General features: G+C 43.0%; 100 protein-coding genes and 1 pseudogene (2 of these 101 only partly in view). 94 read left to right on the forward strand and 7 right to left on the reverse strand.

Annotated elements, in window-relative coordinates:
* The 3 genes from ACFFGV_RS16455 to ACFFGV_RS16465 form a co-directional block, all read left to right on the forward strand.
* Positions 1–1,117, forward strand: the 3' portion of a protein-coding gene (locus ACFFGV_RS16455; protein ID WP_377350136.1) for an HD domain-containing protein. Its footprint begins 179 nt before the window's first position; 1,117 of the gene's 1,296 nt are visible here — the last part of the coding sequence; its start codon lies beyond the left edge, outside the window; the stop codon is at positions 1,115–1,117.
* A 13-nt stretch (positions 1,118–1,130) separates the two neighbouring features.
* A complete protein-coding gene (locus ACFFGV_RS16460; protein WP_377350138.1) occupies positions 1,131–1,637 on the forward strand; it encodes a YwgA family protein in 507 nt (168 codons plus the stop codon).
* A 150-nt stretch (positions 1,638–1,787) separates the two neighbouring features.
* Entirely contained in the window at positions 1,788–2,309 is a 522-nt protein-coding gene (locus tag ACFFGV_RS16465; protein WP_377350140.1) for a YwhD family protein, read from the forward strand.
* 349 nt (positions 2,310–2,658) lie between these two features.
* Here ACFFGV_RS16465 and ACFFGV_RS16470 read toward each other — a convergent pair whose 3' ends face one another.
* Entirely contained in the window at positions 2,659–4,728 is a 2,070-nt protein-coding gene (locus tag ACFFGV_RS16470; protein WP_377350142.1) for a transglycosylase domain-containing protein, read from the reverse strand.
* Positions 4,729–4,966: 238 nt separating this feature from the next.
* Here ACFFGV_RS16470 and speE point away from each other — a divergent pair, with 238 nt between their 5' ends.
* From speE to ACFFGV_RS16505, 7 genes are all read left to right on the forward strand, one after another.
* Positions 4,967–5,794 (forward strand): polyamine aminopropyltransferase, encoded by an 828-nt coding sequence (speE, locus tag ACFFGV_RS16475; protein WP_377350145.1) that lies wholly within the window; start codon positions 4,967–4,969, stop codon positions 5,792–5,794.
* Between the two features lie 11 nt (positions 5,795–5,805).
* Positions 5,806–6,678, forward strand: coding sequence for an agmatinase (gene speB / locus ACFFGV_RS16480; protein WP_377350147.1), 873 nt, complete (start codon positions 5,806–5,808; stop codon positions 6,676–6,678).
* Between the two features lie 244 nt (positions 6,679–6,922).
* The gene (locus tag ACFFGV_RS16485) at positions 6,923–7,963 is read left to right on the forward strand and encodes an AimR family lysis-lysogeny pheromone receptor (RefSeq protein WP_377350150.1); all 1,041 of its coding nucleotides are present in this window, start codon (positions 6,923–6,925) and stop codon (positions 7,961–7,963) included.
* 22 nt (positions 7,964–7,985) lie between these two features.
* Complete coding sequence (locus tag ACFFGV_RS16490; protein WP_377350152.1) at positions 7,986–9,029, forward strand: AimR family lysis-lysogeny pheromone receptor; 1,044 nt, start codon at positions 7,986–7,988, stop codon at positions 9,027–9,029.
* Between the two features lie 338 nt (positions 9,030–9,367).
* Positions 9,368–9,811, forward strand: a complete 444-nt coding sequence (locus ACFFGV_RS16495) for a YwiB family protein (protein WP_377350155.1) — start codon at positions 9,368–9,370, stop codon at positions 9,809–9,811.
* On the forward strand, positions 9,808–11,478 hold the full coding sequence (gene argS, locus ACFFGV_RS16500; protein ID WP_377350157.1) for an arginine--tRNA ligase: 1,671 nt from the start codon (positions 9,808–9,810) through the stop codon (positions 11,476–11,478). Before ACFFGV_RS16495 ends, argS begins: the two co-directional genes overlap by 4 nt.
* Positions 11,479–11,901: 423 nt before the next feature.
* Positions 11,902–12,081, forward strand: coding sequence for a XapX domain-containing protein (locus ACFFGV_RS16505; RefSeq protein WP_377350159.1), 180 nt, complete (start codon positions 11,902–11,904; stop codon positions 12,079–12,081).
* On the opposite strand, the gene uvsE is transcribed toward ACFFGV_RS16505, so the two are convergent.
* Both uvsE and cls read right to left on the reverse strand, forming a co-directional pair.
* A complete protein-coding gene (gene uvsE / locus ACFFGV_RS16510; RefSeq protein ID WP_377350161.1) occupies positions 12,082–13,035 on the reverse strand; it encodes a UV DNA damage repair endonuclease UvsE in 954 nt (317 codons plus the stop codon).
* Between the two features lie 126 nt (positions 13,036–13,161).
* Positions 13,162–14,352 carry a cardiolipin synthase gene (cls, locus tag ACFFGV_RS16515; RefSeq protein ID WP_377350163.1) on the reverse strand — a complete coding sequence of 397 codons (1,191 nt, stop codon included), beginning with the start codon at positions 14,350–14,352 and terminating at the stop codon, positions 13,162–13,164.
* Positions 14,353–14,606: 254 nt separating this feature from the next.
* On the opposite strand from cls, the gene ACFFGV_RS16520 reads away from it, so the two are divergent.
* The 9 genes from ACFFGV_RS16520 (at position 14,607) to pyrG (ending at position 27,879) form a co-directional block, all read left to right on the forward strand.
* The gene (locus ACFFGV_RS16520; protein ID WP_377350166.1) at positions 14,607–16,745 is read left to right on the forward strand and encodes a (Fe-S)-binding protein; all 2,139 of its coding nucleotides are present in this window, start codon (positions 14,607–14,609) and stop codon (positions 16,743–16,745) included.
* A 178-nt stretch (positions 16,746–16,923) separates the two neighbouring features.
* Positions 16,924–18,111, forward strand: a complete 1,188-nt coding sequence (gene mmgA / locus ACFFGV_RS16525; RefSeq protein WP_377350169.1) for an acetyl-CoA C-acetyltransferase — start codon at positions 16,924–16,926, stop codon at positions 18,109–18,111.
* 21 nt (positions 18,112–18,132) lie between these two features.
* A complete protein-coding gene (locus tag ACFFGV_RS16530) occupies positions 18,133–18,987 on the forward strand; it encodes a 3-hydroxybutyryl-CoA dehydrogenase (RefSeq protein ID WP_377350172.1) in 855 nt (284 codons plus the stop codon).
* A 17-nt stretch (positions 18,988–19,004) separates the two neighbouring features.
* On the forward strand, positions 19,005–20,150 hold the full coding sequence (locus ACFFGV_RS16535) for an acyl-CoA dehydrogenase (protein ID WP_377350175.1): 1,146 nt from the start codon (positions 19,005–19,007) through the stop codon (positions 20,148–20,150).
* A 22-nt stretch (positions 20,151–20,172) separates the two neighbouring features.
* Positions 20,173–21,315, forward strand: a complete 1,143-nt coding sequence (locus ACFFGV_RS16540) for an acyl-CoA dehydrogenase (RefSeq protein ID WP_377350178.1) — start codon at positions 20,173–20,175, stop codon at positions 21,313–21,315.
* 56 nt (positions 21,316–21,371) lie between these two features.
* Positions 21,372–21,989 (forward strand): TetR/AcrR family transcriptional regulator, encoded by a 618-nt coding sequence (locus ACFFGV_RS16545; protein ID WP_377350181.1) that lies wholly within the window; start codon positions 21,372–21,374, stop codon positions 21,987–21,989.
* 18 nt (positions 21,990–22,007) lie between these two features.
* Positions 22,008–25,250 (forward strand): fused isobutyryl-CoA mutase/GTPase IcmF, encoded by a 3,243-nt coding sequence (gene icmF, locus ACFFGV_RS16550; protein ID WP_377350184.1) that lies wholly within the window; start codon positions 22,008–22,010, stop codon positions 25,248–25,250.
* Positions 25,251–25,450: 200 nt separating this feature from the next.
* Positions 25,451–26,026 (forward strand): DNA-directed RNA polymerase subunit delta, encoded by a 576-nt coding sequence (gene rpoE / locus ACFFGV_RS16555; protein WP_377350187.1) that lies wholly within the window; start codon positions 25,451–25,453, stop codon positions 26,024–26,026.
* A gap of 245 nt (positions 26,027–26,271) precedes the next feature.
* Positions 26,272–27,879, forward strand: coding sequence for a CTP synthase (pyrG, locus tag ACFFGV_RS16560; protein ID WP_377350190.1), 1,608 nt, complete (start codon positions 26,272–26,274; stop codon positions 27,877–27,879).
* A 534-nt stretch (positions 27,880–28,413) separates the two neighbouring features.
* On the opposite strand, the gene ACFFGV_RS16565 is transcribed toward pyrG, so the two are convergent.
* Positions 28,414–28,920, reverse strand: coding sequence for a DUF2529 family protein (locus ACFFGV_RS16565; RefSeq protein WP_377351092.1), 507 nt, complete (start codon positions 28,918–28,920; stop codon positions 28,414–28,416).
* Between the two features lie 171 nt (positions 28,921–29,091).
* On the opposite strand from ACFFGV_RS16565, the gene ACFFGV_RS16570 reads away from it, so the two are divergent.
* From ACFFGV_RS16570 to ACFFGV_RS16630, 13 genes are all read left to right on the forward strand, one after another.
* Positions 29,092–29,445 carry a response regulator gene (locus tag ACFFGV_RS16570; RefSeq protein ID WP_377350193.1) on the forward strand — a complete coding sequence of 118 codons (354 nt, stop codon included), beginning with the start codon at positions 29,092–29,094 and terminating at the stop codon, positions 29,443–29,445.
* Positions 29,446–29,703: 258 nt separating this feature from the next.
* Entirely contained in the window at positions 29,704–30,567 is an 864-nt protein-coding gene (gene fba, locus ACFFGV_RS16575; protein ID WP_377350196.1) for a class II fructose-1,6-bisphosphate aldolase, read from the forward strand.
* Positions 30,568–30,710: 143 nt separating this feature from the next.
* Positions 30,711–31,352: a fructose-6-phosphate aldolase gene (fsa, locus tag ACFFGV_RS16580; protein WP_377350198.1), complete on the forward strand. Its 642-nt coding sequence runs from the start codon at positions 30,711–30,713 to the stop codon at positions 31,350–31,352.
* Positions 31,353–31,425: 73 nt separating this feature from the next.
* Positions 31,426–32,712 carry a UDP-N-acetylglucosamine 1-carboxyvinyltransferase gene (murA, locus tag ACFFGV_RS16585; protein WP_377350200.1) on the forward strand — a complete coding sequence of 429 codons (1,287 nt, stop codon included), beginning with the start codon at positions 31,426–31,428 and terminating at the stop codon, positions 32,710–32,712.
* Between the two features lie 441 nt (positions 32,713–33,153).
* Positions 33,154–34,122, forward strand: a complete 969-nt coding sequence (gene glpX / locus ACFFGV_RS16590; RefSeq protein ID WP_377350203.1) for a class II fructose-bisphosphatase — start codon at positions 33,154–33,156, stop codon at positions 34,120–34,122.
* Positions 34,123–34,556: 434 nt separating this feature from the next.
* Positions 34,557–35,849: a transcription termination factor Rho gene (gene rho, locus ACFFGV_RS16595; protein ID WP_377350206.1), complete on the forward strand. Its 1,293-nt coding sequence runs from the start codon at positions 34,557–34,559 to the stop codon at positions 35,847–35,849.
* A gap of 155 nt (positions 35,850–36,004) precedes the next feature.
* On the forward strand, positions 36,005–36,250 hold the full coding sequence (locus tag ACFFGV_RS16600; protein ID WP_377350209.1) for a type B 50S ribosomal protein L31: 246 nt from the start codon (positions 36,005–36,007) through the stop codon (positions 36,248–36,250).
* A gap of 227 nt (positions 36,251–36,477) precedes the next feature.
* The gene (locus ACFFGV_RS16605; protein ID WP_377350212.1) at positions 36,478–37,092 is read left to right on the forward strand and encodes a thymidine kinase; all 615 of its coding nucleotides are present in this window, start codon (positions 36,478–36,480) and stop codon (positions 37,090–37,092) included.
* Between the two features lie 302 nt (positions 37,093–37,394).
* A complete protein-coding gene (locus ACFFGV_RS16610) occupies positions 37,395–37,820 on the forward strand; it encodes a hypothetical protein (protein WP_377350215.1) in 426 nt (141 codons plus the stop codon).
* 127 nt (positions 37,821–37,947) lie between these two features.
* Positions 37,948–39,018 carry a peptide chain release factor 1 gene (gene prfA, locus ACFFGV_RS16615; protein WP_377350218.1) on the forward strand — a complete coding sequence of 357 codons (1,071 nt, stop codon included), beginning with the start codon at positions 37,948–37,950 and terminating at the stop codon, positions 39,016–39,018.
* Position 39,019: 1 nt separating this feature from the next.
* Entirely contained in the window at positions 39,020–39,892 is an 873-nt protein-coding gene (gene prmC, locus ACFFGV_RS16620) for a peptide chain release factor N(5)-glutamine methyltransferase (RefSeq protein WP_377350220.1), read from the forward strand.
* Between the two features lie 118 nt (positions 39,893–40,010).
* Entirely contained in the window at positions 40,011–40,673 is a 663-nt protein-coding gene (gene spoIIR / locus ACFFGV_RS16625) for a stage II sporulation protein R (RefSeq protein ID WP_377350223.1), read from the forward strand.
* Between the two features lie 80 nt (positions 40,674–40,753).
* A complete protein-coding gene (locus ACFFGV_RS16630) occupies positions 40,754–41,179 on the forward strand; it encodes a hypothetical protein (protein ID WP_377350226.1) in 426 nt (141 codons plus the stop codon).
* 139 nt (positions 41,180–41,318) lie between these two features.
* Here the strand turns inward: ACFFGV_RS16630 and ACFFGV_RS16635 are convergent, their stop codons facing one another.
* Positions 41,319–41,735: an organic hydroperoxide resistance protein gene (locus ACFFGV_RS16635; RefSeq protein WP_377350228.1), complete on the reverse strand. Its 417-nt coding sequence runs from the start codon at positions 41,733–41,735 to the stop codon at positions 41,319–41,321.
* A gap of 172 nt (positions 41,736–41,907) precedes the next feature.
* Here ACFFGV_RS16635 and ACFFGV_RS16640 point away from each other — a divergent pair, with 172 nt between their 5' ends.
* From ACFFGV_RS16640 to murA (ACFFGV_RS16810), 35 genes and pseudogenes are all read left to right on the forward strand, one after another.
* Entirely contained in the window at positions 41,908–42,945 is a 1,038-nt protein-coding gene (locus ACFFGV_RS16640; RefSeq protein ID WP_377350231.1) for an L-threonylcarbamoyladenylate synthase, read from the forward strand.
* A 64-nt stretch (positions 42,946–43,009) separates the two neighbouring features.
* A complete protein-coding gene (locus tag ACFFGV_RS16645; RefSeq protein WP_377350234.1) occupies positions 43,010–43,567 on the forward strand; it encodes a manganese efflux pump MntP in 558 nt (185 codons plus the stop codon).
* 136 nt (positions 43,568–43,703) lie between these two features.
* The gene (locus tag ACFFGV_RS16650) at positions 43,704–44,480 is read left to right on the forward strand and encodes a sulfite exporter TauE/SafE family protein (protein ID WP_377350237.1); all 777 of its coding nucleotides are present in this window, start codon (positions 43,704–43,706) and stop codon (positions 44,478–44,480) included.
* A 127-nt stretch (positions 44,481–44,607) separates the two neighbouring features.
* On the forward strand, positions 44,608–45,222 hold the full coding sequence (locus tag ACFFGV_RS16655; RefSeq protein WP_377350240.1) for a low molecular weight protein arginine phosphatase: 615 nt from the start codon (positions 44,608–44,610) through the stop codon (positions 45,220–45,222).
* Positions 45,223–45,266: 44 nt separating this feature from the next.
* Positions 45,267–46,562 carry a methyl-accepting chemotaxis protein gene (locus tag ACFFGV_RS16660; protein ID WP_377350242.1) on the forward strand — a complete coding sequence of 432 codons (1,296 nt, stop codon included), beginning with the start codon at positions 45,267–45,269 and terminating at the stop codon, positions 46,560–46,562.
* Positions 46,563–46,582: 20 nt separating this feature from the next.
* Positions 46,583–47,020: a ribose 5-phosphate isomerase B gene (gene rpiB, locus ACFFGV_RS16665; RefSeq protein ID WP_377351094.1), complete on the forward strand. Its 438-nt coding sequence runs from the start codon at positions 46,583–46,585 to the stop codon at positions 47,018–47,020.
* 112 nt (positions 47,021–47,132) lie between these two features.
* A complete protein-coding gene (locus ACFFGV_RS16670; RefSeq protein WP_377351097.1) occupies positions 47,133–47,702 on the forward strand; it encodes a TIGR01440 family protein in 570 nt (189 codons plus the stop codon).
* 36 nt (positions 47,703–47,738) lie between these two features.
* Positions 47,739–48,980: a serine hydroxymethyltransferase gene (gene glyA / locus ACFFGV_RS16675; protein WP_377350244.1), complete on the forward strand. Its 1,242-nt coding sequence runs from the start codon at positions 47,739–47,741 to the stop codon at positions 48,978–48,980.
* Between the two features lie 507 nt (positions 48,981–49,487).
* Positions 49,488–50,783, forward strand: coding sequence for a methyl-accepting chemotaxis protein (locus ACFFGV_RS16680; RefSeq protein ID WP_377350247.1), 1,296 nt, complete (start codon positions 49,488–49,490; stop codon positions 50,781–50,783).
* A 155-nt stretch (positions 50,784–50,938) separates the two neighbouring features.
* A complete protein-coding gene (gene upp, locus ACFFGV_RS16685; RefSeq protein ID WP_377350249.1) occupies positions 50,939–51,568 on the forward strand; it encodes a uracil phosphoribosyltransferase in 630 nt (209 codons plus the stop codon).
* A gap of 402 nt (positions 51,569–51,970) precedes the next feature.
* Positions 51,971–54,157 carry a S8 family serine peptidase gene (locus ACFFGV_RS16690; RefSeq protein WP_377350252.1) on the forward strand — a complete coding sequence of 729 codons (2,187 nt, stop codon included), beginning with the start codon at positions 51,971–51,973 and terminating at the stop codon, positions 54,155–54,157.
* Between the two features lie 364 nt (positions 54,158–54,521).
* Positions 54,522–54,740, forward strand: a complete 219-nt coding sequence (locus ACFFGV_RS16695; RefSeq protein ID WP_377350254.1) for an AtpZ/AtpI family protein — start codon at positions 54,522–54,524, stop codon at positions 54,738–54,740.
* 1 nt (position 54,741) lies between these two features.
* Positions 54,742–55,143: an ATP synthase subunit I gene (locus ACFFGV_RS16700; RefSeq protein ID WP_377350256.1), complete on the forward strand. Its 402-nt coding sequence runs from the start codon at positions 54,742–54,744 to the stop codon at positions 55,141–55,143.
* Position 55,144: 1 nt separating this feature from the next.
* Entirely contained in the window at positions 55,145–55,867 is a 723-nt protein-coding gene (gene atpB, locus ACFFGV_RS16705) for a F0F1 ATP synthase subunit A (RefSeq protein WP_377350258.1), read from the forward strand.
* Positions 55,868–55,920: 53 nt separating this feature from the next.
* Positions 55,921–56,133, forward strand: coding sequence for a F0F1 ATP synthase subunit C (gene atpE / locus ACFFGV_RS16710; RefSeq protein WP_377350260.1), 213 nt, complete (start codon positions 55,921–55,923; stop codon positions 56,131–56,133).
* A 178-nt stretch (positions 56,134–56,311) separates the two neighbouring features.
* Entirely contained in the window at positions 56,312–56,839 is a 528-nt protein-coding gene (gene atpF, locus ACFFGV_RS16715) for a F0F1 ATP synthase subunit B (RefSeq protein WP_377350263.1), read from the forward strand.
* A complete protein-coding gene (locus ACFFGV_RS16720) occupies positions 56,836–57,381 on the forward strand; it encodes a F0F1 ATP synthase subunit delta (RefSeq protein WP_377350265.1) in 546 nt (181 codons plus the stop codon). The genes atpF and ACFFGV_RS16720 overlap by 4 nt, the downstream gene beginning before the upstream one ends.
* A gap of 18 nt (positions 57,382–57,399) precedes the next feature.
* Positions 57,400–58,908 (forward strand): F0F1 ATP synthase subunit alpha, encoded by a 1,509-nt coding sequence (atpA, locus tag ACFFGV_RS16725; RefSeq protein ID WP_377350268.1) that lies wholly within the window; start codon positions 57,400–57,402, stop codon positions 58,906–58,908.
* Positions 58,909–58,946: 38 nt separating this feature from the next.
* On the forward strand, positions 58,947–59,813 hold the full coding sequence (locus ACFFGV_RS16730) for a F0F1 ATP synthase subunit gamma (RefSeq protein WP_377350270.1): 867 nt from the start codon (positions 58,947–58,949) through the stop codon (positions 59,811–59,813).
* Positions 59,814–59,854: 41 nt separating this feature from the next.
* Complete coding sequence (gene atpD / locus ACFFGV_RS16735) at positions 59,855–61,270, forward strand: F0F1 ATP synthase subunit beta (RefSeq protein ID WP_377350273.1); 1,416 nt, start codon at positions 59,855–59,857, stop codon at positions 61,268–61,270.
* Positions 61,271–61,329: 59 nt separating this feature from the next.
* Positions 61,330–61,731 (forward strand): F0F1 ATP synthase subunit epsilon, encoded by a 402-nt coding sequence (locus ACFFGV_RS16740; RefSeq protein WP_377350275.1) that lies wholly within the window; start codon positions 61,330–61,332, stop codon positions 61,729–61,731.
* Positions 61,732–62,154: 423 nt separating this feature from the next.
* Complete coding sequence (locus ACFFGV_RS16745; protein ID WP_377351101.1) at positions 62,155–62,478, forward strand: NADH-quinone oxidoreductase subunit A; 324 nt, start codon at positions 62,155–62,157, stop codon at positions 62,476–62,478.
* Positions 62,463–62,990: a NuoB/complex I 20 kDa subunit family protein gene (locus ACFFGV_RS16750; RefSeq protein ID WP_377350277.1), complete on the forward strand. Its 528-nt coding sequence runs from the start codon at positions 62,463–62,465 to the stop codon at positions 62,988–62,990. Before ACFFGV_RS16745 ends, ACFFGV_RS16750 begins: the two co-directional genes overlap by 16 nt.
* Before the next feature lie 10 nt (positions 62,991–63,000).
* Positions 63,001–63,597 (forward strand): annotated as a pseudogene (locus ACFFGV_RS16755) (NADH-quinone oxidoreductase subunit C); the annotation flags it as partial.
* A gap of 2 nt (positions 63,598–63,599) precedes the next feature.
* Positions 63,600–64,700, forward strand: coding sequence for an NADH-quinone oxidoreductase subunit D (locus tag ACFFGV_RS16760; protein ID WP_377350279.1), 1,101 nt, complete (start codon positions 63,600–63,602; stop codon positions 64,698–64,700).
* A gap of 56 nt (positions 64,701–64,756) precedes the next feature.
* A complete protein-coding gene (gene nuoH / locus ACFFGV_RS16765) occupies positions 64,757–65,710 on the forward strand; it encodes an NADH-quinone oxidoreductase subunit NuoH (protein WP_377351104.1) in 954 nt (317 codons plus the stop codon).
* A 48-nt stretch (positions 65,711–65,758) separates the two neighbouring features.
* A complete protein-coding gene (nuoI, locus tag ACFFGV_RS16770) occupies positions 65,759–66,178 on the forward strand; it encodes an NADH-quinone oxidoreductase subunit NuoI (protein WP_377350282.1) in 420 nt (139 codons plus the stop codon).
* Positions 66,175–66,678 carry an NADH-quinone oxidoreductase subunit J gene (locus ACFFGV_RS16775; protein ID WP_377350284.1) on the forward strand — a complete coding sequence of 168 codons (504 nt, stop codon included), beginning with the start codon at positions 66,175–66,177 and terminating at the stop codon, positions 66,676–66,678. The genes nuoI and ACFFGV_RS16775 overlap by 4 nt, the downstream gene beginning before the upstream one ends.
* Positions 66,675–66,980 (forward strand): NADH-quinone oxidoreductase subunit NuoK, encoded by a 306-nt coding sequence (gene nuoK, locus ACFFGV_RS16780; protein ID WP_377350287.1) that lies wholly within the window; start codon positions 66,675–66,677, stop codon positions 66,978–66,980. The genes ACFFGV_RS16775 and nuoK overlap by 4 nt, the downstream gene beginning before the upstream one ends.
* A 37-nt stretch (positions 66,981–67,017) precedes the next feature.
* Positions 67,018–68,889 (forward strand): NADH-quinone oxidoreductase subunit L, encoded by a 1,872-nt coding sequence (gene nuoL, locus ACFFGV_RS16785; protein ID WP_377350290.1) that lies wholly within the window; start codon positions 67,018–67,020, stop codon positions 68,887–68,889.
* Positions 68,890–70,347, forward strand: coding sequence for a complex I subunit 4 family protein (locus ACFFGV_RS16790; protein ID WP_377350292.1), 1,458 nt, complete (start codon positions 68,890–68,892; stop codon positions 70,345–70,347).
* A gap of 4 nt (positions 70,348–70,351) precedes the next feature.
* Positions 70,352–71,860 (forward strand): NADH-quinone oxidoreductase subunit N, encoded by a 1,509-nt coding sequence (locus ACFFGV_RS16795; RefSeq protein ID WP_377350294.1) that lies wholly within the window; start codon positions 70,352–70,354, stop codon positions 71,858–71,860.
* Between the two features lie 278 nt (positions 71,861–72,138).
* Entirely contained in the window at positions 72,139–72,369 is a 231-nt protein-coding gene (locus tag ACFFGV_RS16800; protein ID WP_377351106.1) for a DUF1146 family protein, read from the forward strand.
* Between the two features lie 142 nt (positions 72,370–72,511).
* The gene (locus tag ACFFGV_RS16805) at positions 72,512–73,231 is read left to right on the forward strand and encodes a YwmB family TATA-box binding protein (protein WP_377350296.1); all 720 of its coding nucleotides are present in this window, start codon (positions 72,512–72,514) and stop codon (positions 73,229–73,231) included.
* Between the two features lie 32 nt (positions 73,232–73,263).
* Positions 73,264–74,589: a UDP-N-acetylglucosamine 1-carboxyvinyltransferase gene (gene murA / locus ACFFGV_RS16810; protein WP_377350299.1), complete on the forward strand. Its 1,326-nt coding sequence runs from the start codon at positions 73,264–73,266 to the stop codon at positions 74,587–74,589.
* Here murA (ACFFGV_RS16810) and ACFFGV_RS16815 read toward each other — a convergent pair.
* A complete protein-coding gene (locus ACFFGV_RS16815; RefSeq protein ID WP_377350302.1) occupies positions 74,584–74,718 on the reverse strand; it encodes a hypothetical protein in 135 nt (44 codons plus the stop codon). The two genes, murA (ACFFGV_RS16810) and ACFFGV_RS16815, sit on opposite strands and share 6 nt — an antisense overlap.
* A 197-nt stretch (positions 74,719–74,915) precedes the next feature.
* On the opposite strand from ACFFGV_RS16815, the gene spoIID reads away from it, so the two are divergent.
* The 23 genes from spoIID (at position 74,916) to galU (ending at position 107,329) form a co-directional block, all read left to right on the forward strand.
* Positions 74,916–75,929 (forward strand): stage II sporulation protein D, encoded by a 1,014-nt coding sequence (gene spoIID, locus ACFFGV_RS16820; RefSeq protein ID WP_377350304.1) that lies wholly within the window; start codon positions 74,916–74,918, stop codon positions 75,927–75,929.
* A gap of 110 nt (positions 75,930–76,039) precedes the next feature.
* Positions 76,040–76,975: a stage II sporulation protein SpoIIQ gene (gene spoIIQ, locus ACFFGV_RS16825; protein WP_377350307.1), complete on the forward strand. Its 936-nt coding sequence runs from the start codon at positions 76,040–76,042 to the stop codon at positions 76,973–76,975.
* Between the two features lie 215 nt (positions 76,976–77,190).
* Positions 77,191–78,201, forward strand: a complete 1,011-nt coding sequence (locus ACFFGV_RS16830; RefSeq protein WP_377350309.1) for an AimR family lysis-lysogeny pheromone receptor — start codon at positions 77,191–77,193, stop codon at positions 78,199–78,201.
* Between the two features lie 188 nt (positions 78,202–78,389).
* On the forward strand, positions 78,390–78,647 hold the full coding sequence (locus ACFFGV_RS16835) for a hypothetical protein (protein ID WP_377350311.1): 258 nt from the start codon (positions 78,390–78,392) through the stop codon (positions 78,645–78,647).
* Between the two features lie 232 nt (positions 78,648–78,879).
* Positions 78,880–79,161: a sporulation transcriptional regulator SpoIIID gene (gene spoIIID, locus ACFFGV_RS16840; RefSeq protein WP_377350314.1), complete on the forward strand. Its 282-nt coding sequence runs from the start codon at positions 78,880–78,882 to the stop codon at positions 79,159–79,161.
* Positions 79,162–79,313: 152 nt separating this feature from the next.
* Entirely contained in the window at positions 79,314–80,315 is a 1,002-nt protein-coding gene (locus tag ACFFGV_RS16845) for a rod shape-determining protein (protein ID WP_377350316.1), read from the forward strand.
* Positions 80,316–80,342: 27 nt separating this feature from the next.
* On the forward strand, positions 80,343–81,173 hold the full coding sequence (locus ACFFGV_RS16850; RefSeq protein WP_377350318.1) for a flagellar hook-basal body protein: 831 nt from the start codon (positions 80,343–80,345) through the stop codon (positions 81,171–81,173).
* Between the two features lie 44 nt (positions 81,174–81,217).
* Positions 81,218–82,036, forward strand: a complete 819-nt coding sequence (locus ACFFGV_RS16855) for a flagellar hook-basal body protein (protein WP_377350321.1) — start codon at positions 81,218–81,220, stop codon at positions 82,034–82,036.
* A gap of 38 nt (positions 82,037–82,074) precedes the next feature.
* A complete protein-coding gene (locus ACFFGV_RS16860; RefSeq protein WP_377350323.1) occupies positions 82,075–82,401 on the forward strand; it encodes a DNA-directed RNA polymerase subunit beta in 327 nt (108 codons plus the stop codon).
* 13 nt (positions 82,402–82,414) lie between these two features.
* Positions 82,415–82,849, forward strand: coding sequence for a 3-hydroxyacyl-ACP dehydratase FabZ (fabZ, locus tag ACFFGV_RS16865; protein WP_377350326.1), 435 nt, complete (start codon positions 82,415–82,417; stop codon positions 82,847–82,849).
* A gap of 126 nt (positions 82,850–82,975) precedes the next feature.
* Entirely contained in the window at positions 82,976–83,260 is a 285-nt protein-coding gene (locus ACFFGV_RS16870; protein WP_377350329.1) for a hypothetical protein, read from the forward strand.
* A gap of 212 nt (positions 83,261–83,472) precedes the next feature.
* Positions 83,473–84,036, forward strand: coding sequence for a competence protein ComK (locus ACFFGV_RS16875; RefSeq protein WP_377350332.1), 564 nt, complete (start codon positions 83,473–83,475; stop codon positions 84,034–84,036).
* 231 nt (positions 84,037–84,267) lie between these two features.
* On the forward strand, positions 84,268–85,140 hold the full coding sequence (locus tag ACFFGV_RS16880) for a TetR/AcrR family transcriptional regulator (protein WP_377350334.1): 873 nt from the start codon (positions 84,268–84,270) through the stop codon (positions 85,138–85,140).
* Between the two features lie 34 nt (positions 85,141–85,174).
* Positions 85,175–86,533: an efflux RND transporter periplasmic adaptor subunit gene (locus tag ACFFGV_RS16885; RefSeq protein ID WP_377350336.1), complete on the forward strand. Its 1,359-nt coding sequence runs from the start codon at positions 85,175–85,177 to the stop codon at positions 86,531–86,533.
* Positions 86,534–89,626 carry an efflux RND transporter permease subunit gene (locus tag ACFFGV_RS16890; RefSeq protein WP_377350339.1) on the forward strand — a complete coding sequence of 1,031 codons (3,093 nt, stop codon included), beginning with the start codon at positions 86,534–86,536 and terminating at the stop codon, positions 89,624–89,626.
* A 422-nt stretch (positions 89,627–90,048) separates the two neighbouring features.
* The gene (locus ACFFGV_RS16895; RefSeq protein ID WP_377350342.1) at positions 90,049–90,672 is read left to right on the forward strand and encodes a hypothetical protein; all 624 of its coding nucleotides are present in this window, start codon (positions 90,049–90,051) and stop codon (positions 90,670–90,672) included.
* 96 nt (positions 90,673–90,768) lie between these two features.
* Positions 90,769–92,496 carry a phospho-sugar mutase gene (locus tag ACFFGV_RS16900; protein ID WP_377350345.1) on the forward strand — a complete coding sequence of 576 codons (1,728 nt, stop codon included), beginning with the start codon at positions 90,769–90,771 and terminating at the stop codon, positions 92,494–92,496.
* A 316-nt stretch (positions 92,497–92,812) separates the two neighbouring features.
* The gene (locus ACFFGV_RS16905) at positions 92,813–95,269 is read left to right on the forward strand and encodes a cell wall-binding repeat-containing protein (protein ID WP_377350347.1); all 2,457 of its coding nucleotides are present in this window, start codon (positions 92,813–92,815) and stop codon (positions 95,267–95,269) included.
* Positions 95,270–95,671: 402 nt separating this feature from the next.
* Positions 95,672–96,784 (forward strand): acyltransferase family protein, encoded by a 1,113-nt coding sequence (locus tag ACFFGV_RS16910; protein WP_377350349.1) that lies wholly within the window; start codon positions 95,672–95,674, stop codon positions 96,782–96,784.
* A gap of 172 nt (positions 96,785–96,956) precedes the next feature.
* Positions 96,957–99,083: a S8 family serine peptidase gene (locus tag ACFFGV_RS16915; protein WP_377350352.1), complete on the forward strand. Its 2,127-nt coding sequence runs from the start codon at positions 96,957–96,959 to the stop codon at positions 99,081–99,083.
* Between the two features lie 393 nt (positions 99,084–99,476).
* Complete coding sequence (locus ACFFGV_RS16920) at positions 99,477–103,619, forward strand: cell wall-binding repeat-containing protein (RefSeq protein WP_377350355.1); 4,143 nt, start codon at positions 99,477–99,479, stop codon at positions 103,617–103,619.
* 152 nt (positions 103,620–103,771) lie between these two features.
* The gene (locus ACFFGV_RS16925) at positions 103,772–106,291 is read left to right on the forward strand and encodes a S8 family serine peptidase (protein ID WP_377350358.1); all 2,520 of its coding nucleotides are present in this window, start codon (positions 103,772–103,774) and stop codon (positions 106,289–106,291) included.
* Positions 106,292–106,444: 153 nt separating this feature from the next.
* The gene (gene galU, locus ACFFGV_RS16930; protein WP_377350361.1) at positions 106,445–107,329 is read left to right on the forward strand and encodes a UTP--glucose-1-phosphate uridylyltransferase GalU; all 885 of its coding nucleotides are present in this window, start codon (positions 106,445–106,447) and stop codon (positions 107,327–107,329) included.
* Positions 107,330–107,597: 268 nt separating this feature from the next.
* Here the strand turns inward: galU and ACFFGV_RS16935 are convergent, their stop codons facing one another.
* Positions 107,598–108,743 (reverse strand): acyltransferase, encoded by a 1,146-nt coding sequence (locus ACFFGV_RS16935; RefSeq protein WP_377350363.1) that lies wholly within the window; start codon positions 108,741–108,743, stop codon positions 107,598–107,600.
* Positions 108,744–108,988: 245 nt separating this feature from the next.
* Here ACFFGV_RS16935 and ACFFGV_RS16940 point away from each other — a divergent pair, with 245 nt between their 5' ends.
* The 4 genes from ACFFGV_RS16940 to ACFFGV_RS16955 form a co-directional block, all read left to right on the forward strand.
* Entirely contained in the window at positions 108,989–111,454 is a 2,466-nt protein-coding gene (locus ACFFGV_RS16940) for a cell wall-binding repeat-containing protein (protein ID WP_377350365.1), read from the forward strand.
* A 224-nt stretch (positions 111,455–111,678) separates the two neighbouring features.
* Positions 111,679–112,503, forward strand: a complete 825-nt coding sequence (locus tag ACFFGV_RS16945) for a sulfotransferase family protein (RefSeq protein ID WP_377350368.1) — start codon at positions 111,679–111,681, stop codon at positions 112,501–112,503.
* Positions 112,504–112,616: 113 nt separating this feature from the next.
* A complete protein-coding gene (locus tag ACFFGV_RS16950) occupies positions 112,617–114,404 on the forward strand; it encodes a DUF6020 family protein (protein WP_377350370.1) in 1,788 nt (595 codons plus the stop codon).
* Positions 114,401–115,343, forward strand: the 5' portion of a protein-coding gene (locus ACFFGV_RS16955; RefSeq protein ID WP_377350372.1) for a DPM/DPG synthase family glycosyltransferase. Its footprint extends 29 nt past the window's final position; the window shows 943 of its 972 coding nt (coding positions 1–943); its start codon is at positions 114,401–114,403; its stop codon lies beyond the right edge, outside the window. Before ACFFGV_RS16950 ends, ACFFGV_RS16955 begins: the two co-directional genes overlap by 4 nt.

Here is a 115,343-nt window from a genome sequence, read left to right on the forward strand (position 1 = left end):
CAGATTCAATCATTCCTTAGGTGTGTATGAAATCGTTAGACGGATTATTGATAACTTCCAGAACCGGCCTCACTGGAACAGCGACGAACGACTACTATGTCTTGCTGCCGCACTGTTACATGATTTAGGGCATGGTCCTTTCTCCCACTCCTTTGAGAAGGTGTTTAAACTCGACCATGAGGATTATACCAGGGCTATTATTCTCGGTGACACGAAAGTGAATGAAATTCTTAGACATGTAGAAGCGGATTTTCCCCAACGAGTAGCCGACGTCATCAATAAAACGTACGAAAATAAGTTAGTCGTCAGCCTTATTTCCAGTCAAATAGATGCAGACAGAATGGATTACCTGCAACGAGATGCTTATTTTACCGGGGTAAGCTACGGTCACTTCGATATGGAGCGTATTCTTCGTGTGATGCGTCCTATGGAAGATCAGGTAGTGGTGAAGGAAAGCGGAATGCACGCCGTAGAGGACTACATCATGAGTCGATATCAAATGTATTGGCAAGTGTACTTCCACCCCGTAACGAGAAGTGCTGAAGTCATCCTTACGAAGATACTACATAGGGCCAAAGAGCTTTATGAAACAGGGTATGACTTTTTCCTTGCCCCTTACCATTTTGAAGCCTTTTTCAAAGGAGAAGTAGACCTTGACGCCTATTTGAAGCTCGATGAAGCAGTCACGCTGTACTATTTTCAAATATGGAAAGAGGAAGAAGATGCTATCTTAAGTGACCTTTGCACTCGTTTCATTGATCGTCATTTATTTAAATACGTTGAATTTAATCCAAACTTACAAATGAGTGAATGGATGGAATTGCATAAGCTTTTCCAAAAGGCAGGCATCAATCCAGACTATTATCTGGTCGTAGATTCCTCGTCTGACCTCCCGTATGATTTTTATCGTCCAGGAGAGGATGGAGAGCGTCTGCCCATACATTTATTGCAGCCAAATAATGAACTGCAAGAACTCTCTAGAAAATCAGAGATCGTCGAAGCTATTTCCGGCAAGAAACGGACAGATCACAAACTATATTTTCCTAAGGATTTAATAGAGGGCTTGTCCAACAGAAGTAAAACGAAGAAGCGGATTTTGGAAATATTGTACGGATAGGAGAGGAACCGTTTTGTTGAATGATCATGCTAAACTGGTGAAGTTTTTTTCGCAGTGTAATGAAGTTATCGGACGAAAGCGCTTGCAGAAAATGATATATATTTTAAAGAAAGCTGGATTTCCTTTTGAAGAACGGTATCAGTTTCATTTCTATGGCCCTTATTCAGAAGAGCTTACACTAAGAGTCGAGGAACTATGTAACCTTGGGTTTATCGAGGAAAAGTGGGAGAAGAAAAGTAACTATTATCAATACCGTTATACGTTAACCGATGGGGGCGAGGAATTCTTAACCCACTATCAGGATATGAAATTCCCAGTAATGACACGATTCATTGACCAAATGAATGGGCAAAGCTCCCGTTTTTTAGAGCTGGTTTCGACGATGCTCTATTTCGATGAGCTGACTCGAGATGAGATAGAAGAGAAAGTACAAGCCGTGAAAAGTAAACAAAATTACACCGCAGAAGAACTACAAGAAGCATGGACCTTTATTGACGGACTTAATCAACACGACGCATGATACGAAGCACTCCTACTGGCTAAGGAGTGCTTTTTTCGTAATACATAAGGAGAAGAAAAGGTGATAACCCAACTCCAAACGTGATAGGACAAGCAGGATTGTGTTAAAATAGGAAAAACAACTCGGGATAGGAAAAGGAGGAGCATTCTGATGGCTGAGAATGAATCCAATCAACCTAAAAAGAAAAATCAATTTACTATACTAAAGGATGATTCCACTGATGGACACGGGGGCTATGGCGCAGGCACAATCAGTCTCGAAAACATCTCCCCAGTATTCGTCTGCCCATCTGAGGGAACAGCAGAAGTGGACATGGGAGCGATGCACGCAAGAAGTCAGGTCGAGCGCAGAGTCAAATTTAAGGCCGATAAAAGCATCGTGCCGAACCCTACTCTATATTGGCTCGTATGGGTAACCGTAGACCGAAAAGATGATGGTCCGTTTTACGCCGGTGTAGCTGGCTGCGAAATGCTTGTCGATAAAGAAAATCGCCGGGGCTATAAATCCATGCCAGAGCACGTGAACAACATGGATAAGTCCATGAAAGGAAAAGTCATCGTCGAGCAAATGGACGACGAATCCAAGCGCCTGCTACGAGAATTCCTGCAAAATCATAGCGAAGAAATGTGGAATAACTCCTCTGATGAATTAAAAGAGGCATTGAACGTCTAACGTAGCAAAGCTACCCATTTCGGGTAGCTTTTTTGGATTGGAGGGCGGATGCGTTGTTGTTATACCGCTGTGCGCGAGCTGCTGGATCCGCCATGCTAGAGCTCAAATCGATTAAGTCTGAACAATATGCCGTCATGTCCCAATCAGCCAGGCAAATACGCACTTTCCTCTTAAAGGCAAGAGAAAGTTCATTTTTTTGACATAATTGTGACTGAATTTTGAATAAACTATGAAATTCTTGAGGTTTTTGCTGGAAATTTGTAAAATATGAAGCACATGGGATATTCACATGTTTACTAGGACACAGAAAAAGGTCGGTACCCACACAGTTCCGACCTTTTTCTAATGGTTAAAACATTATATCCAACCAGTTTCGGTTTTTGCTTTTATTACGTTGCTTGTCGATACTCTCTAAATCTTGCTTATTGCCATGGTCGTCGATTGGGAGGTGGAGCTCACAGTATGTTGTAGGCTCTGACCCTTCCTCAAAATAAGCCAGGCGCTGGTGGGCGCAATACGGTGTGGCTAGTTGGCCGCTGTCTGGATCGATGTAGACACCTGTTACCCCATCTGGTGGCGAAAAGGCGTGAAAGGTGCTTTCAGCGTGAGCCTCCTCCATAAATTCTGCCCATATATCTTTAGCAAATTGATGCTCCTTCACTTTTTCTATCGCTTTATTTTCGTCATATCCTGTCCAAATCCCCGTGACAATATCGGTGCTATAGCCGATCATCCAGCTATCTGTTTTGGTTGTTCCAGATTTACCGGCAAATGGGCGTGTTAGCTCATCAGCAATAGAGGCGCCAGTAACCTGCATGTAGTCATTGAGGGAGCTGTCGAACATCCCTGTCATTAGGTTAGCCATTACGAAAGCATGCTGCTCATCTAATATTTGCTCCTCGGTAGGCTTGTGCTCATAGATGGTTTTGCCTCGCCGGTCTGTAATTTTCTCGATTACATGGGGCTCTATTTTTTTACCTCCATTGGCGAATAAACTGTATGCTCCTACCATTTCCTCCACGGAAACGGATGCTGTGCCTAGGGCCAGTGATGGAACAGCTGGGAGCTTACTCGTAATCCCCATTTTATTAGCCGTTTCTACTAACACATCTTCGCCAAGAAACACATTCGTCTTTACTGCGTACACGTTATCGGATAATGCAATAGCTTGCGCTAATGTAATGGGCTCATATGCGTAATAGCCATTATAATTACTAGGCTCATACACAGTTCCGTCCTCAAGCTCAAAGTAGGTTGGCTTACTCATGAGTGTCGTTGCCGGAGTGTAACCGCTTTCTAATGCAGCATAGTACAAAAAGGGCTTAAAGGTTGAGCCCGGCATTCGTTTAGCCTGCACTGCGCGGTTATACGAGCTCTTCTGATAATCTCTCCCGCCAACTACAGCTAGCACTTCGCCGGTTTGTGGGTCCATGCTTAATGCACCAACTTGCATATCACTCGTACTTGGCATGTTCACTTGGACATTTTTCTCCAGAGCCTTCTGCATTTCCTGATCAAGGCTTGTGTGGATATGATAGCCACTCGTTTTTACACTATCGGCATCTATATCTAATAGGCGGCTTGCTTCTTGTACGACCATGTCTTGAAAATAGGGGGCAAATCGTTCCTCCACCTTTTCCACCTGGCGAACGAGGTTAATGCTTTCTGATACAGCAGATTGAAGCTCCTGCTCCGTAATAGCATCCTGTTTATACATGGTTTTTAATATCAATTCCTGACGTTCCTTGGCGTTCTCGAAGTTTGTGTAAGGTGAGTAATAGGAGGGTCCTTTTGGAATAGCAGCGAGTAACGCGCCTTCTCCTAAAGTGAGCTCGGCGGCATTTTTATCAAAGTAATATTTGCTGGCGGCTTCAATTCCATAGGCTCCATGCCCGTAATAAATAGTATTTAAATAGCCTGCTAGTATTTCATCCTTGTTATAGAACATTTCCAGGCGGAGCGCATATAGCGCTTCCTTTATTTTTCTCGTCCATGTTTTTTCGTGAGAGAGATATAGGTTCCTCGCATACTGCTGTGTAATGGTGCTGGCTCCTTGTGACTTCGAGAGCTGTTTTATATCATGAATCGCTGCAGCCATAATTCGCTTCGGGTCAAATCCAAAGTGCTGATAGAAGCGTCGGTCCTCTGTTAGCAGGGTAGCTTGAATAAAAGCTTCATTCATTTCATCTAGTTGAATCCAGTAGCGATTTTCCCCACCGTGTTCTACTCCGACCACCTGATCCTCTCTGTCATATACTAGGGTGTTCTGCTCATTTTGCAGAGGAGGAGCACCGGCGATAAAACAATAGAGTAAAAGGATGAAGACGCTGCATACGACCAACGCTATCATAATGACTGTGCTAAAGCCCGTCCATTTTAATATAGGTCTATACCGTAATGAAGTAAGAAACTGATTCACGTGGTGCCACCTCCCCGATACGATTCTAGTCTTTTGTTCTAGTATGGCTCGAATCTCTGCTTTTTATAACCATGGCCTGCTAAGTTTATAAAAGAGGGAGGCTAACCTCTTCAAAAAGGCTTGATTTTTTTCTGGAATTCTCTATAATTTGATTGTTTGAAAGAATGACGAGAGTGTTAAGATAAAACTAATGCAATCGATTTACATATGAGCTAAATTCAGGAAGGGGTAGGAATAGATGGAACTTTGGTACACAGAAAAACAGACAGATGCATTTGGTATTACAGCAAAGGTGAAGCAGACTCACCATACAGAGCAAACAGAGTATCAGCGGCTTGACATGCTGGAAACAGAAGAATGGGGGAACATGCTGACGCTGGATGGAATGGTTATGACGACGGAGAGAGATGAATTTGTTTACCATGAAATGGTGGCGCATGTTCCGCTTTTTACTCATCCTAATCCAACAAAGGTTCTAGTAGTTGGCGGTGGAGACGGCGGAGTTATTCGCGAGGTCTTGAAGCACCCAAGCGTAGAGACAGCCACGCTTGTAGAGATAGATGGAAAGGTAATAGAATTCTCAAAGCAATACCTTCCTTCCATTGCAGGAGATTTAGAGGATGAGCGTGTGACGGTTGAGGTTGGAGATGGATTTATGCATATTGCGGAAAGTGAAGCTGTCTATGACGTTATTATGGTAGATTCCACAGAGCCGGTAGGACCAGCAGTGAATCTATTTACGAAAGGGTTCTACGCTGGTATATCCAATGCTTTGAAGGAGGACGGCATTTTTGTTGCTCAGACGGATAACCCATGGTTTAAGGCTGATTTAATTCAGCAAGTGTTTCATGATGTGAAAGAAATATTCCCTATTACCCGTTTATACACAGCAAACATCCCAACCTATCCTAGTGGATTGTGGACATTTACGATTGGCAGTAAGCGTCATGATCCTCTTGAGGTAAGCGACCAGCGTTTTCATGAGATAGATACGAAATACTATACGAAAGAGCTCCATAAAGCCTCTTTTGTATTACCAAAGTTTGTTAGAGATTTAACTGAATAAGGGGGAAGAGGATGCGCTTTGATGAAGCCTATTCTGGCAAAGTATTTATCATGAGTCGTGAGGACGCACAGGAAAGTCAGGTCATTCTATATGGAATGCCAATGGACTGGACGGTCAGCTTTAGACCAGGTTCACGGTTTGGTCCTAATCGGATACGAGAAGCCTCGCTTGGGCTCGAGGAATATAGCCCATATTTAGATAAGCATTTGGAAGAGGTTACGTATTTTGATGCTGGAGATATTCCACTTCCTTTTGGAAATCCTGCACGCAGTATTGATATGATTGAAGAGTATGTGGGGCAAGTATTAGAAAAAGGAAAATTCCCATTAGGAATGGGAGGAGAGCATCTTGTAACATGGCCGATAATGAAAGCCATTCATCGTCATTATAATGATGTAGCCTTCCTCCATATCGACGCTCACGCTGATTTGCGGGAGGAATACGAAGGGGAGCCTTTGTCTCATTCCACTCCCGTACGAAAAATCTGTGATTTAATTGGGCCAGAAAATGTGTATTCCTTCGGTATTCGTTCCGGGATGCGCGAGGAATTTCAGTACGCCGATACAAGCGGGATGCATATGTTTAAATATGAGGTTCTGGAACCATTAAGGAAGGTGTTGCCTGAACTCGCTGGACGTAATGTGTATATTACTATCGATATTGATGTACTCGACCCTGCCTATGCTCCAGGAACAGGGACAGCGGAAGCAGGAGGCATAAGCTCGAAGGAATTGCTTGCTGCTATTCATGCCATAGCTCACTCTGATCTACATGTCATTGGAGCGGACCTAGTGGAAGTGGCCCCTGCCTATGATCCCACAGAGCAAACCCAGATTGCCGCAAGTAAATTCATCCGAGAAATACTTCTTGGGTGGGTAGATTAAATACCATGGGAGAGCCCTTGTGAATTGGTCAGGATTACCAGCCATTTCAGAAGGGTTTTTTAAGTAAAATAGAACTTAAGAACTGATTCTATGGAACCACTAAAGAAAATAGTAATAACGAAACTTGTGGAAATGTATGAATTATGTCATATTTTTAGTATTCGTTTTTTTCTGTTTATTTCTGTCAATCGACGAACTGGTAGAAGAGTTGAGGAAGATACAAGAAAAGGGTGATCAAGCACTCATGAGTAAAGAACTGAATACAGTCTTGAAGCCTTTACTGCAATCTGGAGAAGAACCTTCCCTATTTACGTTATACCAAGCTCTTCAAATAGAGTATGAAATGGGAAGAGTACTTTCTCTCGTTAAGGAATACTGTTTGCAAACGGTATCAGAGCATAATAAGATTGTAGGAATGGAATTTCTGTATATGAACGATTTTCTGAAGGAATTAGAACAAGCTATTGAGGATAATCTTCAATCACAGCAGTCGTCAAATCAAAATTGGGCAAAAGTATATGACCTTATTCTAAAAAGAAGGCGACAGCAAATCGACCCTTTCGAAATCTTAAAAAGGCTTCGTAAAATAAAGACAGAGGATAATGCGTTGCTCACTATGATCTCGTTCATGAAGATTTACGTCCATTTAGATTTAACCCAATATAATGAAGTCGGGAACTATATAGATGATATTACAGAAGGGATGGAGGCTTTCGAAGACCCCCTCTTCAAGAAGTATTATCAGGAGCGGCTGGATGATTTCTGGATGTTCTATTATTTGTTTCGAAATGAATTAATTCTATGTCGAAAGCATGGGTTTCGTTTGTTGAATCAATCAAAAAACCCCTATAAACTAAGTACGACTCATATCGTTATTGGACATTCCTACGCAAGGGAAAACTATGAGCAATCTATTTATCATTTTTATAGAGCTAAAGACTTGGCGGTTACGTTTAATCAACAAATGGCTAAGCAAATTATAAACCAAAACATTCCTTTTGTTAGTGCGTTAAATGGAATCTATGAAGGAATCACTACAGATGACGAGGCAGAGCAGGCTCATCTGGCTATTGCAGCAGGCAGAGCGGATGAAGCAATTAAAACGTTAGAAGGATTCACCAACAGAACCCCTTTTCAGGAATATTATTTAGGGAAAGCCAAACAAAGTGAATTTCACTTAAAGCTAGCGTATAGACAGTTTAAGCAATCAGGAAATTTCTTTATTGCGAAACTGCCGTTGTTAGAGCTGGAGCGTTTGAAGGAGAAGGGAGCAGCAAGTTTTTAAGCAAGGGGTTGAAGAAAGAAGCATGAAGTCACGTGATACCAATGAACACCGTTTCTTTTGGGACGAAGATACGACCTGTCAGTCACTCTTTAGGATAGAAACAGAGCTATTGGAACATCACCCAAACTACGTGGTAAGAGAGAAAATGAAGGATTACCTGTTAGCCTCTTCCATACATTGTGAGATGCGATATGGGCTGGAGTATTTATATTTAAACGGCTACTTTCACGAGCTATCCGAGCTTATTGAGAAAAACCGAACTGTTTCAAGCGAGCTAAACGAGCAATGGGCTGACGTGTATGATCTATTATTGTTTCGATATAGAACAGCACCAGATCCCCATTACTTTTTAAAGCAAGTAGATAGGATTGAACCTCTAGAAGAGGATATGGCTCAATTAAAAACGATGATGGTCATATACGGAAATGCAACATTGAGAAGGTATCACTACTTAGGGTTATATGTAGAGCAGCTTCGTACGTATATCCAACGGATGAATAATCCATTTTTGAAACGGTTATTTCAGTTTCGATTAGACGAAATCTTGTTCAATTATCATTGGAAGCGAAACGAAGTAATCCTAGCACGTAAGCATGCCTATAAGCTCATATACCATTCCCAAAATACTTACAAGATGGCTATCTTTCACAATGTATTAGCCTATACATATATATTTGAAAGCTATGATCAAGCCATGCATCATGCTCACCAGGCACTGGCCAATGCGGAATATGCTATGTTTGATAATATTCACAAGATAGTCACGCACAATACTATTCCATTTATAGCGAGCGTGTTTGAGAAACCAAATGGCATCACAACAGAGGATGAAGGAGAACAAATCCATCTGATGATAGCCAGAGGTGAGACAGTAGAAGCTAGTAGAAGACTTAGAGAAATGTCCTCCTTAAGTCCATTTAAGCAATACTATTTAGGCAAAGCAGAGCAGAACGCAGATATGCTGCTGACCTCCTATCAACGGTTGATACAGGAGCAGAGTGATTACTTCTTTGCCAGACTTCCTCTTTTAGAGCTCGAGAAAATAAGGTCTGCACAGGTAAATTGACTGTTAAGATACAAAGAGGATGCGCATAGCATCCTTCCAGTCTGTCGAAAAAGTATGGAAGGCGGTTCTGTTACAAATATAGTGATCCGCGGGGCGGAAAATAGCTCGCTTTCCGCGGCAGACGCCGAGCTTGCTCGCTACACATAGAAGAACCGACGGGACTTTCTCGACACCGTGAGAGGATGCGCATAGCATCCTTCTTTTTTTGTTTAAGACAGGTAAAACCATCATTTACATACGAGCTATTCCGTCGCATCTATTGTGTTTTTGTCTTGGAATTTTTATAATGGTAAAGTTAAGAACATGTACGTGTATAAATAAAAGAGGTGACACTCACTTTGTCTGAAGAAAGAATTCCCATTCAAGTTAAGCTCATAACAGAAATACGAGATAAAGATAACAAGCAGGAAATTGTAGTGGAGGAGCCAGGCGATTATATCCAAAAAGGAGACGCCTATGTACTCCGGTTTACAGAGCATCATGAGCAAGAGCAATCGATTGATAATCTGGTCACTATCCGACCAGGTAAAGTCATCGTTCGCCGTACCGGGCCGGTTCGTATGCATCAGGTCTTTGAGGACAAAAAGATGACAGAAAATATCTATCATCATCCGTATGGTACATTTCATATGCAAACCACAACCCGTTCTATCGATCACAAGGAAGCAGACGATCATCTCAACGGGAGTTTAACGATACAATATGACTTGGAAATGAACGGCCAAGAAAAGCAGCGACACCAATTATCATTACAATACAAAGAGGAGGAAAGCCGCGTATGAACATAGTGGAACAAACGGAGCAAAAGTTAAAGGATGAAATTATACAGGCAGTCATAAAGGCAGAGTTAGCAACAGAAAGTGAACTTCCCCCAGTAATTTTGGAGCAGCCCAAGGATAAGAATCATGGCGACTATGCCACTAACATGGCGATGCAATTAGCAAAGGTAGCTCGTAAAGCACCTCGTCAAATTGCAGAGGACATTGTAGCCCATTTTGATACGTCCAAAGCTTCTATTGAAAAGATGGAAATAGCGGGGCCTGGGTTTATTAATTTCTTCATGAACAATCAATACCTAGGTGCTCTTGTTCCAACCATCTTAAAAGCGGGAGAGCAGTATGGCACAAGTCTTTATGGCAATGGACATAAGGTGCAGGTAGAGTTTGTTTCAGCTAACCCTACTGGTGATTTACACCTCGGTCATGCCCGTGGCGCTTCTGTTGGAGATGCTATGTGTAACATTATGGAGAAAGCGGGCTATAACGTAAGTCGTGAGTATTATATTAATGATGCTGGTAATCAAATAAATAATCTTGCCTACTCTGTAGAGGCTCGTTATATGCAAGCATTGGGGGAAGACTTCCCGATGCCAGAGGATGGTTATCATGGGAAAGATTTGATTGAAATTGGACAAACCCTTGCTGAAGAACACGGGGACGAATGGAAGCACAAAAATCGTGACGAACGTCTTGCCTTCTTCCGAGAATATGGTTTGACCTATGAATTGAAAAAAATCGAAAACGACTTGGCAGAATACCGCGTACCATTTAATTCCTGGTTCTCTGAAACGTCTCTCTATCAAGAAGAGAAAGTTCAGCTGGCAGTAGATACCTTAAAGGAAAAAGGCTATGTATATGAAGAGGATGGAGCAACCTGGTTCCGTACAACAGATTTTGGGGATGACAAGGACCGTGTTCTTATTAAAAACGATGGCTCCTACACCTATCTGACACCAGATATTGCGTACCATCAAAACAAACTAGAACGTGGCTTTGAAACATTGATTAACATATGGGGAGCTGACCACCATGGATACATTCCTCGGATGAAGGCTGCAATTCAAGCGCTAGGATATGATGAAAAAACGCTAGAGACCGAGATTATTCAAATGGTTAACCTGTTCCAGGACGGCGAAAAGGTGAAAATGAGTAAGCGTACCGGTAAGGCTGTGACGCTTAAAGAATTGATGGAGGAAGTAGGCGTAGATGCAATGCGTTACTTCTTTGTAATGCGCTCCAGTGATTCTCACCTTGATTTCGATATGGATCTTGCAAAATCTGAATCCAATGACAATCCAGTCTTCTATGTACAATATGCACATGCACGTATTTGCAGCATGCTGCGTCAAGCAAAGGAAAAAGGATTTGAATTCACAGAAGATATAGACCATAGTCTGCTGAATTCTGAAAAAGAAGAACAGCTATTAAAGCGTCTCGGCGATTTCCCACAAATTGTTGCCGATGCTGCCGAAAAACGCACGCCACACCGTGTAACCCAATACGTATTCGACCTGGCTTCTGACCTGCATAGCTTTTATAATGCAGAGAAGGTGCTGGATGATAGCCAGGTAGAGCGAACACAAGCACGTATGGCGCTTATGGAAGCAACACGCCAAACAATCGAAAACGCTCTAAAACTAATTGGAGTATCCGCTCCAGAAAGAATGTAATAGCAACATGCGCTAGTCGTCATATAGCTTGCAGAGGAACCCTGTTCTCTGCAAGCTTTTTTTCTTCGACCCAACAGTCTTTTCACTCCTTTACGCTAGAAAAAGAGCAGCTCACCAGCATTTATGGGCGAATTTTAAAATATATGAGCGAATTTGCGAAAATATGGGCGCTTTTTCATATTTATGTGCGGATTTTATAATATATGGGCGAATTTCGAAAAATATGAGCGCTTACCAATATTTATAAGCGCCCCATGAAAAAGCTCCCACTCCTTCCAGCGGAAAGGATATGGAAGCACTACACTCTGAGTCACCTCGTGTTTCTGAAATAGTCCTCTTTTCATCTCTCAGTATAGGACGAAGCATTTAGCGGGAAAATAGGATCGTCCTGTTGAATATATGTAAGGTAGAGGAGGGTGTTTCGTGAAAACAGTTATTATCTCATTATTAACAGGCTTTATAGTTGGTTTTGTGTTTGCCTTGTTGAAGCTGCCGATTCCTGCACCTCCAGCATTAGCGGGAGTGATGGGGATTGTAGGTATTTATGCTGGATTTAAAGTGTATGAGTGGGTATCTCCCATGTTGTCGACACTATTTAAATAACTAAAATTCAATTTCCCCACCAGATATTCGCTTTACACCGCGGATAGAGGCTAATTCCTCTACGAGCTGTAGGAGAGCTATGTCTTTATCCTTTGCCTCAATCATCACATCTAGCGTATCGGTTACCTGTTTACAAGCCTTTAAAAAAGGGAGGGCAAACTGTGCATCCACACGCCTTGCATGACTTCTATACTCTTTTTCATTTTTAGGAGAAGAGACATGGACCTTGGGAGGATACCCTGTAGGATGCCATGTTTTGAACATACGCTCCAGCATGTGCTCGTAGTCTGCTTCACTCGGATTTGCTTGTTCATGATGATAATCAAACATTAAGGGGATATGTGCTTTTTCGGCAGCTTCCAGTGTTTCTTCCCCCGTGTATGTTTTATCATCATTTTCAATCGTCATTCTTGAGCGTACGTGTTCTGGTATTTCGGTAATCTGGTTATGGAATCGTTGCACCGCTTTATTTTTGTCCCCATAAGCACCACCGATGTGTATGTTGATAAAGCCTTCTTGCTCTAACCCCATCGCTTCTAGCATTCGGTAATGGTATTCCATATCTCGTACGGCATTTTGTGTTACCTGTGGTCTATCGCTTGTAAATACGGTGAACTGGTTAGGGTGAAAGCTGATTCGCAGGCCACCTGCCTTCACGATCTCCCCAATTTCCTTCCACTGCTCCTTGAAGGGTGTAACAAAGTCCCATAATACTTCTGGATGGGTAGCTAAAGGTACAAGGGAGGAGGAAAAACGGTAAAGTGGAATCTCAGCAGCACGATTAAACCAGAGAGCTCGTTTTGTATTATACAGGTTAGTCCGAGTAACCTGATGTAATTTCTCCCATCTTTCTTCCTCTGACAACTGACCAAATCGCTTAAACGTTAAAGTCCTGGCTGGTACAGCCTCATAAAGCGATAGAGTATGGGAAACATATCCAAAGCGGATCCTCACAATAAACATCTCCTCTTTGCTGAAAATCTATGGTTTCTTCTTACCTTCTAAGCTCTTTCTAAGACCAATGATGAATGGTTGAATTTAACCCACAAAAGGAGTATTTTTCTTAACGGACCTTGAGCTTTATAAAAATGGGCGTAGAAGGTAGGCGATTCCGATGCGGATCTTAGTTCCAAAATTCAAAAGCTGTCGGTAGTGTGCGTTGAATTTCTGGCTATCTTGCATGTCTCGTAAAAATGCCAGTCGTAAATCAACTACAAACCGATTATTATAAATAAGCGTATTCACTTCCTTATTTAAAAACAGACTTCTCCGGTCAAAATTTGCAGTTCCTATATCGCACAACTTTTCATCAATAATGAGCACCTTTGCATGATAGAAGCCTAAATCAAACATATACACCTCACCTCCGGCACTCGTCAGTCTGGATAAGTAGGGGAGACCAGCCTCCTTAACGAACGGATGGTCTGATTTCATCGGCACAATCACTTTTATGTCAACACCACGCTGCCTAGCTCTCAGCAGTGATTGAAATAACCGCTCGCTCGGAATGAAATAAGGAGTACCAATGAAAATCTCTTTCCTTGCTTCTTCTATCATAGAAATAAACACATCTTCCAGCTGACCTCCATCGGTTGCTACTATCTCAATGTCCTTGTTTCCACTTTTATTAGGAACTAATATATCGCCATTTTCTTCTCCTGTCGAAAGGAACCAATCATCAAGAAAGGTTTCCTGCAGGTCTTGAACAATATTCCCTTCAAGGCGTAAATGGTAGTCCCGCCAATTGCCGAGCCTTGTGTCCCTTCCAAGGTATTCTTTCCCTACATTAAACCCGCCAACATAGCCAACCTCTCCGTCAATAACTGCTATTTTTCGATGGTTTCTCCTTTGCAGATTATAGAACAGGTATGGAAACCCTGGCTTCGCCATATAAGCGAATTGTATCCCTGAAGCTTCAAGCTCCTTCCTTATCTTCGATCCCACTTGATGACTGCCAACGCGATCGAGCTGGAGGCGAATGGATACGCCTTCTTTTGCTTTATCTTTTAAAAGGGATAGAAACTCATTACTTATTTCATCCCTTTTTACGATGAAAAACATAATGTCAATCCGTTTCTTAGCCGCTCTTAGGTCTTGGAAGAAGGCGGTGAAAAATGGATCTCCGATAGTGTATAGAGTATAATCGCCTGATTTCTTTGAGAACTCCAACCAACGCAGATTCCGCTTGTGCTCCTTTTTTCCAAGGCTGTAGTCTAAGGAAAGAAGCAGCGGGATGAGGACGATAATAATAATAATAGCTATTGTTAACATAGGAGGCTCCTTCCTCAGGACAGTTGTTCCTTAAAAGCTTGTGTAAGGCTTAGGTTCGACACAAATCTGTTCAACATCCTTACTAGCCTTCCCTGAAATATACAAAATTCAACATAAAAATAAGCAATAACATGTTGACTGAATGTTCATTCAGTTTTATTATAAAGATATAGATGTCAGAAAATTTTTGTTGTTGCCACGATTGCAACAAAAGCAGTGCATCATGGAATGAGAGAAATGGAGGGGGAAGAGGTATGAACCTGCTATGGTTGAATTGGTTGTTGTTTGTAGCCATAACGATTTACGGCTTCTATTTATTCGTTAGTGTAGTTCGTACTCGAATCGCTTATATTCAGCTAGGGAAGAAGATAGACTTCGACCTGCAGCTGAAAGAGCGTGTGAATGACCTAATCACATATGTATTTGGTCAGAAAAAGCTATTAAAGGACAAAAAATCAGGTGCCATTCACGTCATGATGTTTTACGGATTCATATTGGTCCAATTCGGTGCTATTGATTTTATTGTAAAAGGATTATCTCCAGGGTCCCATTTACCATTAGGCCCATTATATCCTGGGTTCGTATTCTTTCAGGAAATTGTAACATTAACTATTATTGTCGCTGTTATATGGGCATTTTATCGCCGGTATGTAGAGAAGCTAGTCCGATTAAAAAGAGGATTGAAAGCAGGTCTTGTACTTATCTTCATTGGAACGCTGATGGTATCCGTTCTGCTTGGTAACGGGATGGAATTAATCTGGCATGGGGAAGTAGGAACTTGGACAGAGCCGGTCGCTTCTGTAATCGCTTTCTTATTTAGCTGGATGGGCAGTACAGCCGCAGCTGTTATCTTTTTTGTAAGTTGGTGGATACACCTTCTTATCCTGCTAACCTTCTTAGTGTATGTGCCTCAGTCCAAGCATGCTCACTTAATTGCCGGTCCTGTAAACGTTTTCATGAATCAGGACAAGCGGACTGGAAAGCTCGAAAAGATCGATTTTGATCTGGAGGGAGAAGACGAGGAAGAAGTCTACTTTGGCGCAGGGAAGATTGAGGATTTTACGTACTTACAAATGATTGACTTGTATGCTTGTGTCGAATGCGGTCGTTGTACGAATGCTTGTCCTGCTACTGGAACAGGGAAGATGCTATCTCCGATGGATCTTATTATCCGCCTGCGGGACCATTTAACAGAAAAAGGAGCGGCCGTAACGGGGAAATCGCCTTGGGTGCCAACAGGCGCGTTTGCCAATACACAAGGTAATCAGCTGGCCCAAATGGCAAGAGCTGCACAAGGAAGTTCTCAGCAAGAGACAGCAGCAAGCCTTGAAAATGTGGAGAGCACGACCCTTATTGGGGATGTAATAACAGAGGAAGAGATATGGGCTTGTACAACGTGCCGTAACTGTGAGGATCAATGTCCAGTTATGAATGAGCACGTGGATAAAATTATTGATTTACGTCGTTACCTTGTCTTAACAGAAGGAAAGATGGATCAGGAAGCACAACGCGCTATGATGAACATTGAGCGTCAGGGTAATCCATGGGGGCTTTCCAAGAAGGAAAGAGAGAATTGGAAGGATGCAGAAGAAAGTGCTCATATTCCAACGGTTAAAGAGATGGAGAAAAATGGAGAAGAATTCGAGTACTTATTCTGGGTAAGCTCAATGGGCTCCTATGATAATCGCAGCCAGAAAATTGCCATGTCCTTCGCTAAGCTTATGAATAAAGCAGGAGTTACATTTGCGATTCTTGGTAATAAAGAGCGGAATTCAGGCGATACAGCCAGACGTCTAGGAAATGAATTTCTATTCCAGGAGCTTGCAGAGAAGAACATTAAGGACTTCGAGAAGCATGGTGTGAAGAAAATCGTAACGATCGATCCGCACGCATACAATGTCTTTAAAAGAGAGTATCCGGATTTCGGATTTGAAGCAGAGGTGTACCACCATACAGAATTGTTGGCAGAGCTCGTCAAAGAGGGACGCTTGCAGCCGAAATACGATGTGGACGAAACGATTACCTATCATGACTCTTGTTATTTAGGTAGATACAATGAAGTTTATGAACCACCTCGTGATATTTTAAAAATGATCCCAGGCGTCAACGTAGTAGAAATGGATCGAAATCGTAAAAATGGCATGTGCTGTGGAGCAGGCGGCGGCATGATGTGGATGGAAGAGAAGTCTGGAAACCGTGTTAATGAAGCTCGAACAGAGCAGGCGTTAGATGTCTCTCCATCTATGATATCCAGTGGATGTCCATATTGCCTGACCATGCTTAGTGACGGAACGAAAGCAAAAGAAGTAGAGGATAGCGTCAGTACGAATGATATTGCTGAAATTCTAGCAAGGTCGATTTTTGGAGATGAAAAAGAGGAAATCTCAGCGTAATTGTAGAAATGAGTGTACATAGTGATTGTACACTCTTCTATTCTTTTTCAAAGTTCGGTACGTTTCGAGTAAATAGTCAGGGAGCACCATCTTGGAATAGTATTGAGCGAGCGTTCAATCAAGGCGTGTACATGTAATATATTGAAAGCGTTACCAATAATTAAAGGAGGATTTTATCATGCCTAAAACAGTTATCGTATCAGGAGCAAGGACACCGTTTGGAAAGCTTGGAGGGAGTATTAGTAGTTTGACCGCATCCGAACTTGGAGGAACGGCAATTAAAGCCGCTTTGGAGCGTGTGAACTTCCATCCAGAGCTTGTTAATGAAGTGATTATGGGGAGTGTATTACAAGGCGGTCAGGGACAGATTCCATCCAGGCAAGCAGCTCGCCATGCGGGTTTGCCGTGGGAAGTGAAGACTGAGACCATAAATAAAGTATGTGCATCGGGTATGAGAAGCGTTACCCTTGCCGATCAGCTTATTCGTGTTGGCGATGAGCAGGTCATTGTAGCAGGCGGCATGGAGAGCATGAGCAACGCTCCTTACTTTATGCCAAAGGCTCGCTGGGGCTTTCGTATGGGAGACCAGATGGTAAAGGATTTAATGGTACATGACGGACTAACGTGTACCTTTAACGGAGTGCATATGGGCAACTATGGGAATGAAACAGCAGATGAGTATGAATTAAGCAGAGAAGAACAGGATAAATGGGCTTATCGCAGCCACCAGTTAGCATCTAAGGCCATTGAGAATGGGGTGATGGCAGAGGAAATTACTCCGGTCGAGGTCCCGCAGCGGAAAGGAGACCCGATCAAGGTGGATACAGATGAAGCTCCTCGTAAGGACACATCTGTTGAAGCATTAAGCAAGCTGAAGCCAGTATTCGGCTCTAATGGCACAATTACTGCTGGGAATGCACCTGGAGTAAACGATGGAGCAGGAGCAATGCTGCTTATGTCTGACGAATATGCACAAGAAAACGGATATGAGCCTATGGCGACCATTCTCGCTCACGAAGAAGTAGCAGTAGAAGCAAAGGATTTTCCAAAAACTCCGGGACTTGTAATTAATGCACTTCTAGACAAGACAGGTAAAAGCTTAGAGGATATTGACTTGTTCGAAGTAAATGAAGCGTTCGCAGCTGTTTCCCTTGCCAGTGGGAAAATAGCTGGTCTTGATACAGATAATGTGAATGTGAACGGGGGAGCGGTAGCGCTTGGACACCCTATTGGCGCGAGTGGAGCTAGAATTATGCTGACGCTCATGTATGAGTTGAAACGTCGCGGTGGAGGTATTGGCATTGCCGCAATATGCAGTGGAGGCGGTCAAGGTGATGCCGTCATGATAGAGGTTCCAAAACAATAGATAGCAAAGGGGAGAAGGAAAGTGGCTATACAAACAGTCATGGTTATTGGGGCTGGCCAAATGGGAGCAGGTATTGCTCAAGTTTGTGCCCAGGCTGGCTTTCAGGTAAAGCTGAATGATCTTCAAGAGGAAGCGTTAGCAAAAGGGAAGGCTGGGATAGAGAAGAGACTCACTCGAGCAGTGGAAAAGGGACGCATAGGGGAGGAAGAACGTACGAAGGTGTTAAGTAATCTAGCGGTCTCTACCACCTTAGCAGATGCACATGATTGTGATCTCGTTATTGAAGCAATTGTAGAGAATATGGATGTGAAGAAGAAAGTATTTACAGAGCTGGATACTCATGCTCCTAAGCATGCGATACTCGCTTCCAATACTAGTTCTCTACCGATTACTGATATTGCAAGTGTAACGAATCGCGCAGACCAGGTAATCGGCATGCATTTTATGAATCCTGTGCCAGTTATGAAGCTAGTCGAAATTATTCGTGGGCTCCAAACAAGTGACGAGACATACGAAGCTATCCAGGATATGACAAAGCAGCTCGATAAAACGCCAGTTGAGGTGCGGGATTTTCCTGGATTTGTTTCTAACCGAGTGTTAATGCCGATGATTAATGAGGCTATCTACACGGTGTATGAAGGAGTAGCAGAACCAGAAGCGGTAGATGAAGTCATGAAGCTTGGCATGAACCACCCCATGGGGCCGTTAACACTAGCAGATTTTATAGGCCTAGATACCTGTCTATATATTATGGAGGTTCTCCATGAAGGATTTGGAGATAGCAAGTATCGTCCTTGTCCATTATTGCGTCAATACGTGCAAGCAGGCTGGCTCGGTAAAAAATCAGGTCGAGGTTTCTACCAATACGAGAGTTAACAACGGGAGGTCGTAGCATGAACCTACAATTTACAGAAGAGCAAGAAATGATGCGCAAAATGGTGCGCGACTTTGCCCAGAATGAAGTAGCACCTGTTGTAGAGAAGATGGACCGGGAGGATTACTTTCCTCGAGATCTTGTTACGAAGATGGGGGAGCTTGGTCTGATGGGTATCCCGATTCCCGAGTCATATGGTGGATCGGGGATGGATTTTACATCTTACATTATTGCCATTCATGAGCTGTCTAAAGTAAGCGCTTCCTTAGGGGTGATATTATCTGTTCATACGTCTGTAGGAACGAACCCCATCCTTTATTTTGGAACAGAGGAGCAGAAGCAATACTATTTACCAAAGCTTGCAAGTGGAGAGTATGTGGGAGCCTTTGCACTAACAGAGCCCAATGCCGGCTCTGATGCTGGCTCATTAAAAACAAAAGCCGAAAAGCGTGGGGATAGCTATATTTTGAATGGTTCCAAGGTCTATATTACGAATGGGGAAGTAGCAGATACATTCATTGTGTTTGCCAGAACGGACCGTGACGCAGGAAACAAAGGGCTTTCCGCATTTATCGTTGAGCAAGGGACACCAGGCTTAGAAATCGGCAAAAAGGAAAATAAAATGGGGATGAACGGTTCAGGTACGGTGGCATTGAGCTTTGATGCATGTGAAGTACCTGCCTCCAATTTGCTCGGTGCTGAAGGAGAAGGCTTTAAAATAGCAATGGCCAACCTCAATATTGGCAGGATTGGTATTGCTGCTCAATCACTTGGGATTGCCGAAGCAGCACTAGAGCACGCTGTTGATTATGCAAAAGGGCGCGAGCAATTTGGAAAGTCGATTGCTCAATATCAAGGCATCTCCTTTAAGCTTGCAGACATGGCAACAGCAGTTGAAGGTTCAAAACTATTAACCTACCACGCAGCGAATCTACGAGAAAATAATAAAGAATGCGGTAAGGAATCCTCAATGGCCAAGAAATTCGCATCTGAAACTGCTATGAAGGCTGCAACAGAAGCCATTCAAGTATTTGGAGGCTATGGATATACAGAGGATTATCCAGTAGAACGTTTTTTCCGAGATGCCAAAGTATGTGAAATCTATGAAGGTACAAACGAAATCCAAAGAATAGTAATTGGAAAACAATTATTTGGTGAACGATAGGAACGAAAAGGGGGAGAAATAAATGGATTTTCAATTAAGCGAAGAGCAAGAAATGCTGCGTAAAATGGTGCGTGATTTTGCAGAGAATGAAGTAGAGCCAACTGCTGCAGAGCGAGACGAGGAAGAACGATTCGATCGGGAGATTTTTGATAAGATGGCGGAATTAGGGCTGACAGGGATTCCTTGGCCAGAGGAATACGGAGGGATTGGCTCAGATTTTGTCAGTTATGTTATAGCGGTTGAAGAGCTTTCCCGAGTATGTGCCTCCACAGGAGTAACGCTGTCAGCACACATATCACTGGCTAGCTGGCCTTTGTATAAATATGGGAATGAAGAACAGAAGAAAACCTTCCTGCATCAGCTGGCACAAGGCGAGAAGCTTGGGGCATATGCCTTATCAGAGCCTGGGGCTGGATCTGATGTAGCTTCCATGCGTACGATGGCCAAAAAGGACGGAGACCATTACGTGTTAAATGGCAGTAAGGTATGGATTACCAATGGCGGTGTGGCAGATATTTACATCGTGTTTGCTAAAACAGACGCTGATGCCAAGCATAAAGGAATTAGTGCCTTCATCGTTGAGAAAGGCACACCAGGATTCACTTTTGGTAAGAAGGAGAAAAAATTAGGGATTCGTTCTTCTCCTACAACAGAGCTCATTTTTGAGGATTGTCGTATCCCGGCAGACCAGATGCTTGGAGGGGAAGGAGATGGCTTCAGGATTGCCATGTCTACACTGGATGGTGGAAGAAATGGTATTGCTGCCCAGGCGGTTGGCATAGCTCAAGGTGCACTTGATGCTGCAGTGAATTATGCGAAGGAGCGAGAACAATTTGGGAAGCCAATTGCCCAATACCAAGGCATTTCCTTCAAATTGGCTGATATGGCAACAGATGTGGAAGCCTCTCGCCTTTTAACCTATCAGGCTGCCTGGCTGGAATCAGAAGGTAAACCATATGGAAAGGCATCTGCCATGGCTAAGCTGTATGCTGGCGATTCCTCCATGCGTATTACCACAGAAGCCGTTCAAGTCTTCGGGGGGTATGGTTACACAAAGGATTATCCAGTAGAAAGATATATGCGTGATGCCAAGATAACACAAATCTATGAAGGTACAAATGAGATTCAACGTCTGGTCATTGGAAGAATGCTCACAAAGGAATAGCACATAGGTAAGCGATTACATTTGGTGGGGTGCGAGAGGGGGTTAACGTTCCGATTATGAAAAAGGTACCTTCTTCGATTAAAGACGAGAAGTTAATCAAGATGCGCAGAGATCAAATGATCAAAGGCGCCGTTGCCTTATTTAAAGAAAAGGGATTTCATAAAACGACAACACGTGAAATTGCTAAAGCTTCCGGGTTTAGCATTGGCACACTCTATGAATATATTCGCACTAAAGAAGATGTTCTATTCCTCGTTTGTGACTATATCTATGAACGAGTAAAGGAGAGAATGGAACAAATTATCGACCGGGAACGAAATGGTAATCATAGCTTACAGGGTGCTATTACAGCATATTTTATATTAATGGATGACATGCAGGATGAAGTAGTCGTCATGTATCAGGAGGTAAAGTCCTTATCGAGGGATGCGCTAGATTATGTTCTGCAAAAAGAGCGAGACATGCTAAAGCTTCTAGAGCAGGTTATCCAACATAGCTGTGCTGGTGCTTTATCAGCACAGGATATTACATTAGTTGCCAATAATATATTCGTACAGGGGCAAATGTGGGGCTTCCGCAGATGGATGCTGCAGAAGGATTTTTCATTAGAAGCCTATACCGAAAGGCAGATGCACTTCTTATTTCAAGGGTTACCAATACCGGAGAAAGCGTAAAGAAAAGGAGGAATCTTTATGGAACAACCAGAGTTATATAAACCAAAGCATGCTGTTCGATTTGTGACCGCATCTAGTTTGTTCGATGGGCACGATGCCTCCATTAATATTATGAGACGAATCTTACAATCTAGCGGTGCCGAGGTGATTCACCTAGGGCATAATCGTTCTGTTGAAGAGGTCGTTCATGCAGCTATACAGGAGGATGCCCAGGGGATAGCTATTTCCTCATATCAAGGTGGTCACGTAGAATATTTTAAATACATGATTGATCTATTAAAAGAGCTCAATGCTAGTCATATTCGTGTATATGGAGGTGGCGGCGGAGTCATCATTCCTAGAGAAATTAAGGAATTGCATGAGTATGGAGTTGCTAGAATTTTCTCACCAGAGGATGGGCGAGATCTCGGCTTACAAGGGATGATCAATCGGATGATGGAGGAGTGTGATTTCCTCCCCCCTTTAGATGTGGAAGAAGACCTAAAGAAGGTTACGGAAGGAAACAGCCAATCGATTGCAAGATTTATATCCGCTATCGAGAACACGATTGGCTCTACAGAGGAGCCTGCTGCCGCCCTGGAGAAGGTTTTGGATCAGACGAAGACACACGCTCCGGTGCTTGGTATTACAGGAACAGGTGGAGCAGGGAAGAGCTCTTTGACCGACGAACTCATCCGTCGCTATTTGAATGAAATTCCAGACAAAAAGATTGCCGTTCTCTCTGTAGACCCTACGAAGAAGAAAACAGGTGGGGCGTTGCTTGGGGATCGCATTCGTATGAATGCTATATTTTCAGACCGCGTCTATATGCGCTCACTTGCCACAAGGGATTCTAGAAGTGAGCTCTCGAAGGCTATTAGAGAGGCAATTGACGTAGTAAAGGCTGCCGGTTTCGACTTTATCATCGTGGAAACGAGCGGGATTGGTCAAGGAGATGCAGCCATAACCGAAATCACTGATTTGGCTATGTACGTCATGACGGCAGAATTCGGTGCGCCATCTCAGCTGGAAAAAATCGATATGATCGATTTTGCCGATTTTATTGTTATCAACAAATTCGAACAAAAAGGGTCAGCAGATGCATTACGACAAGTTCGAAAGCAATACGAACGAAGTCATATGCTGTTCCATGCCGATCAATCCTCCTTTCCTATATATGGAACCATTGCCAGTCAGTTTAACGACCCTGGTACAAATACCTTGTTTGCAGCTCTAATTGATAAGGTGAACGAGCAGTTTGGGTGGGAGGAGACGACACCATTTGAACGGGTAACAGATGTAGAAAAACAAAATCTAATTATTCCGCCAGAGCGTCAGCAATATTTGCGGGATATAGTCCAGACAGTACATCAGTATCATGAACAAGCGGAAGTGCAAAGTAATATAGCGCGTAAATGGGCTAGCATAATGGAAACGTCTGAGCTTATGGAAGACCCCGCTACACAGGAAGCGCTTTCTTCTCTGGCTAAGCAATATGAGCAGCAATTAGCGCCAAAGCATAAGGAAATGCTTGAAAACTGGGATAAGGTTAAGGAGCAATACAGTCAGGATACGATGACCTTTTCCGTGCGGAATAAAGATATAACGATGGATATTGCTACAGAAAGCCTATCCGGTTTAAAGATACCTAAAGTAGTACTCCCTCACTACAGAGATCCAGGTGACAGGTTGTTATGGCTATTGAAGGAAAATGTTCCTGGTGCTTTTCCCTTTACAGCTGGTGTATTTCCGTTTAAACGGAAAGGGGAAGACCCTACCCGTCAGTTTGCTGGGGAGGGAACGCCAGAAAGAACGAACCGCCGTTTTCACTATTTAAGTGAAGGAGAGCCGGCGAAACGATTAAGTACTGCCTTTGATTCCGTTACACTGTACGGGGAGGACCCAGATGAACGCCCAGATATATATGGGAAGGTGGGGGAAAGCGGTGTTTCTATATGTACATTAGAGGATATGAAGAAGCTGTACGCTGGCTTTGATTTATGTAACCCTACCACATCTGTTTCCATGACAATTAATGGCCCAGCACCTATCATTTTGGCTATGTTCTTTAATACAGCTATAGATCAGCAAGTAGAGCGCTTTAAGGAAGAACAAGAAAGAGAGCCTACAGCTGAAGAATATGCCCGTATTAAAACGGAAACCATTTCTGTTGTCCGTGGTACCGTGCAAGCTGATATTCTAAAAGAGGACCAGGGGCAGAATACATGTATCTTCTCTACCGAATTTGCCCTAAGGATGATGGGAGATATTCAACAATACTTTATCGATCATCAAGTGAAAAACTATTACTCTGTTTCTATTTCCGGCTATCATATTGCCGAAGCGGGAGCAAATCCGATAACGCAGCTAGCGTTAACACTCGCCAATGGATTTACTTATGTAGAATATTATTTAAGCCGCGGGATGGACATTGATAAGTTTGCACCAAACCTATCCTTCTTCTTCTCAAACGGATTAGATCCAGAGTACACAGTCATTGGGCGAGTAGCACGCCGTATTTGGGCAATTACGATGCGTGATAAATATGGTGCCAATGAGCGTAGTCAAAAGCTGAAATACCATGTACAGACTTCCGGCAGATCCTTGCATGCACAAGAAATTGACTTTAATGATATAAGGACGACGCTGCAGGCATTGCTGGCTGTACAGGACAATTGTAATTCCTTACACACGAATTCCTATGATGAAGCTATTACCACCCCAACGGAAGAGTCCGTTCGCAGAGCAATGGCTATTCAGCTTATTATTAATAAAGAATTTGGGTTAACGAAGAATGAAAACTCCCTACAAGGATCATTTATCGTTGAGGAATTGACACAGCTTGTAGAAGAAGCGGTGCTCCAGGAGTTTGAACGCTTAAACGACCGTGGCGGTGTGCTCGGAGCGATGGAACGACAGTACCAACGAGGCAAAATTCAAGAGGAATCCTTGTATTATGAAGGGCAAAAGCATAGTGGTGAGCTCCCAATTGTCGGGGTGAATACATTCATTAATCCGAATCCAACTTCGGAGGATGAGATTAACTCCATGGAGCTGGCGCGTGCATCTCAAGAAGAGAAAATGCATCAAATCAACACACTGCGCTCCTTCCAACAACAGCATGCCAAGGAGACGGATAAAGCACTCCAGCAGCTGCAGCACGTGGCAGAAACAGGTGGAAATGTATTTGAGGAGTTAATGGAAACCGTTAAAGTCGCTAGTCTAGGCCAAATAACCAATGCGCTTTATCAAGTAGGCGGTCAGTATCGACGAAATATGTAACGTTTTTTGCAGAAGCAGGGGAAATGCCGAAAAAAGCATTTCCCCTTTCGTTATCCTATAAATGGTTTTTTCTGTTTTTGGCTGGCATAAACATATTGGAATTGTTTATAATGGATGGTAAGCTTGATTCGGAACGATAAAGAATTTATACTTACATGTTATGTGATGATAAATTTTAAGAAACAAAGGGAGTGCTGGACGTGAGCATTAAGAGTTATAGCCGTGAGGAAATTGCGGAAACATCTATGATTGAAATTGCGAATGAGATTTTGTCAGAAGAAAGACAAACTATGCATTTCAACGAGCTGTTTGATAAGATTGCAGAACTGAAAGGTTTTACAGAAGAGCAAAAGAAGGCTAATGTTGCTCAGCTGTACACGTATATGAATACAGACGGTCGCTTCATGACAGTTGGCTCTAACATGTGGGGACTGAAACGTTGGTACCCTGTAGAGCAGCAAGTGGAAGAGGTGCAAGCACCCGTGAAGAAGAAGAAAGCAGCTGCGAAGAAGCCGAAAGCAAAAGCAAAACCTGTGGAAGAAGATTTGGATACCGAGGTTGAAGAGGATATCGAAGACGATTTAGATCTGGACGATGAAGAGCTAGACCTAGATGATGATGGCGAAGAGAACAGCGGCCTTGATGAAGACTTCGATATTAATGAAGAAACCGAGGATGGCTACACAGAAGGCGATGATGATAACAACGTCTTCAGCGAAGATGATGATAGCGAGGAAGAAGACGATAGCTATTACGATAGTGAAGAGGAAGAATAATTATCGTCTTGACTTTGTAGGATGATATCAGTATTATTTTATTTGGGCTCTTAAATTTGATTCGTTAAATAGCGCTCCCGTAATGCAATTGCGGGAGCGCTTTTCTATTTTTATACATTTTTTCTTAGACCTGTCCTCCTAAATGAACAAGGGAATGGACAGGCTCTTTTCATAAAACACGTGGTTAACGTGAACGATAATGAAACACAAGTCTCCTGAGAATAAGGAATGGAAGAGGGGTAACAATGACAAAGTATATTTTCGTAACGGGCGGTGTGGTTTCTTCCCTTGGTAAAGGAATTACAGCTGCTTCCTTAGGTCGTTTATTAAAAAATCGTGGGCTTACGGTAACAATTCAGAAATTCGATCCCTATATTAATGTGGATCCAGGGACCATGAGTCCTTATCAGCACGGTGAAGTATTTGTCACAGAGGATGGTGCTGAAACAGACTTAGACCTTGGTCACTATGAACGTTTTATTGATATTAACCTTAGTCAGTATAGCAACGTGACAACAGGTAAAATATATTCCACAGTTATTAAGAAGGAACGTCGCGGCGATTATCTCGGTGGAACCGTACAGGTTATTCCGCACATTACTAATGAAATTAAAGACCGCGTTTTCCGAGCTGGAAAAGAAACGAATGCAGACGTGGTTATTACGGAAATTGGTGGTACAGTCGGGGATATTGAATCTTTACCGTTCCTAGAAGCCATCCGTCAAATCAAAAGTGATATCGGCAAAGACAATGTGATGTACATTCATTGTACACTTGTCCCTTACATTAAGGCTGCGGGAGAAATGAAAACAAAACCGACCCAGCACTCTGTGAAAGAGCTGCGCTCATTAGGAATTCAGCCGGATGTGATTGTGCTTCGTACTGAAATGCCAATCAGTCAGGAAATGAAGGAAAAAATCGGTCTTTTCTGTGATATTAATGAACGCGCTGTAATTGAAGCTGGTGATGCAGAAACACTTTATGATGTCCCATTAACGCTCCAGCAACAGAATCTTGATCAAATTACGTGTGACCACTTTGGTCTCGATTGCCAAGAAGCAGAGATGACCGAATGGAACGATCTTGTCACGCGTGTGAAGAACTTGAACAAGACGACTACGATTGGTTTAGTCGGAAAATACGTTGAGCTTCCAGATGCATACATTTCCGTTGTGGAGGCGTTAAAGCACGCAGGCTATTCCTTTGATAGCGACATTAAAGTGAAGTGGGTCAATTCTGAGGAAATTACTGCAGAAAATGTAGAAGAAAAGCTATCTGATGTGGATGGCATCCTTGTTCCAGGAGGATTTGGGGACCGTGGCATCGAAGGAAAAATTGAAGCAATCCGCTATGCAAGAGAAGGGAAGGTACCGTTCTTCGGTATTTGTCTCGGTATGCAGCTAGCTTCAGTAGAATTTGCACGGAACGTTCTAGGCCACAAAGGAGCACACTCTGCTGAGATTGACCCATTAACAGAATTCCCAATAATTGACCTTCTACCAGAGCAAAAAGATGTAGAAGATATGGGCGGTACACTTCGTCTAGGGGTATATCCTGCGAAGCTTATCGATGGTACCAAAACGAAAGAAGCGTATGGGGAAGAAGTAATCTATGAACGCCACCGTCATCGTTATGAATTCAATAACCAATATCGTGAGGACATGACCAACGCAGGCATGATATTCTCCGGTACTAGTCCAGACGGGCGTCTAGTAGAAATTGTCGAGCTAGAGGACCACCCTTGGTTCGTAGCATGTCAATTCCACCCTGAATTTAAATCAAGACCAACCAACCCACAAAGCCTATTCCACGACTTTGTAGGAGCAAGCATACAGCATAAGGAAACGAAATAAATTAAAGTATGCAAAAAAAGAGGCTGGGACATAAGTGTTTTAGCCTACAAAAAATCCGAACTATAATTTGAAAACTCTCTTGAGAATTCGAATTAGTTCGGATTTATTTTTTCTAAATGCCATTATTATAATGATAATTCGGCTTTAGAACAGGCGATTATAGTTTTGTCCCAGACTCTTTCAGGCTGTCGAAAAAGTATGGAGAACGGATCCTGTTACAAATACTGTGATTAAGCGGAAAATAGCCCCCTAATTCGATTCATGCAAATATAGACCGCTTTCTTTCCTCGTGGCAGCAGAAGAGGTTCAACTCATCATTCGAAAGGTGTTGGCGAAACGGGGCAACTCCTATGGGACAGAAGTACAGATGAGACCCCACAACGACCGAGGGGAGTGAGGAGGCTCAGCGGACACCCATGGAAAGCGAGTCGTTTCGCCTGCACCGCCTCGCTACACATAGAAGAACTGACGGGACTTGCTCGACACTCTGAAAAGGCCAAATCATCTAGTGATTTGGCCCTTTTCTATAGGAATTTATTCATATTCGCTTATAATTTCCTTCGTCGTGACAAATAAAGCATAATAGATATAAAGCATCCCCATTAATGTTGGAAATCCAACTCGTTCCATATCTAACGGCAGCATAGGACCTGTAACTTTCGTATCAATATGAAAATCGGCAGTATCTTTTAGTGGGTTTTCTTCCTTCGTTGCAGCAGAAATCTGTATAACCTCCACGCCTTGTTCCTGCACATGTCTCGTAAAGGCTAAAGCCTCTTCATCATTGGCAAACCGAGAAAAAACAACGACACGATCTAAATGGTGAAGTGTTACATCCTCAGAATACACAGACGTATCTGGTAGGGATTCAGGCCCAGATTTTATTTCATGGTGAATGGCTTCCATTTCACCGAATCCCTTTATGTACACACGCCCATCTCCTACAATGGATTGAGCAAGTGCGCGGGCAGCATCCTCAATATGTTCCTCTTCCGTTCGTTGTATGGATTGGAAAGTTCCCGTCAGCTGAGTGGTTAACATTTTTAACACGATTAGTACCCCTTTTATATGTTTTGGTAATGTAAGTAGCATAGCATAGATTAAAATATTTGACGAAGTGGCAGAAAAGGGAGGAAAAAAGGTGGAAAAAATCGAATGAGGTAAATGGGATTAATTTTATAGGATAACATAGTTTATGATTGGAGGTAAAATATGGGAAAATCTGTGTTGATAGTGGATGACCAGCCTGGTATCCGTATGCTATTAGAAGAAGTGATAAAGAATGAAGGATTTCATGTGCTTCAAGCAACTACAGGACAAGAAGCGATAGATATGGTTAAACACAACCTGCCTGATGTCATGTTTGTTGACTTAAAATTGCCAATTAAGGACGGCTATACTGTCATAAGAGAGCTAGAAGAGGAAGGGCACTTCATTCCGACTATTCTCATGTCCGGTTTAGCTGAAGAAGAAATCGGTAAACAGAACTTTTCCTCCGTTGAAACAATGATCTCCAAACCGTTTAATATTCAAGATATACGGGAGCTAGTCATTCAGTATTTATAAGTAGTTATTATATACAATAGGACCCTATTACATAGGGTCCTATTCTGCCTTATATATGACAAATTAATGAAATTGGGGTAAATTCCAGTATGAAAACGCTATTATCAAATCGTGATGTTGCACCTGTGACATGGACTTGGTATGCTATAAATGTTGACAAGAAATAGCTACATAACGGAATGATGCCAACAACAAGTACACATGCTATAAGTTGACATATTCTGTATGTGTGAAAGACCATAAAGGAGGATCTAGTCCATGCCACTAGTATCAATGAAAGAAATGTTGGAAACGGCTAAGGAACAACGCTACGGCGTCGGCCAATTCAACCTAAACAATTTAGAATACGCTCAAGCTATCCTTCAAGCAGCTGAAGAAGAGCAATCTCCTGTAATCCTTGGAGTTTCTGAGGGAGCAGGCCGTTACATGGGTGGTTTTAACGTAGTAGTAGATATGGTTAAAGCCCTTATGAAATCATACGGTACTACAGTACCAGTAGCGATTCACTTAGACCACGGTTCTAGTTTCGAGAAGTGTGCAGAAGCTATACACGCTGGCTTCACTTCCGTTATGATCGACGCTTCTCACGATCCACTAGAAGAAAACATTGCCCTAACTCGTAAAGTAGTTGAGCTAGCTCACATTCACGGTGTTTCTGTTGAAGCAGAACTTGGCCGTGTTGGTGGACAAGAAGACGATATAATCGTTGACGATGCAGAAGCTGCATACGCGATTCCTTCTGAGTGTAAGCAACTTGTAGATGAAACAAATGTTGACGTGTTCGCACCAGCTCTTGGTTCTGTTCACGGTCACTATAAAGGGGAACCAAACCTAGGCTTCGACCGTATGGAAGAAATTATGGGTCTTGTAGACAAGCCGCTTGTTCTTCATGGTGGTACTGGTATCCCAACAGAAGATGTCAAGAAAGCAATCCGCTTCGGAACTGCTAAAATCAACGTAAACACTGAAAACCAAGTAGCTCAGGTTAAAGCTGTCAAAGAAACGCTAGCTGAGAAACCAGATCTTTACGACCCTCGTAAATATCTAGGACCTGGCCGTGACGCAATTAAAGCAACTGTTATCGGCAAAATGCGCGAATTTGGTTCTTCAAACAAAGCATAAGTAACTATTTCATTTCACTGTAGGGAAGTTGGCTTCTTGAGGTTGAAAAGAAAAGAAAACGTGACTTTTCATCTATTACGATGAAAAGTCATGTTTTTCTGATAAATGAAAACGCAAACATACTTGGGGAGGTACTTATTAATATGAAATTTTTTGTAGATACAGCGAATATTGAAGATATCCGTGAAGCGAATGCTCTAGGTTTGTTGGCGGGAGTTACCACTAATCCCTCTTTAGTAGCAAAAGAAAATGTATCCTTTCATGACCGTTTAAGAGAAATTACCAGTGAGGTAGAAGGCTCTGTCAGTGCTGAGGTTATCTCGGAAGACGCAGAAGGCATGGTGAAAGAAGGAAAGGATTTAGCAGCTATTGCACCAAACATTACGGTAAAAGTGCCAATGACGCTGGAAGGATTAAAAGCTGTTAAGCAATTCTCTGACTTAAACATTAAAACAAATGTTACACTGATTTTCTCAGCCAATCAGGCTTTGTTAGCAGCTAGGGCGGGCGCCTCTTACGTATCTCCATTCTTAGGTCGTCTGGATGATATCGGTCAGGATGGTATGAGCCTCATTTCGCAAATCTCAGAAATCTTTGACCGTCATGCGATTGATACAGAAATTATTGCAGCCTCCATTAGGCATCCTATTCATGTTACAGATGCAGCTATCCATGGCGCCCATATTGCAACATTACCTCCTAAGGTGTTAAAACAGCTAGTACAGCACCCATTAACTGACGCTGGAATTGAAAAATTCCTTTCCGATTGGAAAAAACAAAATTAAGAATGAAAATGGAAATTTTGTGCAAAATAAGCGTACAAGTTTAAGGGTTGCCTAGATTAGAAGGGAGTCCAAGATGGAAAAACTGCTTATTGAAGGAGGTCACTCTTTAAGCGGGAAGATTCGAGTGAGTGGCGCAAAAAACAGTGCTGTGGCACTGTTGCCAGCCGCGATATTAGCCGAATCACCTGTCACGATTGAAGGGTTACCGAATATATCTGACGTTGGTACACTTAGTGGATTGTTGGAAGAAATAGGTGGCGTCGTTCATAAACAAGGACAAGACGTTCACATTGATCCTACGCACATGATTTCCATGCCGCTTCCGAATGGTAAAGTAAAGAAGCTGCGTGCTTCTTACTATTTCATGGGAGCAATGCTCGGAAGATTTAAGAAAGCTGTCATAGGCCTGCCTGGGGGATGCTACCTAGGTCCACGTCCTATTGACCAGCATATTAAAGGATTCGAAGCACTTGGTGCTGAAGTAACAAACGAACAAGGCGCTATATATTTACGTGCTGATGAACTGCGTGGAGCTCGAATTTATTTAGACGTCGTTAGTGTAGGGGCAACTATCAACATAATGCTTGCCGCAGTGAAAGCAAAAGGAAAGACCGTTATCGAAAATGCTGCCAAAGAACCTGAAATCATAGACGTTGCCACCCTGTTAACAAGTATGGGAGCAAAGATTAAAGGGGCTGGGACGGACGTAATTCGTATTGAAGGAGTCGATTCCTTAAACGGCTGCCAACATACAATTATTCCAGACCGCATAGAAGCAGGCACTTATACCATTATGGCAGCAGCCAAAGGGGAAGAGGTGCTAATCGATAACGTTATACCACAACACCTGGAATCGCTCATAGCTAAGCTTCGCGAAATGGGGGTACAAGTGGAAACCGCAGACGATCAATTATTGGTCCGAAGGTCTAATCCCTTAACAAGTGTAGATATCAAAACACTCGTTCACCCTGGATTTCCAACAGATTTACAACAGCCATTCACATCATTATTAACACAAGCACACGGAACCGGCGTTGTAACAGATACGATTTACCAGGCAAGGTTTAAGCACATCGACGAATTACGTCGCATGAATGCAGATATCAAGGTAGAAGGAAGCTCCGCCATTGTAAATGGACCGATTCGGTTAGAAGGCGCCAAAGTAAAAGCAAGCGACCTCAGAGCAGGAGCAGCATTAGTCGCAGCAGGATTACTAGCAGAAGGAATAACCGAAATAACAGGACTCGAGCACGTCGACCGAGGCTACGAAAACCTAGTCGAAAAACTCCAATCCCTAGGCGCCAACATCTGGCGAGAACAAATGACCCAATCCGAAATAGAACAATTCCAGAATTCTTAATAAAAAAGCGCAGGCGACCGTTTAGCAACGTACAGACTGGAAGGCTCCGCATGAGATAAAGGAAACACAACGAACGCAGTGAGTTGATGTTGACTTATCGCAAGAAGGAGACAGAAGTCTGCTAGTTGCTGGTCGCAGCAGCTGGATTAATAAAAAAGCGCAGGCGACCGTTTAGCAACGTACAGACTGGAAGGCTCCGCATGAGATAAAGGAAACACAACGAACACAGTGAGTTGATGTTGACTTATCGGAGACAGAAGTCTGCTAGTTGCTGGTCGCAGCAGCTTAATTGAAAAAAGCAAACACATAAATAGAGAAAAAAAGATAAAGCAAGGCTATAAAGGAAATAGACAGCTTTCAAGTACATGGAGATGAGGGAGAAACCACTTAAGGATTCACTCATATGCGTATGGGTGAAGGACTATGAGGAGGAACATAACCATGGAAAGAAGTTTGTCAATGGAATTAGTTCGCGTTACGGAAGCAGCTGCCCTATCATCCGCTCGTTGGATGGGAAGAGGAAAGAAAGAGGAAGCAGATGATGCTGCTACTAGTGCGATGAGAGATGTATTTGATACTATCCCTATGAAGGGAACGGTTGTCATAGGTGAAGGAGAAATGGACGAAGCTCCAATGCTGTATATTGGAGAAAAGCTTGGCAATGGGTACGGACCACGAGTGGACGTTGCAGTAGATCCGCTGGAGGGTACGAATATCGTAGCGCAAGGGACCTGGAACGCATTGTCTGTTCTGGCGGTTGCAGACCATAGCAAGCTGTTGCATGCTCCTGATATGTATATGGATAAGATTGCTGTCGGTCCAGATTGTGTCGGTGTGGTAGATATAAATGCATCTGTTACAGACAATTTGAAGGCTGTCGCAAAGGCGAAAAACAAAGATGTCGAAGATGTAGTGGCCATTATCCTGAACCGGGATCGTCATAAGGCTATAATTAATGAAATTCGTGAAGCTGGTGCTCGCATCAAGCTTATTTCAGACGGGGATGTGGCTGCCGCCATTAATACAGCTTTCGACCATACAGGTGTTGATATTTTATTCGGTAGTGGCGGAGCTCCTGAGGGAGTGCTAGCCGCAGCAGCTCTAAAGTGCCTCGGCGGGGAAATTCAAGGAAAACTACTGCCGGAGGATGAGGAACAGCTAGCTCGCTGTACAAAAATGGGGATTGACGATATTCACAGGGTCCTTCATTTAGAAGACATGTGTGGAGGCGATGACGCCATTTTTGCAGCTACCGGTGTTACAGATGGAGAGCTATTAAAAGGTGTGCAATTCAAAGGGATGAAGGCGACAACGCAAACTCTAGTTATGCGTGCAAAATCAGGAACCGTTCGTTTCATAGACGGTAACCATTCCTTGAAGAAGAAGCCTAACCTTGTCATAAAGCCGTAATGGAAAAATGAAAGGAGGGCTGTCCCCTCAAAGGGGCAGTCCTCCTTTTATGGTGGTTTTTATTTACTTACCATCGTCTCTTTAGCACCTCCATACTAGGCTATTAGACCAGCTTTCAAATTTATAGTTGTATAAATGTTAGGAATAAGGTTAAAATAAAAGATGTTTAACAAGTTCGTGGTTCAGGAATTTTACAGGTACCGCCCCGTTTAAAACTTCTATTCTAGCTTCTGGACGTCCTTCATCTATCTTAATACCCAATCATAGAGAAGCTATTTTACCTGATTATTTTTCATAGATTATGCTAGCAACCAAGTTCATATAAAGCTCTGTTACTGATAGGGATATTGGTGTGTATTGGGGTTTCCAATATGCCAGAAGTAGAACGTGACAGCGCCTGAAATAAAATAATTTGATGTAGGTGTGGTGATATTATGGCTGATTCATTAACCATTTCTCAGCTAGAAACGAAAAACTTAAAGGAATTATACTCCCTTGCCAAGGAATATAAAGTGTCCTATTATGCAAAGCTTACCAAGCGAGAATTAATATTTGCTATTTTGAAAGCCCAGGCAGAAAAAGACGGATTTTTATTCATGGACGGAATTCTTGAAATTATTCCATCAGAAGGCTTCGGCTTCCTGCGCCCAATTAATTATTCCCCAAGCGCGGAGGATATTTATATTTCCGCTTCCCAAATTAGACGCTTTGATTTGCGAAACGGAGATAAGGTTTCTGGGAAGGTAAGACCACCGAAAGAAAACGAACGTTATTACGGCTTGCTGCACGTAGATGCGGTGAACGGAGAGGATCCGGAAATTGCTAAGGAACGTGTCCACTTCCCAGCATTAACGCCATTGTATCCAGACAACATGATGCGGTTGGAAACGCAAAGCAAGAATCTCTCTACGCGTATTATTGACCTGATGACACCAGTTGGCTTCGGTCAGCGTGGTCTTTTGGTGGCGCCACCGAAGGCTGGTAAGACCATGTTGTTAAAGCAAATCGCAAACAGCATCTCTGAAAACCACCCGGAATCTAAACTAATCATCCTATTAGTGGACGAGCGCCCGGAAGAGGTTACCGATATTGAACGTTCTGTAGAGAAGGGCGTAGATGTGGTTAGTTCAACGTTTGATGAAGTGCCAGAAAACCACATCAAAGTTTCTGAATTAGTGCTAGAGCGCGCGATGCGCCTAGTTGAACATAAAAAAGATGTAATTATATTAATGGATAGTATCACTCGTTTAGCGCGTGCATATAACCTAGTTATTCCACCAAGCGGTCGTACGTTATCCGGTGGTATTGACCCGGCAGCCTTCCACAGACCGAAGCGTTTCTTTGGGGCTGCGCGTAACATTGAAGAGGGTGGGAGCTTGACGATCCTAGCAACTGCTCTCGTTGATACCGGATCTCGTATGGACGATGTAATTTACGAGGAATTTAAAGGGACAGGAAACATGGAGCTTCATCTTGATCGCAGCCTGGCAGAACGCAGAATCTTCCCAGCTATTGATATTATGCGCTCCAGTACCCGTAAAGAAGAATTGCTTCTTCCGAAATCCCACCTTGATAAAATTTGGGCGATTCGAAAAACATTCGGCGACCAGCATGACTTCATCGACCGCTTCCTGCGCCGCCTGAAGTCTTCGAAAAACAACGATGAATTTTTCCAGCTGATGGATGAAGATATGAAGGGGAAAAGCCCGTCATCTCGCCGTTCATAGGGAACAGTTGGAATAGAACAATATCTTGCAATTGTAGTAGAGGACTGTTATAATCTCTCTATGTGAGTTTCGATAATGACTAGAACGTAGTCTGTTAACGGCTCTTATAATAACTCTGTTTTCAAGGAATTCAGGGCAAAAAGGAGTGGAAAGACATGAAGGAACAAATTCATCCAACTTATCAGAAAGTAGTATTTCTAGACACTAGTTCTGACTTCAAATTCTTAACTGGTTCTACACTAACTTCTGATGAGACAATTGAATGGGAAGATGGTAATTCTTACCCGCTAATCCGTGTTGAGATTAGTTCAGCTTCTCATCCGTTCTACACTGGTAAACAAAAAGCAGACAAAGCTGGCGGCCGTGTGGATCGTTTCAAGAAAAAATACAATCTTGGATAATTCTTTGCCAAAAGAACATCCAATCTGCTCTAGAGTTAAAAAAACAGGCAAATTATCATCTTTGCCTGTTTTTTTATTCGTCTAAAATAAATAATTACACGCTTTCCCCATTTTGTCATGGAAGTAGTTATCAGTAATTCCGACCTGATTAGGAAAGCATATAGATATAGAAACACCCACGCTGTTAGCATCTTTATTGGACCGAGGTAGAAGGGGGAGACCAGCCAGTGCATGTGATGAAACAAAATGGATGGATTGAGGTAATTTGCGGAAGTATGTTCTCTGGGAAATCAGAGGAACTCATTCGACGAGTACGCCGAGCTACATACGGTCACTTATCCGTTCGTGTTTTTAAGCCGGCTATTGATAATCGTTATGCTGAGGAATCAGTAGTATCTCACAATGGGACTTCGATTTTAGCAAGACCGATAAACCAATCAGAAAATATCCTGGATTATATAGATGAACACATCGACATCGTTGGCATCGATGAAGTTCAGTTTTTTGACGAGCAAATAGTAGAAGTAGCCCAAACGTTAGCTGAACGTGGCCATCGAGTTATCGTAGCGGGCTTAGATTTAGATTTCCGTGGCGAACCATTCGGTGTTGTACCTACATTTCTAGCGATTGCTGAATCTGTTACCAAGCTAAGTGCGATTTGCCCTGTTTGCGGATCACCAGCTAGTCGTACACAGCGTCTCATTGATGGGAAACCAGCATCGTATGATGACCCAATCATTAAAGTGGGAGCGTCTGAATCCTATGAGCCACGCTGTCGTCATCACCATGAAGTACCCAATAAACCCAGGCAATTGACAAAATCAGCCTTATCCACCAAATAGTCTTGCACCCTCTCCGGGCTGCAGGGCTTTTTTATTGGATCCAAATCATGCCCCTATAGCATTAGCTTCAAGGCTCATATACATCCATAATATAGGGTGGCGGACGATATGGGTCCTATACGTTTTCCAGACCATACCTTGCTCTCCTATAAGTAACGGCCCCATTTATCTCGACTTCAAGTTCTCCACATAAGGCGCTATACAGAACCATCTCATTTATGAACAGTGCCGAAAAAATATTGATACAAATAGCATAGATGGGAAAGCTAATGGCACAAGAATGGTAAAGGAGGTTTCCCACTTTGCATAAACGAACGATTATGGCAGGCTTCATCCTTGTAGGAATGCTTGGGGCTTGTGCTCAGAATCCTCAAGGGACACAGGAGGTCCAGGACGTCCAGTATTTGAACCGTCAAAACGCGGATACGATGGAAGGGCACTTCATGAAGAGAGGGCATCAGCAGCAGTCCGATAATCCTAAGCAAATGAACCAGGTTGGTGAATCCTGGGGAATGAAGCTCGACAAGGAAAAAGTTCATGAGGCAATGGAGCCTATTGAAGAATTGCAAGTCCGAAGAGTAACATTTACAGGACATAGAGCCTATGTAGTAGTACGCCCTGTTAACGGAACAACGTCTCAGGACGAGAAGATAGTGCTTGTAAATCAAGCGCAGCAGGCAGTTGAAAACGCACTGCCTCGTTACGAGGTCAAGGTCCATATGAAGTAAACGGTGCTAGGATTCCTCTTTAGAAATATACTTTCTTATAAGGGGCATCTGGCGCCGTTTCCTTTTGACTAGAGGTGTAAGGTGTACTATAATTATACTGTTATGGACGAAAAAGAGGTGGTTGTAAGTGTTAGAAAAGCTTCAAACCTTAGAAGATCGGTATGAAAAATTAAACGAATTACTTAGTGATCCTGAGATCGTAAACGATTCTAAAAAATTACGGGAGTACTCTAAAGAGCAAGCCGGCTTAGATGAAACCGTGCAAGCTTATCGTGAATACAAGGACATTTCTAGTCAGTATGATGACACAAGAGCTATGTTGGATGACAATCTTGATGATGAAATGAAAGAAATGGCCAAGGAAGAATTAGAGGAGCTTTCTAATAAGAAGGAAGAATTAGAAGAACGCCTTAAAATTCTCCTTATTCCTAAAGATCCTAATGATGATAAGAACGTTATCATGGAGGTTCGTGGTGCTGCGGGTGGAGATGAAGCTGCTCTGTTCGCTGGTGATTTATTCCGTATGTATTCCCGTTTCGCAGAGGAGCAAGGCTGGAAGATTGATATTATGGATTCCCACGAGAGTGAAGTGGGAGGCTATAAAGAAATCATCTTTATGGTGAATGGTGATAGAGCTTTTTCCAAGCTAAAGTTTGAAAATGGTGCACACCGTGTTCAGCGTGTTCCGCAAACGGAATCAGGCGGACGTATCCACACCTCCACTGCAACAGTAGCTGTATTGCCTGAAGCAGAGGAAGTGGAAGTAGAAGTACACGATAAGGATATCCGTGTGGATACTTTTGCATCTAGTGGACCAGGAGGGCAAAGTGTTAACACGACGATGTCCGCTGTTCGATTAACGCACGAGCCTACCGGTATTGTGGTATCCTGTCAGGATGAAAAGTCTCAGATTAAAAACAAAGAGAAAGCCATGAAGGTACTGCGTGCTCGTATTTATGAGAAATATCAACAGGAAGCGCAGGCTGAATATGATGAGCATCGTAAATCAGCTGTAGGTTCAGGTGACCGTTCTGAACGTATCCGTACCTATAACTTCCCGCAAAACCGTGTCACAGATCACCGTATTGGTTTAACTATTCAGAAGCTGGATCAAATTCTTGAAGGTAGATTAGAAGAAATTACAGAAGCATTGCTCATTGAGGAGCAAACAAAAGCATTGGAACAGCTTGGTGAGTAATATGTCAAAGCCGAGCACTATTTTTGAAGTCCGTAAATGGGCTTCTCTTTTTTTAGAGGAGCATCAAAGGGAAAAGGGTGTGGCTGAACTGCTGCTTCAGCACCATCTTGGCATGACACGTGTCCAGCTTATGGCAAATGCCAGGGACGAAGTCGATAGACAGGTTGTGGATAAGTTGAGGAAGGATTTGGAGCTCCATGTTAGTAGTGGAATGCCAGTCCAGCACTTAATAGGCCGTGAAGAATTTTATGGCCGTTCCTTTGAGGTAAACTCCCATGTCCTTATCCCGCGTCCAGAAACAGAAGAGCTCATTGTAGGTGTGCTGGACCGTTTACAGGAGAAGGGGCTGAATAGTAAGCCGCTTCGTGCTGTGGATATTGGGACAGGCAGTGGCATTATTGCCATTACTCTTGCTAAAGAATTACCAGAAATGGATATGCATGCGACAGACTTATCCCCAACTGCTCTTGCTGTTGCCAAAAGAAACGCAGAGCAGCTTAATGCTGGAGTTGTGTTTCATGAGGGAAGCTTTCTCGAACCATTGGCTGAGGATGCGGAAGGTTTCGATGTGATTATTTCCAATCCACCTTATATTCCAGAAAGGGACCGAGCTTCTTTATCGGACACAGTTGTACATCATGATCCAGAGATGGCACTATTTGCTGGTGAGGACGGTTTAACTGCTTACCGAGCTATAATAGACCAGCTATCCAGTGTGTTAAAAAAAGATACGCTGTTAGCTCTCGAAATTGGTCATGACCAAGGGGAATCCGTTCCTGCTTTAATTCGTGACACCTATCCACAAGCGGATATTCAAACAGTACAAGATATTAATAGTAATGATCGTATGGTTTTTGCCTGGCTCTCTGAATAAGAGCCAGGCTTATTTTTGTGCTTTGCTAGAATAAAAGTTTTATAGATAAAGACGTATAATCCTTGAAGAGGGAGCCCATACTCTAACTACAAGCAATCATTCGGAAGGGGTAGAAGATATGAAAAAGGTGTGGGTGAAAGTTGTAGCATTTATTGCGGTACTAGCTATTTTTCCTTTTACATTACATGGGTATGGAACGGAGCAGGTTATGTCGGAGGAGGATTATCAAGTCATTCCAGACGAGGCGATTCGTCTTCGTATATTAGCAAACAGTGATGAAGAGAAAGATCAGGAGCTGAAACGAAAGGTTCGCGATGCTGTGAACGCACACATTACAGAGTGGGTATCTGATATTACAGACATCGAGGATGCGTACACCGAAATTGATACGAGACTAGAAGATGTTGAACAAATTGTGGATAACGTGTTGACAGAGGAAGGGGCGAAGGAAGCCTTCTCTGTGAAATTTGGGGAGGTGGAGTTTCCAGCTAAGCTGTACGGAAATTACGTCTATCCAGCTGGTTTGTACGAAGCCATCCTTATTACCATAGGTGAGGGGAAAGGAGCCAACTGGTGGTGCGTGCTCTTTCCGCCGTTATGCTTTCTAGATTTTAATAATGGTACGTCGGTAGCTCATGCAGAAGAAAAGGAAGAATCTATTCAAGAAGAGAGCAAATCCAACATAGAAGAGCTAGAGAAGCTTGTGGAAAAAGAGGCAGGACAAGATGAGGTGGAGGTCAAGTTCTTCCTGTTCGAATGGGTCGGTAACCTATTCTCGTAATCAATATTCTCATATCTATCATACTCTCCCATTGTACTCATAGACTAGTAGTACCATGTATAGGGGAGGACGTATAGCACATGTTAGAGGTGAAAAGCGCGGAATTGTCTGGATTAAAGGAAATGGAAGCGTTTTTTGGAGACCATTACGCTCAGTTGCAGGAGCCAGAGCAATTAGTAAAGTACGGCCATTACGTAGAAATCCATAAAAAGAAGAAAGGGTTCTTTGCTCTTGTACCTGTGGATAACAATCAATATTGGCTTAGAACATTATATATCCAACCAGATATGAATCCACAGTTTATCATGACACTATTTGAGGTCATGGGGGCACATATGCAGGAGCAACATATGCAGAAGGTTTATGTTCACAGTCATCATGCTTCGCTGGATGCTTTGCTTACGGCTCAGCAATATAAAGCTATTGCAGATGAGGATGTTCCTGACTCTCTCCAAACCGCTGTGGAGAAAAAGGGGACGTGGTGGGTACAAACGGCGATAAGCTAGTAGTTCGAAATAAAATTATTCACAATTGTGGATAAATTCTGTGTATAACCTGTGCAAAACTGTGTATAAATGGTGTAGAGCATGGAAAAAGCCTACAGGGAGCTACCCCTCCTGTAGGCTTTTTCTCTTGGATAATCTATTATTGTGCGCGTGTTTCTAGTGTTACTTCGATGTTTCCGCGTGTCGCATTGGAGTATGGGCAAACCTCGTGGGCTTTTTCCACAAGCTCCTCTGCTTTTTGCTGATCCACACCGCTTACTTCTACAACAAGATGGGCAGCTAGACCGAATCCGCCGCTTTGCTTACCGATATCTACTTGAGCTGTTACTGTGGAGTCGATGTTCTCGTTATTCTGATCAGCTACGAGGTTTAATGCTCCATCGAAGCATGCAGCATAACCACTTGCAAATAGCTGCTCTGGATTAGTTCCTTCTCCACCAGAGCCACCCATAGCTTCAGGTACAGATAGATTTACTTCGATTTTATGATCAGAAGTAGCTACTTTACCGTCACGACCACCTTGTGCAGTTGCTTCAGCTGTATAAAGTGCTTTCATGATTACATCCTCCTTTAAAGTAAGTAAAAAATGATCCACAGTTCAATGTTTACCCACATATGGAAAAGTTACGCATCTTTTTTTCATTTTAGTTCAAGAGAAGGATACTTGATGAGGGTAATAGGTTAGGTTCATAATAGAAGATAGATTGGAGTAGAAAGGAAGCTCAGTAATGGAGACGAAGTATTGGAATGTTGAAGAAACACATATAGATAAAAATGATACCCATATTATAGAGGCAGCAGAGCTCCTGAAGCGGCAGGAGGTTGTCGCATTTCCTACAGAAACGGTGTATGGGTTAGGAGCGGATGCTACGAATGAACAGGCAGTTCAGCGAATTTTTAGTGCCAAGGGCCGTCCAGCTGACAATCCCCTCATTGTCCATTTAGCAAACAAACATCAAATACAAGAGGTCGTAGAGGATATACCTGCTGTGGCTCATCAGCTTATCGATCATTTCCTCCCGGGGCCGCTTACTTTGATTTTAAAAAGTAACGGGGCTTGCGCTGGAAATGTGACAGCCGGATTATCCACTGTTGCAATTCGCATCCCTGACCACCCAGTAGCAAAAGCGGTATTGGAGGCATGTGACCTTCCACTCGCAGCACCAAGTGCCAATCGGTCTGGGAAGCCAAGTCCGACGACAGCTCAACACGTGTATGATGATTTACAGGAAAGAATTGCTGGAATTCTTGATGGAGGTCCTACTGGAGTAGGGGTAGAATCTACGGTGCTTGATTGTTCCGGTGACATTCCAGTCATCCTCCGCCCAGGCGGAGTGACGAAGCAGGATCTTGAAGCAGTGATTGGTGAGGTAGCTGTGGATGGGGCTCTTCAAAATGAGCAAGAAAAGCCTAAATCACCAGGGATGAAATATACTCATTATGCTCCAGAAGCACCATTGTGGCTTATAGAAGGGGATGTGGACTTTTTTCGTGACCAAATCCAGACGCTAAAGCAAGCAGGGAACAAAGTAGGGGTTATTGCAAGTACAGAGCTTGCTCCCTCCTTAAGTGCGGACTGGGTGGAAACGTGCGGGTCCAGACAGGATTTGCGTCAAGTCGCCGAGCAGCTTTATAACGCATTGCGGGCCTTTCACCCTGAAGAAATGGATGTTATTTTATGTGAAACGTTCCCGAAAGAGGGCGTGGGAGAAGCCATCATGAACCGGCTGACGAAAGCTGCCACCCAAAAGGTCACTCAGACATAATCCCATCTTCTAAAACCTCTTCCTCCTGCATATGCTGAACTAGCATGTCCAAGGGGGAGAGGGAATGGCTTCAGTTCCATATGTAGGAGAGCTCATCACACTATCATTTATGGCCTTAGCACTGGGCATGGATGCATTTTCAGTAGGACTTGGAATGGGGATGATTCCCTTACGATTAAGAAGGATTTTATTGATAGGACTAGTTGTCGGCGCCTTTCATATCATGATGCCCTTTACAGGGATGGTGCTTGGCAGGTTTTTATCAAACCAACTTGGAGATGTAACTACGATTGCAGGAGGAGCACTCCTTGTTATACTAGGCATTCAAATGTTTCGCTCTTCTATTCAAAAAGAGCGTGCACCCGTCTTTACCCCGGTCGGCTTTGGCTTACTTATATTTGCTCTTAGTGTAAGTTTAGATAGCTTCTCAGTTGGATTAAGTCTTGGGATGTTTGGCGTCCGAACCGTATTGACTCTCATCCTGTTTGGTCTTATGAGTACGTTGCTGACCTGGATAGGTCTTTTGCTCGGCAAGAAGGTGCAGGGTATTCTTGGTGCGTATAGCGAAATGTTTGGCGGCAGCATTCTTTGTGCCTTTGGGATGCAATTGATTCTATCCTAGTTCATTATGCTAGTCTTCCGTTCATAAATCGGGAGACTTTTTTCGTGGAATCATCTCTGGTATTATACAAATAGTGGTATGGGTATGTAAGGAGCCTGTACAGACAGATTGTTTAAATAGTGAGGAGCAGGATCCCATGGAGATAGGATTATTAGCCACCATTTTTATTATAGGATTAATTGGATCCTTTATATCAGGATTAGTTGGAATAGGCGGGGCAATCGTGAATTACCCCATGATCCTCTACATTCCGCCACTGGTAGGGTATGATGGCTTTTCTGCACACGCTGCAGCTGGTATCGTTGCCGTGCAAGTGCTCGTGGCATCCCTTGGTGGGGTATGGGGGTATCGAAAAGGGAACTACATTCATCGCCCCCTCGTGCTGTATATGGGAGTCAGCGTTCTCGCTGGAAGTTTACTTGGAGGAGTGGGCGCTCAGTATATCTCGGAAGAAACGGTAAATATGGTATATGGATTATTAGCCCTTTCAGCTGTCGTTATGATGTTTATCCCAATCAATCATGAAAAGGGAGCAGAAGGGGAGATATCCTTTAATAAGAAGATAGCTTCGAGCTCAGCTTTTCTTGTCGGAATTGGAGCAGGAATTGTTGGGGCAGGCGGGGCATTCCTTCTTGTACCAATTATGATGGTCATCTTACGTATTCCGACCCGAGTTACGATCGCTTCTTCCTTAGCGATTACGTTTATTTCTTCCATCGGTGCTGTAACAGGGAAGCTTATCTCTTTGGATGTACCCATAACACCTGCGATTGTCATTGGTATTGCCAGCTTACTGACTTCGCAGCTAGGGGCAAAAGCAGGGAAAGCAATGAATACGAAAGTTTTGCAGATCACCTTGGCAATGCTAATCCTAATTACCGCTGTTAAGGTGTGGACGGATATTATTTTTTAACCCCTTCTTTTATTAGATGGCGGAGAGCTAGGTAGAACATATCTTTGTATCAGGTTTGCGTTGGCAGGTACCTGGTACATTTTTTTGTTATAATACGGAGAGAAGAGTAATAGCGGAGGGTGAAGCAATGAAAAATATACTATTTATATGTACTGGTAATACGTGCCGTAGTCCGATGGCAGAAGCGGTTTTAAAGGAAAAAAAGCCAGCCTTTCCTGTAAAGTCTGCTGGGATTTTTGCTCATAAGGGGGCGAGGCTTTCGAAGGGATCTGAGGAAGTCCTAAAGCAAAGAGGATTGGACATAAACCATTCCTCACAGCCTGTAACCCATGATTTAATGCGCTGGGCGGACATCATATTAACAATGACGAAGGAGCATAAACAATCGCTTATGCTCGAATATCCTAATTATGGTCCGTTTATATTTACCTTGAAGGAATATGTGGTGGAAAACGGCGATAATCAATGGGAATTGTTAAAGCAAGCATACTCCACCCTCGAGGACAAAAAGGCAGTCTTTTTACAGAAGAATAAGAAGAAGTATGATTCTTCTATTGAATTGGAGCAAGCGCTTCACAAAGAGCTAAGCGAAGAAGTAGAGTTGATTAAAGAGATAGAATCCAACCTTCCGAATGTGGATATATCCGATCCATTTGGCGGAAATATGTCCGTCTATGAAAAAACATTGGCAGAGATCGAAAAACATATTGAACTTCTTATTCAAACAATAGAAAATGAGTAAGGAATACTAGTTTCTGTATAGGGGTAGGTAGGAGGGGATTGTCAATGAAGAGGAAGTATGGGTTTAGTCTTCGGATAAAGCTGGTCGTGTTCATCTCGGTTTTAGCTGTCATTACGTATTCAACGAGTGCATTATTTATTTATGTCTTTCATGATTGGATTAGGCAATACATTGGGGTAGGACAAGGAGTTTTTACATTTATCACCTTTACCCTTGGTATTCTCTGGTCAGGTATTTTGGCTTATATAGCCTCTGGCTTTATTACAAAGCCGCTTCATCAACTAGAGACGGCAGCGACACTTGCTGCAGACGGAGATATTAATCACTCAGTTACTGTATCAAAATCAGATGATGAAATCCGCTCGCTCGGTACCGCATTTGAGTCAATGCTTTCTAATTTACGGGAAATGGTACATAATATTGAGCATAACTTTGACCATACTAATCAATCCGTTGCCAAGATGAAACAAGCTGCAGATGAGGCCTCGAGCCAGGCGATTATAATTAAGGAAACGATAGGGGAAATTTCTCAAGGCGCCGAAAGTTCTTCCATCGCTATCCAACATACTGCTGAATCCGTGGAAGAATCAACGCAGCTTGCTACAGAGGTGCAGGATAAAGCTCAAGCATCTCATGTCACATCAAAAGAGATGCTCACGACTTTAGAAGATAGTAAGAAGGTCATCCATTCCCTAGTAAGCGGTATTCAATCCATCGCTAGAGAGCAAGAAGATTCTCTAGAGGCAGTGGAGCGTTTGGAAACGAATGCGAGGAAAGTGGAAGACATTATTTCTGTAGTTGGTGACATTGCGGAACAAACGAATCTTCTGGCTCTAAATGCTTCGATTGAAGCTGCTCGAGCTGGGGACCAAGGCAGAGGGTTTGCTGTTGTAGCGGAAGAAGTGAGAAAGTTAGCTGATGAAAGTGCCACTTCTGTGCAGGGTATCTCTGATCTCATTCGAAACATGCAAACAGACGTCACACATGTCGTGAAGCAAATGAAGGAGCAGGTTGCTTCTGGTCGCTCAGAGGCTAGTAAAGGGGAAGAGACGAACGAAGCTATTACCACTATGTCTCAATCCATCCATACAATGGCTGCCTCTATTACAGATATAACGGAACTTGTAGATAAGCAGCTTCAACTTCTTCAAAAAACGTCCAGTCAATCACAGGAGGTCGCGGCTATAGCAGAGCAAACCTCTGCTGGAACAGAGCAAGTAAATGCTACAGTTCACCAGCAAGCAGACCTCATAAAAGAAATGGATGAGGTAGCGGAAATGTTGTCGGAACAAGCCAATCAATTAAAAGAACATATCCATCGTTTTAGTCTAACGAATTAATAGAGAAAGAGGTGTTCATGATGAAGGTTATCTTAGCTTCAGATCATGGAGGCGTAAACGTACGCCAGGAAATTGGAAATTTGTTAAAGGAAATGAATATTCAGTACGAAGACATTGGCTGTGATTGCGAAGGATCTGTAGATTATCCTGATTATGCTATTCCAGCAGCAGAGCGAGTAGCGAATGGAGAATTTGACCGCGGAATCTTGATTTGTGGAACAGGGGTTGGCATGTCCATCGCAGCAAATAAAGTTAAAGGGGTACGATGTGCCTTGACGCACGACGTGTTCACGGCAAAGGTTACGAAGGAGCATAATGATTCTAACATGATTGCTATGGGTGAACGTGTTATCGGACCTGGCCTGGCCCAAGAGATCGTCAAGACGTGGCTCGGTGCAGAGTATGAAGGCGGTCGTCATGCTACTAGAGTTGGCAAAATTACTGAATATGAAGCATAATAGAGGCAAAGGAGAAGCAACAATCTTCTCCTTTTTCTATAAGCTTCGTTAGATTTCTGATTAATCTGACGGAAAGTAATTCCATCTAAGGAGGATGGTCGCTTTGGAACAAATGGAAAGCATACAACGTGATGTGAAGGCCATCGTACAGCACTTGATAGAGGAAGAGATTATCCAAGCGCATCAGCTGTTCGTAATTGGGTGCTCGACAAGTGAAGTAGCTGGAGAACGAATTGGAACCTCTGGCAGTGAGCACATTGCTGCTATACTATACGAGGAATTCCAGAGGCTTCAGGAAGCAACAGGAGCTAAGCTTGCCTTTCAAGGGTGTGAGCATATTAACCGGGCCCTCGTGCTGGAGCAGGAAACGGCTGAACGAAGAGGCTTGGAGGCTGTTTCGGTAGTACCTGTACCAGGAGCAGGAGGCTCTATGGCATCCTATGCCTATAAACAATTCCAGTCGCCAGTCGTAGTAGAACATATTAAAGCAGATGCAGGTATAGATATTGGAGATACATTCATTGGCATGCACTTAAAACACGTAGCAGTCCCAATTCGTCTGTCCAACAAGCAGATTGGGAAAGCTCATGTAACGTGTGCGAAAACCCGTCCGAAATTAATTGGCGGAGCAAGAGCTGAATATCAACAAAAGGGAAACGACTCTGTCACCTGTGATGAATAGGTGGATGGAGTTGATCATAAAAAGGGGGATATCATAGTGAATTATCTTAACCAAGTCGATCCAGAAATGCAGGAAGCAATCGAATTAGAACGAGGCCGTCAACAAGATAAAATTGAGTTGATTGCTTCTGAAAATTTTGTATCTGAGGCAGTAATGGAAGCACAAGGCTCTGTACTTACAAACAAATACGCAGAAGGTTACCCTGGCCGTCGTTACTACGGGGGCTGTGAATATGTAGACATCGCAGAGAACCTAGCTCGAGACCGTGCGAAGCAGCTTTTTGGAGCAGATCATGTAAACGTGCAGCCTCACTCAGGTGCCCAGGCGAATATGGCAGTCTATTTTACAGCTCTTGAGCCAGGAGACACCGTTCTTGGCATGAATTTAAATCATGGCGGTCACCTGACGCATGGAAGCGGAGTAAATTTCAGCGGCAGGTTGTATAACTTCGTGGATTATGGAGTAGATGAAGAAACAGAGGTAATCGACTATGAAGTAGTTCGGGCGAAGGCACAAGAAGTTAAGCCGAAAATGATAGTGGCAGGAGCTAGTGCCTATTCCCGCACCATCGATTTTGCTAAATTTAAGGAAATTGCTGATGAAGTAGACGCCTATCTCATGGTGGATATGGCCCATATCGCGGGTCTTGTAGCAACAGGCCTTCATCCTAATCCCGTACCGTATGCGGATTTTGTTACGACCACAACTCATAAAACCCTACGCGGCCCACGCGGCGGAATGATATTATGCAAAGAGGAATTTGCGAAGAAAATTGATAAAAATGTATTTCCTGGCATGCAGGGTGGCCCGTTAATGCACGTAATTGCTGCAAAAGGAGTGAGCTTTAAAGAAGCTCTGGAGCCAACCTTTAAAGAATATAGCCAGCAGATTATTACCAACGCACGCCGCCTTGGCGATTCCTTGCAAAAAGAAGGAATCAGACTTGTTTCTGGAGGTACCGATAACCATCTTCTTCTTCTGGATTTAAAACCATTAAAATTGACTGGTAAAGTAGCGGAGAAGGCATTGGATGATGTAGGGATAACAACCAATAAGAATACGATACCGAACGATCCAGAAAGCCCATTCGTCACAAGCGGTCTGCGTATCGGTACAGCAGCCGTTACATCTAGAGGCTTCAAAGGAACAGAAATGGATGAAATAGCTTCTCTTATCTCCTTCACCTTAAAGCATCATGAAGAGGAAGATAAGCTTCAGGAAGCCCGTACACGTGTTCAACAGCTAACCGAACGCTTCCCGATGTATCAATATGCTTAATAACAAAAAAAGATGAGGCTGCTATACGGCAGCCCTAAGCTTGGTAAGTGCCCTCGTGGTTCTTTCCAAGCTTTTTTTGTGTGCTTTGCATTGTAACCAAGCCTTCTTACAATACGATGGTTATTCCATGGCGACTCATCTATTGTTCGTGGGAATATCACACGGAGCCCTATCTACTGCTCTTTGTAAACTCCCCCTCTAAATTATCTGACCAACTCCAACTTCTTGTCTTTCTAAAGAATACGGAGCTTAAGGTCATCAAGCTCAGCCGGTAAACCGGATGACATATTGATATAAGGTCAGTTTAAAATCGATATATTGCTTCTGCGAACTTTTGTTAAGGGTTCAAAAGGTCTATATCTCGGTTGATTTTAGGTATATTTTATCATTATGAACTTTTGTTGATGGGTCTAAAAAAGTGTTTAATTGTTGATTTCTGGTTTCGAATCAGGAATAATTGGCTATACAAAGGTTGAACAATTATTAGACAATTTATGAGGTGGAGCTATGAACCTATTTACAAAGAAAACACGCCAGCCCCGATTTGAAGCAACGGTATCGTATCAGGGTGGAGAATATTTACAAACGCCAGACGCACAATTGAACAAACGGATAACCTACATGCACTTCACGAAAGAGCATGTAGCAAGACTTCAGGAGGTAAAGCCCGTAGTGATGGAAATGACCAGTGAGCTGCTAGATAATGTCTTAGAGCATTTGTATAAACATCCTGATTTACAACAAATCGCTCACGCCCATACATCTCACAAGCGTCTGAAAATGGTTTTTCAGCAGTACTTTGATAGTATCTTTTCAGGGCACATAAACGAAGCATACATAGAAATGCGGAAACGAATTGGCAGGACGCACAATGGAGTGGAACTGCCAATAGCGTGGTTCATTGCGACCTATTCAGCACTTAGCTCGCTGCTTATACCAAAAATTGTGGAGATGTATCAAGACGAGCCAGCAAGTATGTCAGAAACGCTCGTCGCTGTGCAGCATATATTGAATATCGACTCTCAGCTTGTTGTCGACTACTATTTACAAGTTCGCATGCAGGAACTCCAGCAATCAGGGGAGGAAAATGACATCTTACGGCAGGAGCTCATTAGTATAAGTCAGGAAGTTGCTTCGTCAGTACAGCAAACCGATTCTTCAATGGATGAAACTGTAAAGAAAACAGAGCGTATCCTACATGATACCGAACAGACAGAGAAGAGTAGTAAGAACGTAAAAGCCTTAACGAACCAAAATGATACAAAGGTACAGGAAATGCTGGAATCGTTTCAGCAGGTAATACATCAGTTCCAAAACAGCATGGAGACGATGGAGAAGCTAGAACGATTATCAAAGGAAATAACGAGCATCACCAACAATATTGAAGACATCTCTGATCAGACCAATTTACTTGCATTGAATGCTTCAATAGAGGCAGCTAGAGCAGGGGAGAGTGGTAAAGGGTTTGCTGTCGTCGCTGATGAGGTTCGAAAGCTTGCTGAACGCTCCAAGCAGATGAGCAGTCAAATTAACACGATAACAGAAGAAAGCAATAATAGCATCCAACAGCTATTAGCATCGATGCATAACATGAATGAGTCAACAATCCGTTCACAGTCTGACATGAAACAAGTAACGAACGGACTGACTACAGTAAGAATGGAGATGGACCAATATATTGAAATGTTTAGTAGGAATAAAGGGGATCTAGATGTTATAGTCGACGCTTTTCGAGATATTAACAGAACAACAGATAACTTGTCTGCCTTATCACAGGAGTTATTAGGAAAAGCTGAACGGTAATACTAACGGATAATTTCGCTCTCTCCCTCTCGATAAATGGAGATAGAAAGGTTACACTATTAAATAGAATAAAGACAAACCTTGCAAGATGTCGTATCTTTGAGTACAATTTTTAGGATGCAAATTTTCAACTATCGAAAAGGAGAGATCGGCTCATGGCTAAGGTACACGTGTTAGATCACCCACTTATCCAACACAAATTAACGTATATACGGAAGGCAGAGACAGGTACGAAGGACTTTCGTGAGCTTGTAGATGAAGTTGCGACGCTTATGGCATTCGAAATTACAAGAGATTTACCGCTTGAAGAGGTGCAAATTGACACCCCTGTATCAGAGGCAACAGCCAAGGTGCTTGCTGGAAAGAAATTAGGGATTATTCCGATTCTGCGCGCTGGTCTCGGCATGGTAGATGGAATGCTGAATCTAATCCCAGCAGCGAAAGTAGGCCACGTTGGCTTGTATCGTGATCCAGAAACGTTAAAGCCTGTGGAATACTACGTGAAACTGCCAAGTGACATTGAAGAACGTGAGTTAATCGTTATCGATCCTATGCTTGCGACTGGCGGTTCTGCAAATGAAGCCATACACTCTCTTAAAAAGCGAGGAGCGAAGCAAATTCGTCTTATGTGTCTTGTTGCTGCTCCAGAAGGGGTAGAGGAAGTACAAGAGGAACATCCTGACGTTGATATCTACCTAGCTGCCCTGGATGAGAAACTAAACGAAAAAGGATACATTGTACCTGGTCTTGGGGACGCAGGAGACCGTTTATTTGGGACAAAATAAACATGAGCCTATTTTCTATGAATGATATAGAAGGAACAGAAGCAAGGGGTTGAATACTCCTTGCTTTTTTTTATGGCTCCGTATGGATACCTGTTTTGTCACCCTATATTTATGTACCCTTTTACAGGCTGAAAAAGACCGATTGGATGTTAGGCTGTTTAATATTAAGGGGAGGTAGTGGAAGGCTATCAAGATAGTTTATATAACTGGAATCAGTCCACTTTCCGAGCTATGCCTTCCGCTCGTCACGTAACGAACCCACTCAAAAAAGCTCGAACACATTCCTCCACATAAGTGTGCAACACAGAAAAATCTACAACAAACATTAACTTTTATTAGCACGGTATGCATGAAATAGAACCAAGCATCAAAGGATAAGAGGAAAAGAAAGGCGGCATGGATATGTGGAAGAAAATGATGATAGCCAGTGTTCTCCTAATCAGTATGCTGCCAGCGAGCGTTTTTTCCCTGGAAGAAGAGAAGTCGATCATTATCGAGGTAGAAGGGGATGCGCACAAGTGGGAGCAATACATTAAAGATTATTATCCTCGCATTGAAGTAGTACATGTATATGATACCCTGCTGCAAGGCATTGCACTGCGGGGAAGGATGCAGGAGTTAGATCGATTAGAGAAAGCGGAGTTTATCAAACAGTCCTTTCCTTCTCAAACGTATCAGGTGCATATTGATGAAAGTGTCCCTCATGTACTACAACAGAAATCCCCGCTGCTGAAAGCCCCTTATACTGGTAAAGGAGTAAAGGTTGGCGTTATTGATACGGGCATTGATTATACACATCCGGATTTAAAAGCTAACTATCGAGGTGGGTATGATGTTGTCGATTTAGATGAAGACCCAATGGAAACGCAGCAAGAGCAAGGGGAGCCCACTCTTCACGGAACACATGTCGCCGGGATTATTGGTGCGGATGGAGATGTGAAAGGAATCGCACCAGATGCTGAAATTTATGGATACCGTGCATTAGGACCAGGGGGGATAGGCTCATCAGTCCACGTCATTGCAGCCATAGAACAAGCTGTTAAAGATGGCATGGACATTATTAATTTGTCTTTAGGCAATGCCGTGAACGGACCGGATTGGCCTACGAGTCTTGCTGTAAATGAAGCGGTGAACATGGGGGTAGCCATGGTTATCTCCGGTGGAAATTCAGGACCTGACCATTGGACGGTTGGATCTCCTGCAACAGCGGAAGATGCTATAGCTGTTGGAGCTTCCACCCCGCCGATGAAAATTCCTTATCTTTTTGATCGCCTTTATGATAAACAAATATCTCTTTACCCTATGATGGGAGCTCCTTCGTGGGATATTACAAAGAAATTTTCCATGCTCTATGGGAGCAAAGGAAAGAAGCAGCTTCGTGATGCAACAGATCAAGTGGTTTTAATGGAACGAGGAGAAATTACTTTTACAGAGAAGGCGAAAGCAGCAGAGCAAGCTGGTGCGAAGGCTCTTATTATTTACAACAATGAGGAGGGACCGTTTCAAGGGGCGATAGAAGATAAAGTGTCTATTCCAGTATCCGCTGTATCCAAAGAGGATGGGGAATGGCTGAAGGAGCATGTCGTTCAAGATAAGCAATGGATGGACACAAGATATGAAACAATTGTGGATACGGTTGCTTCGTTTAGTTCTCAAGGCCCTGTAACTTGGAACTGGGATATAAAGCCCGACATTCTAGCTCCAGGAGTAGCGATAAAAAGCACCGTGCCAGGTGGGTATATGGAGCTGCAAGGGACAAGTATGGCCTCTCCCCATGTTGCGGGTGCTCTAGCTTTATTAAAGGAAGCTCACCCTGATTGGGGGCCAAAAGAGCTTAAGGCGGCTATTCTGTCTACCGCAGCTCCTGTTACGGAAGGTGGAAAAGTGGTCTCCCCAACCGCTCAGGGAGTAGGTAAAATCCAGCCTTTAGAAGCCATTGAAGCAGAAACGTTTCTGTATGATAACAGATTAGCCTTCGGAAGAGTACTTCACACAAGAGAGGAACGGACTCAATACGTGACAATCGAAAATAGGAGCGATACAACTCAAGCATATACGTTCCGACCTCCAAAGCAAAAGGCGGGGCTGCGATTTCAAGTACCGCTCAGTTTTACGCTAGCTCCAGGTGAGAAGAAAAAAGTACCGATAACGGTTCGGGTAAACCAGCAGCAGCTTCCGGGTGAGACTCCGTATGTAGAGGGATGGCTAGAGCTTGAGGACCAGAATCGGAGCTACCAGATACCATACTTACTATTGACGAAGGATACGGAGTTCCCAAGAGCTATGGGGCTTGAGCTGGCATTAAAACCATTCTCAGACGAAGAATATACCTATCAAGTGTATTTGCCACTGGATGCAGACACGTTAGATGTGGATTTATATAACCCAGACACGTTGCAATATGTTAGGTCGCTGTTTGAGAAGAAACAGATTGAACGTGGGGTTGTGAAAGGCACCTTAACCAAAGAGGAAGCGGGGGAAGAAGGCGTTTATCTCGCTGTATTGACTGTACGGACAGGCGAGGTTAAACAGACGTTTGAATCGATGGTTATCATTGGTGAAGATCACATTATTGAAGAGAGGCATTAACATTTGAAAAGGCTTTCCCTTGTTGGAGAGCCTTTTGATGTTTTCTTATCTAATCTGTTTGTCTCAGGTAGACTTTTCCTCCTTATTTACCATAAAAAAACTTTGATTTATTAGTAGGTTTTGTGTAAAATTTGAACTGACTTGTGAAATGGTGAATTTGTTTATCATTAGGATTTGAATTATGAACATTTTGTGACAAAAAATCCGTATAAATTTTTCATTTTTTGACAATGGTTACTTTTATTTTCATTCACATTGACAATAGAAAACCCCTATTGTATGCTAATTTAGTGTGGAATGATAAGGTTTTCATAATTCTACAATTTTTTCAGAAATCTATGAAAACTGGATAGGGGCGGTTTTCGTGGCGGCTAACCAAAATCCTTTCAAAGGGATGGCATTAACGAGTGCAATTTTATCGCAACTGGCCGGAGGAACATTAATAGGATTTTTTTTGGGCAGAGGGCTGGATAACTACTTTTCCACATTTCCACTTTTTCTAATCATAGGGTTATTGATTGGACTAGCCGCTGGTACATACGGAACCATCTTATTAGTGCGAAAATACACAGGAGAAGATTGACATGCCAGATTCCCAGCAACAATTCCAATTAATGACAACCCGCCAAAGGCAATGGATGCTTTATCTCCTCGCCATACTTTTTCTAGGATGGGCGATCCTACCCTATGAAACTGTCACTCTAGGATTAATCCTTGGTGCCACATTCAGTTTCTTCAATCTCTGGCTAATGCAACGTAGTATCAACCTGCTAGGAAGAGCTGCAGCAGAAAACCGGGGCGCTAAAACATTCGGCAGCTTTTCAAGACTTGCTGCTGGAGGACTAGCCATTCTTATAGCACTTCAATTCAACAATTATTTCCACCTAATTGCCGTGATTATTGGATTAATGACAACCTACGTTGTTATTATGATAGAGTTTATTTTTTCTACACTAGAGACTAGCTTAAGGAAGAGAGGTGAATGAGTTGGATCACGAAAATCCATATGCGTTGGATGTGTTCGGGATACCGTGGTTGGATTTCAACCTTTCAAACGTCCTGATGATCATCATCGCATCCACAATTGTGTTCATCTTAGCAGTTGCAGGTTCTAGAAGCTTGCAGCGTAAGCCAAAGGGAATGCAGAATCTCATGGAGTGGGTCATTGATTTCATCAAAGGAATCATTGGAAGCACCATGGATTGGAAGACAGGTAAGCTATTTCTGCCTTTAGGGTTAACCTTACTCCTCTACATATTTATCTCCAACATGTTAGGGGTTGTTACAATGGTAACTGTTGACCATAACTTATGGTGGAAGTCCCCTACATCAGATCCGGGGATTACCTTAACGCTAGCCACGATGGTTGTAGCATTATCCCACTATTATGGAATTAAGCTTAGAGGCTTTGGCGGATACGCTAAAGAATTCGCGAAACCTATATGGTGGTTGTTCCCGCTGAAAATTATAGAGGAATTTGCGAATACCCTCACATTGGGTCTTCGACTTTATGGAAACATCTACGCGGGTGAAATTTTGCTAGGATTACTAGCAACGATGATGGCAGGTAGTATTGGTGGCTTCTTTGGAGGTATTATTCCAATGCTAGCTTGGCAAGGATTTAGTACATTTGTAGGCGTCATTCAGGCCTTCATTTTCACTATGTTAACGATGGTGTACCTGTCTCACAAAGTGAGCGAGGACCATTAACAATTAAATAAATCATTAATTTAATTTTTATATTACATGAGGAGGAATTTTAAATGGGTTTATTAGCAGCTGCAATTGCAGTAGGTTTGGCGGCACTAGGTGCTGGTATTGGTAACGGTCTTATCGTGAGTCGTACAGTAGAAGGGATTGCTCGTCAGCCAGAACTACGTAGCTCTCTTCAAACAGTAATGTTTATCGGTGTTGCACTAGTTGAGGCAGTTCCGATCATCGGCGTTGTTATCGCACTTATCGTAATGAACCAATAAGGATACACATAGAGGTGGCGAAGTTCGTCTGACTAGAGTCTTCGCCATTCCTTATACCTTTTGAAAAATTCTATACAATCGAATGTTTTAAAATTCGACTGTCGCCATACATACGGTGATGAGCCGAGTTTTTCTAATGTAAAGCTTGTGACAGATAAGTGTGAAAGGAGTGTAGGCTGTGCAATCATTATCTGGATTTCTAGTACTTGGCGCTGAAGGCGGCGGTATCCTAGTAGGTGATATGTTAGTCCAGCTGTTTGTTTTCCTAGTCCTGTTAGTTCTTCTTCGTATCTTTGCATGGACACCATTGATGAATGTCATGAAAGAGCGGGAGAATCATATAGCGAACGAAATCGATACAGCTGAGAAAAATCGCCAGGACGCAGAGCGTATGTCTCAGGAAGCTCAAGAAGAGCTGAAGAAGACACGTCAGGAAGCGCATCAAATTATTGAAGAAGCAAAGAAAACTGCCAAAGAGCAGGAACAAGATATACTCGCATCTGCTCGTGAAGAGGGAGAACGCCTTAAGGAATCTGCTCGCCAAGAAATCGAGACAGAAAAAGATAAAGCGATTCAGGCTCTTCAGGATCAAGTTGCAACCTTGTCCGTACAAATTGCTAGTAAAGTAATTGAGAAAGAACTCAGTGAACAAGATCAAGAGCAACTAATCAACGAATACATTAAAGAGTTAGGAGAAGAGCGATGAGTAACGAAGTAGTAGGAAAACGCTATGCAACCGCTCTTTTTCAACTCGGACAAGAACACAATAAGCTTGAACCATTCGAAGGTGAACTTCGCGCCATTCGCGAAGTATTTCGTTCTAATAAACAATTAATGGATTTCCTCAAGCATCCCCGTATTGAATTAAGCAAAAAGAAACAGCTTCTTCAGGAAGCGTTTAAAGGCTTTTCAACAGAAGTAACACACACATTGAATTTACTAATGGACCGCCACCGCGAAAGCGTTATTCCAACGATGGTGGATGAGTTTATTAAGCTAAACAATGAAGCACGCGGGATTGCAGAAGCAGAAGTCTACTCTGTTCGTACACTAAGTCAAGACGAGGAAGAAGCAATTCAATCCGTCTTTACGAAGAAGCTCAACAAAGACACCCTTCGCATTCACAACGTAGTGGATCCATCCATTCTTGGAGGCCTTAAGCTGAAGATTGGGAATCGTATCTATGACGGCAGTGTGAGTGGTAAGTTAGAGCGTATGGAACGGAAATTGGTTTCTGCAAACAAATGATGATAGGGGTGAAATTGCATGAGCATCAAAGCTGAAGAAATCAGTGCGCTGATTAAGCAGCAAATCGAAAATTATGATTCTGAAATTGAAGTCAACGATGTAGGTACAGTCATCCAGGTTGGTGACGGTATTGCTCGTGCGCATGGCCTTGATAATGTCATGTCAGGTGAGCTAGTTGAATTTGCTAATGGTGTCATGGGTATGGCACAGAACCTTGAAGAAAACAACGTAGGTATTATCATTCTAGGTGAATTTACAGATATCCGCGAGGGCGACGAAGTTCGTCGTACAGGTCGCATCATGCAGGTACCAGTAGGGGATGAGCTGTTAGGTCGTGTTGTAAACCCGCTGGGACAACCTGTTGATGGAAGAGGCGCGATTGAAACGGGCAAAACTCGTCCAATTGAATCTCCTGCACCAGGCGTTATGGATCGTAAATCGGTAGATGAGCCATTGCAAACAGGAATTAAAGCGATTGACGCACTTGTACCAATCGGTCGTGGACAGCGTGAGCTTATTATCGGTGACCGTCAGACTGGTAAGACTTCCGTTGCGTTAGATACGATTATCAACCAGAAAAACGAAGACATGATCTGTATCTATGTTGCAATCGGACAGAAAGAATCTACTGTCCGCAGTACAGTAGAAACACTTCGTAAGCATGGAGCGCTTGATTACACGATTGTAGTAACAGCAAGTGCATCACAGCCTGCACCACTACTATACCTTGCACCATATGCAGGAGTATCTATGGGTGAGGAATTCATGTATAACGGCAAGCACGTTCTGGTTGTATATGATGACCTTACGAAACAGGCAGCTGCTTATCGTGAGCTTTCTCTACTATTGCGTCGTCCTCCAGGTCGTGAAGCATATCCTGGTGACGTTTTCTACCTGCACTCCCGCTTATTGGAGCGTGCAGCGAAGTTAAGTGATGATCGTGGCGGCGGTTCCTTGACTGCTCTGCCATTTATCGAAACACAAGCAGGTGACATTTCTGCTTATATTCCAACAAACGTAATTTCCATCACGGATGGACAGATTTTCCTTCAGTCTGACTTGTTCTTCTCAGGCGTACGTCCGGCGATTAACGCAGGTCAGTCCGTATCCCGTGTAGGTGGTTCAGCGCAAATTAAGGCAATGAAGAAGGTAGCAGGTACACTTCGTTTGGATCTGGCATCCTTCCGTGAGCTAGAAGCATTTGCTCAATTCGGCTCTGACCTTGATAAAGCAACACAGGCGAAGCTGAACCGTGGGGAACGTACGGTTGAAATCCTAAAACAGGGACTTCACCAGCCGCTTGCAGTTGAGAAGCAGGTAGCTATCATCTATGCACTCGTAAATGGGTATCTGGATGACATTCCAGTAGGTGATATTCAGCGCTTTGAAACGGAATTACAAGACTATATCGGCAAAAACAATTCTGAACTATATGACCAGATTAGAAGTACAGGAAAGCTTCCTGAAAAAGAAGATTTCAATAGTGCTATCGAAGCATTCAAGAAAACGTTCGTTATCTCTGAATAATTAGGAAGCAACCTTTTCAGAAAGGGTGGTGAAACAGCGTGGGATCCCTTAGAGAGATAAAATCGCGGATTACTTCAACGAAGAAGACGAAGCAAATCACAAAAGCGATGGAAATGGTGTCTGCCTCTAAACTAAATCGTGCAGAGCAGAATGCGAAGTCCTTTACTCCGTACATGGAGAAAATTCAGGAAGTCGTAGCCTCCATTGCTAACGGTGGCGTCGAAGTAGATCATCCAATGTTAAAAAGCCGTGATGTAAAAAAAACTGGCTACATTGTGATCACATCAGACCGCGGACTCGCAGGTGCATACAACAGTAGCGTTCTTCGTCGAGTGTATCGTGACATTCAGGAGCGCCATACCTCTAAAGAAGAATATACTGTCGTACCATTAGGACGTATCGGTCGTGATTTCTTTAAGAAGCGTAACATGCCGATTGAATCTGAAATCACTGGCCTAGCTGACCAACCTGAATTTGCTGATATCAAGGATATTGCAAGTGAAGCTGTTCAGCTCTATGCAGATGAAACGATTGATGAACTTTACATTTACTATAACCATTACGTAAGTGCCATTACCCAAGAGGTAAGAGGGACGAAGCTGCTTCCATTAACCAACCTTGATTCAGGTGTGGAAAGCAAGCAGAAAAGTGCGTATGAATATGAGCCAGATCAAGAATCCATTTTAAAGGCATTATTGCCGCAATATGCAGAGAGCTTGATTTATGGTGCATTAATTGACGGTAAAGCAAGTGAGCACGCAGCTCGTATGACGGCGATGAAATCTGCAACAGATAACGCTGATGAATTAATCGATGATCTAACATTGTCTTACAACCGTGCACGTCAAGCTGCCATCACGCAGGAAATCACCGAGATTGTCGGTGGAGCAGCAGCCCTCGAATAGGGTAGGAGTGTAAAACGGAAAGTAAGTAAGGAGGGAAATCCATGAGCAAAGGACGCATTACGCAGGTAATGGGACCAGTTGTTGACGTTCAGTTTGAGAGTGGACATCTCCCAGAAATCAACAACGCTATTAGGGTCCGTCATGAAGCGACAAACGAATCAGAGCTGAGCGTAGATGTAACGTTAGAGGTAGCTCTACATCTTGGCGACGATGCTGTTCGTACAGTAGCCATGGCATCAACAGAAGGACTTGTTCGTGGCCTGGCAGTAGAAGATACAGGTGCAGCTATTTCTGTACCAGTTGGTGATACTACACTAGGTCGAGTATTTAACGTACTAGGTGATCACATTGACCTTGGAGAAGAGCTTCCAAGCGAAACTCGCCGTGATCCAATTCACCGCGAAGCACCGAAATTTGAAAACCTTGCTACAGAAACAGAAATTCTGGAAACAGGTATTAAAGTAGTAGACTTACTAGCTCCTTATATCAAGGGTGGTAAGATCGGTCTATTCGGTGGTGCCGGAGTTGGTAAAACCGTTTTAATCCAGGAATTGATTAACAACATTGCCCAGGAGCATGGTGGTATTTCCGTGTTCGCAGGTGTAGGGGAGCGTACTCGTGAAGGAAACGACCTATACTGGGAAATGACAGATTCCGGAGTTATCAAGAAAACAGCCATGGTATTTGGTCAGATGAACGAGCCACCAGGAGCTCGTATGCGTGTAGCGCTATCTGGTCTAACAATGGCAGAATACTTCCGTGATGAAGAAGGACAGGACGTACTTTTCTTTATCGATAACATCTTCCGCTTCACACAGGGTGGTCTGGAAGTATCCGCACTTCTTGGCCGTATGCCTTCTGCCGTTGGTTATCAGCCAACACTAGCAACAGAGATGGGTCAATTACAGGAGCGTATCACGTCCACAGATAAAGGTTCCGTAACCTCTATCCAGGCGATTTACGTACCTGCCGATGACTACACAGACCCAGCACCAGCAACAACGTTCGCACACTTAGATGCGACAACAAACCTAGAGCGTAAACTTTCCGAGCAAGGTATCTACCCAGCGGTGGACCCACTTGCATCGACTTCCCGTGCCCTTGATTCAGCCGTTGTAGGCGAAGAGCACTATGAAGTTGCTCGTCAGGTACAAAGTACATTACAGCGCTATAAAGAACTTCAAGATATCATTGCCATCCTTGGTATGGATGAGCTTTCTGATGAAGATAAGCTAACGGTTGCTCGTGCACGCCGTATCCAATTCTTCCTATCCCAGAACTTCCACGTAGCGGAACAGTTCACAGGACAGAAAGGTTCTTATGTACCAGTAGCAGAAACCGTAAAAGGATTCAAAGAAATCCTCGACGGTAAATACGACGATCTTCCAGAGGACGCATTCCGCCTTGTTGGACGTATCGAAGACGTAGTTGAAAAAGCTAAATCCATGGAACAATAAGCACTAGGAAAGCGACATGGTAGACATGTCGCTTCATTCCAGCCCAAGGGGGGTTAAACTTGAGCACACTAACTGTGAGTGTTGTCACTCCTGATGGCCCGGTTTTAGAAGACACTTACCAAATGGTGAGTTGTAAAGCAGAGAGCGGAGAATTAGGTATATTACCTGGGCACATCCCTCTCGTAGCTCCCTTAACGATTAGTGGTGTACGCCTTAAAGGCGAAAACAATTCCGATTTAATTGCCGTAAACGGCGGTTTCCTCGAAGTTCGCCCAGACAAGGTCACAATTCTAGCGGAATCAGCTGAACGTCCTTCTGATATTGATGTAGAGCGAGCACGACGCGCCAAAGAACGCGCTGAACGCCGCCTGCAAAGCCAGCAAGACGACGTCGATTTTAAACGTGCAGAATTAGCCTTGAAACGCGCACTCAATCGTCTAGACTTACAAAAGGGTCAATAAATCAAATAAGGACGTAAAAGGAGCCCTGCTCCTTTTACCGACCAAAGCCAAACCCCAATCCACGTGATTGGGGTTTTTTTGTATGGATTGATTGGAAGGAGAGAGAACCTCTGGTGGAGAAGAGCGCATATCCGTAGGAGGAGAGCGCATAACCGCCGGAGAAGAGCGCATATCCGCGTGAGGAGAGCGCATAACCGCGTGAGGAGAGCGCATATCCGAGTGAGGAGAGCGCATATCCCAGCCAGAAGTCCCCATCCCCCAACATCAAAACTTGTCATAACCCTCTATCCTAAACATAGACATGCATAAAAGGGGTTGTTCCCTTTTCTATCTTTTCCATAGAGCTTAGTCAGGCCGTGAGAGGAGTGAGCTAGTTTGGAAGTGTATCAGAATAGTTATTTGTTTGTCGTCGCTTTTTTACTGATGGGGGTTATTCTTCCGATTGTTGCATTAACGGCTGGAAGACTGCTGCGTCCACATAAGCCTAGTGCAGCCAAAGCGAGTACGTATGAGAGTGGGGTGGAGCCGTATGAGGATGCTCGGGTTCAGTTCCATGCACAGTATTATATGTTTGCGCTCCTGTTTGTCATTTTTGATGTGGAGACGGTTTTCTTATATCCATGGGCGGTGGCCTATGATCGATTAGGTATGTTTGCACTAGTGGAGATGCTGATTTTTGTTGTGATGCTGTTAATTGGTTTAGTGTATGCCTGGAAAAAGAAGGTGCTGCAATGGAATTCCATTTAGAGGATATTAGTCCGGATGAGAAGGCGGAGCTTAGTCGTAATGTGTTTATGACGACGCTTGAGCAGATGAAGGGGTGGTCTCGGAGCAATTCTTTGTGGCCGCTGACTTTTGGACTAGCATGCTGTGCAATAGAAATGATGGGGGTCGGATCTTCCTATTATGATTCGGACCGGTTTGGTTCATTTTTTCGTCCTTCTCCGAGACAGTCAGATGTGATGATCGTGTCGGGGACGGTCACGAAAAAAATGGCACCAGTGCTGCGGAGACTCTATGATCAAATGCCGGAGCCAAAGTGGGTTATTGCGATGGGATCCTGTGCTACCGCAGGGGGGCCATATGTGAAGTCGTACTGTGTGGTGAAAGGGGTAGACCAGATTGTGCCGGTGGATGTATATATTCCGGGCTGTCCGCCGAATCCTGCTGCCTTGATATATGGTATTAACAAGCTTCAGGAAAAAATCCGCTACGAAGCAAAAACGGGAAGGCGGGTGACAACTACACATGACGGATGAGAAGCCAAGGGCTGGCAAGGCGGAGGGCACTGATCAAACATTTGATCAAGGAGAATCTACCAAACCGAAGCGGCCTGCTGCGAGATCGAAAGCCAAAAAGGAAGAGGCGGATACGGAAAAGGCTCCATCCCACAATCAGCCGTTACTAGATAAATATGTGTCTGTACTGAAGGAGCATTTAGGAGAGGATTGCATAGAAGCGGCCTACATTAATCGTTTATCGAAGCACGTTCCGACTATTGAAGTAGGGGTAGAGAAATTCTATGAAGTGGCTGAGTTTCTAAAATACAATGAACAGCTCGCCTTCCATTATCTTTCTAATTATCATGGTACTGATTTTGAAACACACTATGAGTTATACGCTCATCTCTATTCCTTTCTAAATGAACAGTCTATCGCTTTAAAAGTGAAGCTGGACCATGAGCAGCCAGTGATAGAGTCACTTACCTCGTTATGGAACGGGGCAAACTGGCCGGAATGTGAAGTGTATGATCTGCTTGGCATTCAATTTCATAACCACCCCCAGTTACATCGTATTTTTCTCGGGGAGGATTGGAAGGGGCATCCGCTTCGGAAGGATTATGAGCCGTATGATGAGGAGGTGTAGCAGTGATACGGACAGAGGAAATGCTATTGAATGTAGGACCGCAGCACCCTAGCACCCACGGAGTGTTTCGGCTTGTCGTTACGATAGACGGTGAAACCATTACAGAAGCAAAGCCGGTAGTAGGCTATCTTCATAGAGGGACAGAAAAGATTGCTGAGAATCTGCAGTACACCCAAATTATCCCCTACACCGACCGTATGGACTACCTTTCTGCTATGACAAATAACTATGTAATCTGTCATGCTGTGGAAACAATGATGGAGCTGGAAATTCCTGAGCGTGGGGAATATTTGCGTGTTATCGCTATGGAGCTTGGTCGTATTGCCAGTCATTTAGTTTGGTTTGGCACCTATTTGCTTGATATTGGAGCGGTAAGTCCCTTTTTATATGCATTCCGAGAAAGGGAGCTCATTATTAATCTATTAAGCGAGCTTTGCGGGGCGAGGCTAACGTTTAATTACATGAGAATCGGCGGAGTGAAGTGGGACGCTCCTCCGGGATGGATTGATAGAGTACAGGAATTCATCCCTTACATGAGAGAGCAGCTTAAGGGGTACGATGAACTCGTCACGGGTAACGAAATATTTTTCAATAGGCTTAAAGGTGTAGGAGTGTATAGCAGGGAGGAAGCAATTCACTATTCCTTAAGTGGTGCCAACCTCCGTTGCACTGGAGTGGAGTGGGATTTACGAAAACACGAATCCTATTCCATTTACGACCGTTTTGATTTTGATGTTATTACGAGAGAGGAAGGGGATGCGCTAGCTCGTTATCACTGTCGAATGGCGGAGATAGAAGAATCACTCCGCATTGTCGAACAAGCAGTAGAGCAATTTCCAGAGAGCGGTCCCGTCCTTGGAAAAGTACCGAAAATAGTTAAACCGCCAAAGGGAGAAGCCTACGTTCGCATTGAATCACCACGCGGAGAAATTGGCTGCTATATTGCGAGCCAGGGGAAAAAAGAGCCGTATCGCCTGAAGTTTCGCAGACCTTCCTTTTATAACCTGCAAATCTTGCCTCGTTTACTGGAAGGAGAAAATATTGCTAACCTCATTACCATTTTGGGCGGGGTGGATATCGTCCTCGGGGAGGTAGATGGCTGATGAACCATTGGATTGACGGGGTACTGCAAAGCCCTGCAACTGGTTCTGGTTTCCTAATGCAAATGCTTCTGGTTGCTATGATGCTTATGCTGGTCCTTGGGTTTGTGACCTTTGCTATCCTGGCTGAGCGTAAAGTGATGGGATATATGCAGCTGCGCTTTGGCCCAAACCGAGTGGGAGGACGCTTCGGATTACTCCAAACGGTAGCAGATATTATAAAGCTGCTTACGAAGGAAGATACAAGACCGAAGCTTGCAGATAAGCCGCTCTATATCATAGCGCCAGTCATAACGTTTACGCCTGCCTTTATGGTTCTCGCGGTTATCCCATTTACGGATCGCTTCCATTTTGCCGATATTGGAGTCGGCTTATTGTATTACGTAGCCGTTTCAGGTATCTCTACAATCGGTATCATTACGGCGGGCTGGGCGTCCAATAACAAATATGCGCTCATGGGCGGTATGCGTTCGGCAGCGCAGATGATTTCCTACGAAATTCCGCTCGTAATGTCTGTCATTGGGGTCATTCTCTTTGCTGGAAGTCTTAATCTGATCGAGATTGTGGAAGCTCAATCCAACGTAGCCTATATATTCCTTCAACCAATTGGATTTCTAGTATTTCTCATTTGTGCGAATGCTGAGCTGAACCGTACCCCATTTGACCTTCCTGAAGCGGAATCAGAGCTCGTCGCTGGATATCATGTGGAGTATTCAGGCTTCCGCTGGGCATTTTTCATGCTGTCGGAATACGTGTATTTATTCGCTACGGCAGCACTCATTACCGTTTTGTTCCTCGGTGGCTGGAACCCGATACCCGGTCTAGCGTTTATTCCTGCTCCCTTCTGGTTTATCGGTAAATTTATGGTGATGATATTTTTCTTTATTTGGATTCGTGTCTCTCTGCCAAGGATGAGGGTGGATCAGCTGCTCGAATTTGGATGGAAGGTTTTACTGCCTGTTGCACTAGCCAATGTGTTTCTCTCCGTCTTGATCAAGGAGATATTGTTCTAGGGAGTACGTAAGGAAGGGAAGACAGTCTTCTATAAGGGAGGAGTTACGATGAAGGGGATTGGAAAAGGACTCGCCTACACGTTGAAGAATATGTCTAAACAGAAAATGACCTATTCATATCCGGAGGAAGCGGTACCAATGCCTGATCGATTTAGAGGAATTCAGAAGTTTTTTCCGGAAAAATGTATTGTCTGTAATCAATGCGTTAATATTTGTCCGACAGATTGCATTTCCTTGACGGGCATTAAACATCCTGATCCAGAAAAGAAAGGCAAGATAATTGATACCTATGACATCAATTTTGAAATTTGCATTTTGTGTGATTTGTGTACGGAGGTGTGTCCAACAGAAGCTATTATCATGACGAATAACTTTGAATTAGCACAGTATTCTAGAGATGAGCTGTATAAGGATCTCGTCTATTTAGATGAAAATGATGAGCACCAGCGAGAGGAGAATAAGGCATGAATGGGGAGGTAGCAGCATTTCTAATATTATCTGGGCTGGCTATCTTTGGAGCCATTCTGATGCTGAACGTTACTCGCGTTATTCACATGCTGTTGTCCCTCGTGCTGACTTTTCTTAGCATTGCTGGCATTTATGTGCTGTTGTCTGCTGAATTTGTAGCAATGGTACAGGTGCTGATATATTCTGGTGCGATGGCGATATTGATGATGTTTGGCATTATGCTGACAAAGCACGATGATCAACAGGCGCAAAAACTGCCTGCCCGGCGCGGGATATGGCTAGGAGTGGCGTTGGCTGGCTTCTTTGTCGTGATGTACCGGCTAATTGAGAGAATTGCTGTTACCCCAGGGAGTGAAGCACTTCATGTAAGAAATACGGAGCAAATAGGTATAGCTCTCTATTCGCATTACATCATTCCTTTTGAGCTTATGTCGATTGTCCTGCTGGTTGCTTTAATCGGTGCTATCGTCCTTGCTAGAAAGGAAGAGGATGTAACATGACCATTCATGCTTATTTGATGCTGGCAGTTGTATTGTTTAGTATCGGTTTATTTGGTGCATTGACGAAACGGAACATGGTCATTGTTCTTATTTCCATAGAGTTAATGCTGAATGCAGTCAATATTAATCTAGTGGCCTTCAGCAAGCTTGGTCCGTACCCGGCTATTACAGGGCAGGTATTTTCGTTATTTACCATTACGCTTGCGGCAGCAGAGGCGGCTGTCGGCATTGCCATATTACTCGCATTATATCGAAATAAAAAGACGGTCCAAATCGATGAAATGGCTGATTTAAAAGGATGAGGACTGCAGATTTGATGTATAGAAGGGACTGTTATAGATGGTAGCAATGGCGTGGATTGTCCCTCTTCTGCCTTTATGTACCTTTGTACTGTGCATTCTCCTGCAACGAAGCAAAGCTCATCAGTGGGCTGGTCTTCTCGGAAGCTTCATGTCCGGGGCAGCCTTTGTGCTATCTCTTTGGTTGATGCTCGTTCAGTGGCAGGGAGGAAGTGCATCCTGGCAGTGGGAGTGGCTTGCTGTCGGAGAAGCATCCTTTACAGTTGGGTATCTTATCAACCCCTTGAACGTTTGGATGCTTGTCATCGTGTCGCTCGTATCGTTTTTAGTTCATGTGTATTCGTTGACGTATATGAAAGCAGACGAACGGAGAGGCGTTTATTTTTCTTATTTGGGCTTGTTCACCGCGTGTATGCTTGCTCTGGTGATGTCTTCTAATCTGCTGCAGTTTTATATGCTTTGGGAGCTAGTAGGGTTAGGATCTTTTCTGTTAATTGGCTTTCATTATGAAAAACACGCAGCCCGGGCCGCTGCTAAAAAAGCATTTATCATGACCAGAATTGGCGACGTAGCATTGCTTGTTGGAATGGTGTTGTTGTATTGGCAAATTGGCAGCCTGGAAATGGCGACTATATTCCAAGGGATAGAGAACGGAGAAATCTCTGAAAGAATGATAACCTGGACAGCGATTTTACTATTTATCGGTGCCATGGGGAAATCAGGTCAGTTTCCGCTCCACACCTGGCTGCCAGATGCGATGGAAGGTCCAACTCCTGTTTCCGCTTTGATCCATGCGGCAACTATGGTAGCAGCTGGAGTATATCTAGTAGCTGCCATGTATCCTTTATTTCAGGCAAGTGAGGCTGCACTTCAGGTGGTGGCCGTTGTTGGTGGGGTGACAGCTCTGTTTGCAGCCGTTGTCGCTACCGTCCAACAGGATATCAAACGGGTTCTCGCCTACTCGACTATATCGCAGCTTGGCTATATGATGCTTGCTCTAGGCTGTGCTGGTTATGTGGCAGGAGTGTTTCACTTAACAACCCACGCCTTCTTTAAAGCGTTACTATTCCTTGCGGCAGGCAGTGTTATTCATGTAGTAGGGAGCAACCGATTAGAAGAAATGGGAGGCTTGTGGGGAAGGTTAAAAGGCACGGGCATATTATTTCTAATCGGCACCCTGGCTATTACAGGAGTACCTTTGCTTTCTGGTTTCTTTAGCAAGGAGGAAATGTTGCTTGTAACCTATGGAGAGGGCCAATATGGATTATTCGCAGCTGCTTTGCTAACGGCCTTTTTGACAGCCTTCTATATGTTCCGCTTGTTTTTCCTGATCTTCTTCGGAGGAAAGGCGAAGCTTGCGGTTGTAAAAGGAGCTCATAAAGCATCATTGCCTATGCTTGTACCGATGGTAGTACTTGGGGTATTGGCTGCTGGAGCGGGCTATATCAATACTTCCTGGTTTGGCACCTTTCTAAGCGACTGGTTATTAAAGAACCCATTAATAGAGGAGAGTCACGCCGAGGGGGCCATTTGGATAATGGGAGTTACCATTTTCATGACCTTGCTTGGTTTTATGCTAGCTTATCGATTCTACCAAACAGATTCGACTGGAGCCTTTTGGTTAGCAACAGCATTCCCTGGCACCCATGAAGCGATGAGGAAAGGGTTCTTTATAGATAGCTTCTATAAGAACACCTTTGTATTAGGGGCTCGGTCCCTTGGTATCATCGGCAATTGGACGGAAGTGTATGTTATTAACGGCATTGTTCGTTTTATTTTCTCGGGCGTTACGCTCTTATCTCGAACTGGATCAGCATTCCAGAACGGACAAGTACAGCGATATGGAGCTGTGGCTGCAATTGGACTTGTTGTGCTGGTTGTCTGTGTACTGGTCAAGGGGAGGTATTTATAAATGACACTTCTTACCTTACTCATTTGTTCGCCACTATTCGTTATCCTGCTACTTTCGTTTCTTTCTTCAGCACCGACCCATACGAAAAAAACGGCCGTTATTCTTGGCTCGATTATTCCAGTATTATTGTCCTTTTGGGTGTGGAAGGAATTTAGAAGTGGGGAAACATTATGGTTTAGTTCTGAATGGATTACATTTGGAGCAGAGCCTTCCTTTACTATCTCCTTTGACATTGCGGTAAATGGTTTTTCGGTACTTATGCTTGTGTTGACTACCGTGCTTACCTGCTTATCCCTCATGACGGCAGCTTTGCAAGTGACGGAGAAATTCCTGCATTATGCCATGCTCACCTTTGCCTTGGAGTTAGGTGTCATCGGTGTATTTGCGGCTCAGAATCTTGTACTGTTCTTTATTTTCTTAGAAGTCACTCTGCTGCCGATGTTTCTGCTAATTGCTAAGTGGGGAGGAGCCCACAAGGAGAAAGCAGCATACAGCTATTTACTGTATAACGGTATCGGTTCAGCGTTTCTTCTCCTGAGCATTACGCTCGTTCTTGCTCAAGCTGGTACCACTAGCTACGATGTGTTGAAGGTGACCTCTCTTGAGCCAGGAACGGAGCTGCTCGTTCTTTGTTTCATGCTGATTGCCTTTGCTGTCAAGCTTCCGATAGTTCCTCTTCATACGTGGATGGTCAGAGTACATGTAGAAGCACCTCCAGCTTTAGTAATGATTCATGCAGGAGTGCTGCTCAAAATAGCGGCTTATGGGCTGGTTCAATTCGGTATTGGACTATTTCCGACATCCTTTGACAAAATTGCGCTCATTCTCGCCATCTTAGGATTAGTAAACGTGCTATATGGGGCTTTGATTGCTTTCGTGCAAAAGGAGATCAGAGCTGTGTTCGCCTATTCCAGCATATCGCATATGGGACTTGTTCTCCTAGGGGCGGCGGTTATGAATGAAGCAGGTGTACAGGGGGCGATCTTTCACTCTATATCCCATGGTCTGATCGCAGCACTTGTATTTTTCCTGATTGGGACATTGCTAAAAAGAACAGGAACGACACAACTACAACATCTAAGTGGATTGGCAAGGTCAATGCCATTATTTGCTGGTGTATTTCTTGCAGCCGGGCTTGCTTCGTTAGGCTTACCTGGTATGAGTGGTTTTGTAGGAGAATTTATGACATTTCTCGGTGTATTTAAAGATATGCCTGTTTTAGGCGGTATTGGTGTGATTGGCATTATCTTAGCTGCTGTCTATATTCTTCGGGTAGTGCTTGACGTCACTTTTGGAAAGGACTCAAGCAACATAGCTACAGCGGATTTACAGCATGGGGAGTGGGTGCCAGTGACGGTGTTATTGGCGGGCATACTTCTTATGGGACTCATCCCAGATGTAGTAACAGGTCAGCTGGATCCCGTCTTGAAAGCTATCTTCATAAGGATAGGAGGGTAAAGTTATGGATATGGAGACACTGCTTCAATATGATTGGGGAAGGATGGCGCCGGAATTCACAATACTTCTGACTGCCACCCTTCTCTCCCTCATCGATTTATGCCTGCCAAAGCGAACAGAACGAAAAGGCCTTTTTATTCTCGGTCTGGCAGGAATTGTGATTGCTTTATTGTTTCTCATCAATCAAATACATTTAGAGCCAACTCTCATACTCATGGATACGTATCGATTTGATGGGTTGGCTGTCAGCTTTAAGTTTATATTGTTAGTTGGTGCATTATTAACTATGATGCTTGCAATGGGAAATAAAATGGTCAATCAGGGGGAGTATGTCTATCTGATGCTCACTGCCTTACTGGGGGCGATGATGATGGCATCTAGTGCAGACCTCATCACGTTAATAGTAGGCTTAGAGCTGCTGTCCATTTCTTCTTATATATTGGTAGGCCTTCAGCGAAGATCGCAAAAGGCAAATGAGGGCGCGATGAAATATGTGGTGCAGGGCGGTATTGCCTCCAGTATTTTATTATTTGGGTTCAGTTACCTGTACGGGTTGACTGGCAGTACTCAATTAAGTGTTATTTCCGAATTGCTGCCTTCGGTAATCCGAAGTGACGTTCAGGGTCTTCTAGTGGTTGCCTTGGTATTCATCTTTACAGGCATAGCGTTTAAACTAGCTGTTGTTCCATTTTCGATGTGGGCACCAGATGTATATGAAGGGGCACCTGTTCCGATTGCAGCATTCCTAAGCGGGGTTTCCAAGGCGGCTGGGTTCGTTTTGCTTCTGCGTCTTTCCTCAAGCATATTTACCATAACAGAGCTAGAGCCAATGGTAAGCGCATTGCTTCCTTGGTTAGCTGTCGGGGCAGCTGTAACGATGATGGTAGGAAATGTAGTGGCGTTACGCCAAACCAATATAAAACGACTACTAGCCTATTCCAGCATTGCCCACGCAGGATATTTACTTGTCCCTGTCGTATCTTTTTCGCCCCTAACTGTCGAGAATATGTGGTTTTACCTCCTTGTCTATTTGTTTATGACAATCGGTGCGTTTGCTATTGTGTATATTCTTTCCGAACAGCATGAGACAGAGGGAAGGGATATCTTCAAGGGACTATACAGTAGATCGCCGTTTTTAGCAATCGCCATGACCATTATCCTCTTATCGTTAGCCGGGATTCCAGGTACTGCTGGGTTTTTCGCGAAATTGCATCTTATATTAGGTGCGTTTAGTGGTACTTCGGTTGAGCTCGCTCTAGTCATCGTTATGGTACTTACGACTATCCTTTCCTATATCTATTATTTTGGGATAATTGCCCACATGTTCCTTAGGAAAAATCCATTTTCATTTAATGAAATCCACATTCCTGCGTATTGTATCCCGTTAATAACAAGCTGCGTAATGGTTATAGTAGTACTAGGGGTCCTCCCGAACATTGCCCTAGATTTCTACCATAATCATGTTGATTTTGTAAATTTAACAAAGGGTTTATGGAATGGGGTTATAAAGTAAGATAAGATGAGGATGAGTCAGACGACTGATCCTTTTTTTATGTCTAATAATGCCTTTTTAGGAGTTGTGGGTTTAAGGACCCGACAAAAAAGGTAATGGGTAACATATCACACCGCCTGGTTTGACATACGCGGGCTGCCGTGTCAAAGTTTTACTAGTGAACTTTGTCGTTATTTCCCCGGCAATAATGTGTAATAATGACATATTTCCGATTAGGAAACATGATAATGTCGATAGTTATGCCGGCTGACCAGTTAATAGAAAGGTGTGAGTATCTCATGGCAGATGTAGGTTTTCAATCTTTAACCAACATGATTTCCCATATTGTATTTATTGCTATTACGTGGAGGCTGCTCCAATCCATTAATTTGGACGGACTCATAAAAAAAGGTAAAGTATTTGAAGCAAGATTATTACTCATATTTCTGACCATTACAATAGGAACGGCGGTAAGTAATTTCTTTTTGGATTACTTACAATGGTCTAAGAATCTACACTTCTTATTATGATTTTTATGCTAGTTATCCATCAACAGCAGTAGCCCCTTCTGCTGCTGAATATGTCGAAACTATTAGGGGTCTTTTAGTGTATGTATTCCTCCTTTCCTGACGATAATGGTATTATGATTTTTTCCAAGGGAGAGGGATTAATTTGAAACACTTTTCTATCATTGTAGTAATACTATTGTGTATCCAGCCGCAATTGTTCCAGACAGCTCAAGCGGTTGACGGGGACGAGTTTCTGCCGCTGGAAGATATGCTTACATTTGCTGAAGACTACGAGCTGAACGTTTCAGAGTGGTCTCTTCAAATGAAGCGGCAAATAAAGCCGGAAGAGGTTCCACACTATGTGGAAGCTTTACGAGATCGATATCCCGATATACAGAAGGATGAATCTTCCAAAAGAGTACGTCTTGTCCTTTCCAACCACCATAAAAATGATATGATTATCGAATCTTTTATTATCCTTTTAGCGAAGGATACGCACTCATATGCTGAAGTAGTATATAACGTTACCGGGGAAAACACCGAATTGTCGACAATAAGTGACTTTTTTCCTAGGTTTCAAGCGGTGAAAACTGGTGTTTTTCAAGAAAATACCACAATATTCACTTGTGTGAAAACGGATTACAATGGTATGATAGATGGTGTTTTGTTACTCGAAGAATTCAGTAATAGAGTAAAAATGAAAGAACTGCAAACACTAAACGAAGAAGATTTTATTTCAGTTACCGGATATAGTAGCCAATGGACCCAGGCGATACCTTATGAGAATGGGACTGCAGCGAACGCTCAAATTGCGCTTCGAGAAGGATTGGGCGCAAAGACAACCCTTACATTTGGAACGCCGATAATAACGAGTGAATATTAATATAGAGAAAATGGACGCGGAGGGGAATGACCTTGGAAAAAATCATCGTCCGCGGTGGCAATCAGTTAACAGGCACCGTTAAGGTAGAAGGTGCAAAGAATGCTGTTCTGCCTGTCATCGCAGCAAGCCTAATAGCTAGTGAAGGTAAAAGCATCCTGCATGAAGTACCCGCTCTCGCTGATGTAAACACAATAAGTGAAGTATTAAGATATATGAATGCTGATGTAGACATTAATCAGAATACGGTAACTATTGATGCGTCAAGAGAGCTGACAACAGAAGCACCATTTGAATACGTTCGTAAGATGAGAGCATCTGTCCTTGTTTTAGGACCATTACTTGCTCGTTACGGACACGCAAAGGTTGCGCTGCCTGGTGGTTGTGCAATTGGATCCAGACCGATTGATCAACACCTGAAAGGCTTTGAAGCAATGGGTGCTAAGATTAATGTAGGTAATGGATTTATTGAAGCCTACACAGAAGAGGGTCGCCGATTACAAGGCGCTCGTATATACTTTGATGTACCAAGCGTTGGAGCAACTGAAAACGTTATGATGGCAGCAGCACTAGCAGAAGGAAAGACAGTCCTTGAAAACTGTGCAAAAGAGCCTGAAATCGTTGACCTTGCTAACTATCTAAACAAGATGGGTGCAAAAGTAGTAGGGGCAGGAACTGAAACAATCCGCATTACTGGAGCGGAGAAATTAATTGGAGCAGAACACACTATAATTCCAGACCGTATTGAAGCGGGTACCTTTATGGTAGCAGCAGCAATTACGGAAGGAAATGTGCTCGTAAAAGGAGCAGAACAAGAACACCTTCGATCTCTAATGGCCAAGATGCAAGAAATGGGCGTTACGATTGAAGAGGAAGAAGAAGGGTTGCGTGTAATTGGACCGAAAGAACTGAAAGCAGTCGATATTAAGACAATGCCGCACCCAGGTTTCCCAACTGACATGCAATCACAAATGATGGCCCTGATGCTTCGTGCACAAGGCACAAGTGTTATTACGGAAACTGTTTTTGAAAACCGCTTTATGCACGTTGAGGAATTCCGTCGTATGAATGCTCATCTGAAAATTGAAGGTCGCTCTGTTATTGTGGAAGGTCCTTCCGATTTACAAGGAGCAGAGGTAGCAGCAACGGATCTTCGTGCAGGAGCAGCGCTCATTGTAGCTGGATTAGTTGCAGATGGATATACTCGTGTGACAGAACTAAAACACCTGGATCGCGGCTATGTTAACTTCGCAGAGAAACTAAAAGAGCTAGGCGCAGATGTGGAAAGAATTAATGAACCAGCTGCGGAAGATGTTGGACCGACAACAGATGTAGATCTGAAATCTTCCCTATCCTCATAAGCAGGAACCCAAACGACTTCTCGATATGGAGAAGTCGTTTTTTTTATGGAATTTGTCTATAGTAGCTGTTGTCAGCCAGGCTGCTGCTAACCCCAATGCGGAAGTGAATGGTCCTAATGTAAATAACACGAGATGATTCCCCCTATGTCTCCTTTTCGTGTTCGCTCACTAAGCGCTGACACCATTTAATATACGTTCCTATTCCAACAATTTGACTACAGATTTCTTCTAAACATCTGCCCAATCTCTTCATAAAAAGGTGTTCTACTAAACCCAATTGTTGTATAGAAATGTTAGTAGAGTAAATAGAGGAGGGGAGCGTCTGCATGAGAACATGGAAAAAACCCGGGATACTATTTGTAAGTGGGTTAATCCTCATTATTCTTGTATTACCGACGTTAATCGTCATACCTTTCATTGGATCCAATGCCGAGCAACAAGCTCAGCCTGTCGTAGCGACACCTACAGAATCGGCTCAGGGCAATACGCTAGCCGACAACCCGGCATTGATGGTCTCAGTCTTACGCTCGCAAACAGAAGAGGTGGATGAAGTACCTTTGGAATTGTATGTTGCCAGAGTAGTTGCCTCGGAAATGCCGGCAGATTTTGAATTGGAGGCGCTGAAGGCACAGGCATTAGCAGCTAGGACGTATATCGTTCAGTACCTATCTAACGATGATTCATCACAGGTGACGGACACGGTTAACCATCAGGTATATAAGAATGATGAAGAGCTTCGAGTAGCCTGGGGTACAGACTACGACTGGAAAATGAGCAAAATCGAGCAAGCTGTATCAGAAACAAAGGGTGAAATTATTACCTATCAGGAGAAGCCAATCACAGCAGCCTTTTTTTCTACTTCCAATGGCTATACTGAGAATTCAGAGGACTATTGGCCGAATAAAATACCTTATTTACGCAGTGTAGAGAGTCCGTGGGATGCTGAATCACCGAAATATGTAGACCAGCAAGTGTTTACCAAGCAGCAGATAGAGGATAAGCTCGAGGTGGCCATTACATCCAATCAGCCAGCACTATCGAATATAAGCAAGACAGACAGTGAACGGGTGTCGACCGTGACAATCGGCGGTAAATCGTTTACGGGTAGAGAAATAAGAGAAGCGCTTGCTTTAAATTCTTCTGATTTCTCCGTGAAATACAAGAACGAACATATTATATTTACAACGAAAGGCTATGGTCACGGAATTGGCATGAGCCAATATGGAGCCAATGGTATGGCACAAGAAGGTAACTCGTATCAGGACATTGTGGCGCATTATTACAAGGATGTGAAAATCAGCCAGATCGATTCCTATTTACCGAAATTAGCCTCGAAATAGGGAAAAGGTATAAAAAACTAGCTTTGTCGAACAATAAGTGTAAAAAATTTTTTAGAATAGGTATAGTTCTTCCTCTTTCTGTTCAGAATGGTTGCTGAGGTGATGATGAAATGAGAGAGGAAGAAAACAAAAGCGTTTCAAAAAATACTTGGAAACGTGTTTTCCGAAAAAAATGGTTTTTCCCAAGCGTGTATCTAATTACCGCAGCTTTGCTTTTAACTGGAGTGCTTTGGTACCAAAATACAGGAACGAATAACCAAGCCGAGCAGCCAGGCGCGAAAGAAGACGTAGACAGCATTGATTTTTCTTATGAGGATAACGACGCAGAGCCAGTAATGGAGCAATCAGAAAATTTAAGCATGCCAGTAGAAGGGCGCGAAGAAGTTGTTATCAAAACCAAGTTTTACGATGCGAATGGTAGTAAAGAGGACCAGGAGCAGGCGCTAGTATTCTACGAGAACCGTTACTACCAAAGTAAGGGTATCAGTATCGCGAAAGAAGATGGCAAAGTCTTTGATGTAACTGCTTCCGCTAGTGGGACGGTTACAGAAGTGAAGGAAGATCCGTTGTTTGGTCAACTAGTAGAGCTTACTCACGAGAACAATGTAACGACAAAGTACATGAGTCTTGGAGAAGTATTAGTTGAAGTTGGTGCAGAAGTACAACAAGGTGATGTTATTGCTACAGCCGGTAAGAATCTTGCTGGTAAAGATGCAGGAGTTCATGTTCACTTTGAAGTGCGCAAAGGAGACACAGCTCTAAACCCTGAGGAGTTCTTCAATCAGCCATTAAATAAGCTAGAAGCTTCTAATGGCGAGGAAGAGAACGAAGGAACAGAGGAAGAGCAAGCGTCTGAGGAGCAATCTACAGAGCAATCCGCTGAAGAAAGCAGTGACCAGTCAGAAGGAGCTGACCATGAAGAAGGTCAGGACCCATCTGATAAGGAAGATGCTGAGAGAAGCGAAGATACTCCTGAAGACAGTGAATCTGGTACAGAAGAGCCAAATGAGGATACTCAATCTTCCATATCTATGACAAACGCATAACCTTATAGAAGAACCCCTTTCACCTTTTTAGGCGGAGGGGGTTTTTTACGTTCCTACTAGGTTTCCTTTTATAGGTTTTGAAGAAATTACAGCATTCATTATTATTTTTTGGGGAATGTCAACTTTTTTTGTCGAAGCTATATATACTATTGGGAATATTTGATATATTATGTTTAATTAAAATGGTCATATAATTTAGGAAAGAAGGTAATGTGATGGATGTCGGTGCTGTACTGAGAGATGCAAAGTACACGAACCTATCTTTATATTATCTGGTTCATATATTACCCAATATGTGTGACGATAAAGATGTTACTCGTCTCGTTAAGGACTATTGTATGCAAATGGATAATTCGGAAGCACGTCATCATGGTTTGGAATTCTTACTCGTCCATCATTATATGGAAGAGTTTCAAACTTTACTTCAGGAGAACACTCTATCAAAGTATCCTTACGAACAATCCTGGGGTCGTTTATACGAGCTTTATTACCGAGCGGAAATTCAGAACTTATCAAGCTTTGAGATGCTGCATGAATTAAAGGAAATAACCATTTACTCAGACGAACAACGATGTATGCAGATTATATTGGAGCTATACAGCTACTATAAAATGAATCGGTTTGATAAGATAGGCAGTCTAACCGATGAATTAGGATGGAAGCTGGAAAAGCTCGAGCCCTCTATTATAAAGGACTCCTATACATATCGATTATATGAAATATTGCAACGGTATCATTGGAGACGAAATGAATTATTATTATCTAGAAAATACGGCTACCGTATACTGCAGAATCACATTTCTCCACGACGTCGCTGTAAAACACAGCAATGCTTAGGAATGAGCTACCTTTTTGATGGATACGATCAAGGAATCTTTCATTTACAAGAGGCACTGCAAATCGCGGAAAAATGGAAGTTAACCAGATTCTACTTTAGTGTAAAGGAACAGAATATCCCGTTCCTAAGTGCCTATTACAAAAAAACAGAAGGAATTACCTCCTGTGAGCCCTCGGAACAAGCACACCTGGCCATTGCAAATGGAAATACCGGAAAAGCGATAGCAATATTGAATACCTTTGTAGAGCTTTCTCCTTTCCAAAAATATTATCTTGGCCTGGCAGCTCAAAATGAAGTGCTGCTGCTGGAATCCTATAACGATTTTATTACCAACATGAGTCATCACTTCTATGCTAGATTACCCCTTCGACAATTACATCACTCCTGAAACAAGGCCCATTCTGAAACGGAATGGGTTTTTCGTATGCTTATAGGTATAAGGTTGTGTCTTTTGTATCTTCAAGCGGTGCCACAGCAGTTATACATACCCCCTGCACTAATCGGTCCATGGACTTATTACGCATTACTCAAGAAGGTCGATACTAATAATAGAGTAAGCTTTGGGAGGTTGGCATAGTGAAGTTCAATGGAAAACGATTACTGTTAGGTGCACTGGTATCCGTTAATATGGTCATATGGATACTAGTTGGCGTCTTCATGATTAGAAAAGGTATGAATCCGTTGCAGTCCTCGGAGGGGAAGGAGGGAAACGGATCAGCTGACCCACAGGCTGTTGATGTATATACACCTCAAGAGGTTGAAATGGTTGCTTTAGTCATCCTCATCGGTATCCTTTTTTTCTTCTTTATTTGGTTCATGACAAGAAAAAAATGAACAAGAAAGCTTGTCACCCCTTGTCCCTCAAGACATTTTAAGCATAAACCCTCATGCCTGCACATAATCTGTTACAAACCGAGTAAACAGGAAGGTTTGAGGTGAGAGGAAAGGTCCTCATGCGTCTTAGAAGTGTCTACATCATTGAATCCATCTCTTACACATTATCCCTTATAGTATCACCTTGTCTCATTTCACACCTTTGATACCCAATGATCAGGAGGCGAGTGGTGTGCACGATTACATCAAAGAACGAACTATCAAGATTGGGAAATATATCGTGGAGACGAGAAAAACCGTACGAGTAATCGCGAAAGAATTCGGTGTGTCTAAAAGTACTGTTCATAAGGATTTGACGGAGCGATTACCCGACATAAATCCAGAGCTTGCGAATGAAGTAAAGGAGATTTTGGATTACCATAAGGCCATCAGGCATCTTAGAGGCGGTGAAGCAACCAAGAAGAAATATAAGATGAAGCCAGGAAGAGAGGAGCCCGCGAATACAGCAGGCTGAGCTGCTCGTTAAGCCTATAGTCCTAAATCTTTTGGGACATGAACTTTTTTCTTCGATTATGACAAATTTTGTAGAAAAATGTGATAAAATATTACCTTAGGAGAAAACTGTAATCGGAGAACAAGTTTATAAATTAGGAGGAACATGCTCAAATGTTTGCACGGGATATTGGAATTGACCTTGGTACTGCCAATGTTTTAATACATGTTAAGGGAAAAGGGATTGTCTTAAACGAACCATCTGTCGTTGCGATGGATCGTAATACCGGCAAAGTACTCGAAGTCGGTGAAGAAGCACGCCGGATGGTTGGGCGTACGCCAGGGAATATTGAAGCGATTCGTCCGTTGAAGGATGGTGTAATTGCCGATTTTGACGTTACAGAAGCCATGTTAAAACATTTCATTAACAAAATTAATGTACGGGGCTTTCTGTCTAAGCCTCGTATGTTGATATGCTGTCCTACAAATATCACCAAAGTGGAACAAAAGGCCATCAAAGAAGCAGCAGAAAAAAGCGGAGGAAAACGAGTATTCCTTGAAGAGGAACCGAAAGTCGCAGCTATTGGTGCTGGCATGGATATCTTTCAGCCAAGCGGGAATATGGTAGTAGATATCGGTGGAGGCACGACAGACGTAGCCGTTCTTTCCATGGGGGATATCGTAACAGCCTCTTCTATTAAGATGGCGGGAGATAAATTTGATCATGAAATCCTTCAATACATCAAGAAGCAGTACAAGCTATTAATCGGGGAGCGCACAGCAGAAGACATTAAGGTGAATGTTGCGACTGTTTTTCCAGATTCCCGTAACGAGGAAATAGATATTCGTGGTCGTGATATGGTTTCAGGACTGCCTAGAACTATTACCGTTTATACGAAAGAGATTGAAACAGCTTTAACAGAAGCGGTTTCTGTCATTGTCCAGTCTGCTAAGCAGGTGCTGGAGCGTACGCCACCTGAGCTGTCCGCTGACATTATCGATCGAGGCATCATTTTAACTGGAGGCGGTGCTATGCTCCATGGTATCGACCAGCTGCTGGCAGAGGAGTTAAAGGTCCCAGTTCTTGTTGCCGAAGAGCCAATGAACTGCGTAGCGAAGGGTACTGGTATAATGCTCGAGAACATCGATAAGCTTCCGAAGACGAACATTGTATAGGAAGAACGAAAAGGGAGGACCAATACGTTGCTAAAGGGATTTTACACCGCTGCATCCGGCATGATAGCCCAGCAGCGCAAACAGGAAACATTGTCTAATAATCTTGCCAATGCCAATACACCTGGCTTCAAAGCTGACCAGGGCTCTCTGCGAGCTTTCCCAGAAATGCTGATGCAGCAAATGGGGTCCAAGACTCTTCCGACCAAACAGGGAACTACTCTGCCCATTCGAAATCCTATCGGTGCGTTGAATACCGGTGTTTATATGCAGGAAACAACTCCATCCTTTACCCAGGGCGACACGCGAGAAACAGGTATGAGTACCGACATGGCCCTCATCAATGGCAATATGCCTGATGAGGACGGAGGGCTTTTCTTTACAGTACAAAACGAGGCCGGGGAACTTCGTTATACACGAAATGGGAATTTCACAGTAGATTCGGAAGGCTTTTTAACGACCAAGCAGGGAAACTATGTACTGGACCAAAATAACGAACCCGTGCAAACCCTTGGCATGGAGTTTCAAGTAGATAAAGAGGGGGTCCTTCAAGCGAATGGACAAGCTATTCCATTAGGTATTTCCTATACACCCGATGTGTACCAGATGATAAAGGAGGGGGAAGCCCTTTATCGCATGAATGAAGGGGATGAAGGTCAGCCTCCTGTAAACGCAAGGAATACAGCTGGGGTAAGCTTTACCACAGAGCAAGGGTTTTTGGAAGGCTCTAACGTGGACCCAACCCAAACTATGACAGAAATGATGAACTCTTATAGAATATATGAGACGAATCAGAAAGTACTCAAGGCGTATGATCAAAGTATGGACAAGGCTGTGAATGAAATCGGAGTTGTCCGCTAAGATATCATATTCGTACAGAAGGATAAGAGGAGGATACATACCCAATGCTACGATCATCCATGCAAGCTGCTGTTACGATGGGGCAATTACAGAAGAAGTTAGATGTGATTGGCCATAATATGTCCAATACAGATACTCCAGGATATAAAAGCCGGCAGGCGGATTTTTCATCCTTGCTGTTTCAGCAGATGGATAACCTGGACGAGGTACCACCAGCTAACCGTCGAACTCCAAACGGTGTACGTATTGGTTCTGGTGCCTATCTCGCTAGCACAGATCTTAACATGACTACTGGGTCCCTAAAAGGAACAGGGCGCGCTTTGGACGTTGCTATACGTCAGGATAATCATATGTTTCAGATTCAGACTACCCAAAATGGGGAAACAAAAACTATGTACACTCGAGACGGGGCATTCTCCTTCTCTGCTAACAATGATGGAACCGTTAGCCTCGTTACGTCAAATGGGAATCCGGTTTTAGGTCAAAATGGTCCTATCCGTTTGAACGATAACTTTGATTCCTTTACAATTCGAGAAGATGGTACGATAATGGTGGAGCGTAATGGAACGAACCAGCAGGAAGCACAATTAGCCATGGTGGAAGCTACCCGCCCTCGTTACCTCGAGGCAGTAGGCAATAATCTGTTAGCTATCCCTGATGGTGCTGAGGTAAATGCCGGTGGTATTATAGCGGAGGTTGCTCCTGGTGCAGTAAGTGTGAAGCAGGGCTCCCTGGAAACATCCAACGTCGATCTTTCCAAAGAAATGACCGATATGATGACCACCCAACGAGCTTACCAATTTAATAGTCAGTCTATATCGATTGGCGATCAGATGCTGGGTCTAGTCAATCAATTACGCTAACCTACATAGCTGAAACGAAAAATAAGGAGTCTCTAGTTATGCCTGAAAAACAAAAGCAAAATGATGCAACCACTCGTAACGAGCGACGAGAAGAAAATAAACAGCAGAAGAAGCAAGGTTCTGAGAATAAAACCAAGACAAAAAAGGTTAAAAAACAGGATAAGCAGGAAGACAAACAACAGAAAAAAGTACGTCGTCGTTTGCTGCCGATTTGGCTGCGCCTCATTATTGTTATTTTGTTATGCACCCTGGCATTACTAGGAGGCATAATGATTGGATACGGCGTGATTGGAGATGGAAATCCACTAGATGCCTTGAAATTGGAGACGTGGCAACATATTATTGATATCGTAACGAAAGAATAAGGAGGCTCTTCTTATGCTGGATATAGAGCAAATCAAAGAGATTATTCCGCACCGCTATCCATTTCTGTTAGTGGATCAAATTACCGAGCTGGAAGAAGGACAACGTGCTGTAGGGAAGAAAAACGTAACAATCAATGAACCATTCTTCCAAGGCCACTTCCCGAGCTATGCTGTTATGCCCGGTGTGTTAATCGTAGAAGCATTAGCACAAGTCGGAGCAGTAGCGATGCTTAAAAAGGAAGAGAATCAGGGTCGTCTTGCGTTTTTTACTGGTATTGATAAATGCCGCTTTAAGCGTCAAGTAACACCAGGTGATACGTTGCATCTTGAAGTCGAAATTATCCGTGCGAAAGGCAGCATCGGAAAAGGGAAAGCTACTGCTAAAGTAGACGACCAAATCGTATGTGAGGCAGAAATTATGTTTGCATTAGGTGAAAAAGAAGAATAGATGTAACAAGCCGCTCTTTTATGGAGCGGTTTTTTTTATTTTCTAATGTGCATATTCTTACCGAATTGGAACATGATAAGAGAACGCCCTTATGGCATTATTTGACCTTTAAAGGAGGAGTAATCTATGAATAAGCATTGGTATATGAAACTGGGAGCAGCATTTTTTGCATTAGCATTAGTAGCAGCTTGTGCCCAAGAGGAAGAAACACCTGAGGAAGAAGAGCAGCAGCAAGAAGAAGAGCAACAGCAGGAGGAGAACGGTGACGACTCCATGTCTGATGAAGAAATGAAAGAAGAGCAAGATGAAATGATGGGAGAAGATGGAGAACAGCAAAACGGCGGTACTGAGGAACAAAAAGGAGAAGGCGAAGATAAGCAGAACATGGAAGAGGAAGAAGATAGCCAATAGAGATGAGCAATTTGCTCATCTCTTTTATTTGGAGGGAGAATAGAGAAACGATACTATTAAATCAGCATCCTTTTTATGACAAAAGGGTTACAATTTGGTAAATTATTCATGCTCTCAACATAATTCGACAGATTTCTTCTTTTTCCCTTAGTACAATTTACTCAGTTGTACATTATATTGAAAAAATGTATGTTAAGGGGGATATATCAGGGATGGCAGCACAGTCACTTAGAAAAAGGAAGGAAATCAAGAGCGAATACCTAATATCAGAGAAGACGATGGGAGTTTTCTGGAATGAGGATTTAGAGTACACCTCCAAAATATTAGAGCCTAATCGAATTGTTTATTGTAATAAATCACCAATTCAAATTATTACCGAATCTTGTGCAGCAAATGGAACTCCGCTTAGTGATAGGAGAGGTCAAATGGAACGCATACTGCATTCCAATACAAAGCTCCCTGTGGCAATAAATCCAGAAGCCTACATATATATGTTCCCAACTAGATCCCCTAGAAGCATTTATTGTAATTGGATAGCTTTTTACCATGTGCTTGCCTATGACCATAAAAAGGAGCATGAGGGCAGTACAATAATATTTCAAGATAGAACTAAGGTTCGTTTAACAACCCCCGGTTTGTCACTGGAAAAGCAAATGCATCGTACGGCAATGGGGATAGCTGCTCATATTCGTGATACATTACAGAATAAGGATTTTAAAACTCAGCCGATGTATTCCAGAGAGCAAATGGAGGAACTGGTGTACGTCCAAGATTAAGATATCTACAACCTCAGGCTGAGCCTGGGGTTTTTGTGTTCGAGAGGATTCAAGAAGATAATCCAGGATGCACCAAAATACGACCAACACATACTTGTCAGTCATAGTCGTATTTAGTATAGTTAGACTGTAACTGACCAGCCAGTCATCATGTGATTCAGCAAGAACCTACACCCAGGGATAGAGGAGTTAACTCATGCTCTTTCTATACATAATAAGGAAGTGAATACCTTGAACGAAAAAAAGCGCACATTGATCGAGACCGGAATGAAACTCTTTGCCCAGAAAGGCTTTCATGAAACCTCCATTCAGGAAATCGCAGATAACGGCGGTGTTTCAAAGGGAGCTTTTTATCTCCATTTCAATAATAAAGAAGATCTTCTCATTCACATACATCAATATTATTATTACGGACTAATGGAAGAAGTGAATCGCGTTCGGAAGCTCGATTTAGAGCCAAAGGAGTCCTTAGCAGAGCAAATTAAAGTTCTGTTGCAAACCTTCATGAATAACAAGGAATTTATCATTATGCACATGCGGGAGAACGTCAATGTTCATTCGGAATCGAGTGAATTTTTATTAGATATAAGACGGCATAGCTTTCGATGGGCAAGAAGCAACCTGTTGACCATCTATGGATCCAGCCTGCAGCGAAAAGTTATTGATGCCTCCATTTTATTAGAGGGCTTTTTACACGGGTACGTTAAATGGCTCGTCATTGACGATTTACTCCTGGACTTAGATTCTCTATCTAAATTCATCGTTAGACGTGTAGACGATGCTATCCTCGGAATGATGGAGGAAGCCGAGGAGGCGCAAATCACTCCTGAGAAAATTCAGGAACATTTCCCCCAAGGTGCTCGTAAAGACATGGAAGAGGCCGTGCAGGACATATTAGGTCGCATGCGGGGTAAAATAGAGTATCTTGATATACAGGAATCCCAGAAAACAGACCTTTATAGCACCATTTCCGTTATGGAGCAGGAGATGGAAAATGACGAGCCACAGCGAGTTATTTTTCAAGGGATGCTTAGTCTATTTAAAGCATACTCACCGTTTCATAAAGACATCGAAGAGATATTGGAGTTTTTGGATATTAAATAAGGATGGATAGGACTACAGAGGGGAGTACATAAAGGTGAAGAAGATAGGTATATATATGGTAATGCTATGGACGGTGCTTGTGATTAGTGCTTGTTCAAACGATCAAACAAGTGACGAGCCAGAAGAAGAGCAGGTAACGCCAGTTAAGATAGCAAAGGTCTCAAAGGGAGATTTACAGATTGAGAAGGAAGTGTATGGACGGGCGATGCCTGGTGCTCAATCTGGAATTATCCCAAAAGCGAACGGCGAATTAGTAGAGCTTACGATTGAAAAGGGCGACGTCGTGAAGAAAGGGCAAACAATTGGCCGCATTGATACTGGCAACAGCCAGGATAATGTTCGACTGCAGGAAATTGCCGTCGAATCAGCTCAAAAGCAGTTAGACCAAGCCGTTAGTCAGCGGGAGGCAGCAGAGGAAAACCTAGCTAATGCAAGAGAACAGCTGGACGATGCCAAGAGCGCTCAAAACGCAAGTAAGGGCGGCTCTACTGGAAGTGTAGAGGATTTAGAAAGCCTTTTATCAAATGCTCGTCAAAACGAGGAGCGGATGCAGGAGCTAGTAGAGTCTGGCGCGGTGAAGAAGGAAGAGTTAACGAGGGTTCAGTCCCAGGTAGAGGAGCTCACGAAGCAATTGTCACAAGCTCAGCAGCAGAACCAGCAAGCACAAGCAGCAGCCGGTCAATCTGCTGTAGCCCAAGCGGAAATGGCTGTCACCCAAGCAGAGCAACAGTTAGATAGCGCTAAGATTGGTGTCGAGCAGGCAGCGCTGCAGGTGGACCAAGCTCAGGTCCAGCTAGAGCAAGCGAAAGGACAGCTGCAAAATGGAGCCATTACCTCTAACCAAGCAGGCGAGGTCGTATCGCTGGAAGCAAAAGAAGGAGACATGGTCTCCAATACACAGCCCATGGCAACAGTGGTCAGCCTCAACCCAATTAAAGTAGAGGCGACGGTTAGTCCAGAGGAGCTGCAGCTCTTTGAAAAAGGGAAGGAAGTTCCGGTAGCCATTTCCTCCGTGCAGGATGATTTTAAGGCTAAGGTGAACTACATCTCACCAGTAACAAACGATACGGGGCTGTATCCCGTGGAAGCAACCATCGCCAATTCTGATAAGGTTATTAAACCGGGTATGATGGTAACCTTCCAGCTGCCTGAGGTTACAGTCAAGGATAAGCTCCTTGTACCGACATCCGCTGTACTGGAAGAAAACGGAGAGTCGTTTGTGTACGTAATTGCAGAGGAAAAAGCGAAAAAGACTCCAGTGGAGGTAATCCGGGCACAGTCAAATACGACAGCAGTGAAAGGAGAACTTTCTAAAGGCGACCAGGTCGTCATTAAGGGACAGCTCACACTTTCGGACAACAACAAGGTCAGCATCGTAAAGGAGGACAACTAAGTGAAACTTGTCGATACCTCCGTCAAACGACCAGTTGGGGTGTTCATGATTGTCATTGCAATCGTGGCACTAGGGTTTGTTTCCCTAAGAAACTTAACCATCGATCTGTACCCAGAGATTGATCTGCCGATTGCCGTCGTTTCCACCAGCTATCCTGATGCAGCCCCACAGGAAGTGGAGAAGCTCGTCAGCCGGCCTGTTGAATCAGCCGTTAGTTCTATAGAAGGAATCAACACTGTACAATCCCAATCTCAACCAGGTGCCTCTCTCGTCATTATGATGTTCGAGAACGGGACGAATCTAGATAACGCCTTACTGGACGTACGGGAGAAGGTCGATCAAATAAAAGCGGCTCTCCCGGAGAATGCCAACGATCCGAGTATCCTTCGCTTTGATCCGCAGCAAATCCCAGTTATGTGGCTCGGGTTATCAGGAGAAAATGCAGAGGAATTAACCAATATCGCCGAAGATGATCTCGTTCCTTATTTTGAGCGTCAAGGCGGAGTGGGCTCTGTCAGCATCGAGGGTGGTAAAACACGAGAGGTGCAAGTACAGGTGGACCGGGCGAAGCTTGCTCAATACGGTTTAAATGCCGGTTCCCTCGTCCAGGCAATAGGGGCCGCCAACCAATCTACATCGGCTGGTGTGCTGGAAAAAGGGGATCAGGATTTACAGGTACGCATACAAGGGGAGTTTGAGACTGTAGACGATGTCCGTGAGACACAGATTATATCCCCTCAAGGCGCCCAGCTTGAGCTGCAGGAAGTAGCGACGGTTGAAGATACATTTAAAGAGAGTAGCACGATTTCTAAGGTAAATGGAAAATCGTCTGTCGTCCTTTCCGTTCTTAAGAAAAGTGATGGAAACACAGTAGAGGTCGCTAATAATATGCTAAGTGCCATGGAGGATGTGGAGAAAGATCTCCCGGAAGACGTCAGCCTTGATATCGTATTCGATACATCGACCTTTATTAAGCAATCCATTAACTCTGTTGTCCAGAACATCATCCTCGGAGGAGTGTTCTCGGTCTTAATCTTATTGCTGTTTCTGAAAAGTGTTCGAGCAACCATCGTTATTGGAATCTCCATTCCAATAGCCATCATCTCCACCTTTACCTTGATGTATTTTACAGATAATACGTTAAACGTTCTTACCATGGGAGGACTGGCGCTCGGAATCGGGATGATGGTCGACAGCTCGATCGTTATTTTAGAGAATATCGTTTCCTACCGTCAAAATGGCTATTCGCTTAAGGAAGCGGCGAAAAAGGGAGCCTCAGAGCTCGCCCCAGCCGTTATTGCTTCAACGACCACGACGCTTGTCGTCTTTTTACCAATTGTGTTCGTGGAGGGTATCGCATCAGAGCTATTTACACCTCTAGCCTTAACGGTGTCGTTCTCGCTCATAGCTTCCTTAATCGTATCGATTACCCTGATACCGATGTTGTCCTCGAAATTGCTAACTAAGGCAATGAAGGACAATGGCCGTCGATACTGGTTCGATCGATTCATGAACAAAATAAACAATGGCTATAAATCTATGCTGCGATGGACGCTGAAGCATCGTCTCATTACGCTGATTTCCACCATTGTTATTGTTGGAGCAAGTCTAGCTCTAACACCGTTCCTCGGTACGGAATTCATTCCATCCTCCGACCAGGGACAAATTGAGATAAAGGTAACCGCACCAAGCGGAACATCTCTAGAAGGCACAGAAGATATCACCAACCAAGTAGACGAAAAGCTAAAATCGTATGAGGACGTCATTGAATCAAATTACTTAAGCGTCGGCGGTGGAGGATTTGAAGGATTCTCCTCCACCTCCAACCAGGCCACCTATACGATGCAGCTCATCCCGCCAGATAATCGGGAACGGACGACAAGTGATATCATGCAGTCCATTAACGATGATTTAACCAATATCGTTGGAGCAGAAATTACTGTCAGTGAAATGTCAGCTGGATTAGGAACAGGTTCACCTGTCACGATCCAGATTAACGGCGATAACTATGAAGTTCTTCAGGAGCTTGCTGATCAGGTGGTATGGATGATTGATGACGTGGAAGGCGTGCACAACCCAGAAACATCATCCTCCGAAAGCCGGCCGGAGATTCAAGTAAAGGTGAACCGGGACAAAGCAGCCCAATACGGTTTAACCTATGATCAGGTAATGAGTCAGGTTTCCATGTCGTTCAGCGGACAGGTCGCAACACGCTTTCGAGAGGACGCTGATGAGGTAGATGTGCGCATGATCCTGCCAGAGGACGAGCGCAGTACAATCGGTGACCTGGAATCTACTCAAATTCAAACACAAAATGGAACCATGATTCCGCTCGCATCTATCGCAGAGCTAGAGCAAGTCCAAGGACCAGTTACCTTACTCCGCGAAAATCAGCAGCGTCAGGTAAACGTCGAAAGTGACATCCTCGACCGAGACCTTGGAAGTATTACCGAAGATATTAAACAAAAGCTCGAAGGCATGAATTTTCCAGAAGGATATGACTATGCCATCGGCGGACAGGCAGAGGATATGACAGAATCATTCCAGGACCTAGCCTTGGCACTAGTCTTCTCCATATTCCTGGTCTATGCTGTCATGGCCATCCAATTTGAGAACCTGCTGTATCCATTTGTTATCATGTTCTCCATGCCAGCAACTGTCACAGGAGTACTTGGCGGACTATTTATTACCGGAAAACCACTGAGTATCCCAGCCCTTATCGGGGTCATTATGCTCGCTGGTATCGTCGTTAACAATGCCATTGTACTCGTCGATTACATCAATATTGTCCGTTCCAAAGGAGCCGATCGCTACGAAGCCATACTAGAAGCCGGACCAAGCCGACTACGACCAATACTCATGACAACACTCACCACTGTACTCGGCATGATTCCACTAGCTCTAGGACTCGGCCAAGGCTCCGAAGCACAACAGCCAATGGCCATCACAATAATCTTTGGACTGACCGTATCTATGTTCTTTACCCTGATACTCATTCCAATTGTATATACCTACTTCGACGACTTATCCCGCAAAGTCGTAGCCCTATTCCAACGCGGCTTCAAGCGGAAGAAAAACGTTGTAGAGGAGTAAGCGTAAAGACGCCCTGAATGGGGTGTCTTTTTTGTAGTGGAGGGTGATATCTGGCCGAAAGTCCCTGTCTTTGATGGAGAGAGCATATGTTAATCCAAAAGAGCATTTCTCGTTTTGAGAGTACATATCCCATTCCGAGAGCGAAAATCCAACTATAACAGCAACAGCGCGTACCTCCTCCTTAACCCTAGCCAAAATCCACCCATTCACCCAAAATAGTCCTTTCTCAATAGAAAATAGGGGAAATATAGGTATTTTGTTCCTTTTATTATCATAAATAGTGTTGGATTCTCCTTGGATTTATTGTAATATTTTATGTGTTATGATGGATGCTAGGATATGGGAACTGTTTTCATGGGCAATAGGGGGCTCATGTTTATAGGGTACATGTGTAATAAATACATATAAAGGTGGACGATGACATGGGGAAACTGAAGTACGTTGGGGTAGCCTTTCTTGCAGTTGTGGCATTGAGTCTTGTGTTGTACGGGATATTTAAACCGGACTTATCTTTTGTCATGGATTGGGGGAAGAACGACAATCCTTCTACCCAGCAAGAAGCTGCTGATCAGATGACGAATACAGCAAGTGCAGAATCTTCACAACAGTCGGATGCTGGCGAATCAGAAGAAGAGAATACTACTGCTGAGGGAGAAGCCGGGACAGAGGAGTATGTTGAGGAGGTAGATATGGATTTAAGTCTTGGGGATTTTATTGCTCAGATGCACTCATTCTATAATAATACTCTTGGGTACGGAGGCTATAAATCTATCGATGATCAGAAGCAGAGGGAACAGGCGAGGAAGGTGCTTTCCTATTTACAAGGGCAAGATAGCTATGAAGAAATTGAATGGAGTGATATTGAATCGATCCAAGCCCATGCGCAAACAGCACTGGCAAAAATGGATCCGAGTTCTGATGACGACCCGACACAATCATTATTGTATCTGCATCGTTATTTTCATGACTTAGATGTCGGTCTCAATGATTATGATGCTGCGGAGAAAATCTGGGGCGTGACGAAAACTGTCGGAAAAGGGAACTGATTGACGAAACGTGACAAGATTATTAGAATTCTCTTTTTGTCCTAAAGAGATGTGATAGACTAGCAAGTATACTACATAGACAAAGGGTGGTTCTATATGAATTGGAAAGATGAATACCAGCGTTGGAACTCTTTTGAATACTTGGAAGCAAGCTTGAAGGAAAAGCTCGTAGCTATTCAAGACGACGAACAATCATTAGAGGATGCTTTTTATAAAAATCTTGAATTCGGTACTGGTGGCATGCGAGGCAAGCTGGGACCTGGGACAAACCGAATGAACATTTATACCATCCGCCGCGCAGCTGAAGGACTTGCTAAATATGTAATAAGCCTTGGCTCAGATTGGGCAGAAAAAGGTGTTGCCGTTGCCTATGACTCCCGTTACATGAGTCAAGAATTCTCTATTGAGGTAGCGCGCGTATTGGGAACGCACAATATCCCGACTTACGTATTCTCCTCGTTACGCCCTACGCCGGAGCTATCCTTCGCGGTACGTCATTTAGGAGCGGCAGCTGGAGTTGTCATTACAGCGAGCCACAACCCACCTGAGTATAACGGCTTCAAAGTCTATAACGAGGATGGCGGCCAAATGCCTCCAGCACAGGCGGAAACGTTGATTAGGTTTGTAAATGACATTGAGAATGAGCTAACGGTCAGTGTTATTGATCAAAAAGAAATCGAAGAGAAGCGTTTGCTGCGCTGGATGGATGAAGATGTAGATGCGGCCTACCTACAGGAGTTAAAGCAAATTCAGCTTAATGAAGTCACAAGCAGTAACATGGATGCCAATCTTAATATTGTGTTCACACCACTTCATGGTACAGCCAAAGACCTCGTAGAAAAAGGCTTAAAGCAGATTGGACTAGAGCAAGTACATATTTTGAAAGAGCAAGCACAGCCAGACCCTGAATTCTCAACGGTTGCTTCTCCTAATCCGGAAGAGCATCAGGCATTTGAACTAGCTATCCAAAAAGGGACAGAGGTTCATGCCGATATTCTGCTTGGAACAGATCCAGACGCGGATCGATTAGGGGTAGCGGTTCCAGATGAAAACGGAAATTATACCGTTTTAACGGGAAATCAAACAGGAGCATTGATGCTTGATTATATTCTGTCCCAATCCAATAACGTTCCGGACAACGGATTGCTCATTAAAACCATCGTAACGTCTGAGTTTGGACGAGTCATCGCGAATCATTACAACATTGATACACTTGATACCTTAACTGGCTTCAAGTTCATCGGAGAAAAAATCCGTGAATACGAACAATCTGGCGAGTTCCAATTCTTATTCGGTTATGAGGAAAGCTATGGTTATCTCGTAAAAGAGTTCGTTCGAGATAAAGATGCTGTACAAGCAGCTGTTATGGCAGCTGAAATGGCTTCCTATTGGAAAGCACAAGGGAAAACGCTCCTCCAGGCATTAGACGAGCTGTATAAGCGTCACGGTTATTTCCTGGAAGATCTGCAATCCTTAACGATGGAAGGTAAATCAGGCTCAGAGAAAATTAATCAAATTATGGATGACTTCCGTTCTAATCCTTTATCTGAAGCGGGCGGCTTACAGGTGAAAGCGGTAGAGGATTACACCTCTTCTGTTCGTACCTATCTTCAAGAAGGAACAACCGAAGCTATTGAACTACCTAAAGCAAACGTACTGAAGTTCATTTTAGAAGATGACTGCTGGTTCTGTCTTCGTCCATCTGGAACAGAGCCGAAAATTAAATTCTATTATGGAGTCAAATCTGATCAGAAAGCAGACAGTGAAGCAAGGCTGCAAAGTATCAGAGAAGCAGTAAACGATAAATTTAACCCATTAATCTAGAATAAGCACCAGCAAAAAGTCCTGACAGAGGGAGAGCCCTGTCAGGACTTTTTAATTTCTATGTAAATTAGTACAAACCTATTAAACAAAACGAGAAAGATGCCGAAATAAAGCATATATCTAGCAAATATTCCTATCTAAACTTTTAGTAAATTTGTCGTAGACCATGTAGAATTGTATCAGCTTTTGTTATATGATGTTTGATAGAGGAAGGATGTGGCAGATTAGGTTCTATTTACTATAATTGGAACCTTGCTTCTTCGTAAGTAAGACTAGCACAAGCATCCACTTAATTAGAACAAAAAAAGGAGAGGAAATGAAAACCATGTTGGTGTCGAATTCAACTACAAAAAAAATTGTCTCCTATGTAGCTGCTATCCTTCTATGTTTGATTGTCTCTACAAGCAATCAAGTAGAAGCAGCAGAAACAAAAGGGCAAGCGTTTCCTGATGGGGAAACGACTGCTGAGCTAACGGGCAATTACTCAGCAACCGTATCCAATGATGACAAGTCTACGATTCAACTATTCCATAAGGGAAATGTCGTTTTCGAACAAAGCGAATCGTTAACAAGGGTTTCAGAGATATTTTCCCTGCAAGTGGAAAATGAAACATATTTTATTGTGAATTACCGTTTGGAGGGTAGCAGTCAGGGGCTGTTTTACCAAGTTTTTCACGCGACAGACGGAGCAGTAGAAAAGATTCATGAATCAAATACATATACTAGAGCCCAAATGGAAGTAGAAGGGAATACGATTACAATCGAAGAACCTACCTATGCTGAAGGCTCTATTAAAACAGAACCAGCCTCTATAGCTAAGTATTCCTATGAGATTACAAGCGGAAAGGTTCAAGCAACAAAGCAGCAAAAACAAGAGGCGAAGATGTCTCTTCAGTCAAGTGGTGGCAATAACTATCCTAAGGTACACGATAAATATACAAACCCTTCTTATGCAGAAATCAGCAGAATTCTGACAGAAGAAGCATTAAAGGCAGACATTCCTCCTGAGATTGTTAAAGCAATCGCATTTCAGGAAAGTGGCTGGCAGCAATATTGGGATCACGGCAGTACGCCTGTTTCCTGGTATGCAAATAGCGATGGCTCGTTAAAATGCCAATCTTGGGACGGAACAAACTTGAAACTTGGTTTCGATTGTATCGGAATTGGCATTATGCAGGTTTCAGACTACCGTTACATGGATGAAGGTGCCGAGAAAGATGCGTATGTGAAGAAATTGAAAGATAACATTCGCTTTAATATTCAAGAAGGTATTAAGATCCTGGAAAACAAATGGGATTACTATCGTTACAGCTCCTCAAGCTCTAACAACAATCCATACATTCCTAAAGTAAATGACGGGAATCCAGATTATATTGAACACTGGTATTTCGCCATTATGGCCTACAATGGCTTGTTAGATCGAAATGATCCGATCAAGAACCCTTTCAGTCCTTATGGAGCTTATCAGGAGGAGATCTTTGAGAAGATTGAGGATTATAGTCTAATAGATGTAACACCATTCCCAACTCAAAAATTAGTGAAGCAGAATTCCAGACTATTAAACTATGGAGTAGCTCAGATTGATATGGAGGGTCCATTGCACCAATCCTCTCATGTGTTCAAGAAGAATGACAGAGCATACGCTAACGTAAACGGTCTAAATGTCCGCCGCCAGCCAGGAGGCACTATTGTTGGCAAGCTTAACGCGGGCGATGCTGTTACTGTAACAGGTACATTTAAAGGTTCTTCCGATAAGCGGGATCACTTTGTATGGTACCCAATCCGCATGAGTAATGGAACAACTGGATATGTAGCATCCACCTTTATTAGTAAGTCTAATAGTGTAGCAGCCTACGAATTATCCGGTAATGATCGTAATGAGACGAGTGCTGCCATTACGAACTATGGCTGGCACCGCGAACAGCCGGAAGCTGTTATTCTTGGTAGAGGAGACCTGCCAATTGACTCCTTAACCGGAAGCGTATTAGCATCCCATCTTGATTCTCCGATTCTATTAACAGATACGGATGCTTTACCAGCACAGGTGAAAACAGAGTTACAACGCTTATCTCCTTCCACTGTGTATATTCTTGGTGGGGAGCATGGCGCTATCTCTACTAAAGTAGAAAAAGAGATTGAGGATAAAATCCTGCCTGGCAGTACAGTGAAGCGTTTAGCTGGGACGAATCGTTACGAAACGTCTGCGGATATCGCCTCCGAATTAGCGAGATATAAAAACGTAGAAGAAATCTTTGTTACGACTGGAGATGACAAGTCGCCAGATGCGCTCTCCATCGCACCGTATGCAGGCGCACAGAGCTCGCCAATTCTATTTACAAACGAGAACTACTTAAGTCAGGAAGTAAAGGATTATATTAACCTTCATAATGTTAAGAAGGTAACGATTATCGGTGGTCCTAACGCTGTTTCAGACCGAGTGAAGTCTCAGTTGAAATCTGTAACCAATTCCGTAACAAGAGTGTACGGCACGGATCGTTATAAGACGAGTGTTGCGATTGCAGATAAATATTACGGTAACTCATTCAGTCAGGCTTTCTTTGCGCGAGGAGACAAAACGGTTGATGCACTATCTGCCTCTTCTCTTGCAGCATCCTATGACGCGCCGATTATCTTAACGAAAACAGGTAGTCTTCCATCTGTGGTGAAGAGCAAGCTGAACAAGCTTCCACTTCGTCCAACGGTATATTACCTTGGCGGTCCGAATGCCATCAGCAACAATACGAGGAACACTATTGAAAATGTAGTGCGTTAAATTTGTGGGAAACATGAAAAGATGGGAACCACGCTAGTAGAATAATGGGAAAAGGCCTCTGTGAACAAGAATATGTTCGCAGAGGCCTTTCATTTGTTTAAAGGTTATGAAAACAAATGTATCCACCATTTAGCGTAAGAAAATCTTATTTTATGAACGTCCTTTGTGTAACTAAAAAAAATACAAAGCGGATTTACGATATACAACAAGTTTTTTTGGTTTATTTCCTATGTGTGTTTTATTCGCTTGTCAGAACCCTTCTTCAGTTCGTTTCGTTTTATGATCTTTTTACTATACTTTCACGAACTGTTAAAAATTTCATTTAAATGTAATTTTTTATCGTTTCACTCTTATCATATTCGCTATAAAATGTAAGATGTTGTGGTATTAAGGAGAGGGTTTATGATGAAGGAAAAAATCGAAGAGGTCTATTTTATAAGAGCCATTGCATGTTTATGTGTCGTATTTATTCATTCACTTACGTTAACTCAATCTAACTATCAGTTACCCGCAACAACGGTAAATGTAATATTTCTTACGAAGCTAATGATTATGTTTGCGACTCCCTTATTTGTCATGTTATCAGAATTCTTGCTCTCCTATTCCTATTCCAACCGTATCCCAAAAGGGTTCTGGAAAAAAAGAGTTTCTTATATTTTCATCCCATTTTTATTCATCGCTTTACTCTATACGATTGATACGTGGTTTATTAAAGATTGGGGCATGGAAAGGTTTGTAGAAGTTTATTTTAACAAAGCAGTATTGGGATTATGGCATGGTTATTTTGTGCTAATCATATTTCAATTTTATGTATTACATGTCCTATTTGTAAAATATGCACACCATTTTAAAGCAACATGGCTAATCATCATTTCCTTTGTTATTAACGGGGCTTACTTGAGCTTCTTTAACTTTTTTGGACCAGGAGATTTTCCTGAAATTGATCTGCTATGGAAGTATTCCAAGCTTCCATTTTTGGGATGGATATTATACTTTACTGTGGCTTTTTACGCGGGAAAACATATCAATGTGTTTAAAGAAGGGCTTCAGCGTTACAAACACTACATTTATGTTGGCGTACTAGCTAATATAGCGTTACTTTTATGTGTAGAAAAGTTTGACTTAATTAGACTTGTGTCTTCCAAAAGACCGGATTTGCTATTATATACCATTCTTATTTTTTCAATGCTATTCCTTTTTGCTCAAAAGTTAAGGAAAATACCTTCCTTTTTTATGATAATTAGTAAATATTCCTACAGTATATATTTGTTGCACCTACTAGTCATGTATAACCTGATTAGATTCTTAAAGGACTTACCTATGTATATTAATATGGGTGTTTATACCATATTATTGTTTATTGCAGGTATTGGTGGATCACTGTTGATTAGTTATCTATTAAATTTGCTGCCATTTGGAGCTTTTTTAGTAGGTAAACTTAAGAAATCAGGTGCTAAAGATAAAAGGTATGACAAACAACGTACTAACGAGGGGTATGCACCCTCATCTTACTAATAACTAGAGCTGTTCCAACCAATTTAATACGGTTAGGACAGTTCTTTTTCTTTGTTTTTATGTATAGATAGTACGTCAAGTTGTTGTAAAGTTTCTCCAATTACTCTATTAAAGTAAATACTGACTATGATATAATCAGCTTGATTTTGATAGGGAGAAGGTGGACTACATAATGAGAAATGCAGCACCCTTACATACTTGGTTTTCTGTGGCTGCTATCGTTGCAGTCACTATCGTTCTGCTGGCATTACCGGATGGAATTGCAGCAGCGGACGACAGCAGTGTAGATAGAATAATTGTAGAATATAAGGATTCATCCAAAGCTAGTTTACAAGGAGCAGAAACGGAGCCATCAAAACAATATGATGTCGTGGAGGTTCCGAAGGATAAGGTGAAGGAGAAGATGGAACAGTTGGAGAATGATCCTTCCGTTGCTTCAGTAGAAAAGGATGGAAGAATTCGTTTGTTTGGTCAAGAATCGAATGATCCACTGTATCATCAGCAGAAGTCTTTTTTCAAGGATATCCATCTTGGCAGCAAATGGGTCTCTAATGCTTCAGCGGATCAAATTACAGTGGCGGTCGTAGATTCTGGAGTAGATTTAGATCATCCTGATTTGAAGGCGAATCTCGTTCCTGGCTTTAATGCGCTCCATGATAACAGTCAGGAAAACGAGGAGAGCGGGATTCAACAGAAGGAGGCTGTGCCAGAGGACCATTACGGACATGGAACTCATGTAGCGGGCCTCGTTGGTGCGGAGACCTCCAACAATCTCGGTGTTGCTTCTGTTTCAAAAGGAACGAACATTATGCCGATAAAAGTAATGGAGGGAGAAGAAGGCTGGATTAGTGATGTGGTGCAAGGGATTGAATATGCTATCTCCAAAGATGTAGACATTATTAATTTGAGTCTTGGTACATTTGAGAATAAAGACCAGCTCAAGGATGTCATAGAGAAGGCAGAACGAAAAGGAATTTTGGTAACGGCAGCTGCTGGAAATGATGATGTGGATCGATCAGTCTTTCCAGCTGCCTACCAATCGGTTATCTCAGTAGGCTCAACTAATACCGGTTCTAATCAAAGAGCAGATTTCTCCAATTATGGAGATTTTATTGACGTAGCTACACCAGGAACGAGCATATTCAGCACAACGATCGACGGATATAAATACTTGGATGGAACGAGTATGTCAACGGGAATTGTCTCCTCCACCATGGCAAGCTTAATGGAGCAATATCCTTATCTGAGTCCGGACCAGATGAAAGAGGTTATTCTGGAAGGCACTTCTTCCTTACCATCGTCTGTGCAATTAGGGAAAGGAAAGCTAAATCTCTCACAATCTGTTCAGTACGTATTGACGAATAATAGGGTAGCGGGGACGAATTCTGTCGAAACCTCTCTTGAAATTGCTCGTTCCGGATGGGATTCCTTACAGGTACAATCCTATAAGGCAAACGGTAAGAGTTGGAAGGGTAAGTTCGTAGTTATGGCGACAGGGGATAAATTCCCGGACAGCTTATCAGCAACTCCTCTTGCAAACCATCTGGAGTCACCAATTTTGCTCATTAGCCGTAACAACATAACGTCTGACCACCTCAACGAATTAAACCGATTGGATGCAGACTATGTCATCCTTGTTGGGGGAGAGGGAGCAGTAGATAGTCACGCTGAGCAGCGGCTGAGGGAGGAAGGCTATGAGACGATACGAGTTCACGGCGATTCCAGATACACGACAGCGCTTGAAGTTAGTAAAACATTACCATTCAACCAGGATGAGGCTATTTTTGTAACCGGAGAGAATTTCCCTGATGCTGTATCAGTTGCTGCTTATGCAGAAAACGCTGGCATGCCTATTTTATTTGTCCGCGAAAACCGCATTCCTTCTGAAGTGGAGCAATATGTACAGCAGAAAGGCTATGATAAAGCGACCATTATTGGTGGACCAAACGTAGTGAGTGACACGGTTGCCAATCAATTAGGGGCAGGTTCCACTATACGGGTTAATGGCAACAATCGATATAAAACGAGCTATGAAGTATTGAAGCATTTTAGTACTTCCTCAGACAGGGTTTATTATGCCACGGGAGAGAAGCATAACGATGCCTTAACAGGTGGTGCGTGGGCTGGGAAGAACAACGAAAATCTTCTGCTGATCCCGCCAGAGGATTTGGCCAAGGACTATGCCAATCATCTCACCTATGCTCGCAATAAAAAAATGACCTCCTACAAAATATTAGGCGGCCCGAATGCCATCCCGGTAAGCACAGCCTGGGAAATTGATAGACTATTACAATACTAATTGCTGAGAAAAGAAGCGCCACAAATAAAGTTGGCGCTTCTTTTTTTATGTATTCCATCCTCTGGTTTTTCTCCTCATTAACCCCTACAACATAAAGTCAAGCCTGATATGCAATAGGGGCAAGGGCTTACATTTCCCTGTTAACTTTTGTAGGAAAGTAAAATAGTAGGTCGACATACTCACCTTGCATGAATGAATTAGTTACATTATTATAGTGCAAATTGCAATATCTGTCACGAATTGCAAAACTTTCGGAAAAAAATAGTCTATACTCAACTTAAATGTTGAAAATTTTCTAAATAATAAGTAAAATAATGTTTGTAAGTGCAAGAAATTAATGGAAGGAGGAGCGCTGGGTATATCCGTTCATAATCATAGGGGAGGGAACATTTAGTGGAATTTAAGAAAAAAGCACTATCAGTAGTAACCGGTGCTACACTGGTACTATCATCATTCGCAGGAACATATGCTCCTAAAGCTGAAGCGGCTTTAGATGCGACGAAGAACCCAATTAAAACTCAAGTATCTTCAGCTTTACTAGCATTATCGGCAAGTGATCAGGAATCACAGGAATTAGTTGTCGTTTCAGATGGGAAAGAAGACATAACGAAACAGTTAGAGAAACTTGGAGCGAAGGTATTGTATAACGAGAACAAATACGTGTACCTCGCAGAAGTTCCAACTGCAAAAGTTATGGATGTATATAAGCTGGACAACGTTGCAGCTCTTTCTGAAAACTACACACACGAGCCGGTTGAGAATGACGATAGCGATTTCCAACAGGAAATAGATAATGTGAATGACAAAGTATCTCCTTCTAACGTGGAAACGCATAAACAAACAGGTGCAGACAAATTCCAGCAGAAATATGATGGTACAGGTACTCGGGTTTCCATTATTGATACTGGTATTGATCCTGGTCATACCGCATTCCAGCAAACAACAGAAGGAACAGAGAAAATTGTAGGAGTGGAAGACTACACGCTTCAAAATGAGCTTGAAGGCGACTATGTAGCTGACGGTGACGTTATATTTAACGAGCAGTTTGATGAAGGTGCAACTATCGATACGAAGGATTCCGGTACATACAACACGACTGGTATTGATTCTTCTGATGATAAGCTATGGTTCGGGGAGTTGAAATATAATGCTGACCCTGAAGAACCAAATGATTTAAACGCAGATGGTACGAAGAATAATAATCAAGATGAAACATTTGGCGTGCTTGTTGCAGGTGATGATATTTATGTAGACAACAACATGGATAAAGATTTCACCGACGAAGAAGCCATCTCTAAAACAGCAACCTCTACATTAGACGTAGATACTTCTGATGATGTAGCAGGTGCTAACTATCGTGTCAATGGCTTTGAAAAAGTGGAAGCTCCAGATGGTACGAATATGGATGACTATTATTATGCGAACTTCTTCGCTGACACGGGTGGTCACGGTACACACGTAGCAGGTATAACTGCCGCTAACTCTCCAGATGGTACTGGTGACGACATTTATAATGTAGACATGAAGGGTGTATCTCCTGGTGCGGAACTAGTAGGACACAAGGTATTCCGTGCAGGGGAAGGTGCAGCAACGCTTTCTATTATGAACGCAATGGTTGATGCTGCATTACCAGAAGGAGAAGGCGGTTACGGTTCTGATGTAGCGAACCTAAGTCTTGGATCCCTTCCAGATCTGAACGATGGGATGAACTCCTATACAGAATTAGTGGATATTCTTTCTGAAGAATATGGTATTACGTATGTTATGTCTGCTGGTAACAGTGGTCCTGGGCTGGATACTGTCGGCTCTCCAGGAACGATTGAAAATGCAATCTCTGTAGGAGCTTACATTGATAGTGAGATGTGGGCAACTGAATATGGTGCCTTCCCATATGGAAAGAATGAGGATGGTTCACCTAAAGAAGGAGAAGGTCTATGGTATTTCTCCTCAAATGGTCCTCGTGAAGATGGCCTGCAAAAGCCAGATATCGTAGCGCCAGGTGCTGCGTACTCTACTGTTCCGGTTCAAGAGGGAGCTTATGGAGTGAAGCAAGGTACAAGTATGTCCTCTCCATACGTTGCTGGTACAGTTTCTATTTTGAAGAACGCAGCTCAAGAAGAACGCGTTCCTTTCTCTTATAAGTCTGTTCGAGAAGCGCTAATTCAAACAGCTCGTTCTATGGATGATTATAACCGTGCTGAGCAGGGTGCAGGTTTAATCAATGTCCAAGACGCATTTGATTATATGGAAGATAATATGATCAAAGAAATGAATAATATTGATGTGAGCGTAAACTTTGGGGAGAAGGTCGCTGGAGGTAAAGGAGTTTCTGTACGTAATACAGAGCTTCCAGAAGAGATTACTATTCAGCTTCACAATGATAGTGACGAAACAAAGAACCTGAAGCTAAGTAAAGATGCTGACTGGTTCAAGGTTTCTGACTCCTCTATTAAACTAGCACCAAATGAAGCGAAGACGATTACAGTAATGTATGATCACAGCAAGCTAGAAATGGGTACGAATGCAGGCATGATTACAGTGGATGATGAGTCTACTGCTTATGCAGAAGCTCGTATTCCACAAACAGTTGTGAAAGCTAACGAATTTAACGATGACAATAACTATCGTTGGAGCATGGAAGATGAAGTACAGGCTTCTAAAGAGAAGAGCTACTTCTTCGACGTAGAGCGTGGCGTAGAGGAAATTAACGTGGATCTGAGTGCTCTTAAAGAGAATGGCGAATACCAGGGCCGTGTTCGTATGATCGTATTTGACCCTGATGGTAACGAAGTAAGTGAATTCCAAGGCTACGCAGGTTCTGGTAATGGCGGCATGGAAGTAGAAACCAATACCTTTGTCAGCCCTAAACCTGGTACTTGGGAAGTAGCAGTGTACGCTTCCTTCGGATCTGAGCAGGAAACGAATAAATACGCATTAGATGTAAAAGCGCAAGGTGTTATTAATAATCCTGGTATCCTTGACCTTGGCATCTCTACTGGAGAAGCTCAATCCTTCTCTAAAGAAGTATTCTTCACCAACTACCTTTCTGATGATAAGGAAGTGTATGTAGAAGGTGGAGCATTCAGTGAACCAATTGTGGAAAAAGAGCGTATTACAGCTCCAAATCAGGATCTATACCTGAAGCCATTAGAAATTAAGAACAACGTTTCTCTAGAAATTCGTACGAATAACCCAGAAGCAGCAAGCGATGATGCTGACTTGTATCTTTTCAAGGAAACAGAACAAGGGTATAAGCAAATTGCTATTTCTGGTAGTGCTACATCCGATGAAAGCCTGTCCTTTAAAGGCTTAGAAGATGGTAACTATGCGATTGGAGTACTTGGATATTCTGGTGAAATTAAGCTGGATCTTATGACGAAAGAAGTAAAAGTTCTTTCTCCAGGAGAAGAAGGTAAAGGCTCTATTACTCTTCCAGACAAGACGTATGACATGCCTGTATCTGGTAAAGTAAAAGCTACAGCTGATATTACTACTCCTGAAGAGAACAATCAGTACTATGCTGGTATCTTCCTAAGAGATGCGAAGACCGATGAAGTGTTGAACATGCTTCCTGTATATATCCAGGAAAATGCTGTTACGACACTAGCGGGTACGAATCGTGTGGAAACTTCCATTGAGATTTCTAAAGACATGTACCCAACTGGATATGAAGCAGCAGCGAAAAATAAAGCCGTTGTCATTGCAACTGGCAACAACTTCCCTGATGCTCTATCCGCTGGCCCATTAGCAAGTCATTATCAGGCTCCAATTCTATTAACTGAATCTGGTAAAGCTCTATCCCAGGATGTACTGGATGAGCTGAAACGTCTTCATGCTGAACAAGCATACATCATTGGCGGAGACGGAGTAGTACCAGAGAAAGTGGTAGAGCAGCTGAAAGACTTTGGTATGAGCGATGCGGAAATCCAACGCTTTAGCGGAGACGATCGTTACGAAACAAACCAAGCAGTAGTAAGCCACTTAGTGGATAATGGTTTTGTAGGTAATGGCGTATTCATGGCAACTGGTGAGAAATTTGCAGATGCGCTAAGTGCTGGACCGTTTGCTGGAGAAAACAAAATGCCAATCCTTCTTACGAGAGAGGATAAGCTCCCTGAAGGTGCTGCACAGTACGTAAAAGGCGAAGCTGTTTCCATCGTAGGTGGACCAGGTGTTGTCTCTAAAGATGTAATGAAAGAAGTAGAGAAGCAATCTTCAGCTGTGAAGCGTTTTGCTGGTACAAACAGATACGAAACGTTAAAAGCAGTTCTTGAAGAGTACGCTAATCCAACAGATACATTCTACGTATCTACTGGACAGAAATACCCTGACGCGCTTTCTTCTGCACCACTAGTGGCGCAAAAAGGTGGAGTTCTGCTTCTAACAGATACGGATGAAATTCCTGCTTCCGTTAATAACTTCCTGACTAAATATCTATACCAGAACAACGTAGAGAAAATCGTTGCTCTTGGTGGTCCTAACGCTGTTAGTCTAGAAGTAAAAGAAGCATTATTGAAACAACTCTCTAACGAATAAACAAGGAAGAGGATGTCCGCTAAGGGCATCCTTTTTTTGCTTCCTCCCGCTAGATTTCATTCATTTTTTACAGTTATTAGTAATTAATTAGTCTTTTATTCCTTGTAATCATGTACAATGGAAGGAGGATAGATAAATGGAGGAGGGGTTGTTTGAAGAAAAATAAGGTATATGGCGTTGTGGCTGCATGTGCACTGCTGCTTACGATTGCCATTCCTCAAGGGGCACAGGCAAAGGACAAGACAGTAACTACCTATGAAGAGATGCACCAGCAAAGCTTGCAAAACTATCAATCTAAAAAAATGGCAGTGCAGTCAACAAAGAGCTTCGCTATGGAAGACATACATAATCGCCAAGTCATCATTCAATTAACAGAAGGAAGCGAATGGGAAGGCAAATATCCCATAGAGAGAATAGTGGATGGAATGTCTGATAGCAAGTGGCTGGTGGTACGAATTCCAGAAGATGCATCTTATCAGCAAGAGCTGCAATCTATTGCATCCTTGCCGTATGTACAAACCGCACATCCTGATTACCTCCTATCTACTTTTGGGAAGCCGTTAGACGAATATTATGTTTATCAGAATTATATGAAGGACATCAATATGGAGAAGGCTTGGAACATCACAAAAGGAAGCTCTTCCGTAAAGGTAGCGGTTTTGGATTCCGGTGCAAATGTATCACATGAGGATTTTAATGGTAGATTTCACTATCCATTTAATGCGATGAATGGTGGGTCTAACATTAGAGATGAAGTCGGGCATGGTACGTTTGTGTCGGGCATTATAGGTGCCAATGATAATACAAAGGGAATTACAGGAGTAGCCCCAAATGTTAGCTTGATCCCTGTAAAAGTTGGAGACGATTATGGCATTGCGATGTCAGACGCAGCTGAAGGAGTCTACCATGCCATGGAAAAAGGGGCAGATGTTGTGAATATGAGCTTTGGTTCCACATATGAGGACACCGCACTAGCGTCTGCTCTACTCTCAGCGTATGAGGAAGGGATTTTACTCGTAGCAGCAACGGGCAATGATTCCACCTCCAGACCAATGTACCCTTCAGCGTACCCGTGGGTCATGGCAGTAGGAGCAACTGATACGACACAGTATGGCAACGCAATGGCTTATTTTTCTAATTATGGCCCCCATGTTGATATTGGAGCCCCTGGAGTAGATATCTTCAGTACATCTCCAGGCAGCAGCTATTCCTTTGGTGATGGAACATCCTTCTCTGCCCCAATGGTAAGCGGAGTAGCTGCCCTTATTAAAAGCAAGCATCGTCATTGGAATGCAGATCAGGTTCAGTATGCCCTGCAAACAAGTGCAGATAAATGGAATAGTAGTCTGGAATGGAATGAGGATTCTGGCTTTGGTCAGCTCGACGGGTATGATGCTCTGAAGGCTTCCATGTCCTATTATGAAAAAGATAAATCCAATTCTATACGTAGTGCAACGGTTTTAAAAGAGTCTGATAAGGTGGAGGAGGGTTTCAACTTTCCAAGAGACTCAGACCTCTATTCCTTTGACATGAAATATGATGGCTCCATTCAAGCAGAAATGAGTAACCTGCCACAGCATATTGACGGAGAGCTGAGCCTGTATAAGGAAGCTGGTAACGGTTATACGTTAGTGAGGGAAGCAGACAGGTACACGGAAGGAGGTTCAGAGGAAATAGCCACCTCCTTGAAAGCTGGTAACTATATTATGCTCACAAGCGATTATTACAGCAATTGGTCCAAACAGCCATATACGCTCACTATGGAAAGGCATTACGACAACGAGCCGAATCGTTTGAAAGGGAATAGCCGGTACGAAACAGCAGTAGAAATTTCCAAGGCAGGCTGGAGTAATGGAGCAGATACGATTGTGCTGGCAAAGGCGAGCGATTTCCCTGATGCTTTAGCGGGAGCCCCTTTAGCATATGCGGTAGACGGACCTATTTTGTTAAGTAAATCCGCTCGGTTAGATGAGGCGACGAAGGAGGAAATCATACGACTTCGACCAAAGAAGGCTTATCTTCTCGGAGGAAAAAACGCATTACAACCTGCTATTCAAAAGGAACTGAATAATCTTGGAGTAGAAACTGTAACAAGAATTGCCGGTACCAATCGAAATGCCACCGCCAAAGCTATTGCGGATGAACTGAAAGCAGTAACCAATTCACAAACATTCCAGAAGGCGATTGTAGTCTATAACAAGAACTTCCCGGACGCTTTATCTGCAGCTGCCTATGCTGCAAAAAATGGCTATCCTATTCTGTTAAGTGATAAAGATTCCTTGCCGATCGAAACCGCCTCTGCACTGGAGGATGTGAAGCAATCAATCATCGTAGGTGGAGATGGCGTAGTATCAGACAAGGTGAAAAGGAAGCTCCCTGATCCAGCTCGTTATGCTGGCACTAATAGATACGATACGAATTTCGTATTTAATGAAAAAGCAGGTGTCCATACCAATAGTGCTTTAGTCACAACTGGAGAAAATTTTGCCGACGCATTAACAGGCTCTGTACTCGCAGCAAAGCAGGATAAATTAATGATTTTAGTGAAGCCGGATAAAGTTCCGGATGAAATTAAACAGCTTGTGCAACAGCATTCTATCCACCATTTTGATATACTGGGAGGACCAAATGCAGTAAACCGTCACATTGGGGTAGAGCTACAAGCCTACTAAATCAAATAAAGAGTGGCACAATATGTCTAAACGTGTCGCTCTTTGTTAATTTTCACATACGCAGCTTATTTTTTCAGGAAAATGGAACAAATTTATGGAATATTTATGTTACAATACGACTATTCTATACTAAATTCCAAACGGAGGTTAAGGATGAAACAAGTTAAAAAGGCAATTATACCAGCAGCAGGACTAGGAACTCGCTTCTTACCAGCGACGAAGGCTATGCCTAAAGAAATGCTTCCAATCGTAGACAAGCCAACCATTCAGTACATAGTAGAAGAAGCAATTGAATCAGGAATTGAAGACATTATTATCGTTACTGGAAAAGGAAAGCGCGCGATTGAAGATCACTTCGATTACTCGTTTGAACTAGAAGAAACTCTGATGAGAAAAGAAAAATATGACCTCTTAGAGAAGGTAAAGGATCCTTCTAAAGTGGACATTCATTACATAAGACAAAAAGAGCCAAAAGGATTAGGCCACGCGGTATGGTGCGCACGCAAGTTTATTGGTGACGAGCCATTTGCGGTACTTTTAGGAGATGACATCGTACGCGCAGATGTTCCAGGCTTGAAACAGCTGATTAATCAGTACGACCAAACACTCTCCTCCGTTATCGGTGTTCAGCAGGTACCAGATAATCAAACTCACCGCTACGGTATTATCGATCCAGAATCCAAGCACGAGCGTCTATATCAGGTGAAGAATTTCGTAGAGAAACCAGCTAAAGGGGAAGAGCCTTCCAATCTGGCCATTATGGGGCGCTATGTTCTAACCCCAGAAATCATGACCTTCTTAGGCAAGCAGGAGCGCGGTGCCGGCAACGAGATTCAACTAACCGATGCCATCCAGGCCTTGAACGGTATCCAGCGAGTATTCGCCTATGACTTCAGCGGCTCCCGCTACGATGTCGGAGAGAAGCACGGATTTATTAAAACACAAATCGAGTTAGCATTAGAACGCCCGGACCTACGGGAGGATCTACTAGAATTCCTAAAGGAAACAGTAGACAAGCATCATTCTATGAACTCTTAATCTAAAAAGCTATGCCTCTTCTTTCTTAAAGAGGCATAGCTTTTTTGTAGGTGAGCGTCTGGTGGGAGAGCATATCCCGGAGGAGGGCGCACACCTGGAGAGCGGATATTCAAGGAGGAAGAGGACATATCCAGCCAGAAGCCACCGCCCAAAGAACGCCCCTCATCCAAAAAGTCCCCCATCACGGTTAGTAGAGAATAAACCCGCCTAACTAAACGCAAGCTAGAGCCATATAAAAAGCCCCTTCCATATTGGGAAGGGGCTTGTCTTACGTGTTTACGGTTTGTTCGTTGTAGCGTTCCTGCCTTTGCTGTTGTCTCTTGCTGGTCTGCCAGAACAGTGGAGATTTCTCTGGCAGCTTTCCGAAGATGAGGTTAGCCCATGGGAAGTAACGGTGTACTGCCCAAATAATAAAGTAGCATAGGATAACCACGACAATATACTGGGTTAACACTTCTACATGAAACCAATAGTTGTTATGAATGGGGATAACTCGCTTAACTTCTTTAATTACAAATGGGTGAAGCAGGTAAAATCCAAAGGAATACAGGGCGACATTCTTTGCCATTTGAATTTTGTCCGCTGTTAGTTTTTGACTAATCCATTCGGTTAGTCGGAAGAAGAAGTATCCCCCTACGATTAAATAAACGAGATTGAGATATTCATAGAAATCCCAGCTCACTTTTATTTCCCCTACTGTGTACACATAATAATAGTAAAGAGAGGTAAGGGATCCAGCGATTACGGTTATTATTCCATACACAATTCCTGATTTGTTCGATGCTTTTTGCTTTTCTTCTAGATAGTGTAATCCTAGCCATCCGCCTAGAAGAAATGGACCGATTGCTTTTAGGAACAATACTTCGTCTGTAAAGTTATAGGTGGAGTTCAGCCAATAATAACCCGCATCTATAGCTATCCCGAATAGCCACATATACCTTTTAAAGAAGGACAGCTTTTGTGCTGCATACACAAACAGTGGGAGCACGATATAAAACTGTACAATTAAGAAGATAAAGTGTAGCTGGTAATAGGAATCACCTGTGAGAATATTTTTGGTTACACTTACAAAACTAAGGGAACGATCCTGCGTAAGAACAGCATATCCTTCATAGAATAGTGCCCAAACGACATAGGGTACAACAATATAAAAAACACGTTTTTTATAATAGTCGGCAATAACAGATTTGGTCCATTGCTTCTTATAATAATTAAAGAAGAAGACAAGGCCGGTGATCATAATAAAGATGCCTGCTTCAATACGGATAATTCGATTTAGAAAGTGGTACTTTGCAAAGGCACCTGAGCCCATATCAAGGGTGCTGTAATAAGTTGCAGTTACATGGACAAGGACAACACAAAGCATTGCGATAAGCCTTAAGAAGTATATAGATTCTATACGTTGTTTTGCCATATAATAACCTCGATTCTACATATCTTGTTTTATTTCGATTAAATCTTATATATTTTCTCATGGATTTTGGGAAATGTCTATTTCATCCATAATTTAACTTTACTTAAAATTTGTCGAAAATTAACACAATTAATATACACTCTGACAGAAAATGCTATACAATGTAAAATGTAGTGATTTTTACCGGACGTAAGATTTAGGGGAAGTCATAAGCACTACAAAAAAAGGGAGAAGGGATTGATCGTATGAAAATGTTGAAGCCTATCGCAACCGTTGCTTCAGCAAGTGCTATTGCCCTCGGGTTATTCGCAGCCCCGACAGGCCAAAATGTAAACGCTGCAGAAACAGATTTCGACCTCACAATTGTACACACAAACGACACACATGCTCACTGGGACAATGCTGCTCGTCGTGCAACAGTTATCGACACGATTCGCAGTGACCGAGCAAACTCTTTACTGCTGGATGCTGGGGATAATTTCTCTGGAACCTTGTACTACAACCAGTACAAAGGAAAAGCAGCAGCAGATTTCCTAAACATACTTAACTATGATGCAGTCATCCCTGGTAACCATGAATTTGATGACGGACCAAAGACCTTTGCTGACTTTATCAAGATGGCAGAATTCCCAATACTTAGCTCGAACATTGATTACAGCAAGCAGAGTGACCTAAATGCGCTGTATCAGGACGAAATTGGCATGCCTGGCGACAATGGAAAGATTTATCCAGCATCGATTATGGATGTGAACGGGGAGAAGGTAGGTCTATTTGGTCTGACTACAGAAGAAACGACTACCCTGTCAAGCCCTGGTAAAGACCTTACTTTCCAAGATCACCAGCAAAAAGCAGAAGATACTATTGCTATGCTGGAAGCTGAAGGTGTAGACAAAATTGTTGCTATTACACATCTTGGGTACACGTATGATCAACAGCTTGCTCAAAACGTAGAAGGCTTAGATGTTATCGTGGGCGGACACAGCCACACGAAAGTGGATAATGGAACGGTTTATAATGAAGATAGTGAGCCTACAATTGTGGTACAGGCTGATGAGTACGGAAATTATGTTGGCGACCTTCAAGTAACGTTTGATGATAAGGGCGTATTAACAGATTGGAATGAACAGCTCGTTGAAGTGGATGCTGAAGACGAGAATGGTGAAAAAGTATATGCAGAGGATGCAGATGTAAAGAAATTAGTAGAAGAACTACAAGCTCCTCTTGAGGAAATGAAGAAGGAAAAAGTAGGCGAAACGTCTGTAGCATTAGATGGAGTACGGGAAAATGTACGTCAGGGGGAAACGAACCTTGGTAACCTAATCACCGATTCCATGCTAGCGAAGGCGAAGGATAAGGAGCCTGCAACATCTATCGCTTTCACAAACGGTGGTGGCATTCGTGCTTCTGTAGATAGTGGTGAGATTACATTAGGTGAAGTACTAACGGTAATGCCATTTGGCAACACGCTCGTAACCCTTGATTTAACTGGGGAAGAGCTTATGATGGCTTTGGAAAACGGTGTGAGTGACCTGGAGAACATGGGCGGACGCTTCCTGCAGGTTTCTGGCATGAAATATTCCTTTGATCGCTCTGAAGAGCCGAACAGCCGGATTTTAAATGCGATGGTAAAAACAGAAAACGGCTATGAGAAGATAGAGAAAAAGAAGACCTATAAAGTAGCTACCAACGCGTTCATCGCAAATGGTGGCGATGGCTATGAAGTTCTAAATAAAGCAACAGAAGATGGCCGTATTACAGAATTGTTCTTTGCTGATTACGAAGTATTTAACGAGTACCTAAAAGAAAATGATACGGTTGCTCCAAAAGAAGAAGGAAGAATCGTAGAGAAGACAAGAGTAAATGGAACAAACCGCTATGAAACAGCTGTAGAAGTATCGAAAAGCGGCTGGACAAAAGCGGACACAGTTGTCATTGCTCGAGCAGATGAGTTTGCTGATGCTCTTGCAGGAGCACCACTTGCTTATAAATATGACGCTCCTATTCTGTTAACAGATTCTGACTATATTGTCGGTGAAGTGAAGCAGGAAATTGAAAGACTTGGTGCTAAGAACGCTATTGTCCTTGGCGGTCCAAATGCGATTTCCAACTATTCCTTCTATCAACTAAGAGGAATGGGACTTGACGTTGACCGTGTCAACGGGACAAATCGTTATGAAACAGCTGCAGCTATTGCGGCTCGTTTAGACGGAAATCCTGAAAATGTTGTCATTGCGGATGGAAGCAACTACCCAGATGCGCTTGCGGTAGCACCTCATGCTGCACGTAATGGATACCCAATTCTACTTGCTAAAGGGGACGAGCTTCCAGAGAGCACAGATCGTGCACTTCGTGGATTTGATAAGAGTATTATTGTAGGTGGCCCTGGTGCAGTTTCGGAGAAAACGGAAGCAGAGCTTCCAAACCCTACTCGCTATAATGGAACGAATCGTTACGAAACAGCTGCAGAAATTGCCAACGCTATGGCAACAGATAAAGGAAAAGCTTATGTATCAACAGGCGAGAACTTCGCTGATGCTCTTTCCGGCTCTGTCCTTGCTGCCAAACAGGAAGCATCTATGATTCTAGTAAACAACAAAGTACCGAAGGAATTCCAAGACTTTATTCAAGATAAGACCGTAAATGATTTCCAAATCCTTGGTGGACCTAACGCAGTCAGCCAAGAAGTAGTAGATATGCTGCAGCAAAACTAAAGAAGTAAAGCCGCCATGGGATTTCATGGCGGCTTTTTCATGGGAAGAAAGTGCTTGGAGATTTCCATCAGGCACACCTTCGTTTTAAGCCTTCAATGGTAATCCTGGCACTGTTACTTTTCTTAATGCAAAGATACGGTAGCAAATATCATTTGGTTTACGAATATGATATAATTCGTCAAGTAATGACATTAACTAACTGGAAAACCAAGAGGTGAACCTCCATGAAAAAATTGCTTCGAAAAGTGTATCATCTACCGACTACGATTAAGCGATACCGTCTGAATCAGACCTCGGAAATTCATGATAGTCCAATCTTTGTAATTGGAAATCAAAAGAGTGGTACATCAGCGATTGGAGCATTGTTAGCTGACTTAACAGATAAGTCCGTCGCTATTGATCTGCCAGGTATTTTAGAGCCTACCCAGCTTAAGATTCATAATGGAGAGCTATCGTTTGATGATTTTGTCGATAACAATAAATACGATTTCTCCAAGGAAATTATTAAGGAGCCTTCTTTAACGTTTCTATATGAAGATATCGTAAAACGATTCCCGGATTCGAAGTTTGTCTTTATCATTAGAGACCCTCGTGACAATATACGAAGCATCTTAAATCGTGTGAAGCTGGAGGGGGATTTAGATCGTATTGATGACCCTGAAAGCCAGCACAAATTAGCTCAGGCCCCGAAGGATTGGGAGCGTGTAATTGACAGTAGGTGGATGGGAGTGCCAGGAGATAATTATATCGAGTGGATGTCCTATCGCTGGAATTGGGCTACGGATTTATATAAGAAGCATGCGGATAATATGATACTTATTCGATATGAAGATTTCTCTAAAGACAAAGAAGGGCAAATCAAACAGCTAGCGGAACAGCTCGGTCTATCAGCTGTAAATGATATTTCTGATAAAGTAGATATACAATATCAGCCAGCTGGTAATAAGAAAGTAGATAAAAAAGAGTTCTTCGGGGAAGCCAACCTAAAACGAATTGAGTCTATTTGTGAGGAACGGATGGAAGAATTCGGATATAAACCAATGCTGTAAACGAAGGAAGGACCACTTCAAACATTCAGGTGGTTCTTTTTCTTGGTGTGTATATGGAAGAGATAAGTAATATATGACTTTTCCTATCTAAACTGGTGAATATAGGGAGAGGAATGGGAAGGGAAGTAGGGAAACAATTGAAAGAGTTCAGAGTGATGATATGGACCATTGGATTGTCCTTTCTTGGATCAGTTGCGATGATATCGCTCTATCAATCCTATTTAGCAACATCTTGGGTAGTTCAAGGTCTTGTTTGGCTTGTCATGTTTGGCATGTGCTATTCCTTTTCCCGACACCTTCGTAGCGGGCGTAAGGGAATACTGAGGTGGTTCAGGGATAGGATAAATGTTCTTTTCGTATTTGGGTATTCCTTTCTATTATGGTTAAGTATGCGAGGTACGATGGAGCATCTTCACGATAATGCATGGTATGTGACAGCCTTTGTTTATGTTGGCTCCTATCTTAGTCTTTGCTTAACGGTTTGGTATGTAGGATATCTATTAACCAAGCATTCCTATCCATCGATAACGAGACGTTCCTCTTATAGGTGGATATGGTGGTATGCCTTGCCAATGATACTATCGTGGGGGCTGTACCTGCTAGCTTTTTACCCTGGAATAATGGGCAGTGATTCTCATAGTCACTGGGAACAAGCACATACACACGAATACAGTAATTGGCATCCTGTCCTGTACACCTGGTTCATCGAATGGCTGTTAAAGCTGTTCCATTCTCCAGCAACAGTTGCTTTTGCTCAAATTATATTGTTAGCCACTATTGTAGGATATGGGCTATATAGCTTTCGTAAAGTGGGAATGGAGAAGCGCTTGCTATGGTTTGTTTCGTTGTTTCTAGCCCTTCTGCCTATTAATGGATTGTATTCGATACTCCTCCTAAAGGATGTGTTGTATTCAGGTAGTATCCTATTCGTTACGATTGTGCTGTTTAATATAGTCGCAACGCGAGGTAAGTGGTTGACTTCAGTAGGCCATCAGTTTATTTTCGGATTATCCATGTTCGGAATGGTGGCGTTTCGGCATAATGGCGTGTATATCGTATATGTTGTTCTTTTCCTGCTATGTGTTTGTTACTATAAATACATGATAAGAATCCTTCTACCTATGGCTGTCGTCCTATTTTTGTTCTATTATATTAGTGGACCTGTCTATGAAGAGATAGGAGTAAGTGAAAAGAATCCGAATGAGAAGCTAGGCATTCCGCAGCAGCAAATTGCCAATGTTCTGGTTCAGAATGGCAAGATAACCGACGAGCAAAAGGCTTATATCCATGACATTATGCCAATAGAAAAGTGGAAAGAGTATTATAATCCTACCTATACAGATCCAATAAAATTTGCAAAGTCTTATAACAGTGATGTCATTTTCGAGGAAGGGGATCCTTCCACGTTTTATAAAACATGGCTGAGCATTGTCGCGGAGAACCCTTATTTAGCAACAGAGGCGTTCTTAAAACAAACCTCCCTCGTATGGCAAATGCATCAACGATACACAGACAGACATGAGTACTATAATTTCAGGACCACCATCCAACAGCCAAACGATCATGGTCTACAAACAGAGCCTAAGCTGAATGGATTGAATGGCTTCTTAACTAAAGTAGCGGCCTTTACAGAACATCACATGTGGCCTGTTGTGTGGAGACCTGCTGTCTATGCAGCAATTCTGTTGCTTTCCTTGTTTATTGCCATCCGGAAAAACGGATGGAAGGCTGGTTTAGTAGGGCTGCCGGTACTGTTAAACATAGGAACGATTCTCGCTGGCATACCAGCCCAGCATTTTAGATACTTGTATGCTAATGTCCTCATATTTTTATTTCTTATTTTATTAGCGTTATGGAAGCAAGAAAATAAACCGATTCAGAAAAAGGAGCTAGAGCTATGAAAATTGCTGTTCTCATTCCCTGTTACAACGAGGAACAGACGATAGGGAATGTAATTGAAGACTTTAAGAAGGAGTTACCAGAAGCAGATATATATGTATATGATAACAACTCCAAGGATCGTACCTCGGAAGTAGCACGTAAGCACGGGGCGATTGTGAAGAAGGAGCTTCGCCAAGGAAAAGGGAATGTGGTTCGTTCCATGTTTCGTGAAATTGAAGCGGATTATTATGTCATGGTTGATGGAGACCAGACGTATCCTGCTTCGTTTGTGCACCATTTACTCGAGCCATTATACAAACGAGAAGCGAACATTGTAATTGGCGACCGTTTATCTAATGGAACGTACACGGAGGAGAATAAACGCCAATTCCATAATCTAGGGAACAACTTAGTACGTGGATTGATTAACTTCCTATATAAGAGTGATTTAAAGGATATTATGACAGGGTACCGTGCGTTTGATCGCTTATTTGTTAAATCGGCACCGGTGATGAGCCCTGGATTTGAGATTGAGACGGAAATGACTATTCATTCTCTGGACAAGCGGTTCATCATTAAGGAAATTCCTATTGATTATAAGGATCGACCAGAGGGCAGTGAATCGAAGCTGAACACGTTCAGTGACGGATTTAAAGTATTGAATAAAATCTTTACCCTGTTCAAGGAATATATGCCGATGTATTTCTTCTCCTTTTGGGCTGTGCTGTTCTTTATCGCAGGGTTAGGAACGGGCATTCCTGTTATTGCGGAATTCATCAGCACCGGATTTGTATCGAAGATTCCTTCTGCCATATTAGCAGTCGGCTTTGAGATTCTTGCTGTTCTATCCTTTGCTGTAGGATTAATTCTCCATACAGTAGCTGCGAACTTTAAGAAGCAGTATGAGCTGGAATTAAACCGAGTAACTCAAGAAATGAATTTTGACGTAAAAACAGATC

The organism is Pontibacillus salicampi, assembly GCF_042434395.1.
Lineage (GTDB): Bacteria > Bacillota > Bacilli > Bacillales > BH030062 > Pontibacillus > Pontibacillus salicampi.

Coding starts and splice junctions, on each gene's coding strand:
- ACFFGV_RS16465 (WP_377350140.1), top strand. CDS start 1,788: ATGGCTGAGAATGAATCCAATCAACCTAAAAAGAAAAATCAATTTACT.
- speE (WP_377350145.1), top strand. CDS start 4,967: ATGGAACTTTGGTACACAGAAAAACAGACAGATGCATTTGGTATTACA.
- speB (WP_377350147.1), top strand. CDS start 5,806: ATGCGCTTTGATGAAGCCTATTCTGGCAAAGTATTTATCATGAGTCGT.
- ACFFGV_RS16485 (WP_377350150.1), top strand. CDS start 6,923: ATGAGTAAAGAACTGAATACAGTCTTGAAGCCTTTACTGCAATCTGGA.
- ACFFGV_RS16490 (WP_377350152.1), top strand. CDS start 7,986: ATGAAGTCACGTGATACCAATGAACACCGTTTCTTTTGGGACGAAGAT.
- argS (WP_377350157.1), top strand. CDS start 9,808: ATGAACATAGTGGAACAAACGGAGCAAAAGTTAAAGGATGAAATTATA.
- cls (WP_377350163.1), bottom strand. CDS start 14,352: ATGTTAACAATAGCTATTATTATTATTATCGTCCTCATCCCGCTGCTT.
- ACFFGV_RS16520 (WP_377350166.1), top strand. CDS start 14,607: ATGAACCTGCTATGGTTGAATTGGTTGTTGTTTGTAGCCATAACGATT.
- mmgA (WP_377350169.1), top strand. CDS start 16,924: ATGCCTAAAACAGTTATCGTATCAGGAGCAAGGACACCGTTTGGAAAG.
- ACFFGV_RS16535 (WP_377350175.1), top strand. CDS start 19,005: ATGAACCTACAATTTACAGAAGAGCAAGAAATGATGCGCAAAATGGTG.
- ACFFGV_RS16540 (WP_377350178.1), top strand. CDS start 20,173: ATGGATTTTCAATTAAGCGAAGAGCAAGAAATGCTGCGTAAAATGGTG.
- ACFFGV_RS16545 (WP_377350181.1), top strand. CDS start 21,372: ATGAAAAAGGTACCTTCTTCGATTAAAGACGAGAAGTTAATCAAGATG.
- icmF (WP_377350184.1), top strand. CDS start 22,008: ATGGAACAACCAGAGTTATATAAACCAAAGCATGCTGTTCGATTTGTG.
- pyrG (WP_377350190.1), top strand. CDS start 26,272: ATGACAAAGTATATTTTCGTAACGGGCGGTGTGGTTTCTTCCCTTGGT.
- ACFFGV_RS16565 (WP_377351092.1), bottom strand. CDS start 28,920: ATGTTAACCACTCAGCTGACGGGAACTTTCCAATCCATACAACGAACG.
- ACFFGV_RS16570 (WP_377350193.1), top strand. CDS start 29,092: ATGGGAAAATCTGTGTTGATAGTGGATGACCAGCCTGGTATCCGTATG.
- fba (WP_377350196.1), top strand. CDS start 29,704: ATGCCACTAGTATCAATGAAAGAAATGTTGGAAACGGCTAAGGAACAA.
- fsa (WP_377350198.1), top strand. CDS start 30,711: ATGAAATTTTTTGTAGATACAGCGAATATTGAAGATATCCGTGAAGCG.
- murA (WP_377350200.1), top strand. CDS start 31,426: ATGGAAAAACTGCTTATTGAAGGAGGTCACTCTTTAAGCGGGAAGATT.
- glpX (WP_377350203.1), top strand. CDS start 33,154: ATGGAAAGAAGTTTGTCAATGGAATTAGTTCGCGTTACGGAAGCAGCT.
- rho (WP_377350206.1), top strand. CDS start 34,557: ATGGCTGATTCATTAACCATTTCTCAGCTAGAAACGAAAAACTTAAAG.
- ACFFGV_RS16600 (WP_377350209.1), top strand. CDS start 36,005: ATGAAGGAACAAATTCATCCAACTTATCAGAAAGTAGTATTTCTAGAC.
- prmC (WP_377350220.1), top strand. CDS start 39,020: ATGTCAAAGCCGAGCACTATTTTTGAAGTCCGTAAATGGGCTTCTCTT.
- spoIIR (WP_377350223.1), top strand. CDS start 40,011: ATGAAAAAGGTGTGGGTGAAAGTTGTAGCATTTATTGCGGTACTAGCT.
- ACFFGV_RS16630 (WP_377350226.1), top strand. CDS start 40,754: ATGTTAGAGGTGAAAAGCGCGGAATTGTCTGGATTAAAGGAAATGGAA.
- ACFFGV_RS16635 (WP_377350228.1), bottom strand. CDS start 41,735: ATGAAAGCACTTTATACAGCTGAAGCAACTGCACAAGGTGGTCGTGAC.
- ACFFGV_RS16640 (WP_377350231.1), top strand. CDS start 41,908: ATGGAGACGAAGTATTGGAATGTTGAAGAAACACATATAGATAAAAAT.
- ACFFGV_RS16645 (WP_377350234.1), top strand. CDS start 43,010: ATGGCTTCAGTTCCATATGTAGGAGAGCTCATCACACTATCATTTATG.
- ACFFGV_RS16650 (WP_377350237.1), top strand. CDS start 43,704: ATGGAGATAGGATTATTAGCCACCATTTTTATTATAGGATTAATTGGA.
- ACFFGV_RS16655 (WP_377350240.1), top strand. CDS start 44,608: ATGAAAAATATACTATTTATATGTACTGGTAATACGTGCCGTAGTCCG.
- ACFFGV_RS16660 (WP_377350242.1), top strand. CDS start 45,267: ATGAAGAGGAAGTATGGGTTTAGTCTTCGGATAAAGCTGGTCGTGTTC.
- rpiB (WP_377351094.1), top strand. CDS start 46,583: ATGAAGGTTATCTTAGCTTCAGATCATGGAGGCGTAAACGTACGCCAG.
- ACFFGV_RS16670 (WP_377351097.1), top strand. CDS start 47,133: ATGGAAAGCATACAACGTGATGTGAAGGCCATCGTACAGCACTTGATA.
- ACFFGV_RS16680 (WP_377350247.1), top strand. CDS start 49,488: ATGAACCTATTTACAAAGAAAACACGCCAGCCCCGATTTGAAGCAACG.
- upp (WP_377350249.1), top strand. CDS start 50,939: ATGGCTAAGGTACACGTGTTAGATCACCCACTTATCCAACACAAATTA.
- ACFFGV_RS16690 (WP_377350252.1), top strand. CDS start 51,971: ATGTGGAAGAAAATGATGATAGCCAGTGTTCTCCTAATCAGTATGCTG.
- ACFFGV_RS16700 (WP_377350256.1), top strand. CDS start 54,742: ATGCCAGATTCCCAGCAACAATTCCAATTAATGACAACCCGCCAAAGG.
- atpE (WP_377350260.1), top strand. CDS start 55,921: ATGGGTTTATTAGCAGCTGCAATTGCAGTAGGTTTGGCGGCACTAGGT.
- ACFFGV_RS16720 (WP_377350265.1), top strand. CDS start 56,836: ATGAGTAACGAAGTAGTAGGAAAACGCTATGCAACCGCTCTTTTTCAA.
- atpA (WP_377350268.1), top strand. CDS start 57,400: ATGAGCATCAAAGCTGAAGAAATCAGTGCGCTGATTAAGCAGCAAATC.
- atpD (WP_377350273.1), top strand. CDS start 59,855: ATGAGCAAAGGACGCATTACGCAGGTAATGGGACCAGTTGTTGACGTT.
- ACFFGV_RS16745 (WP_377351101.1), top strand. CDS start 62,155: ATGGGGGTTATTCTTCCGATTGTTGCATTAACGGCTGGAAGACTGCTG.
- ACFFGV_RS16750 (WP_377350277.1), top strand. CDS start 62,463: ATGGAATTCCATTTAGAGGATATTAGTCCGGATGAGAAGGCGGAGCTT.
- nuoH (WP_377351104.1), top strand. CDS start 64,757: ATGCAAATGCTTCTGGTTGCTATGATGCTTATGCTGGTCCTTGGGTTT.
- nuoI (WP_377350282.1), top strand. CDS start 65,759: ATGAAGGGGATTGGAAAAGGACTCGCCTACACGTTGAAGAATATGTCT.
- ACFFGV_RS16775 (WP_377350284.1), top strand. CDS start 66,175: ATGAATGGGGAGGTAGCAGCATTTCTAATATTATCTGGGCTGGCTATC.
- nuoK (WP_377350287.1), top strand. CDS start 66,675: ATGACCATTCATGCTTATTTGATGCTGGCAGTTGTATTGTTTAGTATC.
- nuoL (WP_377350290.1), top strand. CDS start 67,018: ATGGTAGCAATGGCGTGGATTGTCCCTCTTCTGCCTTTATGTACCTTT.
- ACFFGV_RS16790 (WP_377350292.1), top strand. CDS start 68,890: ATGACACTTCTTACCTTACTCATTTGTTCGCCACTATTCGTTATCCTG.
- ACFFGV_RS16795 (WP_377350294.1), top strand. CDS start 70,352: ATGGATATGGAGACACTGCTTCAATATGATTGGGGAAGGATGGCGCCG.
- ACFFGV_RS16800 (WP_377351106.1), top strand. CDS start 72,139: ATGGCAGATGTAGGTTTTCAATCTTTAACCAACATGATTTCCCATATT.
- spoIID (WP_377350304.1), top strand. CDS start 74,916: ATGAGAACATGGAAAAAACCCGGGATACTATTTGTAAGTGGGTTAATC.
- spoIIQ (WP_377350307.1), top strand. CDS start 76,040: ATGAGAGAGGAAGAAAACAAAAGCGTTTCAAAAAATACTTGGAAACGT.
- ACFFGV_RS16830 (WP_377350309.1), top strand. CDS start 77,191: ATGGATGTCGGTGCTGTACTGAGAGATGCAAAGTACACGAACCTATCT.
- ACFFGV_RS16845 (WP_377350316.1), top strand. CDS start 79,314: ATGTTTGCACGGGATATTGGAATTGACCTTGGTACTGCCAATGTTTTA.
- ACFFGV_RS16855 (WP_377350321.1), top strand. CDS start 81,218: ATGCTACGATCATCCATGCAAGCTGCTGTTACGATGGGGCAATTACAG.
- ACFFGV_RS16860 (WP_377350323.1), top strand. CDS start 82,075: ATGCCTGAAAAACAAAAGCAAAATGATGCAACCACTCGTAACGAGCGA.
- fabZ (WP_377350326.1), top strand. CDS start 82,415: ATGCTGGATATAGAGCAAATCAAAGAGATTATTCCGCACCGCTATCCA.
- ACFFGV_RS16870 (WP_377350329.1), top strand. CDS start 82,976: ATGAATAAGCATTGGTATATGAAACTGGGAGCAGCATTTTTTGCATTA.
- ACFFGV_RS16875 (WP_377350332.1), top strand. CDS start 83,473: ATGGCAGCACAGTCACTTAGAAAAAGGAAGGAAATCAAGAGCGAATAC.
- ACFFGV_RS16895 (WP_377350342.1), top strand. CDS start 90,049: ATGGGGAAACTGAAGTACGTTGGGGTAGCCTTTCTTGCAGTTGTGGCA.
- ACFFGV_RS16900 (WP_377350345.1), top strand. CDS start 90,769: ATGAATTGGAAAGATGAATACCAGCGTTGGAACTCTTTTGAATACTTG.
- ACFFGV_RS16905 (WP_377350347.1), top strand. CDS start 92,813: ATGAAAACCATGTTGGTGTCGAATTCAACTACAAAAAAAATTGTCTCC.
- ACFFGV_RS16910 (WP_377350349.1), top strand. CDS start 95,672: ATGATGAAGGAAAAAATCGAAGAGGTCTATTTTATAAGAGCCATTGCA.
- ACFFGV_RS16915 (WP_377350352.1), top strand. CDS start 96,957: ATGAGAAATGCAGCACCCTTACATACTTGGTTTTCTGTGGCTGCTATC.
- galU (WP_377350361.1), top strand. CDS start 106,445: ATGAAACAAGTTAAAAAGGCAATTATACCAGCAGCAGGACTAGGAACT.
- ACFFGV_RS16935 (WP_377350363.1), bottom strand. CDS start 108,743: ATGGCAAAACAACGTATAGAATCTATATACTTCTTAAGGCTTATCGCA.
- ACFFGV_RS16940 (WP_377350365.1), top strand. CDS start 108,989: ATGAAAATGTTGAAGCCTATCGCAACCGTTGCTTCAGCAAGTGCTATT.
- ACFFGV_RS16945 (WP_377350368.1), top strand. CDS start 111,679: ATGAAAAAATTGCTTCGAAAAGTGTATCATCTACCGACTACGATTAAG.
- ACFFGV_RS16950 (WP_377350370.1), top strand. CDS start 112,617: ATGGGAAGGGAAGTAGGGAAACAATTGAAAGAGTTCAGAGTGATGATA.